The organism is Pseudomonas sp. AB6 (assembly GCF_034314105.1).
Lineage (GTDB): Bacteria > Pseudomonadota > Gammaproteobacteria > Pseudomonadales > Pseudomonadaceae > Aquipseudomonas.
Map to the genome: position 1 here is coordinate 3890001 of NZ_JAVIWJ010000001.1, position 115343 is coordinate 4005343.

At 54.7% G+C, this 115343-nt stretch carries 113 protein-coding genes and 1 pseudogene (2 of these 114 cut by a window edge); 63 read left to right on the plus strand and 51 right to left on the minus strand.

What is annotated here, in order from left to right; all coding sequences use genetic code 11:
- Positions 1 to 63: the start of a CaiB/BaiF CoA transferase family protein gene (locus RGW60_RS18325; protein ID WP_407074073.1), read on the minus strand. The gene continues 1158 nt to the left of window position 1, outside the view; only the first 63 of its 1221 coding nucleotides appear in the window; its start codon is at positions 61 to 63; its stop codon lies off the left edge, out of view.
- A 46-nt stretch (positions 64 to 109) separates the two neighbouring features.
- A complete protein-coding gene (locus RGW60_RS18330; protein WP_322205901.1) occupies positions 110 to 1291 on the minus strand; it encodes an acyl-CoA dehydrogenase in 1182 nt (393 codons plus the stop codon).
- Between the two features lie 157 nt (positions 1292 to 1448).
- Between RGW60_RS18330 and RGW60_RS18335 the strand changes: the two genes are divergently transcribed.
- The 18 genes from RGW60_RS18335 to RGW60_RS18420 all read left to right on the plus strand — a co-directional run bounded on the left by RGW60_RS18335 (position 1449) and on the right by RGW60_RS18420 (position 20151).
- The gene (locus RGW60_RS18335; RefSeq protein ID WP_322205902.1) at positions 1449 to 2369 is read left to right on the plus strand and encodes a LysR family transcriptional regulator; all 921 of its coding nucleotides are present in this window, start codon (positions 1449 to 1451) and stop codon (positions 2367 to 2369) included.
- Between the two features lie 419 nt (positions 2370 to 2788).
- Positions 2789 to 3910 carry a Re/Si-specific NAD(P)(+) transhydrogenase subunit alpha gene (locus RGW60_RS18340; RefSeq protein WP_322205903.1) on the plus strand — a complete coding sequence of 374 codons (1122 nt, stop codon included), beginning with the start codon at positions 2789 to 2791 and terminating at the stop codon, positions 3908 to 3910.
- An 11-nt stretch (positions 3911 to 3921) separates the two neighbouring features.
- Complete coding sequence (locus tag RGW60_RS18345) at positions 3922 to 4257, plus strand: NAD(P) transhydrogenase subunit alpha (RefSeq protein WP_322205904.1); 336 nt, start codon at positions 3922 to 3924, stop codon at positions 4255 to 4257.
- Complete coding sequence (locus RGW60_RS18350) at positions 4257 to 5708, plus strand: NAD(P)(+) transhydrogenase (Re/Si-specific) subunit beta (RefSeq protein WP_322205905.1); 1452 nt, start codon at positions 4257 to 4259, stop codon at positions 5706 to 5708. Before RGW60_RS18345 ends, RGW60_RS18350 begins: the two co-directional genes overlap by 1 nt.
- A 191-nt stretch (positions 5709 to 5899) precedes the next feature.
- Complete coding sequence (locus RGW60_RS18355) at positions 5900 to 7393, plus strand: acetyl-CoA hydrolase/transferase family protein (RefSeq protein WP_322205906.1); 1494 nt, start codon at positions 5900 to 5902, stop codon at positions 7391 to 7393.
- Positions 7394 to 7709: 316 nt separating this feature from the next.
- Complete coding sequence (locus RGW60_RS18360) at positions 7710 to 7925, plus strand: DUF1127 domain-containing protein (RefSeq protein WP_322205907.1); 216 nt, start codon at positions 7710 to 7712, stop codon at positions 7923 to 7925.
- Between the two features lie 337 nt (positions 7926 to 8262).
- Positions 8263 to 8583: a DUF2388 domain-containing protein gene (locus RGW60_RS18365; RefSeq protein WP_322205908.1), complete on the plus strand. Its 321-nt coding sequence runs from the start codon at positions 8263 to 8265 to the stop codon at positions 8581 to 8583.
- Between the two features lie 90 nt (positions 8584 to 8673).
- Complete coding sequence (locus tag RGW60_RS18370; RefSeq protein WP_322205909.1) at positions 8674 to 8979, plus strand: DUF2388 domain-containing protein; 306 nt, start codon at positions 8674 to 8676, stop codon at positions 8977 to 8979.
- A 34-nt stretch (positions 8980 to 9013) separates the two neighbouring features.
- Positions 9014 to 9334, plus strand: a complete 321-nt coding sequence (locus RGW60_RS18375; protein ID WP_322205910.1) for a DUF2388 domain-containing protein — start codon at positions 9014 to 9016, stop codon at positions 9332 to 9334.
- Positions 9335 to 9351: 17 nt separating this feature from the next.
- Positions 9352 to 11292, plus strand: a complete 1941-nt coding sequence (locus tag RGW60_RS18380) for a DUF4105 domain-containing protein (RefSeq protein WP_322205911.1) — start codon at positions 9352 to 9354, stop codon at positions 11290 to 11292.
- A 299-nt stretch (positions 11293 to 11591) separates the two neighbouring features.
- Complete coding sequence (locus RGW60_RS18385) at positions 11592 to 12899, plus strand: CitMHS family transporter (protein ID WP_322205912.1); 1308 nt, start codon at positions 11592 to 11594, stop codon at positions 12897 to 12899.
- Between the two features lie 51 nt (positions 12900 to 12950).
- Positions 12951 to 13715, plus strand: a complete 765-nt coding sequence (locus RGW60_RS18390) for a TerC family protein (RefSeq protein ID WP_322205913.1) — start codon at positions 12951 to 12953, stop codon at positions 13713 to 13715.
- Between the two features lie 274 nt (positions 13716 to 13989).
- The gene (locus RGW60_RS18395) at positions 13990 to 15375 is read left to right on the plus strand and encodes a M16 family metallopeptidase (protein WP_322205915.1); all 1386 of its coding nucleotides are present in this window, start codon (positions 13990 to 13992) and stop codon (positions 15373 to 15375) included.
- 100 nt (positions 15376 to 15475) lie between these two features.
- On the plus strand, positions 15476 to 16600 hold the full coding sequence (locus tag RGW60_RS18400) for a DUF5924 family protein (RefSeq protein WP_322205916.1): 1125 nt from the start codon (positions 15476 to 15478) through the stop codon (positions 16598 to 16600).
- Between the two features lie 11 nt (positions 16601 to 16611).
- Positions 16612 to 17757, plus strand: a complete 1146-nt coding sequence (locus tag RGW60_RS18405; protein ID WP_322205917.1) for an ABC transporter permease — start codon at positions 16612 to 16614, stop codon at positions 17755 to 17757.
- A gap of 17 nt (positions 17758 to 17774) precedes the next feature.
- Entirely contained in the window at positions 17775 to 18569 is a 795-nt protein-coding gene (locus tag RGW60_RS18410; protein WP_322206967.1) for an ABC transporter ATP-binding protein, read from the plus strand.
- A gap of 2 nt (positions 18570 to 18571) precedes the next feature.
- On the plus strand, positions 18572 to 19510 hold the full coding sequence (locus RGW60_RS18415; protein WP_322205918.1) for an MlaD family protein: 939 nt from the start codon (positions 18572 to 18574) through the stop codon (positions 19508 to 19510).
- On the plus strand, positions 19507 to 20151 hold the full coding sequence (locus RGW60_RS18420) for an ABC-type transport auxiliary lipoprotein family protein (RefSeq protein ID WP_322205919.1): 645 nt from the start codon (positions 19507 to 19509) through the stop codon (positions 20149 to 20151). The genes RGW60_RS18415 and RGW60_RS18420 overlap by 4 nt, the downstream gene beginning before the upstream one ends.
- Here the strand turns inward: RGW60_RS18420 and RGW60_RS18425 are convergent.
- From RGW60_RS18425 to RGW60_RS18455, 7 genes are all read right to left on the minus strand, one after another.
- Positions 20124 to 21362 (minus strand): nucleoside recognition domain-containing protein, encoded by a 1239-nt coding sequence (locus tag RGW60_RS18425; RefSeq protein ID WP_322205920.1) that lies wholly within the window; start codon positions 21360 to 21362, stop codon positions 20124 to 20126. The genes RGW60_RS18420 and RGW60_RS18425 overlap by 28 nt on opposite strands.
- A 141-nt stretch (positions 21363 to 21503) precedes the next feature.
- Positions 21504 to 22835 (minus strand): glutamate/aspartate:proton symporter GltP, encoded by a 1332-nt coding sequence (gene gltP, locus RGW60_RS18430; RefSeq protein WP_322205921.1) that lies wholly within the window; start codon positions 22833 to 22835, stop codon positions 21504 to 21506.
- 579 nt (positions 22836 to 23414) lie between these two features.
- Entirely contained in the window at positions 23415 to 23897 is a 483-nt protein-coding gene (locus RGW60_RS18435; RefSeq protein ID WP_407074072.1) for an inhibitor of vertebrate lysozyme family protein, read from the minus strand.
- A 4-nt stretch (positions 23898 to 23901) separates the two neighbouring features.
- The gene (locus RGW60_RS18440; protein WP_322166912.1) at positions 23902 to 24066 is read right to left on the minus strand and encodes a DUF1328 domain-containing protein; all 165 of its coding nucleotides are present in this window, start codon (positions 24064 to 24066) and stop codon (positions 23902 to 23904) included.
- A gap of 66 nt (positions 24067 to 24132) precedes the next feature.
- A complete protein-coding gene (locus tag RGW60_RS18445) occupies positions 24133 to 24414 on the minus strand; it encodes a hypothetical protein (RefSeq protein ID WP_322205922.1) in 282 nt (93 codons plus the stop codon).
- Between the two features lie 227 nt (positions 24415 to 24641).
- Positions 24642 to 25076 carry a PA2169 family four-helix-bundle protein gene (locus RGW60_RS18450; RefSeq protein WP_322205923.1) on the minus strand — a complete coding sequence of 145 codons (435 nt, stop codon included), beginning with the start codon at positions 25074 to 25076 and terminating at the stop codon, positions 24642 to 24644.
- Between the two features lie 59 nt (positions 25077 to 25135).
- On the minus strand, positions 25136 to 25984 hold the full coding sequence (locus RGW60_RS18455) for a BON domain-containing protein (RefSeq protein ID WP_322205924.1): 849 nt from the start codon (positions 25982 to 25984) through the stop codon (positions 25136 to 25138).
- Between the two features lie 229 nt (positions 25985 to 26213).
- Here RGW60_RS18455 and algB point away from each other — a divergent pair, with 229 nt between their 5' ends.
- Positions 26214 to 27560, plus strand: a complete 1347-nt coding sequence (gene algB, locus RGW60_RS18460; protein ID WP_322205925.1) for a sigma-54-dependent response regulator transcription factor AlgB — start codon at positions 26214 to 26216, stop codon at positions 27558 to 27560.
- A gap of 10 nt (positions 27561 to 27570) precedes the next feature.
- On the plus strand, positions 27571 to 29358 hold the full coding sequence (locus RGW60_RS18465) for a KinB sensor domain-containing domain (protein ID WP_322205926.1): 1788 nt from the start codon (positions 27571 to 27573) through the stop codon (positions 29356 to 29358).
- 46 nt (positions 29359 to 29404) lie between these two features.
- Here RGW60_RS18465 and RGW60_RS18470 read toward each other — a convergent pair whose 3' ends face one another.
- From RGW60_RS18470 to RGW60_RS18500, 7 genes and pseudogenes are all read right to left on the minus strand, one after another.
- Positions 29405 to 31024 (minus strand): EAL domain-containing protein, encoded by a 1620-nt coding sequence (locus RGW60_RS18470; RefSeq protein ID WP_322205927.1) that lies wholly within the window; start codon positions 31022 to 31024, stop codon positions 29405 to 29407.
- Between the two features lie 77 nt (positions 31025 to 31101).
- On the minus strand, positions 31102 to 31884 hold the full coding sequence (locus RGW60_RS18475) for an N-acetylmuramoyl-L-alanine amidase (RefSeq protein ID WP_322205928.1): 783 nt from the start codon (positions 31882 to 31884) through the stop codon (positions 31102 to 31104).
- 107 nt (positions 31885 to 31991) lie between these two features.
- Positions 31992 to 34010 (minus strand): diguanylate cyclase, encoded by a 2019-nt coding sequence (locus tag RGW60_RS18480; protein ID WP_322205929.1) that lies wholly within the window; start codon positions 34008 to 34010, stop codon positions 31992 to 31994.
- Positions 34007 to 34885 carry an endonuclease/exonuclease/phosphatase family protein gene (locus tag RGW60_RS18485; RefSeq protein ID WP_322205930.1) on the minus strand — a complete coding sequence of 293 codons (879 nt, stop codon included), beginning with the start codon at positions 34883 to 34885 and terminating at the stop codon, positions 34007 to 34009. Before RGW60_RS18485 ends, RGW60_RS18480 begins: the two co-directional genes overlap by 4 nt.
- 11 nt (positions 34886 to 34896) lie before the next feature.
- Positions 34897 to 35538: a thiol:disulfide interchange protein DsbA/DsbL gene (locus tag RGW60_RS18490; RefSeq protein ID WP_322205931.1), complete on the minus strand. Its 642-nt coding sequence runs from the start codon at positions 35536 to 35538 to the stop codon at positions 34897 to 34899.
- A gap of 199 nt (positions 35539 to 35737) precedes the next feature.
- A complete protein-coding gene (locus tag RGW60_RS18495; RefSeq protein WP_322205932.1) occupies positions 35738 to 36352 on the minus strand; it encodes a c-type cytochrome in 615 nt (204 codons plus the stop codon).
- 46 nt (positions 36353 to 36398) lie between these two features.
- Positions 36399 to 36689: pseudogene (locus RGW60_RS18500) on the minus strand (c-type cytochrome).
- A gap of 190 nt (positions 36690 to 36879) precedes the next feature.
- On the opposite strand from RGW60_RS18500, the gene yihA reads away from it, so the two are divergent.
- Positions 36880 to 37521 carry a ribosome biogenesis GTP-binding protein YihA/YsxC gene (gene yihA / locus RGW60_RS18505; RefSeq protein ID WP_322205933.1) on the plus strand — a complete coding sequence of 214 codons (642 nt, stop codon included), beginning with the start codon at positions 36880 to 36882 and terminating at the stop codon, positions 37519 to 37521.
- Positions 37522 to 37801: 280 nt separating this feature from the next.
- Here the strand turns inward: yihA and polA are convergent, their stop codons facing one another.
- Positions 37802 to 40564, minus strand: coding sequence for a DNA polymerase I (gene polA, locus RGW60_RS18510; RefSeq protein ID WP_322205934.1), 2763 nt, complete (start codon positions 40562 to 40564; stop codon positions 37802 to 37804).
- Positions 40565 to 40638: 74 nt separating this feature from the next.
- Here polA and RGW60_RS18515 point away from each other — a divergent pair, with 74 nt between their 5' ends.
- Both RGW60_RS18515 and RGW60_RS18520 read left to right on the plus strand, forming a co-directional pair.
- Complete coding sequence (locus tag RGW60_RS18515; RefSeq protein WP_322205935.1) at positions 40639 to 40926, plus strand: DUF2782 domain-containing protein; 288 nt, start codon at positions 40639 to 40641, stop codon at positions 40924 to 40926.
- A 37-nt stretch (positions 40927 to 40963) separates the two neighbouring features.
- Positions 40964 to 41914, plus strand: a complete 951-nt coding sequence (locus RGW60_RS18520) for a homoserine kinase (RefSeq protein ID WP_322205936.1) — start codon at positions 40964 to 40966, stop codon at positions 41912 to 41914.
- A gap of 102 nt (positions 41915 to 42016) precedes the next feature.
- On the opposite strand, the gene RGW60_RS18525 is transcribed toward RGW60_RS18520, so the two are convergent.
- Positions 42017 to 42940 carry a zinc ABC transporter substrate-binding protein gene (locus tag RGW60_RS18525; protein WP_322205937.1) on the minus strand — a complete coding sequence of 308 codons (924 nt, stop codon included), beginning with the start codon at positions 42938 to 42940 and terminating at the stop codon, positions 42017 to 42019.
- A 66-nt stretch (positions 42941 to 43006) separates the two neighbouring features.
- On the opposite strand from RGW60_RS18525, the gene RGW60_RS18530 reads away from it, so the two are divergent.
- The 4 genes from RGW60_RS18530 to RGW60_RS18545 all read left to right on the plus strand — a co-directional run bounded on the left by RGW60_RS18530 (position 43007) and on the right by RGW60_RS18545 (position 45872).
- On the plus strand, positions 43007 to 43489 hold the full coding sequence (locus RGW60_RS18530; protein WP_322205938.1) for a Fur family transcriptional regulator: 483 nt from the start codon (positions 43007 to 43009) through the stop codon (positions 43487 to 43489).
- Positions 43489 to 44280 (plus strand): zinc ABC transporter ATP-binding protein ZnuC, encoded by a 792-nt coding sequence (gene znuC, locus RGW60_RS18535; protein WP_322205939.1) that lies wholly within the window; start codon positions 43489 to 43491, stop codon positions 44278 to 44280. Before RGW60_RS18530 ends, znuC begins: the two co-directional genes overlap by 1 nt.
- A complete protein-coding gene (gene znuB, locus RGW60_RS18540) occupies positions 44273 to 45055 on the plus strand; it encodes a zinc ABC transporter permease subunit ZnuB (RefSeq protein WP_322205940.1) in 783 nt (260 codons plus the stop codon). The genes znuC and znuB overlap by 8 nt, the downstream gene beginning before the upstream one ends.
- 100 nt (positions 45056 to 45155) lie before the next feature.
- Entirely contained in the window at positions 45156 to 45872 is a 717-nt protein-coding gene (locus RGW60_RS18545) for a PA5502 family lipoprotein (RefSeq protein ID WP_322205941.1), read from the plus strand.
- 103 nt (positions 45873 to 45975) lie between these two features.
- On the opposite strand, the gene katE is transcribed toward RGW60_RS18545, so the two are convergent.
- Positions 45976 to 48144 carry a catalase HPII gene (katE, locus tag RGW60_RS18550; RefSeq protein WP_322205942.1) on the minus strand — a complete coding sequence of 723 codons (2169 nt, stop codon included), beginning with the start codon at positions 48142 to 48144 and terminating at the stop codon, positions 45976 to 45978.
- A 356-nt stretch (positions 48145 to 48500) separates the two neighbouring features.
- On the opposite strand from katE, the gene RGW60_RS18555 reads away from it, so the two are divergent.
- From RGW60_RS18555 to RGW60_RS18570, 4 genes are read left to right on the plus strand one after another with little or no spacing between them, the layout of a single operon-like run.
- Positions 48501 to 49508: a methionine ABC transporter ATP-binding protein gene (locus tag RGW60_RS18555; protein WP_322205943.1), complete on the plus strand. Its 1008-nt coding sequence runs from the start codon at positions 48501 to 48503 to the stop codon at positions 49506 to 49508.
- Entirely contained in the window at positions 49508 to 50182 is a 675-nt protein-coding gene (locus RGW60_RS18560; protein WP_322206969.1) for a methionine ABC transporter permease, read from the plus strand. The genes RGW60_RS18555 and RGW60_RS18560 overlap by 1 nt, the downstream gene beginning before the upstream one ends.
- Positions 50183 to 50235: 53 nt before the next feature.
- On the plus strand, positions 50236 to 51009 hold the full coding sequence (locus RGW60_RS18565; RefSeq protein ID WP_322205944.1) for a MetQ/NlpA family ABC transporter substrate-binding protein: 774 nt from the start codon (positions 50236 to 50238) through the stop codon (positions 51007 to 51009).
- 59 nt (positions 51010 to 51068) lie between these two features.
- The gene (locus tag RGW60_RS18570) at positions 51069 to 51494 is read left to right on the plus strand and encodes a VOC family protein (RefSeq protein ID WP_322205945.1); all 426 of its coding nucleotides are present in this window, start codon (positions 51069 to 51071) and stop codon (positions 51492 to 51494) included.
- A gap of 25 nt (positions 51495 to 51519) precedes the next feature.
- On the opposite strand, the gene RGW60_RS18575 is transcribed toward RGW60_RS18570, so the two are convergent.
- Genes RGW60_RS18575 through RGW60_RS18595 form a run of 5 tightly spaced genes read right to left on the minus strand, consistent with a single transcriptional unit; the run spans position 51520 to position 55453 of the window.
- On the minus strand, positions 51520 to 52152 hold the full coding sequence (locus RGW60_RS18575) for an SCO family protein (protein WP_322205946.1): 633 nt from the start codon (positions 52150 to 52152) through the stop codon (positions 51520 to 51522).
- A complete protein-coding gene (gene cyoE, locus RGW60_RS18580; RefSeq protein ID WP_322205947.1) occupies positions 52149 to 53048 on the minus strand; it encodes a heme o synthase in 900 nt (299 codons plus the stop codon). Before cyoE ends, RGW60_RS18575 begins: the two co-directional genes overlap by 4 nt.
- A gap of 34 nt (positions 53049 to 53082) precedes the next feature.
- Complete coding sequence (locus RGW60_RS18585; protein WP_407074071.1) at positions 53083 to 54144, minus strand: COX15/CtaA family protein; 1062 nt, start codon at positions 54142 to 54144, stop codon at positions 53083 to 53085.
- Between the two features lie 9 nt (positions 54145 to 54153).
- Positions 54154 to 54747 (minus strand): hypothetical protein, encoded by a 594-nt coding sequence (locus RGW60_RS18590; RefSeq protein ID WP_322205948.1) that lies wholly within the window; start codon positions 54745 to 54747, stop codon positions 54154 to 54156.
- Complete coding sequence (locus tag RGW60_RS18595) at positions 54713 to 55453, minus strand: SURF1 family protein (RefSeq protein ID WP_322205949.1); 741 nt, start codon at positions 55451 to 55453, stop codon at positions 54713 to 54715. Before RGW60_RS18595 ends, RGW60_RS18590 begins: the two co-directional genes overlap by 35 nt.
- Before the next feature lie 80 nt (positions 55454 to 55533).
- Here RGW60_RS18595 and RGW60_RS18600 point away from each other — a divergent pair, with 80 nt between their 5' ends.
- Complete coding sequence (locus RGW60_RS18600; RefSeq protein ID WP_322205950.1) at positions 55534 to 55737, plus strand: twin transmembrane helix small protein; 204 nt, start codon at positions 55534 to 55536, stop codon at positions 55735 to 55737.
- A gap of 50 nt (positions 55738 to 55787) precedes the next feature.
- Here RGW60_RS18600 and RGW60_RS18605 read toward each other — a convergent pair whose 3' ends face one another.
- Genes RGW60_RS18605 through coxB form a run of 4 tightly spaced genes read right to left on the minus strand, consistent with a single transcriptional unit; the run spans position 55788 to position 60056 of the window.
- Complete coding sequence (locus RGW60_RS18605; RefSeq protein WP_322205951.1) at positions 55788 to 56675, minus strand: cytochrome c oxidase subunit 3; 888 nt, start codon at positions 56673 to 56675, stop codon at positions 55788 to 55790.
- Positions 56676 to 56688: 13 nt separating this feature from the next.
- Positions 56689 to 57273, minus strand: coding sequence for a cytochrome c oxidase assembly protein (locus RGW60_RS18610; RefSeq protein ID WP_322205952.1), 585 nt, complete (start codon positions 57271 to 57273; stop codon positions 56689 to 56691).
- A gap of 1 nt (position 57274) precedes the next feature.
- Positions 57275 to 58873, minus strand: coding sequence for a cytochrome c oxidase subunit I (ctaD, locus tag RGW60_RS18615; protein WP_322205953.1), 1599 nt, complete (start codon positions 58871 to 58873; stop codon positions 57275 to 57277).
- Positions 58874 to 58928: 55 nt separating this feature from the next.
- Positions 58929 to 60056: a cytochrome c oxidase subunit II gene (gene coxB / locus RGW60_RS18620; protein WP_322205954.1), complete on the minus strand. Its 1128-nt coding sequence runs from the start codon at positions 60054 to 60056 to the stop codon at positions 58929 to 58931.
- 387 nt (positions 60057 to 60443) lie between these two features.
- On the opposite strand from coxB, the gene RGW60_RS18625 reads away from it, so the two are divergent.
- Positions 60444 to 61097: a hypothetical protein gene (locus RGW60_RS18625; RefSeq protein WP_322205955.1), complete on the plus strand. Its 654-nt coding sequence runs from the start codon at positions 60444 to 60446 to the stop codon at positions 61095 to 61097.
- 72 nt (positions 61098 to 61169) lie between these two features.
- Here RGW60_RS18625 and RGW60_RS18630 read toward each other — a convergent pair whose 3' ends face one another.
- The 4 genes from RGW60_RS18630 to prlC form a co-directional block, all read right to left on the minus strand.
- Positions 61170 to 61877, minus strand: a complete 708-nt coding sequence (locus tag RGW60_RS18630) for a carbonic anhydrase (RefSeq protein ID WP_322205956.1) — start codon at positions 61875 to 61877, stop codon at positions 61170 to 61172.
- 157 nt (positions 61878 to 62034) lie between these two features.
- Entirely contained in the window at positions 62035 to 63093 is a 1059-nt protein-coding gene (locus tag RGW60_RS18635) for a PA0069 family radical SAM protein (protein ID WP_322205957.1), read from the minus strand.
- A gap of 313 nt (positions 63094 to 63406) precedes the next feature.
- Positions 63407 to 63694, minus strand: a complete 288-nt coding sequence (locus RGW60_RS18640; protein WP_322205958.1) for a YheV family putative zinc ribbon protein — start codon at positions 63692 to 63694, stop codon at positions 63407 to 63409.
- Positions 63691 to 65742 (minus strand): oligopeptidase A, encoded by a 2052-nt coding sequence (prlC, locus tag RGW60_RS18645; protein WP_322205959.1) that lies wholly within the window; start codon positions 65740 to 65742, stop codon positions 63691 to 63693. Before prlC ends, RGW60_RS18640 begins: the two co-directional genes overlap by 4 nt.
- A 103-nt stretch (positions 65743 to 65845) precedes the next feature.
- Here prlC and RGW60_RS18650 point away from each other — a divergent pair, with 103 nt between their 5' ends.
- The gene (locus RGW60_RS18650) at positions 65846 to 66394 is read left to right on the plus strand and encodes a gamma carbonic anhydrase family protein (RefSeq protein WP_322205960.1); all 549 of its coding nucleotides are present in this window, start codon (positions 65846 to 65848) and stop codon (positions 66392 to 66394) included.
- Between the two features lie 31 nt (positions 66395 to 66425).
- Entirely contained in the window at positions 66426 to 67076 is a 651-nt protein-coding gene (locus RGW60_RS18655; RefSeq protein ID WP_322205961.1) for an HAD family hydrolase, read from the plus strand.
- A 52-nt stretch (positions 67077 to 67128) separates the two neighbouring features.
- On the opposite strand, the gene RGW60_RS18660 is transcribed toward RGW60_RS18655, so the two are convergent.
- Positions 67129 to 68187: an aminopeptidase gene (locus RGW60_RS18660; protein WP_322205962.1), complete on the minus strand. Its 1059-nt coding sequence runs from the start codon at positions 68185 to 68187 to the stop codon at positions 67129 to 67131.
- Positions 68188 to 68283: 96 nt separating this feature from the next.
- On the opposite strand from RGW60_RS18660, the gene RGW60_RS18665 reads away from it, so the two are divergent.
- Positions 68284 to 68694 (plus strand): hypothetical protein, encoded by a 411-nt coding sequence (locus RGW60_RS18665; RefSeq protein WP_322205963.1) that lies wholly within the window; start codon positions 68284 to 68286, stop codon positions 68692 to 68694.
- Here RGW60_RS18665 and RGW60_RS18670 read toward each other — a convergent pair whose 3' ends face one another.
- Positions 68695 to 68928 (minus strand): DUF1161 domain-containing protein, encoded by a 234-nt coding sequence (locus RGW60_RS18670; RefSeq protein WP_322205964.1) that lies wholly within the window; start codon positions 68926 to 68928, stop codon positions 68695 to 68697. It lies immediately after the preceding gene.
- Positions 68929 to 69044: 116 nt separating this feature from the next.
- Positions 69045 to 69476, minus strand: a complete 432-nt coding sequence (locus RGW60_RS18675) for an OsmC family protein (RefSeq protein ID WP_322205965.1) — start codon at positions 69474 to 69476, stop codon at positions 69045 to 69047.
- Positions 69477 to 69724: 248 nt separating this feature from the next.
- Here RGW60_RS18675 and RGW60_RS18680 point away from each other — a divergent pair, with 248 nt between their 5' ends.
- Complete coding sequence (locus tag RGW60_RS18680; RefSeq protein WP_322205966.1) at positions 69725 to 70726, plus strand: LLM class flavin-dependent oxidoreductase; 1002 nt, start codon at positions 69725 to 69727, stop codon at positions 70724 to 70726.
- 93 nt (positions 70727 to 70819) lie between these two features.
- On the opposite strand, the gene RGW60_RS18685 is transcribed toward RGW60_RS18680, so the two are convergent.
- Both RGW60_RS18685 and RGW60_RS18690 read right to left on the minus strand, forming a co-directional pair.
- A complete protein-coding gene (locus RGW60_RS18685) occupies positions 70820 to 71044 on the minus strand; it encodes a DUF1161 domain-containing protein (RefSeq protein WP_322205967.1) in 225 nt (74 codons plus the stop codon).
- Between the two features lie 135 nt (positions 71045 to 71179).
- Positions 71180 to 71395, minus strand: a complete 216-nt coding sequence (locus RGW60_RS18690; protein ID WP_322205968.1) for a dodecin — start codon at positions 71393 to 71395, stop codon at positions 71180 to 71182.
- Between the two features lie 154 nt (positions 71396 to 71549).
- Here RGW60_RS18690 and RGW60_RS18695 point away from each other — a divergent pair, with 154 nt between their 5' ends.
- Positions 71550 to 71873, plus strand: coding sequence for a DUF883 family protein (locus tag RGW60_RS18695; RefSeq protein WP_322205969.1), 324 nt, complete (start codon positions 71550 to 71552; stop codon positions 71871 to 71873).
- A gap of 1 nt (position 71874) precedes the next feature.
- Here the strand turns inward: RGW60_RS18695 and RGW60_RS18700 are convergent, their stop codons facing one another.
- A complete protein-coding gene (locus RGW60_RS18700; RefSeq protein ID WP_322205970.1) occupies positions 71875 to 72774 on the minus strand; it encodes a LysR family transcriptional regulator in 900 nt (299 codons plus the stop codon).
- Positions 72775 to 72898: 124 nt separating this feature from the next.
- On the opposite strand from RGW60_RS18700, the gene trpB reads away from it, so the two are divergent.
- From trpB to RGW60_RS18715, 3 genes are all read left to right on the plus strand, one after another.
- A complete protein-coding gene (gene trpB / locus RGW60_RS18705) occupies positions 72899 to 74128 on the plus strand; it encodes a tryptophan synthase subunit beta (protein ID WP_322205971.1) in 1230 nt (409 codons plus the stop codon).
- Positions 74125 to 74943, plus strand: a complete 819-nt coding sequence (gene trpA, locus RGW60_RS18710; protein ID WP_322205972.1) for a tryptophan synthase subunit alpha — start codon at positions 74125 to 74127, stop codon at positions 74941 to 74943. The genes trpB and trpA overlap by 4 nt, the downstream gene beginning before the upstream one ends.
- Positions 74944 to 75057: 114 nt before the next feature.
- Positions 75058 to 75528 carry an anti-virulence regulator CigR family protein gene (locus tag RGW60_RS18715; RefSeq protein ID WP_322205973.1) on the plus strand — a complete coding sequence of 157 codons (471 nt, stop codon included), beginning with the start codon at positions 75058 to 75060 and terminating at the stop codon, positions 75526 to 75528.
- Between the two features lie 146 nt (positions 75529 to 75674).
- On the opposite strand, the gene RGW60_RS18720 is transcribed toward RGW60_RS18715, so the two are convergent.
- A complete protein-coding gene (locus RGW60_RS18720; RefSeq protein ID WP_322205974.1) occupies positions 75675 to 76625 on the minus strand; it encodes a choline sulfate utilization transcriptional regulator in 951 nt (316 codons plus the stop codon).
- Between the two features lie 114 nt (positions 76626 to 76739).
- On the opposite strand from RGW60_RS18720, the gene betC reads away from it, so the two are divergent.
- The 3 genes from betC to RGW60_RS18735 all read left to right on the plus strand — a co-directional run bounded on the left by betC (position 76740) and on the right by RGW60_RS18735 (position 80947).
- Positions 76740 to 78245, plus strand: a complete 1506-nt coding sequence (gene betC / locus RGW60_RS18725) for a choline-sulfatase (protein WP_322205975.1) — start codon at positions 76740 to 76742, stop codon at positions 78243 to 78245.
- A gap of 39 nt (positions 78246 to 78284) precedes the next feature.
- Positions 78285 to 79205, plus strand: coding sequence for a choline ABC transporter substrate-binding protein (choX, locus tag RGW60_RS18730; protein WP_322205976.1), 921 nt, complete (start codon positions 78285 to 78287; stop codon positions 79203 to 79205).
- 173 nt (positions 79206 to 79378) lie between these two features.
- A complete protein-coding gene (locus RGW60_RS18735) occupies positions 79379 to 80947 on the plus strand; it encodes a SulP family inorganic anion transporter (protein WP_322205977.1) in 1569 nt (522 codons plus the stop codon).
- 12 nt (positions 80948 to 80959) lie between these two features.
- Here RGW60_RS18735 and aroE read toward each other — a convergent pair whose 3' ends face one another.
- Positions 80960 to 81784 carry a shikimate dehydrogenase gene (gene aroE / locus RGW60_RS18740; protein WP_322205978.1) on the minus strand — a complete coding sequence of 275 codons (825 nt, stop codon included), beginning with the start codon at positions 81782 to 81784 and terminating at the stop codon, positions 80960 to 80962.
- A 119-nt stretch (positions 81785 to 81903) separates the two neighbouring features.
- Complete coding sequence (gene hemF / locus RGW60_RS18745) at positions 81904 to 82818, minus strand: oxygen-dependent coproporphyrinogen oxidase (protein WP_322205979.1); 915 nt, start codon at positions 82816 to 82818, stop codon at positions 81904 to 81906.
- A gap of 163 nt (positions 82819 to 82981) precedes the next feature.
- On the opposite strand from hemF, the gene RGW60_RS18750 reads away from it, so the two are divergent.
- The gene (locus RGW60_RS18750; protein ID WP_322205980.1) at positions 82982 to 83959 is read left to right on the plus strand and encodes an NADPH:quinone reductase; all 978 of its coding nucleotides are present in this window, start codon (positions 82982 to 82984) and stop codon (positions 83957 to 83959) included.
- Positions 83960 to 83968: 9 nt separating this feature from the next.
- On the opposite strand, the gene RGW60_RS18755 is transcribed toward RGW60_RS18750, so the two are convergent.
- The 3 genes from RGW60_RS18755 to RGW60_RS18765 form a co-directional block, all read right to left on the minus strand.
- Complete coding sequence (locus RGW60_RS18755) at positions 83969 to 84526, minus strand: L-threonylcarbamoyladenylate synthase (protein ID WP_322205981.1); 558 nt, start codon at positions 84524 to 84526, stop codon at positions 83969 to 83971.
- 39 nt (positions 84527 to 84565) lie between these two features.
- Positions 84566 to 85684, minus strand: a complete 1119-nt coding sequence (gene dprA / locus RGW60_RS18760; RefSeq protein WP_322205982.1) for a DNA-processing protein DprA — start codon at positions 85682 to 85684, stop codon at positions 84566 to 84568.
- Between the two features lie 124 nt (positions 85685 to 85808).
- Positions 85809 to 86834: a LysM peptidoglycan-binding domain-containing protein gene (locus tag RGW60_RS18765; RefSeq protein WP_322205983.1), complete on the minus strand. Its 1026-nt coding sequence runs from the start codon at positions 86832 to 86834 to the stop codon at positions 85809 to 85811.
- A gap of 146 nt (positions 86835 to 86980) precedes the next feature.
- Between RGW60_RS18765 and def the strand changes: the two genes are divergently transcribed.
- Genes def through rsmB form a run of 3 tightly spaced genes read left to right on the plus strand, consistent with a single transcriptional unit; the run spans position 86981 to position 89804 of the window.
- Positions 86981 to 87484 carry a peptide deformylase gene (gene def, locus RGW60_RS18770; protein ID WP_322205984.1) on the plus strand — a complete coding sequence of 168 codons (504 nt, stop codon included), beginning with the start codon at positions 86981 to 86983 and terminating at the stop codon, positions 87482 to 87484.
- 44 nt (positions 87485 to 87528) lie between these two features.
- Complete coding sequence (gene fmt, locus RGW60_RS18775; protein WP_322205985.1) at positions 87529 to 88488, plus strand: methionyl-tRNA formyltransferase; 960 nt, start codon at positions 87529 to 87531, stop codon at positions 88486 to 88488.
- The gene (rsmB, locus tag RGW60_RS18780) at positions 88485 to 89804 is read left to right on the plus strand and encodes a 16S rRNA (cytosine(967)-C(5))-methyltransferase RsmB (RefSeq protein WP_322205986.1); all 1320 of its coding nucleotides are present in this window, start codon (positions 88485 to 88487) and stop codon (positions 89802 to 89804) included. The genes fmt and rsmB overlap by 4 nt, the downstream gene beginning before the upstream one ends.
- A 43-nt stretch (positions 89805 to 89847) precedes the next feature.
- On the opposite strand, the gene RGW60_RS18785 is transcribed toward rsmB, so the two are convergent.
- Complete coding sequence (locus RGW60_RS18785; RefSeq protein WP_322205987.1) at positions 89848 to 90735, minus strand: lysophospholipid acyltransferase; 888 nt, start codon at positions 90733 to 90735, stop codon at positions 89848 to 89850.
- Positions 90736 to 90773: 38 nt separating this feature from the next.
- Positions 90774 to 91325 carry a DNA-3-methyladenine glycosylase I gene (locus tag RGW60_RS18790; protein ID WP_322205988.1) on the minus strand — a complete coding sequence of 184 codons (552 nt, stop codon included), beginning with the start codon at positions 91323 to 91325 and terminating at the stop codon, positions 90774 to 90776.
- A 79-nt stretch (positions 91326 to 91404) separates the two neighbouring features.
- Here RGW60_RS18790 and glyQ point away from each other — a divergent pair, with 79 nt between their 5' ends.
- From glyQ to RGW60_RS18810, 4 genes are read left to right on the plus strand one after another with little or no spacing between them, the layout of a single operon-like run.
- Complete coding sequence (gene glyQ, locus RGW60_RS18795) at positions 91405 to 92352, plus strand: glycine--tRNA ligase subunit alpha (protein ID WP_299828526.1); 948 nt, start codon at positions 91405 to 91407, stop codon at positions 92350 to 92352.
- On the plus strand, positions 92349 to 94403 hold the full coding sequence (glyS, locus tag RGW60_RS18800; protein ID WP_322205989.1) for a glycine--tRNA ligase subunit beta: 2055 nt from the start codon (positions 92349 to 92351) through the stop codon (positions 94401 to 94403). The genes glyQ and glyS overlap by 4 nt, the downstream gene beginning before the upstream one ends.
- Positions 94404 to 94421: 18 nt before the next feature.
- Complete coding sequence (gene gmhB, locus RGW60_RS18805; RefSeq protein WP_322205990.1) at positions 94422 to 94961, plus strand: D-glycero-beta-D-manno-heptose 1,7-bisphosphate 7-phosphatase; 540 nt, start codon at positions 94422 to 94424, stop codon at positions 94959 to 94961.
- Positions 94962 to 94992: 31 nt separating this feature from the next.
- Positions 94993 to 95763, plus strand: coding sequence for a lysophospholipid acyltransferase family protein (locus RGW60_RS18810; protein ID WP_322206970.1), 771 nt, complete (start codon positions 94993 to 94995; stop codon positions 95761 to 95763).
- A gap of 150 nt (positions 95764 to 95913) precedes the next feature.
- On the opposite strand, the gene RGW60_RS18815 is transcribed toward RGW60_RS18810, so the two are convergent.
- From RGW60_RS18815 to dnaA, 5 genes are all read right to left on the minus strand, one after another.
- The gene (locus RGW60_RS18815) at positions 95914 to 98547 is read right to left on the minus strand and encodes an MGH1-like glycoside hydrolase domain-containing protein (protein ID WP_322205991.1); all 2634 of its coding nucleotides are present in this window, start codon (positions 98545 to 98547) and stop codon (positions 95914 to 95916) included.
- 180 nt (positions 98548 to 98727) lie between these two features.
- Positions 98728 to 101145, minus strand: a complete 2418-nt coding sequence (gyrB, locus tag RGW60_RS18820; RefSeq protein WP_322184485.1) for a DNA topoisomerase (ATP-hydrolyzing) subunit B — start codon at positions 101143 to 101145, stop codon at positions 98728 to 98730.
- 4 nt (positions 101146 to 101149) lie between these two features.
- The gene (gene recF, locus RGW60_RS18825; RefSeq protein WP_322205992.1) at positions 101150 to 102253 is read right to left on the minus strand and encodes a DNA replication/repair protein RecF; all 1104 of its coding nucleotides are present in this window, start codon (positions 102251 to 102253) and stop codon (positions 101150 to 101152) included.
- Between the two features lie 25 nt (positions 102254 to 102278).
- Entirely contained in the window at positions 102279 to 103382 is a 1104-nt protein-coding gene (gene dnaN / locus RGW60_RS18830) for a DNA polymerase III subunit beta (protein ID WP_322205993.1), read from the minus strand.
- A gap of 38 nt (positions 103383 to 103420) precedes the next feature.
- On the minus strand, positions 103421 to 104929 hold the full coding sequence (gene dnaA, locus RGW60_RS18835) for a chromosomal replication initiator protein DnaA (RefSeq protein WP_322205994.1): 1509 nt from the start codon (positions 104927 to 104929) through the stop codon (positions 103421 to 103423).
- Positions 104930 to 105532: 603 nt separating this feature from the next.
- Here dnaA and rpmH point away from each other — a divergent pair.
- The 11 genes from rpmH to atpB all read left to right on the plus strand — a co-directional run.
- Positions 105533 to 105667: a 50S ribosomal protein L34 gene (gene rpmH, locus RGW60_RS18840; RefSeq protein WP_002551315.1), complete on the plus strand. Its 135-nt coding sequence runs from the start codon at positions 105533 to 105535 to the stop codon at positions 105665 to 105667.
- Positions 105668 to 105680: 13 nt separating this feature from the next.
- A complete protein-coding gene (rnpA, locus tag RGW60_RS18845) occupies positions 105681 to 106085 on the plus strand; it encodes a ribonuclease P protein component (protein WP_322205995.1) in 405 nt (134 codons plus the stop codon).
- Positions 106078 to 106323 (plus strand): membrane protein insertion efficiency factor YidD, encoded by a 246-nt coding sequence (yidD, locus tag RGW60_RS18850; RefSeq protein WP_299830942.1) that lies wholly within the window; start codon positions 106078 to 106080, stop codon positions 106321 to 106323. Before rnpA ends, yidD begins: the two co-directional genes overlap by 8 nt.
- A gap of 2 nt (positions 106324 to 106325) precedes the next feature.
- Positions 106326 to 108008, plus strand: a complete 1683-nt coding sequence (gene yidC, locus RGW60_RS18855; RefSeq protein WP_322205996.1) for a membrane protein insertase YidC — start codon at positions 106326 to 106328, stop codon at positions 108006 to 108008.
- Positions 108009 to 108088: 80 nt separating this feature from the next.
- Positions 108089 to 109459: a tRNA uridine-5-carboxymethylaminomethyl(34) synthesis GTPase MnmE gene (gene mnmE / locus RGW60_RS18860; RefSeq protein WP_322205997.1), complete on the plus strand. Its 1371-nt coding sequence runs from the start codon at positions 108089 to 108091 to the stop codon at positions 109457 to 109459.
- Positions 109460 to 109949: 490 nt separating this feature from the next.
- Positions 109950 to 111842 carry a tRNA uridine-5-carboxymethylaminomethyl(34) synthesis enzyme MnmG gene (gene mnmG, locus RGW60_RS18865; protein ID WP_322205998.1) on the plus strand — a complete coding sequence of 631 codons (1893 nt, stop codon included), beginning with the start codon at positions 109950 to 109952 and terminating at the stop codon, positions 111840 to 111842.
- 5 nt (positions 111843 to 111847) lie between these two features.
- On the plus strand, positions 111848 to 112483 hold the full coding sequence (gene rsmG / locus RGW60_RS18870) for a 16S rRNA (guanine(527)-N(7))-methyltransferase RsmG (protein ID WP_322206971.1): 636 nt from the start codon (positions 111848 to 111850) through the stop codon (positions 112481 to 112483).
- An 18-nt stretch (positions 112484 to 112501) separates the two neighbouring features.
- A complete protein-coding gene (locus RGW60_RS18875) occupies positions 112502 to 113293 on the plus strand; it encodes a ParA family protein (RefSeq protein WP_322205999.1) in 792 nt (263 codons plus the stop codon).
- Between the two features lie 10 nt (positions 113294 to 113303).
- On the plus strand, positions 113304 to 114176 hold the full coding sequence (locus tag RGW60_RS18880) for a ParB/RepB/Spo0J family partition protein (protein WP_322206000.1): 873 nt from the start codon (positions 113304 to 113306) through the stop codon (positions 114174 to 114176).
- A 145-nt stretch (positions 114177 to 114321) separates the two neighbouring features.
- Entirely contained in the window at positions 114322 to 114729 is a 408-nt protein-coding gene (locus RGW60_RS18885) for a F0F1 ATP synthase subunit I (RefSeq protein WP_322206001.1), read from the plus strand.
- Positions 114730 to 114745: 16 nt separating this feature from the next.
- On the plus strand, positions 114746 to 115343 hold the 5' portion of the coding sequence (gene atpB / locus RGW60_RS18890; RefSeq protein ID WP_322206003.1) for a F0F1 ATP synthase subunit A. The gene runs 275 nt beyond the window's last position; the window shows 598 of its 873 coding nt (coding positions 1-598); its start codon is at positions 114746 to 114748; the stop codon falls past the right edge of the window.

Here is a 115343-nt window from a genome sequence, read left to right on the forward strand (position 1 = left end):
AGCCCAAGGCCCCGCAAGCACCCGCGATAAGTCGAGAACCCGTAGATGTGAAAGCGCGCCCATCGGCAAACTCCTTTTCCTCATGAATAGACAGCTAAACGGCAGCTACTTAATAGAAGGCTTGAATGCCTGTCTGCGCACGACCCAAAATCAGCGCATGTACGTCGTGTGTACCTTCATAAGTATTCACAACTTCAAGGTTGACCAGATGCCTCGCGACACCGAACTCGTCGGATATGCCGTTACCGCCCAACATGTCCCGGGCCATACGGGCGATGTCCAAGGATTTGCCGCATGAGTTGCGCTTCATCATCGAGGTAATTTCAACTGCTGCAGTGCCTTCGTCCTTCATTCGCCCTAACCGCAGGCAGCCTTGCAAGGCCATGGTGATCTCGGTCTGCATGTCAGCCAGCTTCTTTTGGATCAACTGGGTGGCAGCGAGCGGACGACCGAATTGCTGACGGTCCAGCGTATATTGACGCGCGGTGTGCCAGCAAAATTCAGCAGCACCCAACGCCCCCCAGGAAATCCCGTAACGAGCGGAGTTCAGGCAGGTGAACGGCCCTTTCAGACCACGAACGTCCGGGAAGATGTTTTCCTCAGGCACAAACACGTTGTCCATCACGATCTCGCCGGTAACGGATGCGCGCAGGCCGATCTTGCCGTGAATAGCCGGCGCGCTCAGGCCGGCCCAACCTTTCTCCAGGACGAAACCACGAATATCGCCCGCATCGTCCTTGCCCCAGACCACAAATACATCGGCGATCGGACTATTGGTGATCCACATTTTGCTGCCCGACAAACGATAACCGCCGTCGACCTTTTTGGCCCGAGTGATCATCGCACCCGGATCGGAGCCATGATTGGGCTCTGTAAGACCGAAACAACCAATCCACTCCCCGGAAGCCAGCTTGGGCAGGTATTTCTGTTTTTGCGCTTCAGTGCCGAACTCGTTAATCGGCACCATCACCAGAGAGGACTGCACGCTCATCATCGACCGATAGCCAGAATCAACGCGCTCGACTTCACGTGCGATCAGCCCGTAGCACACATAGTTCATACCGCTGCCACCGTACTCCTCGGGGATGGTGGCGCCTAACAAACCCACTTCACCCATTTCCCGAAAAATAGCGGTGTCGGTGCGCTCATGACGAAAGGCTTCAAGGACGCGCGGAGCCAACTTGTCACGGGAAAACTGCTCGGCACTGTCGCGCACCATGCGCTCTTCTTCGGTGAGCTGCTGATCCAGCAACAGTGGGTCGATCCAGTTGAAGCTTGCCTTGCCAGCCATGAGCGAGTCCTCGCGATCAGGTAATAACGTTGTGGGCTGATGCTAGGCCCCGTTAGCGAATAGGGCAAACGAGGTTTTTGCATACTATTGTGCTAATTTCTCACTCCGAAATCGTTGTAAACCACTAACATCCAATAAATTGGTGAGATAAACGTACATGCGCAGAAAGATACCCAGCACGACGGCCCTCATCAGTTTCGAAGCCGCCGCGCGGCATGAAAGCTTTACCGAGGCGGCGCGAGAGCTTTCAATCACCCAAAGCGCCATTTGCAGGCAAATCGCCAGCCTTGAAGAGTTTCTGAACGTTGAATTATTCCGACGCTCCCGGCGAGGGGTGAAGCTGACCGAAGTGGGTCTTTCTTATAGCCGCCGCGTGACGACTCAACTGGATGCAGTGGAACGCGACACTTTGTCAGCGATGGGTCAGCAGGGCGCCAATACTATTGAGCTGGCGGTGGTCCCCACATTCGGCACCCAATGGCTTCTGCCCCGCCTAAAAGATTTCCAACAGAAACACCCCGACGTGACGGTCAATCTTACCAACCGTACCCGCCCGTTCCTGTTTGCGGACACCGACTTCGACGCGGCGATCTACTTTGGCGATGCAGACTGGTCCGGCACTGAATCACATCGGCTGATGGGCGAGAATCCGATGCCTGTGTGCAGCCCAGCGCTACTGGGCAATCGCCAGAGCTTGAGCGCCAATGAGATTGCCGAACTTCCGCTGCTGCAACAAACCACAAGGCCCTATGCCTGGCGACAATGGTTCAGCGCTCTGAGCGAGAGCATTCCATGGGACATGACAGGCCCGCGTTACGAGCTATTCTCCATGCTTGCACAGGCGGCAATGCATGAGATGGGGATTGCACTGATTCCACCATTCCTTATTCAGCGCGAATTGGCGGACAAGCGCCTGATCATTGCAAACAGCTCCGCTCTATCGAGTGTTAAGGCTTATTACCTGATGATTCCGGAGCGAAAAGTAGAGTCGGCTTCATTAAGGGCCTTTCGTGATTGGTTGGTGGAGCAGGCTCATGGCTACACCCTGCTGGCCACAATGCCCGCAGCCAATACCTGACTGCGTAGTCAAGCAATTAAATTACCTACAGATATAACAATTTGTCGCTTTAAGCCCAACTGTACCGATAACCAAAAAATACTTCTAAACCGCTTAAACCGGGGCCTGCAGCCTCAACACGAAAAGGTCGCACGCATTCATCAACCTGATTACGCAAAAGGTCGTATTTACAAATAGATCGCTACAGGCCTTACAAACATAGGGTTACGTCCATTTGGTGCGACTTACGGTCACAGGGTGACTTGTAGTTAATTTTTCGTCACCCTTCATAAGTGGTTGAAGGGATCTAACTTCGCCTGCAAAATGCCGCGCCCCGCCCTGTTTTGGTGGGATCGTGCTGATCAGCCGAACCAGCCGCACCATCCGTAGTGCACTGGCCTATTCGAATATAAGAACAAGATCATGCAGGAGATTTGAACGTGCACATTGGTGTTCCTCTCGAAACCCATACGGGCGAAACGCGGGTTGCCGCAACCCCCGAAACCATCAGGAAGCTGATTGCCCAAGGCCATCAGGTCACGGTACAAAGTGGCGCCGGCATTCATGCCTGCGTTATTGACAGTGCCTATCAGTCCTGCGGCGCCATCCTTGGCACTGCCAAGGATGCGTTTGGTGCTGAGTTGGTCCTCAAGGTCGCCGCCCCTAACGACCACGAGCTGACGCTGATCAACCCCGGCACGATCGTGATCGGGATGCTCAACCCGTTTAATAACGAGACGATTTCAAAGATGGCCGAATGCGGTGTTACTGCATTCGCCCTTGAAGCTGCGCCGCGCACCTCCCGCGCTCAAAGCCTCGATGTCCTGTCTTCCCAGGCCAACATCGCGGGCTATAAAGCCGTTCTGCTGGCAGCCCATCACTATCCGCGGTTTATGCCGATGCTGATGACGGCCGCCGGGACCGTGAAAGCTGCACGCGTGCTGATCCTGGGTGCTGGCGTTGCCGGTTTGCAGGCCATCGCGACGGCTAGACGCATGGGCGCAGTGATTGAAGCGTCGGACGTGCGTCCCGCAGTTAAAGAACAAATCGAATCCCTCGGCGCCAAGTTCGTCGACGTGCCGTATGAAACGGACGAAGAACGTGAAGCCGCCGTCGGCGTCGGCGGTTATGCCCGTCCGATGCCTGCGAGCTGGATGCAGCGCCAGGCAGTTGCGGTACATGAGCGTGCCAAGCAGGCAGATATCGTGATCACCACCGCATTGATCCCTGGCCGTAAAGCGCCAGTGTTGCTCAGTGCCGAGACCGTTGCGCAAATGAAGCCCGGCTCGGTGGTCATCGACCTGGCGGCAGCGCAAGGCGGAAATTGCCCGCTGACCGTTGCTGACCAAGTAGTGATCGAGCACGGCGTGACCATCATTGGTTACACCAACTTGCCCGCAATGGTTGCTGCCGATGCCTCCGCTCTGTACGCGCGCAATCTGCTGGACTTCATGAAGCTGCTATTCACTGTAGAAGGGCAGTTGCAGATCAACCTCGAAGACGACATCGTCGCCGCGTGCCTGATGTGCCGCGACGGCCAAGTCATCCGCAAGAACGCCTAAAGGACAAGACGATGGAAGAGTTTATCTCCCCCGGTATCTACAACCTGATCATCTTCGTGCTGGCTATTTATGTCGGCTTCCATGTGGTCTGGAACGTTACACCCGCGCTGCATACACCGCTGATGGCGGTGACCAATGCGATTTCGGCGATTGTTATCGTCGGCGCCATGCTTGCGGCGGCACTGACCGTTACCCCGTTGGGCAAAACCATGGGCACGTTGGCGGTCGCACTGGCGGCGGTCAACGTGTTCGGCGGCTTCCTTGTCACTCGGCGAATGCTGGAGATGTTCAAGAAAAAAGCACCCAAAGCTAAAGGCCTGCCCTTAGAAACAGGGGCGCAGAAGTAATGAGCATGAATCTGGTAACACTCCTGTACCTGATCGCCTCGATCTGCTTCATTCAGGCGCTCAAAGGCTTGTCGCACCCGACCACCTCGCGACGCGGTAATCTGTACGGCATGCTGGGCATGACGCTGGCGGTGATCACCACCATCGGCCTCGTGTACAAACTTGGCGAGATGTCTCTGGCACAGGGTGGCGCTTCGGCAGGTATTGGTTACATTGTGATTGGCTTGCTGGTCGGCGGTACCGCCGGTTCAATCATGGCCAAACGCGTTGAAATGACCAAAATGCCAGAGCTGGTTGCGTTCATGCACAGCATGATCGGCCTGGCTGCCGTGTTCATCGCCATCGCCGCCGTTGTTGAGCCGCAGTCGCTGGGAATCGTTCATCACCTTGGTGACAGCATCCCAGCGGGCAACCGTCTGGAACTGTTTCTCGGTGCAGCGATTGGTGCAATCACCTTCTCCGGCTCTGTTATTGCCTTCGGCAAGCTATCTGGCAAGTACAAATTCCGCCTGTTCCAAGGCGCGCCCGTGCAGTTTGCCGGTCAGCACAAACTCAACCTTTTGCTGGGCTTGGCGACGATAGCCTTTGGCGTGATCTTTATCGCCACCGGCAACCTTGGTGCATTCGCCCTGATGCTCGCTTTAGCGTTCGTCATCGGCGTGCTGCTGATCATCCCAATCGGCGGTGCAGATATGCCAGTCGTGGTATCGATGCTTAACAGCTACTCCGGCTGGGCAGCGGCGGGGATTGGTTTCTCGCTAAACAACTCGATGCTGATCATTGCCGGCTCACTGGTAGGTTCAAGCGGCGCCATCCTCTCGTACATAATGTGCAAGGCGATGAATCGTTCGTTTTTCAACGTCATCGGCGGCGGTTTTGGCGGCGCAACGAATGTCACCGGCCCGACTGGAGATAAAGAAGCACGCCCGGTTAAATCGGGCTCAGCTGACGACGCCACCTTCCTGCTGATGAACGCCGACACCGTGATTATCGTTCCGGGCTACGGCCTGGCTGTCGCTCGCGCACAACATGCGCTCAAAGAGCTGACAGAGAAGTTGACCCATCGCGGCGTCACCGTGAAGTACGCGATTCACCCGGTCGCCGGACGGATGCCGGGGCACATGAACGTACTACTGGCCGAGGCCGAAGTGCCTTACGACCAAGTGTTCGAGATGGATGATATCAACTCCGAGTTTGGCCAAGTTGATGTGGTGTTGGTATTGGGTGCCAATGATGTGGTCAACCCAGCAGCCAAGAACGATCCGAAATCACCGATTGCCGGCATGCCGATTCTCGAAGCGTTCAAGGCCAAGACCATCATCGTCAACAAGCGCTCAATGGCGAGCGGCTACGCTGGCCTGGACAATGAATTGTTCTATCTGGACAAAACCATGATGGTGTTTGGTGACGCTAAAAAGGTCATCGAAGACATGGTCAAAGCCGTCGACTAATAACACCGCACGCCTCTTTGCTTCACTCTGACCCCAGCGCGAACATCGGCTGGGGTTTTTTACAGATTATGTAACAGTGTTTTACACCGAAACCTCAGCTTAGAGCCCTTGGATGCGACCTTGGTAGCGGGACGGGAAAAATTCAACTCACTAGACTGGGGCCTTGCTTCCGATATCAGAGATGACTATCCATGTACCGTGATCGTATTCGCATGCCTTCTTTATTTAGCAAGGTCATGAGCGCGTCAGACGCCGCAGCCTTGATTCAAGACGGCATGACCGTCGGCATGAGCGGCTTCACGCGCGCAGGCGAAGCCAAGGCCGTTCCACATGCTTTGGCCGAGCGCGCTAAGACGTCACCTCTGAAGATTAGCTTGATGACCGGCGCCAGCCTTGGCAACGACCTCGACAAGCAGCTCACCGAAGCAGGCGTATTGTCCCGTCGCATGCCTTTTCAAGTCGACAGTACGTTGCGCAAAGCGATTAACGACGGCACTGTGATGTTCATCGACCAGCACCTCTCGGACACCGTCGAGCAGTTGCGTAATCGTCAGATAAAAGCTGTAGACCTGGCCGTGATCGAGTGCGTTGCCATTACCGAAGAGGGCCATTTGATACTCAGCACTTCCGTCGGGAACTCGGCTAGCTTCGCGATTCTAGCCAAACAGGTGATTGTCGAAATCAATCTGGCGCAGCCGCTGGAGCTGGAGGGCCTGCATGACATTTATATACCTAGCTACCGACCTACCCGCTTGCCGATCCCAATATTGCGAGCAGATAGCCGCATTGGCAGTACAGCCGTGCAGATCGACCCGACTAAAATTGTCGGCATCGTCATCAGCAATCAACCAGATTCACACTCGACGATTCTGCCTCCCGATACCGACACCCAGGCCATCGCCAGCCATCTGGTTGAGTTTTTCAAACACGAAGTGAAAGAAAATCGCCTGACCAATAGCTTGATGCCGCTCCAGGCGGGCATTGGCACCATTGCCAACGCGGTGATGCACGGTTTATTGGATTCCCCGTTTCATGACATGACCATGTACTCCGAAGTACTTCAGGACTCCACCTTCGACCTGTTCGACGCCGGAATACTGAGCTTTGCTTCTGGCAGCTCCATGACGTTGTCAGCGGCGAAACACACCGAGGTTTTTAGCGACTTGAACCGTTACAAGCCGCAATTGGTGCTGCGACCGCAGGAGATCTCCAATCACCCCGAGGTGATTCGTCGCCTGGGTATCATTGGCGTCAATACTGCGCTGGAGTTTGATTTGTACGGTAACGTCAATTCGACTCATGTATGCGGCACCCGAATGATGAACGGGATCGGTGGCTCCGGGGACTTTGCACGCAACGCGCACTTGGCGATCTTCGTCACCAAGTCCATCGCCAAGGGCGGCGCAATCTCCAGCGTCGTGCCAATGGTCAGCCACGTCGACCACACCGAGCATGACGTAGATATTTTGGTCACCGAAATTGGCTTGGCAGACCTAAGAGGTTTGGCGCCTCGCGAGCGTGCGAGGGTGATTATCGACAACTGCGTGCATCCCGCTTATCGCGGAGCGCTAAACGACTACTTTACGGCAGCGTGCAAACTCGGTGGCCACACCCCGCACGTATTGCGCGAAGCGCTCAGTTGGCACATGAACCTGGAAGAAACCGGGAAGATGCTCGCCGACTGATCCAATAGTGGCTGACTGCACGTTATTTCCACGCGGTCAGCCCACTGAAAAAGCTTCTGGATTTAAAAACTGTACTGCTGTACTGGTCTTTAAACCGCTCTAATCCTTCAAACTCTGCTGTGCAAATGGATAAATGCACCGTTAAAGGGCACACCGGTACAGTTGCTCTGTTTTCGAACAAAACAGTGCCTACAAACAGTTAACTGAACCAGTACAATTAAAGCGAACTGTGTCTATTGGGACTGGCCAAGAGAGAGGAAAATCAGTACCAGTTAAACCACTACCTAATCCCGCCACAAGCGGAAGGATGTTCATCATGGAACGTACAATCAGTTCCGACCTGTTCTTCGAAACCACTGCTTCATCCGAAAAGGCCGTATGGCCTCTTCGCGCTTTCGCCAACCTGATGCTTTGGCAACGTCGTATTTCCAGCCGTCACCAACTGGCTCGTCTGGATTCACGTTTGCTGGCTGACGCCGGGATTAGCGAATCGCAACGCTACGAAGAGTTGAGCAAGCCGTTCTGGCGCTAACTTAGCGCTCGCTGGTCCCAGACCCAACAGGTCTCCTGCCAGCCACCCGAATTGCTCCATACAAAACCCGTCGCAGGTAACTGCCGACGGGTTTTGTCATTTAAGAGTTTCCCATTCTTGCACGCAAGTCAGAAAATCCCGTCACAGGTACAGTTCATATAATTCACTTCGTAACCTATACAGTTAGTTTTGGCTTTATTTTTTAACTGCATGCCTACGTGAAACCTTCCTCCTGTCGACAAAACAACCCTCTTAACGTCACATGATGGTGCGGATCGCAGCGCTGTTATAGGCTTGCCGCTGCCAAAATCTTATCCCTATGTCTTTGGAGTTCATCATGTCCCGCCTACGCCTGCTTAGCGCCGTAGCTTTTTTAGCAGTTATCGCCGCCAGCGCAAACGCCTCTAGTTTTGTTGTCACCACTGATGAACTAGTTCGCGCGTTCGATGCTTCCAGCAACGCTACCTCGAAACTGTCTTCTTCGTTAAAGGATGACAAAATAGTGCTCGCGGCCCGCGATGACGCGGCCAGCTTTGTAGCCAGCCAAGGTGAAATCCGTGGCGTGCAGCTCGAAGGCGCGCTGGACCACATTCGTCATCAAGCCCCTGAGTTGAGGGCAACAGATGTCCAACTGGCGCAGGCGATCCTGGCGATTTAGTCAACGGAGCAGCCCGCCTCAATGTCGGGCTAGCTCTGCTACGGGCATTGCGCTAGCCTTGCCAGCTCGAATCATTGGTTATATCGACCTATGCGCTTTCTGCCTATCCTCTTTATTACTCTGGCCTGGACTGCTCAGTCCCAGGCGTTTGATACGACCACTCAATCACTGGTCGCCAGCGGATTTGTTTCCAGCAAGGTGACCTCTGCACCGTTTGATCGAAAAATTGTACTTGCCGCCCAGGATGATGCTGCAGCCTTTATAGCCAGTGATGGCCAAATACGAGGAGCACAACTGGAGGAGGCCCTGCTTGGGCTACGTGAGCAGCTACGTCTAACCCAGCCAAAACTTTGTGCTAGCGACGCTGAACTGGCGCAAGCAATCCTCGTCCAATAATCATGTTTTATCTTCTGCATTTTGGAGACGCTCCATGCGCACCCCGCTGATTGCCGCCACCCTAGGTCTGTTGTTGCTGACCGGCGTGGCCCAGGCACAAACCGTCAAGGCCACCAGTAATATCGTCGTCCGCGCCTTCGGCCGTAGCATTGACTTCACTTCCGACAGCACCACCTCCACACGCGACTCCAAAGTCGTGATTCAAGCCAAAGATGACGCCGCCAGCTACGTGGCCAGCAAAGGCGATATTCGTGGCGCTCAGCTCGAAGCAGCCTTCGATACCCTTCGCGCGCATCTGCCCGAAGCCCGAAACGCTAATGACGAAACGCTGGCTGAAGCCATTCTCGCCTTGTGAGATGCCTTGCCGTCTGGATGTTGACCTGCGCGTTACTGTTGGTCGGTAACAGCGCAGTCGCCGGGTTAAGCCTCAAACTGGACACCGACGACCTAAGCCAGGCGCAGCAACACGCCAGCCAAATACTGCTTGATGAGGCGATGCAAGACCTTCCGCCCAGGTTTATCGCGCACTTGGACCGACGCGTAGACGTTAGCTGGTCCAATGACCTACCCAGCAACGCCTATGGCGAAGCGACCGGCCCACATCATCTCGACCTGAACCGCAATCTGTTGGCGAGCCTGACTGACGGCTCGGCAGCCACGCAAAAAACCAATCGCCCTCACGGCACTGTCCGCCGCGAAATGCTCGCCACGGTCCTGCACGAACTCACTCATATTTATGATCGCGCGGCACTGTGGCCTGAAGCCGAGCGCAAATTGATCCTCAATTGCCGGCGTCAAGCCAGCAGCACCGGCAATATCGGGCTGCCAGACCAATGCCGGGGCGAAACGAAACGGCGCTTCACTCTCAGCGACGACCCACGGTTGCTCGACCTTGCCGGTTGGCCAGAACACGTAGGTCGCCGTGGTGAGCGCGAAGAGAACAACCGCCAAGTAGCACGTAGCCCGGACATCTACGAAATCAGCAATCCGCGTGAGTTCGTTGCTGTGAACATGGAGTATTTCCTCCTCGATCCCGATTACGCATGCCGTCGTCCTGGGCTCTACGCGTATTACGAAGACCAGTTCGGCTGGGCTCCGTCGGCCAGAAACGATTGCCCAACGTCCTATCCATTCATCAACGCCGGCAGTGATTTTGCTGTGCAGCCCTTGGGCAAGATTGATCCAGAACGTGTTTATGCGGTCGACTACCTATTAGCTGAAGCCAACCAGAACTGGGTCAGCCGCTGGGGCCATAGCATGCTTCGGCTGGTGATCTGCAAACCTGGGCGGCCACGCGGGCCGGATTGTCGCCTGGACCTTGATCAGCACCTGGTGTTGTCGTATCGCGCATTTGTCGGCGACGTACAGCTGTCGAGTTGGGACGGCCTGACGGGCGTTTATCCGTCGAGGCTATTCGTTTTGCCGCTGTCGCAAGTCATCGATGAATACACCAAAACCGAGCTGCGCAGCCTCGCCTCAGTGCCTATGAACCTGTCGCGTTCAGAGATCAACGATTTGGTGCAGCACGCGGCCGAAATGCACTGGAGTTACGACGGCAATTACTATTTCATCTCGAACAATTGCGCCGTCGAGACCTTGAAACTATTACGTAGCGGCACTGATGACCCCCGCCTCAAAGGCTTGGACAGCATCATTCCTAACGGCCTGCTGGAAGTCCTTGACGCCCGTGGTCTGGCCGACACCAGCGTGTTGAAAGACCCCCGTGAGGCGCTGCGTCTGGGCTACCGTTTTGACTCGTATCGAGATCGGTACCAGGCGATGTTCGATATTTTGAAGAAAAAGCTCCCGATCCAGCAGAAAACGGTCGAAGAATGGCTGACGCTGCCCGCCAAGGAGCGTAACGCTTGGTTCGCCAATGCGGATCTACGCTCTAGCGCCGCCATGCTGTTGTTGGAACAGGCCAGCTTGCGCAAGCAGTTGTTGTTGGCTCAGGAAGAGGTCAAAAACCGCTACCTTAGTGCTCAGGAACAGAAAGATGGCAGCGTATCCAAAGCCACCGGCACGCTACGTGAGATTCTTGCCAGCAGTGGCTTCCTCAGTCGCCCGGCAGAATTACTCGGTAGCGCAGGTTATGGCTTGCCCCAGGCGAACGAATGGCACCGGCTTGAAGACGAAAGCAGCCAGCGCCAAAAACAATTGCTGCGCTTAACCGGTGACCTGGATAAAGAAGTTCGTGCACTGCTCGAACCCGACCGCGCCGCAGAAATCGCTGCCAACGAAGCAAACCTGAAGCAGATCGGCCAACACTTGCGCGCTCTGCACAAAGCGGCCGGCGGGCTGGAGTTGCCGTAAAAAGATATCTAACTCCCTGTACCTGTATGAGCGCTCGGCCTGTTCTACAGCTCATGCCTACTCAACATCTTTACCCATCGAAAGCTGGCTGAAAGCTTGCCCCTTTAGGATCGCCTCCGCTGCCGGTGTTAGACCGGTTGCGACATAACAACAATAAACTCAACAACAATGGTGATCCTGATGCCCTCGCATTCCTGCTCCAGCCTATTCCCGCTCGAAATCCAAGTGCTGACCTCATTGCGTTGATCTGACCTGCTCAATCCGCATTTCTCACGTCGCGCTGCACCTGGAGTATTTCTATGCTGACCTTCCTCGGCTTTGCCATGGTCGTTACGTTCATGTATCTGATCATGAGCAAACGCCTGTCCGCCCTGATCGCCCTGATTCTGGTTCCAATCACCTTTGCTTTAATCGGAGGTTTCGCCGCTGGTATCGGCCCGATGATGCTCGAAGGCATCACCAAGCTCGCACCGACGGGCGTGATGTTGATGTTCGCTATTTTGTACTTCGCGATGATGATTGACTCTGGCCTTTTCGATCCGGCTGTGCGCCTGATCCTCAAAATGGTCAAAGGCGATCCGGTCAAAGTTTCCGTCGGTACAGCCGTTCTAGCGTTGGTCGTGTCGCTCGACGGTGACGGTGCAACCACATACATGATCTGCGTGGCCGCCATGCTTCCACTTTACAGTCGCTTGGGCATGAGCCCCCGAATAATGGCAGGGGTAATCATTCTGGCCGGCGGTGTAATGAACATGACGCCTTGGGGTGGTCCGACCGCACGCGCAGCCAGCGCCCTGCATGTCGATCCATCGGCTATCTTCGTGCCGATGATCCCGGCGATGTTAGCTGGCGTAGTTGCGATCCTATTGATCGCTTATGCCTACGGCAGACGCGAGCGTGCTCGCTTGGGTGAGCTGCACCTGCCGGGAGATGAAGCCGATCACAGTGAAATCAGCGTTTCACAGTTTCCCGACGCGCGTCGGCCGAAACTGATCTGGTTCAACGGCGGGCTTACATTGGTGCTGATGGCTGCCTTGATCGCTGGCCTGCTACCGTTGCCGGTGCTGTTCATGGTGGCGTTCAGTATTGCGATGATCGTCAATTATCCTTGCTTGCAAGCGCAAAAAGACCGGATCGCCGCCCACGCCGGCAGCGTTCTGGCTGTCGTAGGACTGATTTTTGCTGCAGGTATCTTCACGGGCATTCTGTCGGGCACCGGGATGGTCAAGGCTATGTCCGAAAGCCTTTTAGCGGTCATTCCCGATGCGCTCGGGCCGTACCTCGCGGTTATCACCGCGCTGGTTAGCATGCCGTTTACCTTCTTCATGTCCAACGATGCGTTCTACTACGGCGTACTGCCTATTCTCGCCGAAGCTGCCAGCCATTACGGCATCACCCCTCTAGAAATGGCCCGCGCATCGATTGTCGGTCAACCCGTGCATTTACTAAGCCCGCTGGTACCGTCGACCTATCTATTAGTGGCATTGGCGGGGATTGAATTCGGCGATCATCAGCGGTTCACCCTGAAATGGGCAGTGCTGGTTTGCCTATGCATGTTGTTAGCCGCGTTGCTGATGGGAATATTTCCGCTCTACCGCAGTCTATGAAATGACGATTCACTCCCGGTAAACCGGGGATTAACCGCTTAAGGAATACCTATGGAATGGCTGACCAACCCCGAGCTTTGGGTTGCCTTTTTCACCCTCACTGCCTTGGAGATCGTTCTCGGCATCGACAACATCATCATGATCGCGATCCTTGTCGGCCGTATGCCCAAGCCCATGCAACCACGGACGAGAATCTTCGGACTCGCGCTGGCCATGGTTACCCGAATCTTGCTGTTGCTGTCGATTACCTGGGTCATGCGCCTGACCTCAGACTTGTTTGTGATTGTCGGCCAGGGTATTTCCGGACGTGATCTGATTCTGTTTTTCGGCGGTTTATTCCTGCTGTGGAAAAGCTCTCAGGAGATTTATCACGGCATGGAGGGGGAAGAAGAATCCATTGATGAGCCAAAGGGTAAAGGCGGCAAGTTCCTATACACCATCATCCAGATCGCGATCATCGACATTGTGTTTTCACTCGACTCAGTGATTACCGCCGTTGGGATGGTGTCGCATGTGCCGGTCATGATTGCAGCCATCGTCGCGGCAGTACTTGTGATGATGGCCTGCGCGGGGGTGATCAGCGACTTCATCGACAAGCACCCGTCGTTGAAGATGCTGGCGCTGTCGTTCTTGATGGTGGTCGGCGTTGTCTTAATCTCAGAAGCGTTCGATGTGCATGTACCCAAAGGTTATGTGTATTTCGCCATGGCGTTCTCGTTAGCCGTTGAAACCATCAACATAAAAATGCGTAGCTCGATGGAAAAAAAGAAAACACCGAACGAGCCGGTCAGAGCGCGCAGAGATACTCTCGGCTGATAAACACTCTCTGGCGTCATGACCGGCGAATGGCGAGCAGCTCCGTTTCTTCAGCGCCGATCCACAAAGTGGTACAGAGCCTGAAAACCAGTTCAGTGCATTTTGAATTGATTGCAGACACGAAGGAGTTCAGTCCCTGGTATTGCAACAGTGCCCATGCGGTACTTCGGACACAGCCGTCTTATTCAGCGACGCCGACACCGAACAGCTAATGTGAACGACTTAAGAGCAGAAAAGTCTGTTACACATATCGGCCCGCAAGGAATTTCGTTTTATGCGCTGCCTGCTGTTTGTCTGTTTTTTGTTAAGTTCGACTACCTTAATGGCCCTGGACCGCTTTCAAGTCGAAGGCTACGAGTTGCACAACGGCCTTCAAATACTACTCAAACCGGGTGATGGCAAAGGTCATGTCGCCATTCGCCTGGTGGTCGGCGTCGGCTTCGATGACTTTGCCTGCGACGAAAAAGAGCTACCACATTTACTTGAACATCTTCTGTTCAGCGGCACGGATGACCGCGGAGAAGGGGGCCTTGAGGAACGCATACAATCGCTGGGCGGTGAATGGAATGCGTTTACCAGCAACGCCGACACCACGTTCGTTATGGAAGCACCCGCCCGAAATCAGCGACAAGCGCTTGATCTGCTGCTGGACATTCTGACCCAAAGCCGCATCAATCAAAACACGCTGGCTGCCGCCAAAGGGATCGTCGAACATGAAGGCGGCGGCCACTATTCACGCCTGCAACGCTGGCTCGACCATAAGGACATTGGTCATAGTGCCAGCAAGCAGTTAGCGGTTGAGCTCGGCCTCAAATGCGCCGAGCGGACTGACATTGAATCGCTCTCCCTGGAGCAGGTCGAAAAGGTCCGCATCAACTGGTACGCCGCGAACAACATGACACTGATCGTCGTCGGCGATCTTGACCGTTTTTTGCCTGGGTACCTTGAGCGTACTTACGGCCAGCTCAGCGCGATTGAACCTGGCGACCATCCGCCTCTTGCTGCGATCAGCCACATGGCAAAGGCCGAACGCACGCTGACCAAAGGCTGGCTGGGTGAGGGCGCCCAAGTGCATTGGTATTTCCCTGAGCCCGTACTTGCGCAACAGCATGATGAAACCTATGAATTGCTTCAGAAGTACCTAGACTGGTCGCTATACCGCACATTGCGGTTGAAGGACGGCTTATCTTACGGACCTTGGAGCGAGCGCGAAGTCTTTGGCGACACTGGCTTCACTAGCTTGAACGCTGACTTGAGTCGCAATGATATTCAACAGGCGACGCAAGTCATGCGCGACTTGACCGCGAGCCTGCAAAAAGACGGACTCGACCCCGGAACCTTCGCCCGCATGCAACAGGCGGCTGTGGACAAACAGTCGTGGGCGGTTCAGGGCAACAGCGCATTGGCCGATTACTACTGGGGATCACTCAGCGACTACGACGACGGTCACTTTGCCGACCCGGCTCGAGAGATAAAGGCCGTCAGCCTCGACACCGCCAACCAGGCCTTAAGAGGATTGCTGGCACAGAAGGGCTATCTGCGAGTTGAAAAGCCGCTGCTCAACTACGATGAGTTGTATGAATTGACTGCCGGGGGCCTTGCGCTGTTAATGCTGGCACTGGCAGTGGTTTACCGCAAACGTAAGCGGAGAATCGGCTAGTCCATTTACAAAGTGCCATCATTTCGTATCTGCCTGACCATTAACCGAGCAGCATTGCTATTCTGTTGGGGTTTTTTCCTACAACACAGTGAAGTGTCGAATGCTCGACTGGAATCGCTACGTAAATCACGTGCTCGAACTGATGAAGCGCTATCCAGGGGTGATTGCGTTTTTCGGTTTTGTATCAGGTATTAGCAGCTTTATTTTGGTTGATCGCCAGGAAAGTCTGGCGACGTGGATCGCCACGATCATGTTGATTAGCTGGGCGTGGCTGATGCTCGAGAACAGCGTGATGAAGCTATTCACGCAAATTTTCAAACGCGAGATTCCAGAGTCATTGCTGCGCTATGGCACGCAGATGATTCATCAAGAAAGTCTATTTTTTGTTTTGCCGTTTTTCTTTATCACCACTACGTGGAACAGTGGACAGTTAGTGTTTACTAGCCTGCTGGGGGCAGCAGCGTTAATCTCGATCATCGATCCGTTGTACTACCACTGGCTGGCTTCCAAACGCTGGTTGTACTTGGCTTTTCACACTCTTACGTTATTCGCGGCACTGCTCACAGCGCTGCCGGTGATTTTGCACCTGACTACCGCCGAGAGTTACAAGCTGTCGCTGGGTATTGCCATGCTGTTGTCGTTTCCTAGCCTGGCCTCAAGCTTTCCGATTAATCATTGGCGACGTATCCCTTTGCTGCTGGCAGTTACACTGATCATTGGCGGCGGGGGCTGGTGGCTGCGTTCGTGGGTACCGCCAGCGACGCTTTGGCTGACCGAAGTAGCGGTCAGCACTGACTTCGACAATCAGAACCGCACCCCTGGCGACAGCGTGGAGGAGGTCAGCGCCAGCCAAGTGCGCAAAGGCGGTCTGTACGCGTACACCGCGATCAATGCACCACGCGGGCTGGACGAACGCATTTACCACGTCTGGCAGCACGACGGTCAAGAAGTGGATCGCATAGCACTAGACATTCACGGCGGGCGCAAAGAAGGTTATCGCGCCTGGACGCACAAGGAGCACTTTCCCGAGGACTCAGCCGGTCTCTGGCAGGTGCGGGTGGAAACTGAAGACGGCCAATTGATCGGCGTCTTACGATTTTTAATCACTGCCACCGATCAGGCCACAGTGACTGAGCCGGTCGACGATCCCATGGGCGTAAAACCGCCAGCAGATGATGATCCAGGCCCGGACTCAGAGTCTTCCACCCCAAGGCAACCCAACTAAGCTCGGAGATTATGAACTTACCTTCTGTGGCCGGTAGCGCCTCAATGAACATCGCCAGCAACCCAGCGAGCTTGCGGATTGCTGGCGATTGGACGCTTGCGCACTATCGCGACCTAAAGCGTCAGATGGGTAATGTGACAGGCCGGTACGACGCCAATACTCCAGTGGACCTCTCTAACATCGGCGACCTTGATACCGCAGGCGCTTCGTTGTTGGTGGAAATGATCGGCTGCGACCGATTAGGGCAACTGGCGGTCAGTGCACCAGGCCTCTCCACCGCCAGCCGCGCCTTATTGCAAACTATTCAAACCGCATTGCACGACTACTGTGAACCGATCAAGGAACCAGAAGCAGCCGTCGGCATGCAGTTGCTGCTGCGAATCGGTAGGGCGGTGGACACGATCTGGATCGACACCCTGCAGTTGCTTGGTTTCATTGGACTGATTCTTCAAACCCTGCTGTTTAACGCTATTCGCCCTAGGCGCTGGCGGTTTACTTCGGTCATTTCCCATGTCGAACAAACCGGCCTGGATGCGGCGCCTATCGTTGCCCTTCTGACGTTTTTGGTCGGCGCCGTGGTGGCATTTCTCGGCGCAACGGTACTGAAAAGCTTCGGCGCGAGTATTTTCACCGTGGACTTGGTCGCGTTCTCCTTCCTACGCGAGTTTGGCGTGTTGCTGACAGCCATCCTGATGGCAGGGCGTACGGCCAGCGCCTTCACTGCACAAATTGGTTCGATGAAAGCCAACGAAGAAATCGACGCCATCCGTACCCTTGGCCTGAGCCCCGTGGAATTGTTAGTCGTACCGCGAATCCTTGCCCTGCTGATCTCGCTGCCGATTCTGACTTTTGTCGCAATGATTTCTGGAATCATCGGCGGCGGCGTGGTCTGCGCGGTGGCCCTGGATATTTCACCGGCATTGTTTCTCTCGCTGCTGCAAAGCGACATCGGCGTTCAGCACTTTCTGGTGGGTATGATTAAAGCGCCGATTTTCGCTTTTTTGATCGCCGCTATTGGCTGCCTCGAAGGTTTCAAGGTCAGTGGTAGCGCCGAGTCTGTCGGCGCTCACACCACGTCCGCCGTGGTGCAATCGATCTTTGTGGTCATCGTGCTGGATGCACTGGCCGCGCTGTTTTATATGGAGATGGGTTGGTGACCGCCATTACATCGTCGATAGCGACCGCACAGCAGCAAGCGGTGATTGAGGTACATGACCTGTGCAATCGGTTCGGCAGCCAAAGCGTGCATGAGAACCTTGATCTGGAGTTGTTCCGCGGGGAAATCCTGGCGGTGGTGGGCGGTTCTGGCAGCGGGAAGTCCGTATTGATGCGCAGCATCGTCGGGCTTCGTCGGCCAGACGCGGGAACAATCCGCGTCTTGGGTCAAGACCTCCAGCACTTGTCGGAGAAAGACCGTTCGTTGGTTGAACGGCGATTCGGCGTGTTATTCCAGAAGGGCGCGCTGTTTTCCTCGCTGACGGTAACCGAGAACGTCGCGCTGCCGTTAATTGAGCACGCCAAACTGACCCGAGAAGAGGCCGAGCACTTGGCCGGGATGAAACTTGCCCTCGCCGGCTTGCCGTTGTCAGCGGCTCATAAATACCCGGCGTCTTTGTCCGGCGGCATGATCAAACGTGCCGCACTGGCTAGGGCATTGGCGTTGGACCCGGATATTCTGTTTCTCGACGAACCCACCGCCGGCCTTGATCCCATCGGTGCGGCCGCTTTTGATCAACTGATTCTGACCCTGCGCGACGCGCTGGGTCTGAGCGTGTTTCTGGTCACCCACGACTTGGACACGCTTTACACAATTACCGACCGAGTCGCGGTGTTGGCGCACAAGCGCGTATTGGTCGTCGATCAGATCGATAAGGTCGCGGCGACTCCGGATGCCTGGATTCACGAATATTTCCACGGCCCACGCGGCCGGGCGGCGTTCTCGGCCGCCACGCACCCCAAGGAGGTCTGAGGATGGAAACCCGTGCCCATCACGTATTGATAGGCCTGTTCACCGTAATCGTGGTCGCTGCGGCCCTGCTATTCGGTCTGTGGCTGGCCAAATCCAGTGTCGACACCGCATTTAAGGACTACGAGATTATTTTCAATGAGGCCGTCAGCGGATTGTCGCGAGGCAGCGCCGTGCAATACAGCGGGATCAAGGTTGGCGATGTCGTGCAATTGCGCCTCGACCCGGAAGACCCGCGGCGGGTGCTCGCGCAAATCCGGATTGCAGGTGAAACACCTATCAAAGAAGACACGATGGCCAAACTGGCTCTGACCGGGATCACCGGCACCTCGATCATTCAACTTAGCGGAGGCACCCCGCAAAGTCCGTCGTTGATAGGCGTCTTCGGCAAACTGCCTGTGATCATTGCGTCGCCTTCACCTATTTCCCGCTTGCTGAACGACACCGGCGACTTGATGACCGGAATCAATCAGTTGCTGCACAACGCCAATCAAATGTTCTCCAACGATAACGTCCAAAGCCTGACATTGACCCTGCAACACATGGAGCAGGCCACCCGCGTGGTCGCCGACGAGCGTGAAGATATTCGCCAGTCGCTCAAGCAACTCACGCTGATCAGCAAACAGGCAAGTGCCACCTTGGAGCAAACGACGCTACTGATGCGCGGCGCCAACGAAATGCTCAACAGTGACGGCAAGCAACTCTTCGCCAGTGCCGAGCAGGCCATGAAGTCCATCGAGCAAAGCAGCGCCACCATCAACAGCCTGCTCAAAAACAACCACGACGCGCTGAACGGCGGCATGCAGGGGCTTGGCGAACTGGGCCCGGCGGTGCGAGAGCTGCGCGACACGTTGACTTCATTCCGCTCGATTTCCCGCCGCTTGGAAGCCAACCCCAGCGGCTACCTTCTGGGCACCGAAAAAAACAAGGAGTTTGAGCCATGAGGCTTGCCCGTCATTCGCTGAGCCTGATGGCCATTGTCGGCGCTTTGCTGCTGTCGGCTGGCTGCTCGATCTTGCCGCAAGCTGAACCCACTGATGTCTATCGCCTGAGCACGGCGCAACCCGCTGCACACAGGGCTCTAGGTGCTCCGGTCCCATGGTCGCTGCGGATAGTTCGGCCCAGGGCCAGCGAAATGCTCGACAGCCCACGGATCGCCGTCGTGCCGCAGGGTAATTTGATCAGCAACTACAAGGGCGCTCGCTGGAGCGATCCAGCACCGGTGGCGTTGCGTAATCGACTGCTCGATGCCTTCTACCGCGGCGGCCGCGTGCAATCGTTGAGCACTGACGACAGCAACCTCCAAGCAGACTTTGAACTGAGCGGGGAGTTACAGGCTTTCCAAAGTGAGTACCACGGCGACGCCATCGAAGTCGTTATTCGTCTCGACGCACGCCTGGCCGGGGACAATCAGCGCATCGTCGCCAGCCACCGGTTTGAAGTTCACCAAGCGGTTAGCGACAAGCAAGTACCTTCAATCGTGAGCGGATTCGGCAAGGCCAGCGACACCTTGGCGGCGCAACTGCTGCAATGGACCATCGAGCAGGGACAGACGCATTACGCCATGCTGCCGAAAAACCAGTAGCAGACCAAAATGGCCGCGACTACACCCGCCAGTTCTGCCAACAGCGCGCACCCGACGGCGTGTCGGGCGCGCTGAATGCCAACCGATCCGAAGTACACCGCCAGCACGTAAAACGTAGTTTCGGTACTGCCCTGAATAGTCGCCGCCACCAACGCCGGAAAGCTGTCGACGCCTTGGTTCTTCATGGTTTCGATCAACAGGGCGCGGGCGGCGCTGCCGGAGAACGGTTTGACCATGGCGGTAGGCAGGGCATCCACAAAGCGTGTGTCCAGTCCTGCCCATTGCACCAGATGACGAATGCCATCCAAGCCAAAATCCAGCGCGCCGGAAGCCCTTAACACGCCGACCGCACAAAGCATCGCAACCAGATACGGCAGCAGATTCTTGGCAACATCGAAGCCTTCTTTCGCACCTTCGACAAACGCTTCGTAGACCTTCACTTTCCTGAACGCGGCGACCAGCAAAAAGGTCATGATCAAACCGAACAGCGTCAGGTTGCCAAGGATCGACGACAAACTGGCCAACGCGGCGGCGGAAAGTCCAGCGAGGAGCATCATGAAGGCCCCCAGCGCTAACGCCCCGGGAATCAAGTACGCCAGTACTACCGGATCCCACAGACGCAAACGCTGCATGAACGCTACTGATAGCAATCCGACCAGGCTGGAGGCGCTGGTCGCCAGCAAGATCGGCAGAAAAACCAGCGTTGGGTCGACAGCACCTTGTTGCGCGCGGTACATGAAGATCGTCACCGGCATCAGGGTCAGCGATGACGCATTGAGTACTAAAAACAGAATCTGAGCATTACTGGCGGTGGTGGGGCTAGGGTTCAACGCTTGTAGCGAGCGCATGGCCTTGAGGCCGATAGGCGTTGCCGCGTTATCCAGTCCTAGGGCATTTGCGGCAAAGTTAAGAGTGATCAGACCTAGCGCAGGGTGACCCGCTGGCACACCAGGCATCAGGCGCAGGAACAAAGGGCCAAGGGCCTTAGCAAGCCAATCGACGATCCCAGCCTTTTCGGCAATCCGCAAAAACCCGAGCCACAAGGTAAGAGTGCCGAACAGCAAAAGCATTACATCCACCGACAGCTTGGCCATAGCGAAAATACTTTCAACCATCGCGGCAAAAATTCCCGCGTTCCCGCCGATCAACCATTGCGCCAGCGCCGACACCGCCGCCGCCACAAAAAAGCCAAGCCATAGGCCGTTAAGCATCAGGAAGTCCCTCAGAAGATGCGCCGATGATAACGGTGGGGAGGTTCGACGACAAACAGGCAGGAGGCAATGCCAAGCACAATAAACACGGAATTACCAAACCCCGGAAATCCGGGGTTTTGTTTTGCAGCCAGTCAGCCTTCAATCAGCGACTGGCTGAGACTCTGGCAGTGGCGCTTTGCTGCGCCAGTGTGGGAGGGAGTTCCAGTAGGCTTGGCCCTTGGCATCGTCGTACATGCCTTCCCAGCGGGCGATAACCAACACAGCCAACGCATTGCCGATCACGTTCAGCGCGGTACGGGCCATGTCCATGATGCGGTCGACACCGGCGATAAACGCCAGGCCTTCCAACGGAATGCCGACACTGCCCAAGGTTGCCAAGAGCACCACGAACGACACGCCCGGTACACCCGCGATCCCTTTGGAGGTGACCATCAATGTCAGCACCAACATGATCTGCTGCCCGATTGACAAATCAATGCCGTACAGCTGAGCAATAAAGATCGCTGCAATGCTTTGGTACAGCGTCGAACCATCGAGATTGAACGAGTAGCCGGTGGGCACTACAAAGCTACAAATGGCCTTCGGTGCCCCGTAGGCTTCCATCTTCTCGATGACCCGTGGCAGAACAGTTTCGGAACTGGCGGTTGAGTAGGCCAACACCAGTTCGTCTTTGAAGATCCGCATCAACCTAATGACCGAGAAGCCGAACAGGCGCGCGATAGCGCCCAGCACGACAAAGGCAAAAAACGCGATGGCGAAGTAAACCAGAATCACCAGTTTGGCCAACGGCAACAGTGAGGCGAATCCGAAGTTAGCAACCGTCACCGCAATCAAAGCGAAGACGCCGATGGGCGCGTAACCCATGATCATGTGCGTGACTTTGAACATGCTTTCCGACACGCCCTGGAACATCGTCACCAGCGGCTCGCGCAGCTCCGGCTTCAGGCTGGAAAGCCCAAGGCCAAACAACACCGAGAAGAAGATGATCGGCAGCATGTCACCCCGAGCAATGGCGGCAAAGATGTTTGACGGAATCAGGTTAAGGATCGTCTGGATGAACGCATGCTCATGTTGAACCTCCGCGGCTGTCTCTTGGTACTTGGAGATGTCGACGGTCCCCAAGGTACTCAAATCGATCCCTGTGCCCGGATGGAACACGTTCGCCAACACCAGCCCGACCAAGATAGCGATGGTCGTGACCGCCTCGAAATACAAGATGGTTTTAAGACCAATACGTCCCAGCTTCTTCGCATCGCCCACGCCGGCAATCCCGACGATCAACGAAGACACCACTATCGGTATCACGATCATCTTGATCAACCGGATAAAGATGTCGCCTGCGGGTTGCAGCACATTGCCAATCCACCAGGCTTTTTCCGCACTGAAGTGATTAAGTACGGCGCCGATTGCAATCCCCAACACCAAACCAATGAGAATCTGCCAGGCGAGGCTTAGCTTTGCCTTCTTCATGTTAATACCCTTATATCCCGTAGAAGGTCGCTGCGAGCGAGCATCCCGGCTCTGTTGCACGCGAAAAAAGGCGCAACTATTCCCACGCAGAGACAAGACGTCTAATGCCGTAAACGCCTACCTCATGCCGAATCGGCATGATCTACTGAATTTCTCTGACAGAAGCCGCCTACGGAGGTACATGAAAAAAACCGAATTTGCCTAGCGAGCGGGCGAACAGGTGGGTATAGCGCAGGGGGGAAGGGGAGAAAAGCTAAACGCTTAGAAAATCAAAGGATCATTCGTAATGCAGGCATCGACGAATGAAAAGGCGGAGTTATCGATAAATGGTCACGCGGATAATGATTCGCAAGCCCAGCGAATCCATTTTTGAATCAATATCGCGGGCTTGCGCTACGTCTTAACCCTGACCCGACCCTAAACGGAAATACTCCCTGTATCCCTAGGTCGCTCCGATCCAACTGCAATCAAAACAACCCGGCCCCATGGTCATGCGCTCATCTTCATCAGGCGGCGCAGCCACCAAGAAGTCGTGCGAATTCAAGCGCCGACTTCACATCAGTGCGAGCATGCCAATGCTCAATACCACTTAGGATCTTTCTTCAGCTGTTCCATTAACAGTGCCTGCATACCCTTGTCAGGTTTCCCAAGGAAGCGATAATCGGCGTGACGCGTGGGCGACTTGTCAGCGGGCAAACCCGCCGGAACTTGCACCCACATCGCATACGCGTTTTTTTTATCGAAACTCACCGCAATGATAAGACGACTACTCAAACAACTGTCCGCCGACTCACACAGTGGGCCGACCAAATACTTATCACCTTTCTCAGTAACAGCGGACATGGGATCGGACGTACCGGAAAGGTTAAGCACCCAATCGGGGAGTCGTTCCTCCTTTTTAACAATACCCATCCATGTCTGCCGATACTCAGGGGACGAACTCAATAGATCGCTGACTCGAGTTTGACCATCATTAGACGCCGTTGCTAAAGCGCTGCCGCTTAGACAAGCGGCAGTCAGCAGCATCTGCAAGTAACACGTCTGCAAAAGCCTATTCAGCATCTTTTCAACCTCGACCGCGGCGGCCGAAGATGAACGAAGCTACAAACAACACCAGGAATACAACGAATAGGATCTTCGCGATACCCGTCGCAGTGCCAGCGATGCCACCAAAGCCCAAAACAGCGGCGACGATCGCAATAATCAGGAATGTAACAGCCCAACTCAACATAATGACTCTCCTTTTCTTTAGTATCTTTAGTTTTTTCGGGTAATTCGTTATCTCAATCGAACTTATTTAAAACACCCACGTTTGCGCATGAACCTTTTCATCAGGAAGTGCGGCCGCTTGTTCGGCGCGCAGTCGAATTGAGTTTTCTCCGGAAAAAAGCGTGCGCACAGAGGGGTAAGACTTAGAAATGGATATCCGCTGAGTTACATGTAGTGCGTCATGATGAGTGTCCCAACGCTGAACCTGCTGACCAACAACTAAAGTGAGGAAAATGACGAAGCTAGTAAACAACCCCTGCTGGGTATGCGCAGGCGAAATACGCAGTTGAGCGATACGCTGACGAATCATCCTGAATCTCCTCCACTGGAGTAGCTGCTCTTATTTTGTAATACAAAACGTATGGCTCATTCTATATTGAGACTATTGCACTCTGTGTGCCAGTGTCGATTTTAAATTTTCAATATATAAATCAATGACTTACTGTAATAACTCAAACGGGTCGGCAAGCATCTTGCACGATGTCATAACTGGCATCGTGCGTTATGCACGACCGTCGACCACTACTAACGTTGGCGTTAATGCGAATCGCGTTTCAAGTTACGCATCCGATCATGCGCAGCCCGTACTTGCGGCAGTTTTTCAGCAGCGACCGCCTTAACTTTAGGGTCTTCGCTTTGAAGTGCGTCTTCAAACGCGTGCAGAATGCGGTCCTCTGCTTCCTCCAACTGCTCTATGTACGTGTAGCTCTCATCGCTAGATAAAGTGGCTTTAGTGTCAGCGTATATCTGGCGTATCTTGCCGAGCATGGTTCCCCCATCAGCGGGCTTTTCGTTCTCAGTCACAACGTCTACAGAAAGCGCTCTGATCACTTCATTTTTTGCGTGGGCCATGTCTAGGAATAGCGCCTTGAAACGCGGATCTTTGACTTCATCGGCGGCATGCTCATAAAAACGCTGGCCGTCACGGATGATTTCAATTAACTCGTTAAGTTTTGTATGTGTCTCGCTCATGGTGATTCTCCGCTAGTAAGTACAAAGGACCGCTTGGATTCAGATTTAAGTGCACCGATTTATCCCGCCGTAGCGGTTACGACCTTCAAGGCATCTGCGTCTACGCCCCGGACGCCTCGGATGTTCCGGGCGATCTCTATTGCCAGTTGTTTTGCAGCGTAATTGGCGACGACGCCGTCGAGGCTCACCATCCCACTTCTGGTGTCGACCTTGATATTGATGCCATCAAGGTTACGACTGTATATAAGGCTGGATTTCACCTTGCTGGTGATCCACAAATCACTGATTGCCTCTCCCGCATTGTTCATACCAAGCGGAACCTTAGGTGCCGACGGATCAGTGGCGGTAAGGCTGATAAGGTTATTCACTTCTGTTACCCCATCTGTATTGCTGGCCAAGCTACCGGCAAGCAATTTGGCTTCAGCACTTTGTGCCTGCCCCTTAAGCGTGACTACACCGGCTTTGCTGTCGACTTGAATATTCAGAGCCTCAGTCACGCTGTTCCAAAGCAACTTTGATTTCACCGTGGCAGACAACGTGGCGTCTTCGAAATGCTGAGCAATCGTGGCTTTAGCTCCCGGTTCAACCACGACCATAGGATCAACTTCCAATCGGTTGTTGACCTTCTCGATCCCGGCAACGTCCAGAGCTATCTGCTCAGCTAATTCCCGGTCGACCTTATTTTCGACTTTGCCTTCAAGCACAGCCGTGCCGCTATCAACGCTTACTTTTATTTTGAACGGACTTAAGTGCCGGTTAAGTGCAAATGCAGTCCATATCGAGCCTTCTTGACGTGCCTCAGTGACTTGACTGGCTAAATCTTTCTCTGCCGCCTGCGCGACCATTGGCGTTAACCCAACCATCGCGCTTGTCGCAGTGACCAGCGCAATTTTTTTAAGCAAGTGCATAAGGCCATTCTCCATCCGACAGCCACCAGGACTTTTTACGAAAGCGATGCACGATTCGCAAGCGTCATGCCAGTACCGGTCGCAGCTAAAAATTCATAAATATCAAATTGATAACGATGAGGGTATTACAGGGCTACCATGCAAGGCGCGGAATGAATCAGAATTGACCATGCAACTTGCCCGAAATTTCCGGGACTAACTCAGATCATTCATAACGGAGCGTAGGAATATGGACACAGCCACTGATCATCAGGGCCGTATTCTTTTAGTGGATGACGAATCCGCGATCCTTCGCACCTTCCGCTATTGCCTGGAAGATGAGGGCTATACCGTTGCAACCGCTAACAGTGCCGCCCAGGCAGAAACGCTGCTTCAGCGTCAGGTATTCGACCTTTGCTTTCTTGATTTACGCTTGGGCGAAGACAACGGCCTCGATGTTCTAGCGCAAATGCGGGTTCAGGCACCCTGGATGCGGGTTGTAATAGTCACAGCTCACTCGGCCGTTGATACCGCTGTGGATGCGATTCAGGCGGGGGCCGCTGACTATTTGGTCAAGCCGTGCAGTCCGGATCAATTGCGCCTGGCAACCGCCAAGCAGCTGGAAGTTCGTCAATTGTCGGCGCGCCTAGAGGCGTTGGAAGGGGAGGTCCGCAAACCTAAAGATGGTTTGGACTCCCACAGCCCCTCGATGATGGCCGTTTTGGAAACAGCCCGTCAGGTTGCCAATACGGACGCAAACATTCTGATTCTCGGCGAATCAGGTACCGGTAAAGGCGAGCTGGCTCGGGCAATCCATGGTTGGAGCAAGCGCGCCAAAAAATCTTGTGTGACGATTAACTGCCCGTCGTTGACAGCTGAGCTGATGGAAAGCGAGTTATTTGGCCACAGTCGTGGGGCATTCACAGGGGCCAGCGAAAGCACCCTTGGTCGCGTAAATCAGGCCGACGCAGGTACCCTTTTTCTGGATGAAATAGGTGATTTTCCGCTGACATTGCAGCCCAAGCTTTTGCGTTTTATTCAGGATAAGGAGTATGAACGAGTTGGCGACCCTGTGACCCGCCGCGCCGACGTTCGTATTCTCGCTGCCACTAACTTGAACCTCGAAGACATGGTACGTGATGGCCGTTTTCGCGAAGACCTTTTGTATCGCTTGAACGTTATCACCTTGCACTTGCCACCGCTGCGTGAGCGCAGCGAAGACATCCTCACGTTGGCAGATCGTTTTCTTGCCCGTTTCGTCAAGGAATATGCACGTCCCACCCGTGGATTTAGCGAAGATGCTCGATCAGCGCTGCTCAACTATCGATGGCCCGGAAACATCCGTGAACTGCGCAACGTGATAGAGCGTGCCAGCATTATTTGCCCTCAAGAGCGGGTCGAAATAAGCCATCTGGGAATGGCTGAACAGCCGACCAACAACGCGCCCCGAGTAGGCGCGGCGATGAGTTTGGACGAACTGGAAAAGGCACACATCGGAGCTGTCTTAGCCACCAGTGATACCCTTGACCAGGCGGCGAAGACGCTGGGTATCGACGCCTCAACGCTTTACCGCAAACGCAAGCAATACAACTTATGAACGGCGACTTATGAAGCTGGCCATGAAGTTGCGTACTCGCCTGTTCCTGAGCATTTCAGCGCTAATGACCGTCGCCTTGCTGGGACTGTTACTTGGACTGGTCAGCGTCATGCAGATGGCCAAATCCCAAGAGTCCTTGATTCAACACAACTTCATATCCTTAGACTTAAGCATGAAGTTACGTCAGAACTTGGGCGATCAGCTGATATTGATGCTCGAGACGCCCCCAGACCGGAAGGCTATCGGCCATACGCAGCAAGAGTTCCAGGATCTGCTGGCCCAAGGCATTGAATACGACGCACAAGACCATGTGCAAGACGGCTTTGTCCACGCGCGTGCCGATTATCAACAGTTTTTGTACGACTTCGATCAGCTCCAAGCACAACCCGCGACGCTGCATGACAACCTCATGCTAACGAACAGCTTCAAGGCGTTGCGCGGCACCTTGATCAGCGCGCATAAACAGGCGCTGGACAATATCAGCCGCACACAAAATACGGCTCGGGAACGAGCATTGTGGGTCGCGGGCTTGTTGGGTTTGGTGGGCATCGCGGTTCTGTGCATTGGGTTTATCACTGCCCATGGCATTGCCCGGCGCTTCGGCGCTCCCATCGAAGCGTTGGCCAAAGCCGCCGACAAGATTGGCCAAGGAAATTTCGAGGTCACGCTTCCGATTTCTTCGGCTGCGGAAATGAACTTGCTAACCCGCCGATTCGGAATCATGGCGCAAGCACTGCGCCAACATCAGGCAACCAATATCGACGAGCTACTTGCAGGCCAGCAGAAGCTGCAAGCGGTACTGGACAGCATTGACGACGGCCTGCTGATGATCGACCGGCAAGGTCGTTTGGAGCACCTTAACCCGGTAGCACAGCGCCAACTGGGGTGGGATGAAAATCGCCTCGGGCAGGGGCTGGGCGAAGCGTTGCAGCGCCCGGAACTGGATGAACAGCTGTATCTGACCCTTCGTGGTGCCAACCTTGAACGGGCGCCTGAAGACCTCGCCATTGAGGTGGATGGTGAGTCAAGGCTGCTGACCTACAGCCTGACACCCGTCAGTCATACCAGGGGCAATATCCTGGGTGCGGTGATGGTATTACATGACGTGACAGAGCAGCGTGCGTTCGAGCGGGTCAGAAGCGAGTTTGTGCTGCGTGCCTCACACGAACTCCGAACGCCTGTGACCGGCATGCACATGGCGTTCGGCCTGCTGCAGGAACGTTTGCATTTTCCGTCTGACTCCCGCGAAGCGGACCTGCTCAACACCGTCAATGAAGAAATGCAGCGCTTGATGCAGTTGATCAACGACTTGCTGAATTTTTCCCGCTACCAGAATGGTTTGCAAAAACTTAGCTTGGCGCCCTGTGCCATCGAAAATTTACTCGCGCAGGCCCGCGAACGTTTCAACCAACAAGCCGATGATCAAAATACCGTGTTGCTTGTAGAAATACAGGAACCCTTGCCACTCTTGCACGCTGATCAGGCGCAGCTGGAGCGGGTGCTAGATAACTTGTTGGATAACGCTTTGCGTCATACGCCGGAGAACGGACTCATCCGCTTGCAGGCCCGTCGCCATGGCGAGCGGGTAATCGTCAGCGTGGAAGACAACGGGGAAGGAATCGCTTACGGGCAACAGGGCCGAATTTTCGAGCCATTCGTTCAAGTCGGGCGCAAAAAGGGCGGCGCAGGGTTAGGTCTGGCACTGTGTAAGGAAATCGTGCAACTTCACGGTGGTCGGATGGGTGTTTATTCGCGACCGGGGCAGGGCACGCAGTTTTATATGGCGTTGCCGCTTTAAGCAGATTTTCCGGAAGGGTAGGCTTGCTCGCGAATAAGCTGACGCATCAGGCTTCATCATCATTGCGGCGACTTATCGTACGTCTACCTCCTGTAACCAATTCCGTCAGCTTCGTCGCAGTCAAGGGTCGGGCAAACAACCAGCCTTGACCGTAGTTCACCCCCTCACTGCTGAGCAGTACGGCTTGCGCTTCATATTCGATCCCTTCGGCAATAACCCTTAATTCCAGCGCATGGGCCATGCGAATGATGTGTGGTGCCACACCGCTGCTTGCCGCATCGTGCCCCAGCGCATCGATAAATGCCTTGTCGATCTTCAAGCAGTCAACCGGCAAGGTTTGCAGATAAGCAAGACTGCAATATCCAGTACCAAAATCGTCGATCAACACCTGATGACCCACATCGCGCAGTGCTTGCAGATGATTGCGCGCGACTACCACGTCGATAAGGCCACGTTCGGTCACCTCAAAGGCTATTTGGCTAGGAGACACACGATGCTGAGCTAGCAATCTCGCAGTCACCCGACCGATGCGAGGTGCCATGACGTCACAAGCCGCCAGGTTTACGGAAATATAAAGGTGTGGGTTAGCGCGCAGCAGGTGGCCTAATTGTTCCAACAACTGCTGAAGCACGAAGTCTGTGATTTGGCGTATTTGTCCGGTGTTTTCCGCCAGCGGGATGAACAAATCGGGACTGGTCAGGCTGCCATCTTGGCGTCGCCATCGCACCAGTGCTTCGGCACCAACACAACGGCGACTTTTTAGGTCGAAGATCGGTTGGTACAACACCTGTAACTCACCACGGCGCAATGCCCCCTGAAGCTCACCCCCCAGCGATTGGCGTTCACGCATCAATTTATGCACCAATATGCCAACGCAAAACGCAATAAGTAAACTGGCGGGGGCGAGAAACCACCAAGCGCCGCCCCACTGCTGTCCGAGCGAAGCCCGCGGGGTAATAAGCACTAACTGATACTCAGGGCTCTGTGTGGGCATGCGATAAATCAGCTGTGTAGGCGTCGTGACCAGGGTTTCCGCGGTGATTGATGACCAGTCCGGTGTGGGAGGCCACAGTTGGGAGGGGCCTAAAACAGGGATGGCCCTGGCCCCGTTGTCTAGTACCACCAACAAGCTGCCACCCTCAGGCAAATCAACCACATCGGTCAGGTGTCCACGAGACGTCGACACCCGAAAGTCACCTCGCCCCAGCATTAACGCCGCCAGATTGTCGTCCGGCTGTGCCGAAGTATTGAGCCAATAGTCGTAAGTCGGCCCGCGAATATCAGGGGGACGCGGGCGGTTGAGTTCAGTCCGGTGCGGCCAATTGGAGCACGGTTGATCATTACCACCCACGAAGGCCGCTTCATATATGAATCGATAGCTGACGCTAACCTGTCGCAATATTTCCAGCATCTGCGGTTCGCAGGAACGTAAGGGCTGTGCTTCCAGTTGATCAAGACCTTCACGCAACTGTCCAAACAACTGCTCCAGACGTACCAGAAAGCGGTCACCCCGGGCATTCATCTGCTCCCTTTCGTCTTGCCGAGCCTCATTCAGAGTCAAACTGAAGCTACCCCCCAGCAAAAGGGCAGCACTAAGCATTGCCGCAAGCAAAGCAAGCAGCCAAGGACGAGAGCTCGCTATGCGTGCTGCAGCCGTGGACATCATTGGTTATCCGGAGAATACCAATGAGGTATAGCAACAAGTTAGAAAAATGCCCGTCAAATCAGAAAGTCGAAGCGTATTTAGTTGTGATGGTTTAACACTTGGAGAATAGCTGCGCTTTGCACATCCGGCTGTCCATCGAAGCGCTCGGGTCGATAATGCATCTGAAATGCAGCAACGACGCGACGGGTGGCCGTGTCGAGCTCTCCGGTTTGAGGGGTCGCGTAGCCTAACTGAGCCAATTGCTGTTGGAACCAACTGACGCTCGGCAAATTATTCATCATGAATGCTTGGCGTTGCGCGACATCCTGAGCATTCGGCCAAATCCCTAACCCTTCATCTGCCAGGCGTTTCCATGGAAATAAAGGACCGGGATCAAGTTTGCGCTGCGGTGCGATATCGCTGTGACCAATGACGTGTCTGGGGTCAATGTGATTGCGCTTGACAATATCCTTGAGCAATAAGGTTAAAGCCTGGATCTGCCCTTCACTGTAGGGGTACCAGACGCGCCCAGCGGGCAAGTCACGATAGCCAGGGTTGACGATTTCGATACCGATGGAGCTGGAGTTGAGCCACGTACGGCCTTCCCATTCACTTTCACCGGCATGCCAGGCACGGAGGTTTTCATCAACCAGCTTGTAGACCACTGGATACTGCTGGTCGCCAATCAAGTAATGGCTGCTGACCTCTCCATGAGTCAATAACGCCAGGGAGCGCTCCAACGGCGCGGTCGTGTAGTGCACGATGACGTACTGGGCCCGGCTGTCGAAATTAGCTGATGGATGATTGGTGTCGAGCCTTAACCCATTACTGCTACATGCGGTCAGGAGAAGGAGCATTACCAACGAGGAAAGCAATTTCATGGCAGGTCAAAACACCTAGGAACGTGACGCCATAGCATAACGGAATGCAGAGGAAGCGCTGCGCTAAAGCCAGAATTGAAATATCCGCTCATCCAATCGATTCGATCTCAGCCTTGTTCGATCCGATTCCGACCTTCATTTTTGGCTCGATACAAAGCCTGGTCCGCCCGATGGATGACCGACTCACTGCGTTCACCGACTCGAAAAGCAGTGATCCCCATCGACAACGTGATAGTGACCGGCTCGCCCTTGAAGTGGAATGGACATGCCTCAACCGCCATACGCAGCTTATTCAGAAGCGCCATTCCCTCAATCATGGACGTTTCAGGGATAAGCAGGACGAACTCCTCTCCGCCAAATCGAGCGATAAAATCGCCCGGGCGTAGGCGTTTGCGCAATTCAGTGCCAATGATTTTGAGTACCTTGTCGCCTGCAAGGTGCCCGTAGTTGTCGTTGATTCTCTTGAAATGATCAAGGTCAAGCATGCTCAACAACAGGTTATTTCCGTTTTTTTGCCACAGATCGACTTCATGTTCCAGTCGCTCACTCCATGCCGCACGATTAGGTAACGTCGTCAGCGGGTCGACCAACGCTTTTTGACGCTGTTCTTCGAGGTGGACCCGAAATCCTTGAGCTTCTTGCTCCATAGTCGCCACCCGTGTTGCCAAGCCTTGTAAGCGTAACGCAACCTCTTGTTCGCGCTCATCGTGGTGCCGTTGATGCTGATCCATAGTGCCGAGCAACCCTTCAAGGCGGGTTTCCAACACCTGCTTAAGGCTGGTCAAGTCAGTGGCTTCTTGCAGGCTGCTTTGCAAGCCATCGACTTGTTCGCGCAATTCACTCTGCATACCCCGCGCCGCGCAGCGGCCATCAGCGTGGTTATCACTGACGGCTTGCAGGTTATTCTGGAAGGACTCCAACCGCTCATTGAGCTGTTTGAGATACACCTCGAAATCGCGCTGGCCACTGTCGTTGATTGCCAGCATTAACACGGCGAGATCATCGAGAATCGGCAGCAGTTCGTACCAGTTCAGCCCCTTTTCCAAGCGAGCCCGCATTGCTATCGCCTGAGGACGATGGTGCTCGGGCAGTGTTAACTCATCAAGCAGGCCCAACAGCGTTTCTTCGATGTGAATCGCGACCGAGCTGTAACTGGGCTCAGGGGAGGAGGGTAAATCGTAGGTCGTATCTGGTTCTATAACGGTGTGATCCAGGTCGGATGATGTCTCCAGCGTGACCTCTCGCAGCTGTTCTTCGGACGGTGGACTCGGCGCCGCTTTTTCTGATCGGGCTTCTGACAATACAGCTAGCGGTTTGATCGGCTCCGACACTGTGGAGGACACTTCAGTGACCTGAATATCAACGGAGGCAGGTGTTTCAGTAAACACTAGCGGATCTTCGACGGCGGCGGAATGCGCAGCCGTTAAAATTAGATCCGGTGCTGGTGCAGGGGTTGGGAGTAGCGCAACGACAATCTTGGGCTCGACTGGAGTTCGGATAGATTGAGGCGCTTCGACGACGCCCGATTCCAAAACAGGCGTTGAAGCAGCCTCCACGAACGCGTCTGACATCACCTCCGCGCCTGTATTTGCAGCTTCGCGCCCGCCGAACAGTCGCTGCAAAAGCCCTGGCCGAGTTGACTCGTCAGCATCAGCATGCTCTAGAACGGTCAGGGCCTTGCCTTGCAAACCGCTTAACTCATCGAGCAGTAGCGGCAGTTCCCGCGCTTGAGAAACCCGATCATCCAACTGCTTGGCAAATGCCTTGAGCGGACGGCTGACTTCACGTGGTAACGGCAGGCGTTGCAGCTGACTAACTAATGCGTTCAATGCCGTGCCCATCTGCCCGACCCGGGTCTCCCGACGCTGCTCCGAGTCGAGTACGGCTTTTTCCAAACGCGGGATCAGGGCTGCAAGGCCTGCGTCCATGTCATCACGGCGGACGATTTCACGCATTTCCTTCATGCACTGGTCGACCGCTCGATCAGTGCCCTCAGCCGCTAGACTGCTGCGCACCAGACCTCGACGCAACAGGTCAAGCCGAGCGTTCCAGCGAATCTGAAGCTTGTCTTGTTGCTCAATGTTTTTTAGGTACTTTTCTTTCCAGCGCGCAGCTTCGTCGCTCATGCGAGGGTTCCGCGAGGAGGCGTGCCGAGAACAGGCAGCGCATCTGAATTCAAAAAGTCCGGCAACCGAATCTCTACCGCTACGGGTAAATGATCAGAGATGGGCTGAGCTAAAACCTGCACCCGCTCAAGAGTCAGGGTAGGACTAAGTAAAATATGATCAAGACAACGTTGTGGGCGCCAGCTTGGGAAGGTTGCCTCAATCTGCGGCGCTAGGAGCCCAAGGTCTCGCAGCGGAGAGCTCTCAAGCAAGTCAATAGCATGAGTGTTCATGTCACCCATCAGCACTTGGTGGTGATAATCACCAATCAGGTCACGAATATAAGACAACTGGAGGTTACGCACGCGCGCACCTAAAGCAAGGTGCATCATCACCACCACCAACGCCTCAGGCCCTTCCCCGAAACGGACAAGTATCGCGCCGCGCCCAGCAGGCCCCGGCAACGGATGATCCTCAATTGCCCACGGCCGCAAGCGGCTGAGTACGCCATTGCTGTGCTGGCCAAACCGACCGAGATTGCGGTTGAGTTGTTGATACCAATACGGGAACGCACCTAGTTGGGCAAGGTGCTCGACTTGATTGACGTAACCGGAGCGCAGGCTGCCGCCATCGGCTTCTTGTAACGCAACGAGATCGAAGTCGCCCAACAGACCACCGATTTTTTGCAGGTTGCCCGCCCGCCCGGTGTGAGGCAGCAGATGCTGCCACCCACGGGTCAAATAATGCCGGTATCGCTCGGTGCTGATGCCAACCTGTATGTTGAAGCTGAGTAAGCGCAACCGACCATCGGCCGGTAAACCGCTTGCTTGAAGGTGGTGCTCGTTGATATTCGCATCAGGTCGCCCAACGACGCGCTCCGTTCTCCAGCGTCGCATGGCCGGCGCGCTTACTTGGCAGCGACAGAGGCGCGTTCTTTAGCGATCAGCTGATCGGCGACTTGAAGCGCCTGCTCAGGACCGCCAGCAGTGCCCAGGTCAAAGCGATACTTACCATTTACGATCATGGTTGGCACACCAGAAATCTCGTATTTCTTCGCCAGTTCTTTGTACTGGGCAATTTTGCCTTTCACTGCGAAGGAGTTGTAGGTCTCCAGGAACTTGGTTCTGTCGACGCCTTGGGTAGCCACGAAATCAGCCATGTCCTCTGGCTTGTCGAGGCGCTTGTGTTCTTTCTGAATGGCTTCGAATACTGCCGCGTGGACTTTGCTTTCTACACCCATGGTGTCGAGGGTAATAAACAACTGACCGTGAGCGTCCCACGGGCCGCCGAACATGGCTGGAATTCGGATGAAGTGAACATCAGCCGGCAGTTTTGCAACCCAAGGATTAATGACGGGCTCAAAGGCATAGCAGTGTGGGCAGCCATACCAGAACATTTCGACTACTTCGATTTTGCCCGGCACCGAGACAGGGACGGCGCTGCTCAGCTCGACATATTGTTTGCCCGCTTCAATTGGATCGGCAGCTTGGACAGACATTCCGAACAAGCTGGCGGCAACGAGAGCGGCGCCGAGAATCAGATTACGCATGCTTTACTCCTGGGCATTTTAAGTCGCCTTAACGCGACCTGTCTTTGACTCGGTCGGTCGGCTTGAGTTCGCTAGTGTAACGCTGGCAGGTGTGAAAAAGGGCAGCCGAAGCCACCCTTTTTGAACCCGCGTCCTTGCTTGAAAGCCTGAAAATCAATGCGACGCGTGAAAACCGATCGCAAAAACGATCAACTCACTGTTAATGCAGGCCTTCGATATAAGCGGATAATGCTGCAATGTCTTTGTTGCTGAGCTTCGAGGCTACGCTGCGCATCACCATCGTGTCGCCATCGTTAGTACGATCGCCTTCACGGAAGTTGGTCAACTGTTTTGTTACGTAGGCCGCATGCTGACCACCCAAGTGCGGGAAGCCGGCAGCAGGGTTACCCACGCCATTGGGCGAGTGGCAACCGGTACAGGCAGGCATGCCCTGATCCAGCTTTCCGCCACGGAACAAGGCTTCGCCTGCGGCAACCAGTTTCGGATCAGCTGCGCCGACGCTGCCTTTCTGACTGGAAAAATAAGCCGCGATATCCGCTAAGTCTTGGTCCTGCAAGTTGGTCAACAGACCGGTCATCTCCAAGACCGTTCGCTTACCCTCCTTGATGTCATGCAACTGTTTGATCAGGTAACGATTTCCCTGACCCGCCAATTTGGGAAAATTGGGCGCCATGCTATTGCCATCTGGACCATGACAAGCGCCACACACAGCAGCTTTTGCCTGACCAGCAGCAGCATCGCCCACTACAGCGGCAGCGTGGGCAATACCGGAGATGCCCAGGGTCAAGACCAGACTCGCGAGTAATTTGTTCATCAGCTATCCAACTACGGCTAAGGGTGAGAAAGTTATGTATCGAGAATTACTGGCTCATCCAATAGATGACAACGCGGTAATCCTCGCTACTGCAGTCCATGCACAATCCACGCGGCGGCATCGCCTTGAAACCCTGGGTCACATGCTGCACCAGCGCCTCCACGCCTTGCGACAGTCTAGGCGCCCAAGCTGTCCTGATCGCCGGGTTAAGGCGCCATTGGCAACTGGCCGACTGACAGGCCGCACAAGCACGGTTGTACACAGCTTCTGGTCCTGTGTAGCCTGAGTACTGAAGAACGGCATGAAGGAAACCGGTAACTAAGGGCCATTTCTTCAGAAAACGACTTGTTCAGGGTTGGGAACGTGCTGCGTTCTAATGCGCAATTCACTCAATCGTCCCCGTGAACTTCATCCTACGGTGGGACAAAGCGCACACAAAATCTACGGCATTATATACTGGCGCTACTGAAACGGAAACGACACTGCTTGCCGCGCCTCTGCCGGCACCCGCCCTCATCGGAAATATCATGCAATTCAAGAACCCCATCCTAGGCCTGTGCCAACAGGCTACCTTCATGCTCAGCGCCGCTAAAGTCGACCAATGCCCCGACGACGAAGGCTTCGAGGTGGCCTTTGCCGGGCGTTCCAACGCTGGCAAGTCGAGTGCGTTGAACACTCTTACCCATGCGAGCCTGGCCCGCACCTCGAAAACGCCCGGCCGTACCCAACTGCTAAACTTTTTCAATTTGGATGAAGAACGTCGCCTGGTCGACTTGCCCGGCTATGGTTACGCGAAGGTGCCTATCCCGCTGAAACTGCACTGGCAGCGCCATTTAGAAGCGTACTTGGGCAGCAGGGAAAGCCTTAAAGGTTTGATTTTGATGATGGATATCCGTCATCCCATGACAGATTTCGACCTGCTGATGCTTGATTGGTCCATCGCCAGCCACATGCCTATGCATATTTTGCTGACCAAAGCCGACAAACTGACCTATGGCGCAGCAAAAAATACTTTACTGAAGATTCAGGCAGAAATTCGCAAAGGCTGGGGCGAAGCAGTAAGCATCTCGCTGTTTTCAGCACCAAAACGCTTGGGTCTAGAGGAAGCCTATACGGTCTTGGCGGGCTGGATGGAGCTGGCGGACAAGGTCTCCGAGCCAGCGTCATAGGAATTACAGGCAAAAAAAACCCCGGGCTTCTATGGGGAGGAGGAAGTTCCGGGGTCCAAGGTCCAGACCTTTAGGGCGAGGTCTAGATATCTGCCAACACTTAACACAACATAGGAGCATCGAAGGGCTTCACCAGCCATTCCTAGTCTCTGAGTGCCAATTCACCGGTTTAGTTCCTTGGTGGTTAAAGCTGTTCGCGATAGAAATCGAAAATTCGAAGCATAAGCCGCCGATAGATAGCGTTGTTACTGCGACCTTAAGTCGCAGTAACAACGTTCGTTTAGTGAGCCTCATCCCAGTTGTTACCCACGCCAACCTCCACGAGCAGCGGTACGTCTAACGTTGCTGCGCCGCTCATGTAAGGACGAATCAGTTCGTTTACCTCTTCGACAAGATCTTCGCGCACTTCCAGAACCAACTCGTCATGCACCTGCAAGATAACCCGAGCATCGATTCCCGAGTCAGTCAGCCAACCATCCACAGCAATCATCGCCTTCTTGATGATATCGGCGGCAGTGCCTTGCATGGGCGCATTAATTGCAGTCCGTTCGGCACCCTTGCGAAGCGATTGATTCTTGGCATTGATATCGGGCAAATACAGTCGACGGCCGAACAAGGTTTCAACAAAACCCTGTTCTGCGGCCTGCGCCCGAGTGCGCTCCATATAGTCGAGCACGCCTGGGTAACGGGCGAAATAACGATCGATATAAGCTTGGGACTCTTTACGATCCACGCCAATCTGCTTAGCCAGACCAAAGGCACTCATGCCGTAGATCAAACCAAAGTTGATGGCCTTAGCCTTGCGACGCATGTCAATGCTAACGCTGTCCAGTTCGACACCAAATACCTCGGCGGCTGTCGCGCGGTGCACATCCAGGTCGTTGCGGAACGCGTGGAGCAAGCCTTCATCCTTGGCCAAATGGGCCATGATCCGCAGTTCAATCTGCGAATAGTCCGCCGCCAACAGCTTGTAGCCTTTGGGCGCAATAAAGGCCTGACGAATCCGGCGCCCTTCGGCGCTACGAATCGGAATGTTCTGCAGGTTAGGATCACTGGAGGACAAACGACCCGTCGCTGCCACGGCCTGATGGTACGACGTGTGAATCCGCCCGGTGCGCGGGTTTATCTGCTCGGGCAAACGGTCGGTGTAGGTGCTTTTCAGTTTGCTCATCGAGCGGTATTGCATCAGCACTTTAGGCAGCGGGAAATCCAGCTCGGCCAGTTCGGCCAAGACCGCCTCGGCCGTAGACGCCTGGCCCTTGGCAGTTTTGCTCAGAACAGGCAGCCCGAGCTTTTCATAGAGAATCACTCCCAACTGCTTGGGCGAACCCAGATTGAACTCCTCACCGGCAATCGCGAAAGCCTCACGCTCCAGCCCGGTCATCTTGTCGCCCAGCTCGACGCTCTGAATACCCAGTAACTTGGCATCGACCAAAGCACCCTGGCGTTCAATTCTCGCCAACACCGGCACCAGCGGCATTTCGATATCAGTCAGCACCGGCGCCAAACTTGGCGTCACCGCGAGTCGCTCCATCAAAGCGTGGTGCAAGCGCAGGGTCAGATCGGCGTCTTCGGCCGCAAACTGGGCGGCCTGCTCCAACGCAATCTGGTCAAAGCTCAGTTGCTTAACGCCTTTGCCGGCGATGTCTTGCAGGCTGATATTAGTGTGATTCAAATACTTGAGCGCTAAATTGTCTTTGTCATGGCGAGTGGCCGTTGAATCCAATACGTAGGATTCGAGCATGGTGTCAAACGCCAAGCCTCGAACCGTGATGCCTTGACTCTGATCACCATCCATCGCGCAGTTAGCGAGAATATTGATATCAAATTTGGCGTGCTGACCGACTTTGATTTTGCTCGCGTCCTCAAGTAATGGCTGGAGTGTGCGCAGCACCATGTCGCGATCCAGTTGCTGCGGCACGCCCATGTAAGAGTGGGTCAGCGGGACGTAGGCCGCCTCGTTGACCTTGACCGCAAACGAAATGCCGACCAGTTGTGCCCGCTGAGCGTCGAGCCCGTTGCTTTGAGTGACGAACGCGAAAAGCTTGGCGCCGTTTAGCTTTTTCATCCAGGTATCTAATTGATCCTGTTCGAGGATGGTCTCATAGCGTGTCGGAACGACCATTGGATCGTCGGATATAACAATCTCTTCGCCAGCGCGTTTCGCATCGCGCTGTAACTCTTCGATCCAGCTTTTGAATTCCAGCTCGGTGTATAACTCGACCAATTTTTCACGGTCAGGCTCACTGCAATGCAACGCATCTAGCTCAATATCCAACGGCACGTCGATTTTGATCGTCGCCAGCTCGTAGGACAGGAACGCCATGGTCTTGTGCTCTTCGAGCTTGATTGCCAGTGTTTTCGCACCGCGAATCGGCAGAGCCGCGACTTTTTCCAGATTCGCATAAACGTCGATTAATCCGCCGCCAATGCCCGCCAGCAGACCCACCGCAGTTTTCTCACCTACACCAGGTACGCCTGGGATGTTGTCGACTTTATCGCCCATCAGCGCAAGGTAATCGATGATGTGCTCAGGACCGACGCCGAACTTCTCCTTCACGCCAGCGATATCCAGCACGCTTCCAGTCATCGTGTTGACCAAGGTAATGTGCCCATCGACCAGCTGCGCCATGTCCTTATCGCCGGTCGAGATGATGACCGGACGATCAGCGGCCGCGCTGCTGCGGGCCAATGTACCGATGACGTCATCAGCCTCGACATTTTCAACACACAGTAACGGATAGCCCAAGCCCTTTACGCAAGCGTGAAGCAGATCAACCTGCACCCGAAGATCATCCGGCATGCTCGGGCGATTAGCTTTGTATTCGGCGTAGAGAGCGTCGCGAAACGTGCCGCCTTTGGCATCGAAAACCACAGCAAACGGGCTGTCGGGGTATTGCCGACGCAAACTTTTAAGCATATTAAGCACGCCTTTCACCGCCCCGGTAGGCAACCCCTTAGAGGTGGCGAGCGGAGGCAGCGCGTGAAAGGCGCGGTAGAGATAAGAAGAACCGTCCACCAGGACGAGGGGGGCTTGGCTCATGAGCAGGATCAACCTTTTCGACGGGGTCGGCGCTAGAATGCGAGGACCGTTGACGACAAAGGGACAAGGTTATCATGCGAACAACAAATCGCCTGTTGCTGGCCAGTCTGTTGCTACTCTGTCCGTTCGCGGTTAATGCGCAAGACGAAGCCCCTTCAGCGGAACCGGACATCACTATTCACACTGAAGGTGACAAAGTCATTCAAGAGTACCGACAAAATGGCTTCCTTTATGCGATCAAGATCACGCCGGCGCATGGCAAACCGTATTTTTTAGTCCGCGCCGATGGCACAGACGCCAACTTCATTCGTTCGGACCAACCGGACATGCTAATTCCCTCATGGGTGCTTTTCAGTTGGTAACGCCCCACATTCACTTAATTTGCTGGCAGTCTTGATCATGTCCGTGTTTACCCCCCTGGCTCGGCCCGAGCTGGAAACCTTTCTTGCCCCTTACGGCCTAGGCCGTTTGCGTGATTTTCAGGGCATTGCCGCTGGCAGCGAAAACAGCAATTTTTTCGTCAGCCTGGAACAGGGCGAGTTCGTTCTGACATTGGTGGAACGTGGTCCGATTCAGGATTTGCCGTTTTTCATCGAACTGCTCGATGTCCTGCACGACGCGAACTTGCCAGTGCCTTATGCCCTGCGCACCACTCAGGGCAGCGCATTGCGCGAGCTGGCGGGCAAACCGGCTCTGTTGCAGCCGCGCCTGGCGGGCAAACACATCAAAGAGCCGAACACTCAGCACTGCGTGCAGATTGGCGAATTGCTCGGGCATCTACACGTGGCCACCCGTGACCGAGTGCTAGAGCGCAAAACGGATCGGGGGCTAGACTGGATGCTGACTGAGGGCACAACCTTTTTGTCGCACCTGAACGAAATCCAGCGTGGACTGCTGCAATCGGCGCTGGAAGAAATCGAGCGTCTTAAGTCTCGTATTCTGGCTTTGCCGCGAGCCAACCTGCACGCAGACCTGTTTCGCGACAACGTACTGTTTGAAGGTACCCATCTGACAGGACTGATTGATTTCTACAACGCCTGCTCAGGCCCGATGCTTTATGACGTTGCGATTGCGCTGAACGACTGGTGCTCATTCCAAAACGGCCAGATCGACGGACCCCGGGCCCGCGCCATGCTCGGTGCCTACGTTGGCTTACGCCCCTTTACCGCTGGCGAAGCCGAACTGTGGCCGACGATGCTGCGCGTGGCCTGTGTTCGTTTCTGGCTGTCACGCTTGATCGCCGCAGAATCATTTGCCGGGCAAAATGTATTGATCCACGACCCAATGGAGTTCCAGCAACGATTGGCACAACGTCAGCATATTCATACACCGCTGCCGTTTGCGCTATAAAAGTTGACGCTCTTTGCTATCGAGCTTTTTAGTAACCCTGAACGGCACCCATAAACTGGACGACCATCTGCTTTTGGAGTGCCGTTACCGATCACGACTGCCTCACAGAGACTCCAGGCAACTGACCAAATCATTGCCGATTTTTTTCATCATCTGCTCGTAGCCCTGCGCGGTCGCAGGAGCGTAGCCTCCAAGACCATCGAGCTCAGCCAATTTTACGGGTAAGCCTGCCGACAGGGTTTCCGCGAGGCGCGGGCGTAGCGGAGGCTCGCTGAACACACACGTTTTGCCGACTTCAGTCAGTCTTGCACGCATTGCAGCGACGTGCTGAGCCCCTGGCTGCACTTCTTCGGCCACGCTCAATACACCCGCGTGCTTGATCCCGTAAGCGTCTTCGAAGTAATCGAATGCCTCGTGAAAAACAAAGAATGGCATGTTCACAACGCCAGCGACCCGGGACTTCAATTGCACATCCAATGCGTCGAGACGCGTGTCGAACGCCTTCAAGTTACTTTCATAACGTGCCGAGTGCGTGGGGTCCGCCACAGACAAATCGCTGGCCATCCGAGCCGCGATCACTCGCGCATTCACCGAGGACAACCACAGGTGAGCATCAAGGCTGCCCGGCCGGTGATCGTGATCGTGTTCTGCCGTGTCAGCAGCTTCATGAGATTGGCTATCAGCCGCGAAATGGCGCAGGTGCAGGCCTGGTAACGACTGAACGCTGATGGTCGGCAATGTGCGATTTTTCAGCACGCGAGGCAGGAAGCTCTCCATGTCTGGACCGATCCAATAAAGCAGATCAACGTCGCCCACCCGCCGTACATCGGACGGGCGGAGCGCGTAATTATGGGGTGATGCGCCCGGCGGCAGAAGCACTTCTGGCTTGCCTACACCGTCCTGAACGGCAGCAGCAATGAGCTGTAACGGCTTGATACTGGTCAATACCCGAACATCAGCGTTGGCAGAAGAAATCATCAGTACGCTGGCAGATAGAGCAACAACGATGACAAAAAGACGGGACACGAAAACCACCGAAAGAGACAGGAACAGGTAACATAATAACGTCTCTCACAAAAATCGTCCTCGCCCATGCCCAAAACCCCGCTTGCCAGTCGTCCCCACGATCACTCCCATTGCGTACACACTGCGCTTTCCGAGGCTGACACGCTGTGCGCGCGTAAAGGCTTACGCCTGACCGCCCTGCGTCGTCGTGTACTGGAGCTGGTCTGGCAAAGCCATAAACCGTTGGGTGCCTACGACATCCTGGCGGTGTTGAGTGAAGAAGATGGTCGTCGCGCCGCGCCCCCTACTGTGTACCGAGCTTTGGATTTTCTACTGGAAAACGGTCTCGTTCACCGGATTGCCTCGCTCAACTCATTCACCGGCTGCAACCATCCGACGCATGCGCATCAGGGCCAATTTCTGATTTGCCGCGAATGCAATGCGGCTATCGAACTCCAACATCCACTCATTACTCAAGCCGTAATCAGTGCAGCGACGGAAGTGGGTTTCACCGTTGAAGGGCAAACCATCGAAATTCTTGGAATTTGTGCAGGTTGCAAGGCCGCCTGATGAGCACTGCATTGATCCATATCGACCAGGTGAACGTCGCCTTCGCCGGGCAAAGTGTGCTGGAGAACATCCAGCTTAGTGTGGAGCCCGGACAAATTGTCACTTTGATCGGTCCCAACGGTGCTGGCAAAACCACGCTTGTGCGGGCCGTTTTGGGTTTGCTAAAGCCAGACTCCGGGACTGTTTGGCGAAAACCGAAATTGCGTGTCGGCTACATGCCACAAAAGCTTCATGTCGACCCCACACTGCCGTTATCGGTGCTGCGTTTTCTAAGGTTGGTGCCTGGTGTGGGCCGCCTTCGGGCACTGTCGGCACTCAATGAAGTTGGCGCTGAACGGGTGATCGACAGCCCGCTGCAGGGTATTTCCGGAGGTGAAATGCAACGGGTTCTGCTAGCCCGGGCCTTACTGCGCGAACCTGAATTGTTGGTTCTCGATGAACCGGTGCAAGGCGTCGACGTTGCAGGCCAAGCCGATCTGTACAGCCTGATTACCCGCCTGCGTGATCGTCATGGCTGCGGCGTGCTGATGGTGTCTCACGACCTGCATCTGGTGATGAGTACGACCGATCAAGTGGTTTGTCTGAACCGGCACGTGTGCTGTTCGGGCCACCCTGAACAGGTCAGTAACGATCCGGCCTTCGTTGAGCTATTTGGCACCAACGCGCAAAGTTTGGCTATTTATCACCACCATCACGATCACGCCCATGATTTGCACGGCGCGGTGGTCGATGACAGTGCAGCAGCGGCACAACCGACTCATCTCCACGGAGACAACTGCAAGCATGGCTGATTTTCTACTCTATGCCCTGTTGGCAGGTTTGGCTCTGGCGGTGGTCGCGGGCCCGTTGGGCTCGTTCGTGGTCTGGCGACGCATGGCGTATTTTGGCGACACCTTGTCCCACGCAGCCTTGCTCGGTGTGGCATTGGGTTTTTTGCTAAACATCAGCCCTGCTTTAGCGGTCACCGTCGGCTGCCTGCTATTGGCAATCTTGTTGGTGACGTTGCAACAACGCCAGCCGCTGGCATCCGACACGCTGTTAGGCATTCTCGCACCCAGTACGCTGTCCCTCGGACTGGTAGTACTAAGTTTCATGCACAACGTCCGCATCGATTTGATGGGTTACTTGTTCGGTGACTTGTTGGCGATCAGTCCAACTGACCTGGCGTGGATCCTGAGCGGCAGCGCTATGGTCCTGGGACTGATCATCGTGCTCTGGCGACCGTTATTGGCCATCACGGTGCATGAAGAGTTGGCAACCGTCGAAGGATTGCCCGTGGCAACACTGCGCCTGACCTTAATGCTGCTGATCGCGATCGTTATTGCGGTGGCGATGAAGATCGTCGGCGTTCTATTAATAACCTCTTTATTGATCATTCCAGCGGCTGCGGCACAACGTCACGCACGATCTCCCGAACAAATGGCCTTGGGCGCTAGTCTATTAGGTGTGGTTGCGGTGTGCTGCGGGCTGGCCCTGTCCTGGTTCAAGGACACTCCGGCCGGACCATCGATTGTGATCTGTGCCGCGGGGCTATTTTTACTCAGCTTCGTTTTGCCTAAGCGGTAGTGCCAGACCCACAAATGCGCTCACAATCGAACAGTTATTTTCGAGGCAAGGCACTTATGTGTAAACTTGCTCGTTTTTTGCGCAATTAGAGAGTCGCAGGATGAAGCCGTTCACCTCCCGTTATCTGCTCCTTGTCGCATTTTCCATCCTGTTAGGCGCTTGCCAGACAGTGCCGATGGTCGAGTCCCCTGCGCCCGCTCCAGAGCCAAATGGCTTCGAGCAGCTTGGGCAAAACATTGCCAGCAGCGAATTAGCCACGGCTGAGGATCAGTTGGCAGCGCTGCAAAAACAGATGCCCAATGATCCCCGCATAGAGCAATACCAGCGACAACTGGCCGAGGCGTATTTGAAGCGTAGCCAAGTGGTGCTACAGAAAGGCGATATCAACGCCGCAGCCACAGCCTTAAGTCGTGCCCGCGTACTGATGCCTAAGGCGCCGGCACTCACTAGCGGCGTCAATGGCGCAATAGCTCAAGCACGTAAAGCCGAATTGGAAAAAGCAGAAGCAGAGCTAAAAGCGGCGGAAGCTAAACGCATTGCGAAGGTCATTGACCCTGCGGCAGAAAGCACATCAATTGCACTAAAAATCGGCGAAATGCGCGAACTACGTAGGCAGCTCGATGGGATTGCCGCCGACGTAACTGCCTTCAATTGCACCGTGACGCTACAGGTGCCGCGCACCGACGACTACCCTTGGCTCGCGACGTTGCTGACCAAGCGTGTGACAAAGATTAATCCCGACTTTGAATTGCAATTGGAAAGGCAGATTGATCGAAGCCAACCTGCCCATCTGATCCTCAAGCCCGCGAAGCTGTAAATCCCGAATTCGAAATTTTCTGTAGAAGCCCACTTGTTGGCGAAAGGCTTAATGCGGTGAGTCAGACCACCGCCTCGCTAACAAGTGGGTTACTACAGAACGATCATGCCGGAATCGCTTTAGCCTTAGGCTCTCGCGCCCACACGCGGTGTTGTGCAATCGCGGCAAAAAATGCTTTGAACAGCTTGCCATTCTTGCTCACTAACAATCCGTCGTCCGCATCCAAGTGAAGAACGTCCAGCAACTGGCTGGCCTCACCACTCAAGGCGATGGCTTTCAAGTGCTTATATGCCTCCAACAAGAAGTGCAATGCCACACCGTTGGTGCTTAACGCGGTCACTGAGTCGGCGCCGCCGGGTACGAATACCGCATCAAACGCCACAGAAGGCATGCCTTCCATAGACGCATCCACAGGCAGGAACTGACCATCGGCGGTCTTGATCGGTGCAGACGTAGGGCCAAGCAGTTTGGCGTGCGCACCCTCCGCCTCCAGTGCCTTCTTCAAGGCGTCGATAGCCGCACCGTCAACACCGTTCGCAGCCAGAATCGCCACTTTGCGCGAAACAATATCGCCAGACAGCAAGTTCACCTGACTCAAGGCAGGCGACTCTGTGACCGATACCGTATGGGGTGTGACCGTACCCGAGGTAGGCGCAGAAAGTCCGAGGTTGGCAGCTACCCGTGCCGCCAGTTCTAAATCAATGTTTGCCAGAATTTCATTGATCTGCCGCGCGCGAATCGATTCACGTTCGACCTTACCTAACTCGAAACTGTAGGCGGCGATAATGTGCTCTTTTTCGTGATGGCTCATGCTGTTGAAAAACAGCGTCGCCTGAGAGAAGTGATCAGAAAACGATTCGCTCCGACGCCTTACCTTGTGCGCCTCTAGACGCTCGGGATAAGTCTCGAAACCACCGTCCTGCGGGGCCGATGGCGTTTCTTTAGGCCAGCCACCGTCGATGGAATTAGGCTCATAGGAAGCCCGGCCTTTGTCGATGGTCATCCTATGCAGCGCGTCGCGTTGGTCGCTGTGATTCGGCGCAAGCGGACGGTTTATCGGGATTTCGTGGAAATTCGGTCCACCAAGTCGGCTGATCTGGGTATCAGTGTAGGAAAACAGCCGACCTTGCAGCAGTGGATCGTTGGAGAAATCGATGCCTGGCACCATATGTCCTGGGCAGAACGCGACCTGCTCAGTCTCGGCAAAAAAGTTATCCGGATTGCGGTTTAGCACCATCTTGCCCAGCGGCGTTACCGGCACCAGCTCTTCGGGAATAATTTTGGTCGGATCGAGGATGTCGAAATCAAACTTATGCTCGTCCTCTTCGGCGACGATCTGCACACCGAATTCCCACTCAGGGTAATCGCCGGTTTCGATCGACTCCCACAGGTCGCGACGGTGGAAGTCGGTGTCTTTACCGGCCAATTTTTGTGCTTCATCCCACAGCAGGGAGCAGACGCCGAATTTCGGCTTCCAGTGAAACTTGACGAAGCTCGACTTACCTTCGGCGTTGATTAAGCGAAAGGTGTGTATCCCGAACCCCTGCATCGTCCGCAGGCTCTTCGGAATGGCGCGATCAGACATGGTCCACAACACCATGTGTGCAGATTCCGGAACCAACGAGACGAAGTCCCAAAACGTATCGTGGGCAGAACCGCCGGTTGGGATTTCATTGTGCGGTTCAGGTTTTACCGCGTGGACGAAGTCAGGGAATTTGATCGCGTCTTGAATAAAGAACACCGGCATGTTGTTGCCAACCAAATCGAAGTTGCCTTCCTCGGTGTAGAACTTGACGGCAAAACCCCTGACATCACGCACCGTATCGCCAGAGCCCCGTGGCCCCTGGACCGTAGAGAAACGCGCGAACACCGGGGTCTTTTTCCCAGGATCCTGCAGGAATCCTGCCTTGCTTAGCAGCGCATGATTTTCGTAGGTTTGAAAATAACCATGCGCGGCTGTGCCGCGTGCATGCACGATGCGCTCTGGAATTCGTTCATGGTCAAAATGCGTGATTTTTTCACGCATGATGAAATCTTCAAGCAAAGACGGGCCGCGATCACCGACTTTGAGCGTGTTTTGGTTGTCAGAAACCTTTACGCCCTGATTGGTACGCAAGGCTTGCCCAGTGGCGTCAGATCGAAACTGATCAAGGCTTTCAACTTTCTCATTGGTGTTGCCCCGATCCAATGTGTCGGTGCCCGCCATCTGGCTGCTCACAGGGTTAGAATTCGCATGGGTTGTCGTGTTGGTTATGGTCTTCTTAGTGGCCATCAGACTAAATCTCCTGGGACTCAGGTCACCCGTCAACTGGGTCGTTACGGATGTAATCGGGATTGACTCTCCTGGCACGTAACTCAGGAAACGCCGGTGTCTATTAATGACTAAGAACGAAATAAGCCGTTCCGAGTATTTTGCGACCTTTGGTCTGCTCGCCAATGGATGTCCGACTCAGATTCCCGATATTGCCGTTTCGTCAGTCCAGTATGAAATTAATGCTAAGAACCTCCCGCCGGACAGGCTAAAATGCGCGCCCGGCTCACCCAGTCGGTGTTTGTTGGTCGTAAGAACGCCTGGGCATTCGGCACTTTCACCAGCCTTTTTTACCGCGCCCCCACAAGGTTCGCTACGTGATCGAGTTTCATAACGTCCACAAAACCTATCGGGTTGCGGATCGGGACATCCCCGCTTTGCACCCCACCAGTCTGCGGGTCGAAGACGGCCAGGTATTCGGCCTGATCGGCCATTCCGGCGCCGGCAAAAGCACGCTTCTGCGGCTGATCAATCGCCTGGAAACACCGAGCGGCGGACAAATCGTTGTCGATGGCGAAGACGTCACCGCTTTCGACGCCACTGCCTTAAGGGGTTTTCGCCGCCAAGTCGGCATGATCTTTCAGCATTTCAATTTGCTGGCGTCCCGGACTGTCGCTGATAACGTCGGTATGCCGTTGACCCTTGCAGGCGACATGACGCGCAGTCAGATTAGTGCGCGTGTGGCCGAGTTGCTGGAACGCGTCGGCCTGGCCGACCAGGCGAAAAAATACCCAACTCAGTTGTCGGGCGGGCAAAAGCAACGCGTTGGTATTGCGCGCGCACTGGCGACTAAACCAAAAATACTGCTGTGCGACGAAGCCACTAGCGCCCTGGATCCGCAAACCACGGCGTCGGTGCTGCAACTGTTGGCTGAAATCAACCGAGAGCTGAAACTGACCATCGTCCTGATCACTCACGAGATGGACGTTATCCGTCGCGTCTGTGATTACGTGGCGGTAATGGATGCGGGAAAAATCGTCGAACAGGGTCCGGTGGCGGATGTGTTTCTGCACCCACAGCACCCGACAACCAAGCGTTTTGTGCAAGAAGACGAGCAGATCGACGACGGCGAGCTTCGTGACGACTTCGCCCATGTGCAGGGCCGCATCGTGCGTCTGACCTTTCAGGGAGAATCCACTTACGCGCCGCTGCTGGGCACCGTGGCTCGAGAGACGGGCGTCGATTACAGCATCCTTGCTGGCCGCATCGACCGCATCAAAGATACTCCGTATGGGCAACTGACCTTGGCCATCACCGGTGGCGACATGGAGGCGGCGTTTGCCCGCTTCACCGCCGCGGATGTCCACATGGAGGTGCTGCGATGATGGACACTCTGGTGAATCTATTCTCCAACGTCGATTGGTACGAAATCTGGATCGCTACCGGCGATACGTTGGTGATGCTCGTTATTTCGCTGGCCTTCACCGTGCTGCTGGGCCTGCCGCTGGGGGTGTTGATGTTCCTGACCTCGCCACGCCAGCTGTTGGAAAACCATCGTCTGTATGCCACCGTGGCGCTGTTGGTCAACATGCTGCGCGCGCTGCCCTTTATCATCTTGCTGATCGTGATGATGCCCCTTACAGAGCTGATCACTGGCACCTCGCTGGGTGTTCTCGGCACCTTGCCACCACTGGTGGCCGGGGCTACGCCATTCTTCGCACGACTGGTCGAAACCGCGTTGCGCGAAGTTGACAAGGGCATCATCGAAGCGACCCAAGCCATGGGCGCAACGACTCGGCAGATCATTATCAAAGCGCTGTTGCCCGAAGCGCGGCCTGGCATTCTGGCCGCGATTACCGTGACCGCCATCGCCTTGGTGTCATTCACCGCCATGGCCGGTGCCGTGGGTGCAGGCGGCCTTGGTGATTTGGCGATTCGTTATGGTTACCAACGCTTTCAGAACGATGTGATGTTCGTCACGGTCGTATTGCTATTAGTCCTGGTGCAGATCCTGCAAACCGTCGGCGACAAGCTGGTGGCGCACTTTACCCACCGCTAAACCTAGACAGCCAAGGCCTTCTCGAACGAGGGGGCTTTTCACGGAGTTGATGCATGAAAAAGCTTATCGCAGTGTTCGCCGCTTTAGTTGCTCTGAGCGCCCACGCTGATGAAACCTTGGTTGTGGGCGCCTCGGCCGTACCCCACGCGGAAATTCTCGAAGTGGTCAAACCGATGCTGGCCAAAGACGGGATCGATCTGCAAATCAAAGTCTTCAACGATTACATCCAGCCCAACGTGCAACTCGCAGAAAAACGCCTCGACGCTAACTTCTTCCAGCATCAACCGTACCTGGATGAATTCAACAAAGGCAAAGGCACCGATTTGGTGGCCGTCGCCAAGGTCCACGTCGAGCCACTGGGCGCTTACTCCAGTACCTATAAAAAGCTCGATGAATTACCGGACGGCGCGACCGTAGCCCTGCCCAACGACCCCACCAATGAAGGTCGGGCGCTGTTGCTGTTGGCGAAGGGCGGCTTGATCACACTGAAAGACCCGACCAACATTCTGTCGACACCCAAAGACATTGCGGATAACCCAAAGGCGCTGAAATTTCGCGAGCTGGAAGCGGCCACCTTGCCTCGCGTGTTGACCAGCATTGATCTGGCGCTGATCAACACCAACTACGCATTGGCGGTGCAGTTGGACCCAACCAAAGATGCGTTACTCATCGAAGGCAGCGACTCGCCTTACGTGAACATCTTGGTCGCTCGTCCGGACAATCGGGATTCGATTCCGATGCAGAAGCTAGTCGCCGCGTTGCACAGCCCGGAAGTTAAGCAATTCATTCTTGAAAAATATCAAGGTGCGGTCGTTCCGGCGTTTTGATCTAAGCGCCATTGGCCTAAACTCAGGGCACTCCGTATCCCTGATTGAGGTTGTTTGTCATGGCGCTGTCCCCTTTCCATTTGGCAATCCCTGTTCACGACCTCGCCGCCGCTCGGCATTTCTACGGCGAGGTGTTTGGCTGCGCCGAAGGCCGCAGCAGCGAGCAGTGGGTCGACTTCAATTTCTTCGGCCATCAACTGGTTATCCACCAACAAGCCAAAAGCCCGGCCCAGGAAAAAGCCCTAAGCAATGCAGTGGACGGCCACGACGTGCCGGTGCCGCATTTTGGCGTTGTGCTGGATTGGGAAGAATGGGAAGCGTTGGCTGACCGGCTCAAAACACGGCAAACCACATTTGTGATCGAACCCTATATCCGCTTTCAGGGCCAGGTCGGTGAACAAGCCACCATGTTCCTCTTCGACCCCTGCGGCAACGCGTTGGAGTTCAAAGCCTTCAAGGACATTGGGCAGATGTTTGCCAAATAAGAAAACACCCACCCTTATTAATTATTTACTCCCGAACCAACAACCGCGGCAGTTGCTCGACCATTTTCTTGTTATTCAACGGCGAGCGAATGAAGCCGCGTTGGGTGCCGTCCGGGCCGAGGAGGGCAAGGTTGCCGCTGTGGTCGACGGTGTAATTAGGCTTGCTGGTGTCGGCTGGAATAAACGGGATACTTACCGCGTTGGCGAGTTTCTGGATGTCTTCAACCGGTGCTGTCAGGCCTTGGAACTCGGGGTCGAAGTAGCCGAGGTATTGTTTAAGCTGTTGTGGCGTATCCCGATTAGGGTCAACGCTGACCAGTACAACTTGTAATTTGCCGAGCACCTCGTTGGGCAGTTCTTTTTTAATCTGACGCAGTTGGGCAAGGGTGGTCGGGCAAATGTCCGGACAGAAGGTGTAGCCGAAAAACAGCATCGTCCATTTGCCTTTCAATTGAGCGATGGATACTGCTTTGCCGTCCTGATTTGTCATCTTAAGGTCAGGCAGGCTACGGCTGGTGGGCAGCAAAATGATCCCCGCATCAATCATAGCCGTCGGATCGCCCTGACCTCTGTTGGACAACACCTGATTAACCGTAAGGCCCAGAACCAAGGCCACAATCGCGACCAGAATAAAAACCGTTTTTTGAACTCGAGTCATAGATTCAACAATAAGTAGTGATCGACGAGCAGCGCAATGAACAACAGGAACAAGTAATAAATAGAGTACTTGAAGGTGTTGATAGCCGCGTGCGGTTTGATGCCACGGTACAGCACCCATGACATCCACAGAAAGCGCGCACCCAAACCTAATGCGCATAGCAGATAAAGCATGCCGCTCATATGAATGACATACGGCAGCATACTGACCGCTAACAGCACCATTGTGTACAGCAGAATATGGACCTTGGTGTAATGCTCGCCATGAGTAACCGGCAGCATCGGAATGTCCGCTTTGGCGTATTCCTCCTTGCGATGAATTGCCAGCGCCCAGAAATGCGGCGGGGTCCAGGCGAAGATGATTAGCACCAACAATAGCGACTCGGCACTCACATGGCCGGTGGTAGCCACCCAACCGAGCAACGGCGGCGCTGCGCCAGCGAGGCCTCCAATCACGATGTTCTGCGGCGTCGCACGCTTCAGGAATCCGGTGTAGATCACTGCGTAACCCAATAACGAAGCCAGCGTCAGCCAAGCCGTCAGTGGGTTGGTAAACGCAAGCAACAAGGCTTGGCCCGCCGCCGCCAGCAACAGAGCAAAGGTCAAAGCAGCAGCGGGGGTTACACGGCCCTCGGCCAACGGCCTTTTTTTGGTACGCGCCATCACTGCGTCGATACGTCGATCCACTACATGATTAACCACAGCCGCGCCGCCCGCGCAAAACGCGATCCCCATATTGCCAAACACCAACACGGTCCACGGCACGCCCGCGCGAGTGGCGAGAAACATCCCGACCAGAGACGTGATGAGCATCAGCACCACCACCTTCGGCTTGGTCAGTTCAAGGTAATCCCGCCAGATAGCCTGATGGTGTTGCTCGCGGACTAGAGTAGTCACGGCATCTCTCCTTATCGTTATTATTGTGTGCAGGCTATTTACCCGGATGCAGATACCCGTGCCCATGGTCCATTGCTTCAATGCCAAGCCGAGGTGTAGTTCTGGTTGCCCAGCTCCGCGCCGACCTGGCGCGGTAGTTCACCAGCGTGACCGCTAACATCAACACGGCGCCCCCAACGTTATGTGCCACTGCAATCGGCAGCGGCAGATGAAAGACCACATTACTAATACCCAACGCAACTTGCAGCCCCAATGCCATCACCACCAATGACGCCATGCCTTTTAGCCCGGCCCGTTTGAGCTGCCACGCCAGCACCAGCAACACCAAGGTGACTAGCAGCGCGCCCAATCGATGGGTGATGTGAATCGCTGTGCGCGCATCACTGTCCAATTGCCCGCCCAAGTAATTCGGGCCAATGTGTTGGGTCAGACGAAAACCGTTGACGAAGTCCGCTTTGGGCCACCATTGGCCATGACACGTTGGTAAATCAATGCACGCCACGGCCGCGTAGTTGGAACTGACCCAACCGCCCAAGGCGATTTGCGCCACCACCAACACCAATCCCAGTGCGGCCAAATGACGCAACCGCGGGGGCAACTCTGGCAGCGGAGCTAAAGCGCCAGATAACCGCAGTGTTAGCAAAAACAAAAGGCTTAACGTGGCGACCCCTCCCAGCAAGTGAGCCGTGACCACCTGCGGCCAAAGCTTGAGGGTCACCGTCCACATACCAAACGCCGCTTGGGCAACCACCACCCCAAGCATCACCATCGGCAACTTGAACGGTTGCCCCTCATGATGCCTACGACGTAACGCTTGTGCCGCTAGCACAATGATCATCAACGCCAAGCTGCCCGCAAAATACCGGTGAATCATCTCATTGCGGCCCTTATGTGGCTCTACCGGCGTATCGGGGAAGTGCAGTTCGGCATGTGCCAGCTGTGCCTCGGTGTTAGGCACACTGATAAAACCGTAGCAACCCGGCCAGTCAGGACAGCCTAGACCGGCATGCGTCAGCCGGGTAAAGGCACCGAGTACGATCACAGCCAGCGCAAGCAGCGTGGCAAGTAAAGCGAGGCGAAATCCAGGTCTGGCCATTACGATGCCCTATCCGATGTTCGACAGTTTCAACAGTTGGCGTAGATCGTTGAGCAAGTCCTTGCCGTTAACCTTGGCGTCGTAACGCAGTACCAGGTTGCCGTGGGGATCGACGATCCAAAGGTGTGGCGCTTCCGCGCCGGGTACAGCCTTGTTGTAAAGCGACAAGTCCAACGGATAGCGTTGTAATTTTGGATAATCGCGAGCCAGTTTGGCGCTGTAATCGGCACTTAATGGCTGGCCAACGGCCAAACCGTGACTGGCCCGCGCAGCATCCTGGCCCAGCCCGATATTCAGTTGGCGCGCCAAATAAACAAGGTGTTGGCAATCCGCCTCGCAGTTCTGCGGCGCACTGACCAACAACTGCCAACGCTGTTCATCCGCCTGTACTCCAAGCTCTGCACGGCTTTGACCGTTGCCGATCATCTCACCGTGAAAACTGCGGGTGTCCGGGACCCAAAACTGGAGCTTGTACATGCCGGTGGCGAGAACCATTGGGCCGATTGCGATCAATGCAACTAAAATAAGCTGCAAGCGGCCTTTACGACGCGATGTTGGCGGACGTGTTTCAGACATGCTGATTGGATTCATGGCTCGTCCCATGCTTTTTCTCCTTGGCGTTGCGATACCCCAGATACAGAAACAAACCGAACAACGCTGCGGCCATGGCAAACCACTGAACGGCATAACCGAGGTGTTTCTCCGGCCCCATAGCCACCACAGGCCAATCAAGCTGATACGCTGCTGGCCCAGGTTCGAGCCGTAATTCGTCGGCAAATCCTTCTCGACCGAGTTCATCCCAGAGTTTTGCGGGATTAACCGCCGTGACCAATCGGGGCCAAGGCGCGCCCACAGGGTCCGCGCCTAACTGAAAGGTTGCGCCAGAGGGCATGTAAACCCAGGCGTTTAAATTCAGCACTTGCTCTGGCGTGTTAAAAACCGGCGGCGTGCGCCGGGTAGGCCAAGGTAGCCAGCCGCGATTAACCCATAACCAAAGTCCGCTAGCCTGATCATGAAAAGGTTGAATTAACTCAATGCCGCCGCGACCGCCACGAGTGCTGTTGTCCAGCATGAGGCTATGCGCAGCATCGAATTGACCCCGCAGTTGCACCCGTCGATAAGCCGGATCGACGGTTTGTTCCAGCTGGGTACTGGTGATGGGTTCAGCTATTCGACGTTCGGCAAATTGGTTGAGCAACACGCGCTTCTCCTCTCCCCGGTCTAGCTGCCAGAAACCCAGAAATATCAGCAGCGGCAGCAACAGGAAAACCACCACCGTGGGCGCCATGCCGGGTTGAAAATGTTTCATGGCGCCTCCGATTCTGTCGATTGGCGACTGTCTATACTGCATGGCATGTCTTCCCACCCGACTCGTCCCGGAGTTGCATCATGCTCAAAGCGGCGATTGTTCTAATGCTCGTTGCCACGATGATCAGCCTGTTCAGCGGCCTGTTTTTTCTAGTCAAAGACGACAGCAGTTCCAACCGAGTAGTTAAAGCGCTAACCGTACGTGTTTGCCTCGCCGCGATCACCGTTATCTTGATCGCCTGGGGCTTTTACAGCGGTCAACTGGTGTCACATGTGAGCTGGTAAGTCGTTCGTCAATACGTAGGGCCTAAAGCTACCGGCAGATGATCCGGCGCTTAAAGCACATAGACGAAAACAAACAAGCCAATCCACACAACGTCGACAAAGTGCCAATACCAACTGGCCGCCTCGAAGCCGAATTGATGTTCGGCGTCAAAATGCCCGCGCATCACTCGCATCAACATGACAAACAGAATGATCGTGCCGATGGTGACGTGGGCGCCGTGAAAACCGGTGAGCATGAAAAACGTAGCGCCGTAGATGCCCGAACCCAAGGTCAGGCCCAGTTCGTGATACGCCTCCATGTATTCGGTTGCCTGCAACATCAAAAAGCTCAAGCCCAGTAACACGGTGATCGCCAACCAAATTTTTAGGGCGCCACGGTGGCCTTTTTTCAATGCGTGGTGAGCAACTGTGACCGTGGCGCTGGAGCTGACCAGCAGGACGGTATTGATCAGCGGCAAGTGCCACGGGTTAATCACCTCTTTCGGACCAGGAAAGAGCTTTGGGTCAGGTGGATTCATTAGCGGCCAGGCGTAGTGAAAGTTCGGCCAAAGCATGTGCGCCACACCCTTAGAACCTTCACCGCCCAGCCATGGACCGGCCCAAGTGCGCACGTAGAACAGCGCGCCAAAGAATGCGATAAAAAACATGATTTCGGAGAAGATAAACCAGCTCATTCCCCAGCGAAACGAACGGTCCATTTGCGCACTGAACAACCCCGAACGGCTTTCCTTGATAACGGTTCCAAACCAGCCAAACAGCATGTAGGCCAACAACAATCCGCCCACAAAAAAGATCAATGGTCCGTGGGATTCGGGACGTGCCGCCTTCAGGTCGTTGAACCAGGTGCCAAGGCCAAACATCGTAGTGAACATGCCGACCGTAGCGATAATCGGCCACTTGCTTTGCGCGGGAACGTAGTAATGCTCGTGAATTGCCATCTTATTGTTCTCCTTATCGGGCACCCTTGGTTGCAAGGTCTTGGCCGTCATTGCTGGCGACTTTGGCAACTGGCGGCGAGCGAGCGGTGATGTCAAACAGCGTATAAGCCAAGGTCAGTTGTTTCACGTCTTTGGGTAATTCGCGATCGAGGATGAAGCGCACCGGCATTTCGATTCGCTCGCCCGGCTGCAAGGTTTGTTGTGTGAAGCAAAAGCATTCAGTCTTGTGGAAATACACCGCGACTTCGCCCGGCGAGATGCTCGGGATTGCCTGCGCTTTCATCACATGGTTGGTCGGGTTATGCGCCACGAACAGCATCTCGTTGACCGCGCCGGGGTGTACGTCCAACACATCGCCCTTTGGGTAGAAGTCCCAAACCATGTCGCTGTTGTTGCTCGATAGAAATTGCACCTGCACCTGACGACTCTGATCAATCACTTGGGAGCCTTCGTATTTATCGCCGGTCTTGCCATTGATGCCGAGCGCCTTGCACATCACGTCATACAGCGGCACCAACGCGAAACCGAACGCAAACATCAGCACCACCAACATCAAGAGGCGGATGACCAAGCGCCGGATTGAACGCTGTTCGTCCATGTCACTTCACTTCTGGCGGCGTGGTGAAGGTGTGATACGGCGCGGGGGATGGAATACTCCATTCCAATCCATCGGCACCATCCCAAGGCTTGGCTGGCGCTGGAGGGCCGCCGCGAATAGTTTTGATCACGATGAACAGGAAGAAGATCTGCGTAGCACCAAAGGTAAATGCTCCGATGGACGACACCATGTTGAAATTTGCAAACTGTAAGTTGTAATCGGGAATACGCCGTGGCATGCCAGCTAGCCCGAGAAAGTGCATCGGAAAAAACGCGACGTTCATGCCGATAAAGGACAGCCAGAAATGCAGCTTGCCCAGCGTTTCGTCGTACATGTGCCCGGTCCATTTCGGCAACCAGTAGTAAGCCGAGGCGAAGATTCCGAAAATTGCACCCGGTACCAGCACGTAGTGGAAGTGCGCCACCACGAAATAGGTGTCCTGATACTGGAAGTCCGCAGGAGCGATGGCCAGCATTAGCCCAGAAAATCCGCCGATGCTGAACAAAATCACGAAGGCAACAGCGAACAACATCGGCGTCTCAAAGCTCAGCGAGCCTTGCCACATGGTGCTAACCCAGTTGAACACCTTCACCCCGGTGGGCACCGCAATGAGCATTGTGGCGTACATAAAGAACAACTCACCCACTAACGGAATGCCCACTACGAACATATGGTGCGCCCATACGATAAACGACAGAAACGCGATGCTTGCCACCGCATAAACCATCGAGGTATAGCCAAACAGCGGTTTACGCGAAAACGTCGGGATGATCGAACTGACCGCGCCAAACGCCGGCAGGATCATGATGTACACCTCAGGGTGCCCAAAAAACCAGAACACATGCTGGAACAACACCGGATCACCACCGCCCGCCGCGCTGAAAAAACTGGTGCCGAAGTGGATGTCCATTAACATCATGGTCACGCATCCAGCCAGCACTGGCATCACCGCGATCAATAGAAATGCCGTGATCAGCCATGTCCAAACGAACAACGGCATCTTCATTAACGTCATGCCGGGCGCGCGCAGGTTGAGGATGGTCGCAATCACGTTGATCGCGCCCATTATCGAACTGATGCCCATCATGTGAATGGCAAAAATGAAGAAGGTCACACTTTCCGGCGCGTAGGTTGTCGACAACGGCGCATAGAAGGTCCAGCCGAAGTTCGGGCCACCACCGGGCATAAATAACGTCGAGATCAAGAGCAAAAAAGCCGCCGGAAGTAGCCAGAAGCTGAAGTTGTTCATCCTCGGCAGCGCCATGTCGGGCGCGCCGATCATCAACGGGATCATCCAGTTGGCAAGACCGACAAACGCGGGCATCACCGCGCCAAACACCATCACCAGACCGTGCATGGTGGTCATCTGGTTGAAGAACGCCGGCTCGACGATTTGCAGTCCGGGCTGAAACAGCTCTGCGCGTATCACCATGGCGAACGACCCGCCGAGCAAAAACATACAGAAGCTGAACCAGAGGTACAGCGTGCCAATGTCCTTGTGGTTAGTGGTCAGTACCCAGCGCATCAGGCCCTTCGCGGGGCCATGCGCATGGTCATCAACATGGCCCACGTGGCCATGGTCATCGATCACTGCACTCATGATCTGTCTCCTGCAAAACAGTCTGCGAAACGACGTGATTCAGCCATGGACGAGGTCATTTCGCGTCCGCCTGTTTCAGAGCCAACACATCTTTGGGGGTGACCATGTCGCCTTTGTTATTACCCCAAGCATTGCGCTCGTAAGTAACCACCGCCGCAATATCCACTTCTGAAAGCTGTTTACCGAACGCCGCCATCGCCGTACCGGGACGACCATGGAACACGGTGTTCAGGTGGCCTTCTTTGGGCCCGGTGACAGTTTTCGAACCCTTAAGCGCCGGGAACATCGGCGGCAGGCCCTGACCTTCCGCCTGATGACAAGCCACGCAGGTGGTGTGATAAACCTTATCGCCACGGGCCACCAACTCATCCATCGTCCAGTCTTTACTGGTCAACTCCTTGAGTTTGGCGCTTTCAAGTTTGCGCCCCGCCAGCCAAGTGTCGTAGTCAGCCTGAGTCTTGGCTTCCACCACAATCGGCATGAAGCCGTGGTCTTTGCCACACAATTCTGAACACTGACCTCGGTAGATCCCGGGTTTATCGACACGGGTCCAAGCTTCGTTGATGAACCCCGGAATGGCGTCGCGCTTGACTGCAAACGCTGGCACCCACCACGAGTGGATGACGTCAGCAGCGGTCACCAGAAACCGGATTTTCTTTCCCACTGGAATAACCAATGGCTCGTCAACTTCGAGTAAGTAGTTTTCGCCCTTGGCTTCTTTGTTGTGTATCTGCGCAGCAGGGGTAGCCAAGTTGCTGAAAAATTCGACGTCTTGTCCTAGATATTTGTAATGCCACTTCCATTGATAACCGGTTATCTGGATATCGATATCCGACGCACCGGTATCGTACATTTTGATCATGGTTCGGGTGGCAGGAATAACCATTACGATCAAAATCACCAGCGGCACAATTGTCCAGGCAATTTCAACTCGCGTACTCTCGTGAAACTTGGCGGCCACTTGCCCAGTAGAGCGCCGATGAAGAATCATCGACCAAAACATGGCCCCAAAAACGACGATACCGATCACTACGCATATCCAGAAAATGGTCATGTGTAAATCGAATATCTCATGACTGACTTCGGTCGCTCCTGGCGCCATATTCGTCGTCCAAGCGGCCTGCGCCTGATTGAATATTGACGACAACAGCAAGCCCATCCAGACATATGGATGTCGCATCATTGCGGGTTCCCCTTATCGTTCTTGTTATCCCGCCGGCTTTCACTTTCATCTGCGGCCAAGGGAGCGGCTGTCAAGAATGGTGGCTTGACGGTCGGGCCAAAGCTGCGAATTCATTCGGGCGTCGCCGGTTAATCTTCCTTCAACCCCGAGTATAGACAGCGCTTGAGACCTCGCAATGTGCTGACGCAAAATCTCGTTAGCTGGCTAAATTGTCGATTCGCAGCTATGAGGGGCGCACAATGCGTCGACAAAATGAAACTGCTTATATAGGTCACCCACAAACGTGTGAAGTTGTTATGACAAATGCGTCTGAGAGAATTTTATAAGCAGGCTACCGTATGACTTCGTTTTGCTTTTTGCCTTATTTCATTACGTTCAGGAGTTTTCATGAACACCGCCGCTTTGCGCGAGCAGATTCAACAAGCGCTCCAACACGAGGCCGATACCGGTCAATTGTCGCGTCAGCTTGAAACTCAGTTGCCACACCTGCACCCCGCCATTCACGTCCCTGAATTAGATGCGAAAGGCGTTTTGACACGCTTTGTAGCAGCTTATATTGAACTGGTTCCCGACTTGCTAGAGGCTGCCAATGCGGTGGCTATCGAGGCGGGCATTGAAGCGCAGATCAAACCTGTCTTGAAGATCGCCGAACAGTTTTTTCTTCAACCGCCCGCGATTATGGCCGGTCATGAAGGGTTGGACAGCTTGCTAGACGAAGCCTATCTAGCCCATCGTCTGGTTGAGGAGGTAAACGACCTCTACATCAAGCACTTTGGTCAGCCGCTGATTCCCTCGAACACCACCGTGGCGAGCGTTATTGCCCATCAGTTGATCGGCGAAGCTTTTGCTAACCAGCTAGACGAAGCTGTACACCATGCGGTGGATGAAATGCTCGACGAAGATAGCTTCGCGCTAGAGTCAGTAGAGGCGTATCGCGAACGCCTTAAGAGCCCTGACACCGAAGCGGCGTGGAAGCGCTGGCCGAGCCTGTCGCGCCAACTGGGCGTCGGACTCGATTTGGACACGTCACAAACGCATTAAGGGCAAGACTGCGCCCGCGCACGACTCAGCCGACTCACACGCCGGGGGTCGTGCGCAACCTATTTGCAAATGCTAGAAACGCGACTTGGGCGTTGCCACCGGAATAGGGTGCGAGCCATCAAGCGGCAGGAAACAATCCTGTTCGGCGTCATAAGCCAGAATGTCACTGGTTTCAATGCTGTAAACCCAACCGTGAATAAACAACTGACCGCTGGCCATCTTCGATGCCACTGACGGATGCGTACGCAGATGCTGCAACTGCGCGATCACGTTTTCCTGAGTCAGTACGTGCATGCTCTCCTGCTCATCTGCACAGTGGCAATTGTCTTCGACAACCGTCTTCGCCACTTCGGCATGCCGCAGCCACGCTTTGACCGTGGGCATTTTTTCAAGGGTTTGTGGGTTAAGGACAGCGCGCATCGCGCCGCAATCGGAATGTCCGCAAATAATGATGTGCTGCACGCCCAAGGCGATCACCGCGTACTCGATGGCAGTTGAAACGCCACCATTCATCTGACCATAAGGCGGCACAACGTTACCGACGTTGCGGGTAACAAACAAATCGCCCGGAGAACTTTGGGTAATAAGCTCCGGCACGATCCGTGAGTCGGCGCAGGCAATAAACATCGCGCGCGGCCGTTGGACAGTGGCCAGGCTTTTGAAGAGCTCCTCCTGTTTCGGGAAAACTTCATGGCGAAAATGCAGAAATCCATCAACGATATGCTTAAGCGCTACATCGGCGCTTTCCGCAGCCAAGGGCTGTTTGTCAGTGCCACTCATGGTAATCGTCTCCAAGGGAACGTGACCAACTGGCCACTTTGACTGAACCGTACTGGCATAAGCTTAATTGAAACTGAAGCGACAGAGTTTCCAACACTGCGATAAGGGCCCAAAGACCTTCCGACAATGGCGAGTCTGACATTAAAGGGCACGTACATTACAACAACGACATCTGCCCTCCAGGCGGGCAAAACGCTTCGCAATCCAAGCTGAGACTCTCCCGATGATTCAACCCAAGACGCTTCACTGCAACGTTGTAGCGCTGGGCCAACAGATCGGCGAAGGGGCCTTGACCTCGCATACGCACGCCAAAGCGACTGTCATACAACTCGCCACCGCGAACCTGCCGGATAAGGCTCATCACATGCGCCGCCCGTTGCGGGTAGTGAGCGTGCAGCCACTCTTCGAACAGCGGAGCAACTTCCAGCGGCAATCGCAGCATGACGTAGCTAGCACTCAATGCGCCCGCCGCTTTGGCCTCGGCCAACAGGCTCTCCAGTTCACTGTCATTGATCATCGGGATCATCGGCGCGCACAACACGCCGACAGGAATACCCGCCTGGCGCATAACCCGAATTGCCCTCAACCGGGCCTTGGGCGCCGCAGCGCGGGGTTCAAGAATGCGCTTTAGCTCGTCATCAAGGGTCGTCAGACTAATAAACACAGACACCAGGCGCTGTTTGGCCAACTCCGCCAGCAGGTCAAGATCGCGCAAAATCAACGAACCTTTGGTGATGATCGTCACCGGATGCCGATAGCGCAGCAGAACCTCAAGCAGCGCCCGGGTGATTTTGTACTCGCGCTCAATCGGCTGATAAGGATCGGTGTTAGAGCCCAGGGTTATGGGCGCACAACGATATCCCGGCTTGGACAACTGTTGCTCAAGCACCGCAGCAGCATTGGTTTTGGCGATCAGTTTGGTTTCAAAATCCAGCCCCGGCGACATATCCCAGTAAGCATGGCTGGGCCGGGCGTAACAATAAATGCACCCGTGCTCACATCCTCGATAGGGATTGATTGACCGATCAAATGGAATATCCGGTGAAGTATTGCGGGTAATGATCGTCTTCGCCGTTTCGCTACGCACTTCAGTGCCCTGGGTCATTGGCACTTCTTGGTACCAACCATCGTCCTCGGCTACGGATCGGTTGGGCGCAAAGCGATTGTAGGGATTGCTCGCAGTGCCACGACCGCGAGGGGGCAGGGAGATAGACATACGATTTTCCACTTACTGTTTATACATACAGTATCGTCGAATAAGGATTTTCTCCACAAAAACCTGAGCACGACTGCACCGAGCTTTAATGCCAGGCGAGCTTTAGACGCGCGCTCGCTCGCGATGGATCGCAAAACGCTTCCGATAGCTGCTTGTTTCAGCTGAAAGATTGTGTTGCTGCTTTTACGACTGCTGCGTAGCCGATTGCGGGCAAGCCCTCAGGTTTCGCGTTTTATCTGACAGAGCAAGCTCCCCCAAAGATTCTGGAATCTTCTAAGGGGGATTCATTCGCGAGTCGTGATGCGGGACGTTATTAGTTCGGCTCAACCGGCTTTTTCAGCTTCGGATTAGGGAAGAACTGCACGCCCTGCACCTTAGGGTCAGCCACTTTGGCCGGCGCCGTATTGACCCGAGTGCCCAATTCCTTGGGCACCGATAAGCCTTGCTCGTTGAGTGTGTCTGAGTAACCACAGCTCACGCATTCGCGGTGAGGCACGTCGTTCTCGCTCCACATCATCAACTTGTCCGGCTCGCTGCACGCCGGGCAAACAGCCCCGGCAATGAAGCGTCGTTTGGTGATGGTGACGGGTGTATCGGTCATGCTGCCGCTTCCTCACTCAAGCCTGAATGGCGCAACAGGGCGTCAATCGACGGTTCACGTCCGCGGAAGTCCACGAACAGCACCATCGGCGCCTGTGAACCGCCACGCGCCAGGATCGCGTTACGGAACGCGCGGCCGGTTTCGGCGTTGAATACCCCGTCTTCTTCGAACTTCGAGAAGGCATCGGCTGACAACACTTCCGCCCACTTGTAACTGTAGTAACCCGCCGCGTAGCCTCCAGCAAAGATGTGCGCAAAGCTGTTGGGGAAGCGGTTATAGGCAGGCGGACGCATTACCGACACTTCGTCGCGGATATTTTCCAGCACCTGCGCCACGCTTCGACCATCGCCGTGGGTCGCATGCAGTTCGAAGTCAAACAGCGAAAACTCCAGCTGACGAACCATCATCAGCCCAGACTGGAAGTTTTTCGCGGCGAGCATTTTTTCCAGCAAATCCTGGGGCAGCGCTTCGCCGGACTGGTAATGCGCGGAAATCAGCGCCAAGCCTTCAGGCTCCCAGCACCAGTTCTCCATGAACTGGCTAGGCAACTCCACGGCATCCCACGCCACACCGTTAATACCGGACACACCGGCATGTTCAACGCGGGTCAGCAAGTGGTGCAGGCCATGGCCAAATTCGTGGAACAGGGTGGTTACTTCATCGTGGGTCAACAACGCAGGTTTACCGCCGACGGCTGGGGTGAAGTTGCACACCAGATTCGCCACCGGGCTTTGCAGCCGGCCTTCAGCGGTGCGACGACGGTCACGGGCACCGTCCATCCAGGCGCCGCCACGCTTGTTGGCGCGAGCGTAGAGGTCGAAGAAGAAGCGCCCGACGTGCTGGCCATTCTCTTTGATTTCGAACAGGCGAACATCCGGGTGCCAGGTGTCGAATCCTTTCTGTTCAGTGATTTCGATCCCGTACAGACGCTGCACAATCGCAAACAGGCCGCTCAGCACGTTGTCGATGGGGAAGTAGGCGCGCAGGGTCTCCTGAGAAACGCTGTAGCGCTGTTCACGGAGTTTTTCCCCGTAGAAACCGCTGTCCCAGCTTTGCAGGTCGTCACAACCTTGTTCGGCCGCGTAGGCCTTGAGCTGCTGGAGATCCTGAACAGCAAACGGCTTGCTGCGCTTGGCCAGATCACGCAGGAAACTCAGCACCTGATCGCTGGATTCAGCCATCTTGGTCGCCAGGCTCAGTTCAGAGAAACTGGCAAAACCCAACAGCTGAGCCAATTCCCGACGCAGGTCGAGGATCTGCTCCATGACCGGGCCGTTGTCATTCTGCCCAGCGTTCGGGCCTTGGTCCGACGCACGGGTGCAGTACGCCGCGTAAAGTTCTTCACGCAGGGCACGGTCTTCGGCGTAGGTCATCACCGCGAAGTAGCTCGGGAATTCCAAGGTGATCAAATAGCCGTCGAGGTCTTTGGCTTTCGCCGCTGCGGCCATCTGCGCTTTGGCCGAGTCGGTCAACCCGGCGAGGGCTGCTTCGTCGGTGACGTGCTTGGTCCAGGCTTGAGTCGCGTCGAGCAGTTGATTTGAGAAATGGCTGCCCAATTCGGACAACTTGGCCTGCACCTCGGCATACCGCAGCTGCTGTTCTGGCGGCAAATCGATACCCGACAAACGGAAATCGCGCAACGAATGCTCAAGAATGGTTTTCTGCGCGACATCAAAACCCGCGGCTTCAGGACCATTGGCCAACGCCTCGAAGGCCTGAAACAATTCCCGGTTCTGGCCCATTTCGGTGGAGTAAGCGCTCAATGCGGGTAGACAAGACTCGTAAGCCTCGCGCAACTCGGGGCTATTGCACACGGCATTGAGATGGCTGACCGGACTCCAGGCGGCACCCAGACGGTCGTTGAGCTCGTCCATCGCCAGAATCAGCCCGGCCCAAGTCGGCTGTTTACCCTCGGTCACGAGCAGCTCGGTAATCGCCTTGCGGTTGTCGGCAAGAATCTGTTCAATCGCCGGTTTGACGTGCTCGGCACGAATGGCGGAGAACGGTGGCAGGTCATACGGTTGTAAAAGAGGGTTGTTCGCGCTCACGGTTAAACACCTTGGCTTGAGGAAACGTGGGTCCATCTTAATTACAATCGACGCCGACCGCAGCACTCAGACCCATCTATCACTCCTAAAGAAGGAAGCTATCGTGACTATTCGACCGTTTCAGGGACACATGCCGGTGCTTGCCGAACGTGCATTTGTCGATCGATCTGCCGTCGTGATAGGGGATGTCGAGATTGGCGCTGACAGTTCGGTCTGGCCATTGACGGTGATTCGCGGCGACATGCACCGTATCCGCATCGGCGCCCGCACCAGCGTTCAAGACGGCTGCGTGCTGCATATCACCCATGCAGGTCCGTTCAACCCGGACGGCTTTGCGTTGCTGATTGGCGACGAAGTGACTATTGCGCACAAGGTCATGCTGCATGGCTGCACTGTCGGTAATCGCATTTTGATTGGTATGGGCAGCATCGTGATGGATGGCGCGGTGGTTGAGGACGAGGTGATCATCGGCGCAGGCAGCCTGGTGCCGCCAGGCAAGCGATTGGCCAGTGGGTTTTTGTACGTCGGCAGTCCGGTCAAACAGGTTCGCGCACTGAACGACAAAGAACGAGCGTTTTTTAGTTACAGTGCTGGCAACTACGTGAAGCTCAAGGATCAGCACCTGGTCGAAGGGTATGACCAGCCGATTTAACATGCCGTACAAGCCTGCTTTTAGGATTTCCATGCACTACCAAACTATTTTGTTCGACCTCGATGGCACCTTGACCGACCCGCGCTTGGGTATTACTCGTTCGATCCAGTTTGCCTTGAGCCGTCTGGGTATTGATGAGCCGGATCTGACCAAGCTTGAACACTTCATCGGCCCGCCGTTGTTGCAGGCGTTCATGCAGTTCTACGAATTCGATGAGGCAAAGGCCTGGGAGGCGGTAGGGTTTTATCGCAAGCGGTTCAGGGTCACCGGGCTGTATGAGAATCGGGTGTTTGATGGCGTGATTGAGCTGCTGGAAACCCTCGCCAAGCAGGATCGGCAGCTGTACATAGCGACCTCAAAACCCTGGGAGTTTGCCCGGGAAATCGCCCGGCACTTTAATTTCGCCAAGCACTTTAAAGTGATTTACGGCAGCGAACTTGATGGCACGCGAACTGACAAGGTCGAGTTGATCGGTTATTTGATGAGCGAAGAACAGCTTGATCCCAAACAAACCTTGATGATCGGCGACCGCAAACATGACTTGATCGGCGGCAAACGTAATGGTTTGGATGTGGCGGCGGTGGGATATGGGTTTGGCAGTCAAGAAGAACTGACTGCAGAATCACCGACTTACCACTTTGCGACATTGGCCGAAATGCATCGAGCGTTTTTGAAGAGTTGATGCCATGTCGTGACACACATCGCTTCCGCGAAGGGTCGAACCGTTCCCGAAATCAGCTACCCATCAACTTGCGCATCTGCGCTCTACGCTGCTCAATCGGCAACCCACCCAGCTTTTCCACCGCACTGTAAAACGCCGACCAATCGCCGTGTTCCTGTTTATACAGCGCCGCAAACGCTGGCACCCATTGGTCATACAATCCAAATGGCAGCAGCTTGGCGTTGTTCAACGGTGCATTGATCCAAGGATCGTAGCGGCGATTGCCTGCCCACTGACTGTCGCGGATCTGCCGGTAGTCGCTGCGCAACCGCTCGAACTCCGCCGCTTTACGTTCGCGCATCACCTGCGTCGGCAGCGGCTGCGCGTAGAGTTTTTTCAAGCGTTCCCGCGCCCCTAAAACCAGTTGGGTAAATTGTTCCCGTTGTTTGGAGTCCGACTCTTTTTCCGGAGCCAAACCACGCGCCACGCGCCATTGGCGACCGCCTTCTTGCTCGACAAAATTGGCATAAGACTCGTTGAACTCAGAATCGTCCTTCACGTAAAAACGCTGATGCGCCAACTCATGAAAGATCAATGCTGCCAGACGCTCATCGCCCCAATGCAGCATCGAGCTGATGATCGGATCGTCGAACCAACCTAACGTCGAATAGGTTTCAACGCCGCTCAAATAAACGTCTTGACCGGCCAGACGCTGCAATGCCGCTTTGCCCCGAGCGTCGCTTGGGTTGTAATAACCTCGATAAGCTACGCATCCCGCAACAGGGAAACACTGGCTCTGTGCGTTGAGGGAAAACTCATCGGTAGCGAATACATTCCAAACTACATAAGGCCGCCCGATATCGACATACAGCCGATAACTTTGGTTGTCTGGCAGGTGCAGTTGGCGACTGGCGAACGCTCGCGCCTGTTGCGATTGAACCAGTTGGTTTCGCAGCTTCGGGTCGCGTTTAGGGTCAGCAATAATAGTAGTTACCGGCTCACGAGCATGGAGTAAACGCAATTGCCCAGTGGCAAGCTGACCGTAGTAGTCGACACTGGTACAGCCGCTGAGCAGCAATATTGCCAATAGCGCGAATCCACGGCAAAGAAACAGAAAGTCGTGTCGAATCATGCCTTGGCCCTAATGTCTTAATTCAACCTGCGTTATGCCGGACACCACACCCCGAACGCAACTACCATCGACACCTGTTCGATCACGGAGCCCCCCATGCGCCAGCCTTTGTTGATAACTGCACTAATTCTCAGCGGGTGCGCAATTCCGGCTCTGCCTCCGGTTGACGCGCAACAGGCGTGGATCGAGATGTTTACCTACACCGGCAATTTGGTGATGGCAGACAAGCTCGATGGACAGCGTTGGGGAGATGGTCGTTATTTTCAGGTGCAACCTGGCAGTCATGAACTGCAGGTGCGATTTGACTATCAACCCAACGGGATTGGCTTGAGCGGATTTGACAACGTAGGAGATCGTACGTGTTATATCGTTTTGCGCTACGACCACTTCGCGCCAGGGCAACGTTATCGCCTTGAAGCCCGGAATGCAGGGATTACAGTCAGTGCCCGACTATATGACGCGAAGCGCCAAATGGTGGCCGAAGACCGTGAAGTGACATGCCTTTGATTATTTGTCGTTGCGTTGGTAGATGATTTTTCGCGTACCGTTTTCACAGGTACCAACAACCATGTTTTCGTCGTGGACTTCCTCGTTGGAAACAATTTCCAACGTATAGGAGGTTACGTTTTTAGCTTGAATCTGGGCCTCAATTTCATCCTTGAGCTCACCGCAAGGTTTTGGCGCTGCCAATGCTGTAGCGGCAAATGCGGTACAGATACCAGCTAAAAAAATGCGCTTCATGTTCGACTCCCTCGATTTAGCGAACACAATACCGGGTTATCCATTCATAGACACTGCGTAGGAACAGGGTTCTCCATAAACCCACGCAGGCAACGCTGCGTGGGTTGGCATATCCATCAACTTACCAACGTGGCATCCAGCGTAATAGCCGCGTTTAGTACTTTGGAGACCGGGCAGCCGTCTTTGGCTTTCTTGGTCAGCTCGTCGAATTGCGCTTGAGTGGCGTTAGGAATTTTCGCCTTCAAGGTCAGGTGTATGGCGGTGATATCAAAGCCACCAGCGGATTGCTCCAAGGTCACGGCCGCGTCGGTGTCGATGCTGTCGGCTTCGAGGCCCGCGCCCTCAAGAATCATCGACAGTGCCATTGAAAAGCAGCCAGCATGTGCCGCGCCAATCAGTTCTTCAGGGTTGGTGCCCTTACCGCCTTCAAATCGGGCCTTGAAGCCGTAAGGTGCTTTGTTAAGTACGTTGGTTTCGGTAGAGATGCTGCCAATACCGTTTTTCAGATCGCCTTTCCAGTGGGCTGATGCTTTTTTAACGATGCTCATGGTTTCTCCTCATGCATGTATTGAACGCGTGCAGACGGTTTGCACAATGACTAGAGTTCTGAGGAGTGTAGGCTTTACAAAGTTCAACCAAAGGGCATTTCCTACTGTTTCAGTAGGATATTTCGGCACCAGCCATTGAAACGCGAAAATACGCCCCTATTTTCATTACACGTTATCGTGGGTTCTGTTCGCCGTTAAACGTCTTGGCGCAAACCTGCACGGCATACTCCAGAGGCTATTAGTGGCTTATGAAACGTTTAGCGGATGTCAAAATCTCTACCCTCGATCTGGTGCCAGTGCGCCAAGATGCTGGCTCAGCGCAATCGCTTCGCAACTCGTTGGATTTAGCCAGACACGTTGAAAAGCTTGGCTATAACCGTTTTTGGGTGGCCGAACACCACAACATGGACGGCATCGCCAGCTCGGCGACCTCAGTCCTGATTGGCTATGTAGCCGGTGGCACCTCGACCATTCGCGTCGGCGCCGGTGGCGTCATGCTGCCCAATCACGCACCGCTGGTGATAGCAGAACAATTCGGAACTCTCGCCAGCTTATATCCAGGCCGCATCGATTTGGGCCTGGGCCGCGCGCCAGGATCGGATCAAATGACCGCCCGCGCCTTGCGCCGCGAACGCTCCGGCAGCGCGGACGATTTTCCTGAAGACGTGTCCGAATTGCTGCGCTATCTAGGTCCTCGCACGCCGAATCAGCGGGTAATTGCCGTACCGGGTACGGGCACCAACGTGCCGGTCTGGTTACTGGGCTCTAGCTTGTTCAGCGCACAACTGGCCGGCGAGCGCGGTTTGCCTTACGCCTTCGCATCCCATTTCGCGCCGCGTTACATGCACGAAGCGATTCGGGTTTATCGTAACCATTTCAAGCCGTCGATCTACCTGGACGATCCTTACGTCATGCTCGGCGTGCCATTGGCGGCCGCCGATACCGATGAGCACGCCGATTATCTGGCGACCTCGCTTTACCAGCGGATTCTTTCGTTGATGCGGGGCCAAAGCTTGGTCCAGAAACCTCCGGTAAAAACCATGGAAGGCTTATGGTTGCCCCACGAACGTGAAGCCGTGGCTGATTTCCTAGGGTTGGCAATGGTCGGCAGCGCGCTGAAAATTCGCGCCAAGCTTGAAGTGTTAGTGGAGCAGACCCAAGCCGACGAACTAATCTTTACTTGCGACATGTACGACCACGCCGATCGATTGCGCTCTTACGAGATTCTGGCGGAAACTGTACTGGGCTGAATCTTTGCAGGCTGCGCAGATCAACGAAAGGCGGGAAACTTACGTAAAAAACCGACGCCCTTGAGGGCGTCGGTTTTTGTTAAGCCTTACGCATTAGCCGCGCTTGTACACAATTTCCTTGGTGCCGGCCTCACAGGTGCCCACAACCTTAGCATCCGTCGAGCTGCCTTTCGCAACGACCTCAAGGCTGTAAGACGAGGCACCTTTAGCTTTGATTTTCGCATCGATTTCCGATTTTAAATCATCGCAGGACTTGCCAGCGGCCATCGCGGTACCTGCAATGCTTAACAGCGCTATCGCCAATACAAACTTCTTCATCGGTCACACTCCCTCGTTAGGTTAACCAGGTTGGGACGCAACCTAATCATTAACCACGCCAACGATTTCGCGACAGCGGGTTCACTGTTTGTAGCGGATTTTATGGCAATCGGCCAGTGCAAAAGTTCAGCGTGATCAGCTATTCGCGATTCGAAAGCCTACATTCAACGTCACCTGGTAGTGCGCAACCCTCCCATCTTCAATATGGCCGCGAGTCTCCAGTACTTCGAACCACTCCAGGTGCTTGATGCTTTTGGCCGCTTCAGCGATGGCGTTGTCGATCGCGTCTTCGATGGTGGTGGACGATGAGCCAACCAGCTCGACTTTTTTGTAAGTGTGGTGATCACTCATGGCAGTTCTCCCAAAGATGTCGTTAAGAGCGTAGCAGCGAATTGCTACTTACTCTGTGGGCAAAAACTTTTGAAAAGTTCAGGTACCGCCGCACTTTCCTGAAACCTCGGAGTCGGAAACAACACACGCCACTCATCACTGCAGGAGAGCCACTATGGCTAACACCTCTCTACGTAAAGCCTCGTTGCAAAGCATGGAAGCCGAGATCGAAAGTCTTCTTAAATCCCTTGAGAGCCTTAAATCCGATGCGTCGGACGAGTCGCGCAAAACCCTGAAAAGCCTCAAAGCCAACGCTGAAAATGCGCTAAGCCATTCACGCAGCTTGCTTAGCGATGTGTACGCCGAAGTTAAAGACAAAACTCGCGAAACGGGTCTTGCTACTCGCGATTACGCGCAAGAACACCCGTGGACCACCGCTGGCGTTGCGGTCGGTGCAATCGGTCTGCTGGCTGCCTACCTGTTGTTCAGGCGCGATTGATTCAGCCTCTGGCTCCCCGCTCAAGCTCGGCTTTTAGCCACTGCGCCAATTGCTGAGCGCGCCCATCTGCGGCGCGTTTCGGAATCCACAACGCCAGCCGCGCCGGTGTCTCACTAAAGCCCCAAGGTGCCGCTAGGCGTCCGGCACGTAGGTCATCCGCCACCAGCGGCTCCGGCGCGATCGCAATGCCTAATCCTGCAACAGCTGCTTCTAGCAAATAATACAAATGCTCAAAACCCTGACCATAATGCAGCGCGTCTGGCTCGATCCCGTTTTTCTGAGCCCAAATCGGCCAAGCTTGCAACCTAGACGTGGTTTGTAACAGCGTTTCGCTCGTCAATGACCGCACCGGCGCATGACGAAGTTTTTCAAAACCGGAAAACCGGGGACTCATCACTGGGCCAATCCGCTCACTGGCGAGCTCATATACCTGCATGTCTGAGGGCCAAGGCGGTTCGGCAAAAACCAGTAAGGCATCCAACCCGGGACGACGGGGATCAAAATCACCTTCCCCGGCCGACAAATGCAGGCGCAAATCTGGTAACTCCGCGTTCAGACGCCCCAGACGCGGAATAAACCAGCGTGCCAGCAGGCTTCCTGAGCAGCCCAGAACAAAGGGGGCGTCGGCGCTGGTTTGAGTTAATTCAGCGCAGACCGAGCGCAAGCGTTCAAATACGTCAGCGCTGGCATCGCGCAACCGAATACCTGCATCTGTGAGTTTAAGGCCACGCCCGTCTTTGACGAACAACGCGAGGCCCAAGTGCTCTTCCAGCACTTTGAGCTGCCGACTGACCGCGCCGTGGGTAACGTGGAGCTGCTCGGCAGCCTTGCTGACGCTGCTTAAACGGGCAGCCGCTTCAAAAGCGCGTAAGGCATTAAGAGGGGGGAGATCTCGGCTCATGGTATCCGTGAGTTTTTCTGACAAGTCGCGTCGATCTTATCGGTTTTCATCGGCGATGGCGCTGGTTAAAGTGGTTGTACTGCCTCAACGGCTAATCATTTTCGATACATCACTTGGAGGTCCCATGACCCAGACCCATTTTCGCAAAGGCGCTGATGCAAACGGCCTGTTTGGCTCATTTGGCGGCCGTTACGTGGCTGAAACCCTAATGCCCCTGGTGCTCGACCTTGACCGAGAATACGAAGCCGCCAAGGTCGATCCCGAATTTCTTAAGCAACTCGCCTACTTTCAGCGCGACTATGTGGGCCGTCCAAATCCACTATATTTCGCCGAACGTCTGACCGAGTATTGCGGCGGCGCAAAAATCTACTTTAAGCGCGAAGAACTGAACCACACCGGCGCGCACAAAATTAATAACTGCATCGGCCAGGTGTTGCTTGCCAAACGTATGGGTAAAACACGCCTGATCGCTGAAACAGGTGCTGGCATGCATGGCGTGGCCACAGCGACCGTAGCAGCGCGTTTCGGTCTTCCGTGCGTTATCTATATGGGCGCAACCGACATAGAACGGCAACAGGCCAACGTGTTTCGCATGAGGCTGCTGGGCGCTGAGATCGTGCCAGTCATTTCCGGCACCGGCACTCTGAAAGACGCGATGAACGAAGCTCTACGCGATTGGGTTACCAACGTCGAGGACACCTTCTACATGATTGGAACCGTGGCTGGCCCACATCCTTATCCGTCGATGGTTCGCGACTTTCAATCAATCATAGGCAAAGAAACCAAAGAACAGCTGCAAGAAAAAGAAGGCCGTCTGCCAGACAGTCTGATTGCTTGCGTCGGTGGCGGCTCCAACGCCATGGGCCTGTTTCACCCCTTTCTGGATGACGCCAGTGTCGAAATCATTGGCGTTGAAGCTGGCGGTCATGGCGTCGATACCGACAAACACGCCGCCAGCCTGAACGGCGGCGTACCGGGGGTTCTGCACGGCAACCGCACTTATCTACTACAAGATACCGACGGCCAGATCACAGACGCGCACTCGATTTCTGCTGGCCTCGACTACCCTGGCATTGGCCCGGAACACGCTTACCTGCACGAAATGAAACGCGTCGAGTACGTCAGTATCACCGACGACGAAGCACTCGAGGCGTTCCACCATTGCTGCCTGCTGGAAGGCATTATCCCGGCGCTCGAAACAGCTCACGCATTGGCCGAAGCCATGAAACGCGCCACCAACCTGCGCGATGATCACTTGATGGTGGTTTGCCTCTCGGGCCGTGGTGACAAAGACATGCAAACCGTGATGAGCCACATGACCGCTGCCAACAAGTCCCAGGAGCAATTGGTATGAGCCGTCTCGAACAACGTTTCGCAGAATTGAAAGCCGAAGGCCGGGCCGCGCTGGTAACCTTTATCACCGCTGGCGACCCGGGTTATGAAACCTCCCTGGCAATCCTCAAGGGCCTACCGGAGGCCGGAGCCGATGTTATCGAGTTGGGCATGCCGTTCACCGATCCCATGGCCGACGGGCTGGCGATTCAGTTGGCGACCTTGCGCGCTTTGGACGCAGGTCAAACCCTGGCAAAAACCCTAAACATGGTTCGCGAATTCCGCGTCGACAACCACTCCACACCGATTGTGCTGATGGGCTACTACAACCCGATTCACCGCTTCGGTGTTGAGGCCTTCGTGGCAGAAGCCAAAGCCGTCGGCGTCGATGGCTTGATCATCGTAGACCTGCCGCCCGAACATGACGCTGAGCTGGCCACGCCGGCGCAGGCTGCCGGTATCGATTTTATCCGCTTGACCACCCCAACCACCGATGACGCACGCCTGCCAACGGTCTTGGAGCGCAGCTCTGGCTTCGTCTACTACGTGTCTGTTGCCGGAGTTACTGGCGCTGGGTCGGCGACTTCGGACCAAGTCAAATACGCGATTGAGCGTTTACGTCGCCACACCGATCTGCCGATCAGCGTCGGCTTTGGCATCCGTACCCCGGAACAAGCCGCTGATATCGCGAGGTTGGCAGAAGGTGTAGTGGTCGGTTCGGCCCTGGTCGACAAAATCGCCAAGGCCACCTCTCCAAACCAAGCCATCGACGACGTACTGAGCCTGTGTTCCGCGTTGGCAAGCGGCGTTCGTAGCGCCCGTGTCAGCAAAGGGTAAAGATTGCTCTGAAGAGGAATTTAAACCTCAATAAACACACTAAGTTACAAGCGAAAAGGGTTCCTGGCGGCGGCTTAGAACCCTTTTTGCTGACCGAATTTCGAGGATCGAGAAATGAAACTGCCAACCCGTTTAGTTGCAGGCCTGGGGATCATGATGATCATGAGCGCCAGTCCGTTGTTGCACGCCGATGACCGTGATCAGCACGATCACGGACGTGGAGGCGACAATCATCAGGACGAAAATTACCGAGACGACAATCACGGCCATGACGGCCATGACGACCGCCATTATGACCATGATGAACACGGTCCACGCCGGCCGCCGGAGAACTTCGACGAGGCACGTCGCAGCTTCCATGATCACCATGAGTACTTCTCCCGGGGTCGGCCATTACCGCCAGACATCCGATTGGAGCGTGGCCGCCCACTGCCTTATGGTTACGGCGAACCGATTGACCCGCGCGCACTTGAACAGTTACCTCGTTACGAAGGTTATGAATGGCGCCGGGTAGGGCCGGATGTGGTGCTGGTCGCAATTACCACAGGCGTCATTTACACCATTTTGGATAACGTGCTGAATTGATCCTGCGCCCGACGCAGACTCACTGAGCCAACACGCGGGCGAGACGGCAGATTTTGATCATCGCAACTGGCCTCTCGCCTTGCTTTTGTTTCGCGTAAGCGCCGCGTCGAAGGCGCAGGCAGCCTCTCCTACAGAGAAAAATACGCCTATACAGCAATCGACGGCAACGTCCGTCCCGCCAGCGAATCGCCGCTTTGCGCCTGCTCCGTCGCCAGCCAATCGACAAACTGTTGCACCAGTTGCACCCGGCGTTTGCGTTGCGGCAAAACTACGTAATAGCCGCACGCTGAGATGGCGGTAGCAGCGATGGGCCTGCAAAGTAGATTTTGTTCTAGCAAAGCATCCACTAGATGCCGCCAGCCGATGGCAACTCCTTGGCCGGCAATAGCGGCTTGGATCAACAGCGTGTAATTGTCGAAGCGCAACTGGCCTGGGGCCGGAGCCTGGCGCAAATTGAGTTCACGGAAAACTCCGCTCCAATCAAACCAATTACTGCTGCCCTCACCGCGTAAATGCAGCAAGGGAAGGTCAAGCAACGCTTCAGTCGGCAACGGTAATGTCCTGCCTGCTACCAATTGCGGGCTGCACACAGGAAACACTTCTTCACTGAACAACCAACGGCTTTCGCCCTGCTTAAAACGCCCGTCACCGAACAATACCGCCACATCGACATCAGCCCGCAGCATGTTATGGCTACGCTCACTGGTAACCAAACTGACGTCCACGTCCGGGTTAGCTTTGTGGAAGCGATGCAAGCGCGGCATGAGCCAATAAGCCGCAAACGCAAAGTCGGTGGCTACCTGTAACACTTCGTGCTGACGCTGTGCAGTAATCGCATGTAATCCACCATCGATGGACTGCAAGCCCGACTGCACGTAGCTAAACAAAACTTCGCCCGCTTCGGTTAGCTCAATGCCCCGGTAGATGCGGTCAAACAATCGGGTCGTCAGTTGTTCTTCGAGACGCTTGATCTGCTGGCTGACCGCAGGCTGAGTGGTGCCCAGCTCAACCGACGCAGCGGTAAAACTACGATGTCTGGCAGCGGCTTCAAACGCCCGCATCAAATCCAAAGACAAACCACCAAGGGCTTCATACATAAGCTGAACTTATCCTAGGCATTGTTTGGCATGGGCTTTACCGCTAAGTCCATGGGTCGCATTCTCAGGTCCAGCACTCTCGCATAAATTTTCACTATGGAATGCCGCGAATACATGAAGCGCAAGAATATTCTTTTTATCATGGCCGATCAGATGGCCGCGCCGATGTTGCCGTTTTACGCCTCATCTCCAGTCAAAATGCCGAATTTGAGCCGCCTCGCCGCTGAAGGCGTGGTGTTCGATGCCGCCTACTGCAACAGCCCGCTGTGTGCCCCCTCTCGATTTACCTTGGTCAGCGGTCAATTGCCAAGCAAGATCGGCGCCTACGACAACGCTGCCGATTTTCCAGCTGACATACCGACCTACGCCCACTATTTGCGAGGTTTAGGCTACAAAACCGCACTGTCCGGCAAGATGCACTTCTGCGGCCCGGATCAGTTGCACGGCTACGAAGAACGCCTCACCAGTGACATTTACCCCGCCGATTACGGTTGGGCTGTGAACTGGGACGAGCCGAATGTCCGACCTAGCTGGTACCACAATATGGCGTCGGTGCTGCAAGCCGGGCCATGCGTGCGTACCAATCAGTTGGATTTCGATGAAGAGGTGGTATTCAAGGCACAGCAGTATTTGTTCGATTACATCCGTGAAGATGGTGATGCGCCGTTCTGCCTGACCGTTTCCATGACTCACCCGCACGACCCGTACACCATCCCGAAACCGTTCTGGGATCTGTACGCCGACGAAGACATACCAATGCCGCCCGCCCACGCCGATCAGGCGGCGCTGGACCCACATTCGCAACGTCTGCTCAAGGTCTATGATCTGTGGGACAAACCGATGCCTGTGGATAAGATTCGCGATGCCCGTCGCGCCTACTTCGGTGCGTGCAGCTACATCGACAGCAACATCGGCAAGCTGCTACAAACTCTCGAAGACGCTGGCCTAGCCAACGACACTATCATCGTGTTTTCGGGCGACCACGGGGACATGTTGGGCGAACGTGGTCTTTGGTACAAAATGCACTGGTTTGAGATGGCCGCACGCGTGCCATTGCTGGTCTACGCTCCAGGCCAATTCACCGCGCGTCGCGTAGGCTCAGCCGTCTCCACCGCCGATTTGCTTCCAACCTTCGTGGCGTTGGCCGGGGGCGAGTTAGATGCCGGTCTACCGCTTGATGGTCGTTCGCTAGTACCGCATTTGAATGGTGAAGCCGGACACGACGAAGTGTTTGGTGAATATATGGCTGAAGGAACGATTAGCCCGCTGATGATGATTCGTCGCGGCGCCTATAAATTCATTTATTCAGAGCAGGATCCGTGCATGTTGTTTAATGTGCACAACGATCCCAAGGAGCTGGAAGAGCTAAGCCAGTCAACGTCTCATCAACAGTTGTTCACTGCGTTTCTGGCCGAAGCACGGGCCAAATGGGATATTCCGGCGATACACCATCAGGTGCTCGCCAGCCAGCGTCGTCGACGTTTTGTCGCCCAATCGCTGGCAATCGGCAAGCTGAAGAGTTGGGATCACCAGCCGCTGGTAGACGCCAGTCAGCAATACATGCGCAACCATATCGACCTCGACGATTTGGAGCGTAAGGCACGTTATCCACAACCTTAACCCTGCCAAAATCAAAAAAAACCAAAGGGGCACAACCAAATGAAGTTATCCACAACACTGGCGGTCGGGTTTATTGCTTTGACCAGCGTTTCGGCCTTCGCCGCTGATCAGAGCTGCAGCACGGTAAAAATGGCTGATCCCGGCTGGAGCGATATTGCGGCTACCAATGCGATTACCGGCTTCTTGCTCGATGGTATGGGTTACAAAGCCAAGGTGGACACACTGGCTGTACCGATCGCCTACGGTGGCCTCAAGGACGGCCAAGTGGATATATTCTTGGGTAACTGGATGCCGGCCCAGCAAGGTTTCTATGACAAGTTCATTGCCAATGGCGAAGTCACTCAACTGACCAAAAACCTGGATGGCACCGAGTTCACCCTCGCCGTGCCGGATTACGTCTGGGACGCAGGCGTACACAACTTTTCCGATCTGAATAAGTACGCTGATAAATTCGGCAAAAAAATCTACGGCATTGGCTCCGGCGCACCGGCCAATATTTCGCTGGCGACCATCATCAAGAAAAACGAGTTTGATCTGGGCCAGTGGAAACTGGTTGAGTCCAGCGAACAGGCAATGCTGGCCGAAGTCGCTCGCAACGTGAAGAAAAACACCTTTGTAGTGTTCCTTGGCTGGACGCCGCACCCAATGAACGTGCAGATGAAAATGCACTATCTCAAAGGCGGAGAGGCGTATTTCGGCGACACCGGCAGCGTGTTCACCCTGACTCGCAAAGGTTATGCCGATGCGTGCCCGAACGTCGGCAAGCTTCTGACCAACCTGAGCTTCACGCAAGAGATGGAAAACAGCATCATGTCTGAAGTGGTGAGCAAGAAAATCACCAACGCAGAAGCGGCCAAAGCCTGGATCAAAGCCAACCCTGCTGTTCTGGAAAAATGGCTCGACGGCGTAAAAACCATCGACCAGAAAGACGCGTTGACTGCTGTAAAAGCAAAGTTGTAACGGTAAAAGCTTCGCTGGCAAGCCTGCTCCTACAGGTATGGGCTGTGTGCCCCATATCACATAAGAGCGAGCTTGCTTGCGATTGACTGCCAAGCAGTCACCACACACCGTGACCCTGCATCGAAATGGCTAAAATCCCACTTTCACGCTTTTGTAAAACCACTGAGAGATTCATGGGTTGGTTCAACCGCCACACACTCTTTCCGTTCCTGGATTGGCTTCCCCGACAAACCCGCGCCAGTGTTGGTAACGACGCGCTCGTAGGCTTGAGTGGGGCAATTCTGGCACTGCCGCAATCCATCGCTTATGCCTTGATCGCAGGATTACCGCCGGAGTACGGTCTTTATGCGGCCATTGTTCCGGTATTGATCGCCTGTTTGTGGGGCTCGTCGTTTCACTTGATATGCGGGCCCACTGCGGCAATTTCTATCGTGCTCTACGCGAGCATCAGTCCGTTGGCGGTACCCGGCAGTAACGATTACATCACACTGATTTTGCTGCTGACGTTCATCGGCGGGCTGTTTCAATGGCTGTTGGGGTTGCTACGTTTCGGGGCGCTGGTGAACTTCGTTTCACATTCAGTGATATTGGGTTTTACCTTGGGCGCCGCCGTAGTGATCGCGCTGGGCCAGCTGCCGAGCTTTTTGGGGTTGGAGGTGAGCAGCCAATCCACCGCGCTGAAAAGCATATCTGCCCTGCTTGAACATCGGCGGGAGATTGACTCTTCATCGCTGATCCTCGGCGCCCTGACCCTGGTCGTCGGTGGGACCCTGAAATACTTTCTCCCACGCTGGCCAACCTTGTTGATTACGTTGTCAGGTGCCGGTTCTCTGGTGTGGCTATGGCCGGAAAAGTTTGGGCAGGTGCAACTGGTCCATGCGTTTGTCGGGCATTTACCACCTTTCAGCGCGCTGCCGCTGGACGTGGAGCTGATTCTAAAATTACTGCCCAGCGCCGTCGCGGTGGGCATGCTCGGGCTGGTGACCAGCCTGTCTATTGCTCGCTCGCTATCGACGCGCTCACAACAATTACTCGATGCCAATCAGGAAGTCCGCGCCCAAGGTCTGTCGAACATGGTCGGCTCGTTATTTTCTGGGTACCTCTCGGCGGGTTCGTTCACGCGCGCGGCATTAAGTTATGACGCCGGCGCGCGTTCACCATTGGCCGGAGTGTTTTCGGCCTTATGGGTAGCGCTATTTGCGCTGTGCGGCGCATCGTTGATTGCGCACATTCCGATTCCAAGCATGGCTGCATCAATTCTATTGATCTGCTGGGGCTTGGTTGACCGTCGCGGTATTCGCGCACTGTTTCGTGTGAGTCGGGCGGAGTTTGTGGTGATGGCGTTGACCTGCCTGGCCACGTTGCTATTGGAGTTGCAAACGGCGATTTACGCGGGCGTGCTGGTCTCACTGTTCTTCTATCTCAAGCGCACCTCGCAGCCGCGAGTCCAGCAGTGGCGCGACGGCGATGATGATATTTTGCGGGTGGGCGGATCGATTTTCTTTGGCGCCAGCCACTACCTGCAGGTCCGTTTGCAAAGCAGCAAAGGCCTGCGCGTGGTGATCGAAGCGCAGCAAATCAACTTCATCGATTACTCCGGCGTTGAAATGCTTCATCAAGAAGCCCGCCGTTTACGTGGCCTAAACCGCAGCCTGACGCTGAAAAGCGCCCGGCCGCAGGTAGTCGATGAACTGCGCAAGCTGGAAGGTGCCGATAAATGCCCGATTCTGTTTGTCGACTAACGCCTTAGCTCATCAGGTGCTGGCCAACTGGCGCCGTAATTCAGCCAATACTGGCGCTGTGTGCGGACGCATCCCGCGCCACAGGTAGAACGCTTCGGCCGCTTGTTCGGCAAGCATGCCCAAGCCGTCCAAAACGTTGGCCGCGCCATGGTCCGTGGCCCAACGGCAGAATGGCGTAGGTTCTTTGCCATACATCATGTCGTAGCAAACGGTATGCCCCTGCTGGATCAAACTGGAGGTAATCGGCGGAACCTCACCGGCAAGACTGGCGGAGGTGGCGTTGATAATTACGTCAAATGACTCCTCCAGCCAATCAAAGCCACTGGCAAAAACTGGCCCTAAATCGGTGAATTCCTGGGCAAGTTGCTCGGCTTTTTCAACCGTACGGTTAGCGATCACCAACACCGCTGGCTTCTCGGCCAACAATGGCTCCAGCGCGCCCCGTACCGCGCCGCCCGCACCGAGCAACAGGATACGCTTTCCCTTCAAAGCCACGCCGGCATTCACGGTCAGATCCCGCACCAGCCCGGCACCATCAGTGTTATCGCCCAACAGGCGACCATCTAAACCTTTGCGCAAGGTGTTCACAGCACCCGCGCGTTGCGCACGTTCAGTCAAGCTGTCTGCGAAACGAAAAGCCTGCTCTTTGAACGGCACGGTGACGTTGGCACCGCATCCGTTTTCAAAGAAATTCTTTGCACAACCGATGAAGTCATCCAGCGGCGCTAGCAAGGTGCTGTATTCGAGCTGCTCTCCCGTTTGCTTCGCGAACAAACGATGAATCAGTGGCGATTTGCTGTGGCCTATGGGGTTACCAAAAACGACATAATGGTCCATGGAAAACTTCCTGATTCGGTCTTTGTGGCGTTTGGACTGAGGCAGTCACTATTGAATCAGCTCCCACAGGTGAATCACCTGAATGACCGAACTCACTTGGAAAATCAAGCCGCGGCCTATCAGGCCAGCGCCAACCAATCCCGGTCCTGCAAGAAGTACTCAGTCAGGCGCGCTTCTTCGGTGCCCGGTTCAGCCTTCCAATCGTAGCTCCAGCGAACTTGTGGCGGCAGCGACATTAGAATCGACTCGGTACGGCCACCCGATTGCAGACCGAATAGAGTGCCCCGGTCGTAGACCAAGTTGAACTCGACATAACGTCCACGGCGAAATTCCTGAAACTCACGCTGCTTCTTTGTGTAGGCCATGTTTTTACGACGTTGAATGATGGGCAAATATGCGTCGATGTAAGCGTCGCCGATGGCACGAACGAAAGCAAAGCTGATATCAAAATCCCACTCATTCAAGTCATCGAAAAACAGGCCGCCAATCCCGCGCGGCTCGTTGCGATGCTTAATATGGAAATAGGTGTCGCACCAGGCTTTATAACGGGGATAAACATCGGCCCCGAACGGCGCGCAAGCCTGTTCGGCAATACGGTGCCAGTGAACGCAGTCCTCTTCAACGGCGTAGTACGGGGTCAGATCGAAGCCGCCACCAAACCACCAGACCGGTTCTTCGCCTTCTTTTTCGGCGATAAAAAACCGCACGTTCGCGTGGGATGTTGGCACATGAGGGTTGTGCGGATGAATCACCAGCGACACGCCCAACGCCTCGAAACCACGCCCGGCCAACTCAGGCCGATGTGCGCTGGCGGACGGCGGTAAGCCGCTGCCGAAAACGTGAGAAAAATTGACCCCACCTTTTTCGATCACATCACCGTTTCCGATGACGCGGGTGCGCCCGCCTCCACCTGCTGGCCGCGTCCAGGCATCTTCAGCAAAGCGTGCGCCGCCATCTTCGCTTTCCAGCACATTGCAAATTCGGTCTTGCAGGTCGAGCAAGTAAGCTTTTACAGCGTCGGTGCGGGTTGTCATCGGGTCACCTTGTAACGTCGTTGAACCGTGAGGATCAGCGGGGCTGGCAAATTGGCGCTTAGCATACCATTGGCCATATGGCTGACGCTGTTGACGGGGATCAAGGGATCGGGTCCGATGGCTACCTGCATTTCTTGTTTCAATTCATCACCGGAGAGAACAGATGGCAAAGCGTATCCAGTTCAGCATCATTGGCGGCCCCGAGGTTCTTGAATATGTGGAGTTCGAACCCGCCGAACCGGGTCTTCAGCAAGTCCGCGTGCGCACCAAAGCGATTGGCCTGAACTTCATCGACACTTATTTCCGTAGCGGTCTTTACCCGGCACCGTCAATGCCGTCCGGCCTGGGCACAGAAGGAGCGGGCATCGTCGAAGCGGTTGGTAGCGACGTTCGCCAGTTCAAGGTCGGCGACCGCGTGGCTTACGCAAGTGGCCCCTTGGGCGCTTACAGCGAGGTGCATGTTCTTCCAGCCGCGAACCTGGTGAAACTGCCGGACTCGATCAGCTTTGAACAAGCTGCTGCAGTAATGCTCAAGGGCCTGACCGTGCAGTATCTGTTTCACCAGACATATGCGCTTAAGAGCGGCGAAACCGTGCTGTTTCATGCAGCAGCTGGCGGCGTAGGTTCTCTGGCGTGCCAGTGGGCGAAGGCCTTGGGCGTTAAACTGATCGGCACGGTCAGTTCCGCTGAGAAAGCGGCGCATGCCAAAGCGCTGGGTGCCTGGGAAACCATCGATTACAGCAAAGAAGACGTGGTCAAGCGGGTTCTCGAGTTGACCGACGGCAAGAAATGCCCGGTGGTGTACGACGGCGTTGGCCAGGATACTTGGCTGACCTCGTTGGACAGCCTCGCGCCGCGCGGTCTGTTGATCAGCTTCGGCAATGCGTCAGGGCCAGTGGCAGGGGTCAATCTTGGCATTCTTGCGCAAAAAGGCTCGCTGTACGTCACGCGCCCAACGCTGACGACCTACGCCAATAATGCGGAAAACCTGCAAACCATGGCCACCGACGTATTCGCCCTGATCGCCGAGGGCAAGCTCAAGGTAGATGACATCCAGCGCTATGCACTCAAAGATGCCGCCAAGGCGCACATCGAACTCAGCGCACGTCGCACTACGGGATCGACCATTTTGATTCCTTGATCTTACGACCTAACCCGGGCGAACGGTTTCGCCCGTCACCAGGTCTCGAATCAGACTCGGGTGCTTACGGCCGCCCAACAGACCGCCGAGCACCAAATCAATCTCTCCTCGAAAATACTGCTCCACTCGAATGCGCGTCCGGGCCGCCGGACGCCCAGCCGGATTGGCGGATGTCGAAATCAACGGCCCGACCAACGCACACAACTCACGTACCTGTGGATGATCACTCACGCGCAACGCGACTGTGTCATGAAGACCCGTGATCCATTCGGGTAACAGGTCTTGATGCGGCACCAGCCATGTAGTGGGTCCAGGCCAAGTCGCAGACATGCGGTCGAGCCAGGTTTCCGGAAAATCTTCGAGCAGAAAATCGAATTGGCGAATGTTATCGGCTACCAAAATCAGGCCCTTATCCACGGGACGCGACTTGATTGCTAACAACCGATATACCGCGTCTTCATTCCACGGATCGCAGCCCAAGCCCCATACCGCCTCGGTTGGATAGGCAATCACCGCGCCCGCTCGAATTTCTCGTGCGGCTTGCTGCACACGCCAACTGCTAACCATTTGCGCCATCTCCGAGTAACAACTGCGCGCAGTTTAACCTCAGCACGCACGAGCAAACCATCTCCCGGCCTCACCACTTATATGCCCTTCAAGCTCTAGCTCGGTCAATGCAGCCAATACCTCGGGCAATGACCAGCCGATTGAGAGCGCCAGCGCCTCGCTGGTATGCGGCGCGGCATGTAATAAGTCGAGCAAGGGATGACGTACTCGTTCGGCTGTAGCGACCGTGGACGTCGGAATAGCACTGGCTACGGTTTGCCAGCCGCGTAAGGCCTCAATGATGTGCTCGACGGTTTCTACTAGCACCGCACCGTCACGAATCAGTTGATGACAACCGCGTGCGCCTGGGTGGTGAATTGACCCCGGAATGGCATACACCTCACGTCCTTGCTCGGCGGCCAAGCGTGCAGTTATCAGCGATCCGCTGCGCACACTGGCTTCGACCACCAACACCCCAACCGACAAGCCGCTGATGATTCGATTGCGTCGGGGAAAGTTGCTAGGTTGTGGCCCGGCGTCTAGGGGAAACTCGGAAATCACAGCGCCACCTTGCGCGCACATGGTGGCGGCAAGCTGCCGGTGACGCTGTGGATAAAAATTTTCAATGCCTGTGCCAAGCACGCCAATCGTCTGCCCGCCAACGTCCAGCGCACCTTGGTGGGCGGCGCCGTCAATACCCAGCGCGAGGCCGCTGGTGATGACAAAACCCGCGCCAGCCAGACTTCGGGCAAACGCAGTGGCGGTGTCCAGTCCCGGCTTGGAAGCACGCCGACTGCCAACCATACCTATTTGGGGCCGTTCGAGAATTCCGGCGTCACCGGCCACGAACAACAGCGGCGGAGCGTCGGGAATTTCAGCGAGTAACGCAGGGTAGTGAGGGTCGTCCCACATCAACAAATGCTGGCCGGGACGCTCAAGCCAGGCCATTGCAACACCGGCGCCATCGCGTACGTTCGGACAGCGACGAGCATCGGCACAGGCGCTAGGAATTCTCAAAGCCCGCCACGCGCTGGCCGGCGCACTGAGCGCCGCCGAAGCCGAGCCAAATGCGCTTATCAGCCGATGAAAGCGTTTCGGCCCGACCTCCGGTAGACGATGTATACGCAGACGCGCTTCGAGTTCAGCGGGTGGAACAAGAGCGGTTTCGAACAATGGCATAGATCTTCCTTGATCCTATTGCGCTTCATCTTTGGCACAGACACCCTGTGGATAACTCTGTTAGTAACTATTTGATAAGTTCATGCCCTGTGGAAAAAACACGCTCTTATTCTGAAACATAGCTCTACGGGTTTCGCACCTTGTCCATGACCGCCAAGGAACGCGTGGCATGAAGTATCAAACCATAGCTGAGCTTTTCATAAGTGCGAAAAATCATAAGTAACCCCGAGCGTTCGTCCGGGATTTTTATTCGTTCGCCGGACACGTCGTCGCGCACCTGTTCACCCGTTTTATAGATCGCCAGCACGTTGCCTTCGACCAAACCATCACGTCTGCCTTTGTTTAAAGTTACTACGTCAAACACACCAATCTGCGTTACACCCCGCGGTACATCGACGATCAAGCCATCAATCTTAGTGCCTGGCGAACTGGGAAAAAAAGTCGAATTGATCGGCCGCTCCTCACTCGTAAACAAGCGATCCGCCAGCCGTACTTCTTGAGTGGAGCGCCGCAGTATCAGGGTTGCGACGTCCCCTTCATGGGCGACGACTTCGGCGCTACCAATGTCATCGGCATTAATTCCTAGGACAGCTCCGGTCACAGGATCGATGTAGGTCTTACCTTGACGGAAAATCCCATATACCAAATGGTTCGAGTCGAAATTACCCCGGGCATAAACCCGGTCGCCCACACCGCTGAGGACACTTTCTGCGTTACCGGCGACGATGTAAGGGGCGTTTATGAACGCTGACGTATCATCGACAATACGGTTGCTCAGTAAGTAACTGTTAATAACGCCCAGCGGTATGCTCGGGATCGCTTCAGCCATCGGCGTAGTGCGGACGCGTGGCGACAGCTTGATGGTCCCACGTGACTCACCGCGGTTAACCACCAGACGCGGCTGCCCATCCACGTAGATCAACGTCAGCTTGTCGCCGGGATAAATCAAATCGGGGTTGGCAATCTGCGGGTTTTGCTTCCAGATTTCCTTCCATTTCCAAGGTTCACTCAGAAATTTTCCCGAAATATCCCAAAGCGTGTCGCCTTTAACGACCGTGTAATTCTCTGGATGACCGTCCCGCAACTGCACTTGCGCCTGACTAAGGCCAGCGCAGGCCAAGAGCAGCAGGGCGAGTAGTGATTTCCTCATACGGTGAATCCCTTTATCATATGGCTTCCTGTGAAACAGTCAGAGTCCCAGAGGCTTGGGTTTCGCTAGATTGCCAGCTTCGACCTTTGGTCAGAAGCCTGGCCGCCGACTTTCGACTTTACCCTACAAGTGCAGCTCTAACGTATATGGCTATTTTAAACATCCTTGAATTTCCCGATTCGCGCCTGCGCACCATCGCCAAGCCGGTGGCCGTGGTCGACGACGGCATTCGCCAGTTGGTCGATGACATGTTTGAAACCATGTACGAAGCGCCAGGCATTGGGCTGGCGGCCACCCAAGTTAACGTTCATAAACGCATCGTGGTCATGGACCTCAGCGAAGACCGCAGCGAACCGCGGGTTTTCATTAACCCGCAGTTCCAGATCCTCACTGAGGAGATGGAGCAATATCAAGAAGGCTGCTTGTCGGTGCCAGGTTTTTATGAAAACGTTGACCGCCCCAATAAGGTAAAGGTTACGGCTTTAGACCGAGACGGCAAGTCTTTCGAGCTGATTGCCGAAGGGTTGCTGGCTGTGTGCGTTCAGCATGAGTGCGATCACTTGAACGGCAAATTATTTGTCGATTACCTGTCAAATCTCAAGCGCGATCGAATCAAAAAGAAGTTGGAAAAACTGCACAAGCAGGCTTGATCCAACTTAACCCTATAGGGTCCGCATTTATTTAAGAGAAAACCATGACCGAGCCACTGCGCATCGTCTTCGCCGGCACCCCGGAATTTGCCGCCGAGCACCTCCAGGCTTTGCTCGACAGCCCCCATCAGGTAATCGCGGTTTATACCCAGCCTGATCGCCCGGCTGGCCGTGGTCAGAAACTGATGCCGAGCCCGGTCAAACAGCTCGCGGAGCAACACGGCATCGTCGTTCTACAACCGCCGACGCTGCGCAACGCCGAGGCTCAGGCCGAAATGGCCTCACTCAAACCTGATTTGCTGGTAGTGGTCGCTTACGGCCTGATCCTGCCGCAAGTGGTGCTGGATATCCCACGCTTGGGTTGCATCAATAGCCATGCGTCGCTGCTGCCACGTTGGCGTGGCGCGGCGCCGATTCAGCGCGCAGTCGAAGCCGGTGACGCCGAAAGCGGCGTGACGGTGATGCGTATGGAAGCAGGCTTGGACACCGGACCGATGCTGCTAAAAGTCATCACGCCGATCACGGCTGAAGACACTGGCGGCACTCTACATGACCGTCTTGCCAAACTCGGTCCTCTAGCAGTGCTTCAGGCCATTAGCGGTCTGACAGATGGGACGTTGCTCGGCGAGGTTCAAGACGATGCACTGGCAACCTACGCCCACAAACTAAATAAAGACGAAGCGCGCATCGACTGGAGCCGACCGGCCATCGAGCTTGAACGACTGATTCGTGCCTTTAATCCATGGCCGATCAGCCACAGCACGCTTAACGGTGAGTCGCTGAAAGTGCTGTCCGCCAGCCTCCACGAAGGGCAGGGCACACCAGGTGAAATTCTATCGGCCAGTAAAGACGGGCTGATTGTGGCCTGTGGACAAAACGCTTTGCGCCTGACGCGTTTGCAGCTACCTGGGGGCAAAGCGTTAAATTTCGCCGACCTGTTCAACAGCCGTCGTGAGAAATTCGCCGAAGGCACCGTCCTCGGTGCTGTGGTGACTAAACAATGAACCCGCGTCTCGCCGCCGCAAAAGCACTCGCCGTAGTCCTCAGCGGCAAAGCTTCACTGAATAGCTCGCTGCCAAAACAACTGGATAACGTTGAAGCCCGTGATCGTGGGTTAACCCAGGATCTGGCCTTCGGCACGGCGCGTTGGCAACCAAGGCTGTCTGTGCTGGCAGCGAAACTGCTTCAAAAGCCGTTCAAAAGCGTTGATGCCGATGTTGAAGCGCTGTTGCTGGTGGGGCTCTATCAATTGCTCTACACGCGTATTCCGGCGCACGCCGCCATTGGTGAAACCGTGGGTTGCGCCGACAAACTGAAAAAACCATGGGCCAAAGCGCTGATCAACGCCGTGCTGCGCCGCGCGCAACGGGAAAGTGAAGCGCTGTTTGTCGAACTGGAACATGACCCAGTGGTTCGCACCGCACACCCCCGCTGGTTGCAAAAAGCCTTGAAGGCGTATTGGCCGGAACAGTGGGAAGCTATCTGCGTGGCCAACAACGCTCATCCACCGATGATCTTGCGGGTCAATCGCCGTCACCACAGCCGTGACGCGTACATGCAACTATTACAGAGCGCAGGCATAGACGCTCACGCCTGCACGTTCAGCCAGGACGGCATTGTGCTGAGCGAGCCATGCGATGTGCGTAACTTGCCGGGCTTTGCTGAGGGCTGGATCAGTGTTCAGGACGAAGCAGCGCAGCTGGCGGCGGACCTACTTGAGTTAGCCCCAGGCCAGCGGGTACTTGATGCCTGTTGCGCGCCAGGCGGCAAGACCTGTCACCTGCTTGAAGTCCAGCCGCAATTGGCCGGCGTGGTCGCAGTGGACCTGGAAGCCAAGCGTCTGGTACGGGTGAAGGAAAACCTGGAGCGTCTAGGCCTAAGCGCCGAACTGATCGCCGCAGATGCCCGCGAGACTCAGCAGTGGTGGGACGGCAAACTGTTCCAACGTATCCTGCTCGATGCGCCGTGTTCCGCTACGGGGGTGATTCGCCGCCACCCAGATATCAAGCTCGCCCGTCAGGCCGACGACATCCCGGCTCTAGCCAAGCTGCAGGGTGAACTGCTCGACGCGTTGTGGCCAACCCTAGACGTCGGCGGCATCCTGCTCTACGCCACCTGTTCAACGTTGCCAATGGAAAACACCGAGGTGGTCGACGCGTTTCTAGCTCGTACATCGGGTGCACGGGAATTGGATATCGCTGGGCAGCTCGGCCAACAACCACCCGGTTTGAAGCAGCCGCATGGTCGTCAGCTGCTGCCTCAAGAGGGCGGTCACGATGGGTTTTACTACGCCAAGTTGATCAAGATCGCAGCGAATTAAATAATCCTTCTGTAGATCCACGGCCCGGCGGTTATCTTGTCTTTCAATACCAGCGCTCTTCCCCAGCCGGGCGCCTTCTGAAGCGCTTCATCGTCCACATGTACTGGCTCGGATAAGCCCGCACGTACTTCTCGACGACTTTGCTCATGGCCGCCACTGACGTGGCGGTGTCGGTGCTGTACATCGCTTCCGGTGCAGCTTCCAGAACCACTTTGTAGCCGGAACCATCGGGCAGGCGCATGGCGTGGAGGAACACGCCGACTGCTTTACCGCCAGCCAACATATTCGGCACAAACTTGCTGGTTAACGCCTGAACAGCAAAGAACGGTACAAAGATCCCCGCAGACTCAGCCGGCTCGGGGTCAGCCGGAATACCCACCGAACCGCCTTTACGCACCTCTTTGATGACGCTGAGAATCCCTTCCTTGGTCGACGCGGCCACGCGGTTGCCCAACTGCACGCGCTGTTTGCGCAGCAAGTCATCCACAGCTTTGAGCTTGGGCGGACGATAAAAAATGATGGGTTTGCACTGGTTGCAGTAGAAGTGGTTCAACACCTCCCAGTTGCCCAAGTGGCTAGTGATGCCGACCACGCCCTTACCCGACGCCAACGCCGCTTCCAACACTTCAAGCCCTTCGACTTCGCGCACCAGATCAATCGACTTCTGAGCGGGCCAAATCCAGGCACAGGCGCTTTCAGTCAACGTCTTGCCGATGTCCATCAGGCTGCGGCCAACCAATTGCTCGCGCTCGACCGAGTCCATTTCCGGAAAGCATTTGGAAAGATTGATGCGCACGATTTCACGTGAGCGATTGGGGGTTTTCCACATCAGCCAACCAATAGCCGCGCCAACCCACTGCACCACTCGCCATGGCAGCAACGCAAATAACCGTAAAAGCCCAACTAGAAGGGCACCTTTAAACTTATCCACAAATCACTCCTGAATTCGCAAGGCCACCATTGTAACCATCAGCGGCCGAGGACGGCGTATCGATCACAGTCCAGGGTGTGATCCATGACCATGCCCGAGGACTGCATGAAAGCGTAACAAATGGTCGGCCCGACGAAGGTAAAACCCGCTTTCTTCATTGCTTTGCTCATCACCTCCGCTTGCGGTGTGATTGCCGGGACTTCGCTGCGGTCTTTAAAGTGGTTGGTCTTTGGCTCGCCGCCAACAAAAGACCATAACCAAGTCACTGGGTCGTCTTGCGCCAACCAGGCTTGAGCGTTGCGCCGCGCGGCGTTGAGCTTCAGACGATTGCGAATGATGCCCGGCTCAAGCATCAGTGTTTCCAGGTACTCGTCGCTCATCTGCGCAATTTTGTGCACGTCAAAGCCGAACATGACTTCACGATAACGAGCGCGTTTCTTCAAAATCGTGATCCATGAGAGCCCTGCTTGGAACCCTTCGAGCAATAACAACTCGAAGAGCTTCTGCGCATCGCGCAAAGGCACTCCCCACTCTTGATCGTGATAATCGATATACAGCGGGTCTTCGTTGCACCAAAAGCAGCGTGGCATAAGCCTCCAAGGGTCGAGCCGCAGCCGAATCGGGTATACTCCCGCTCTTTAAATCGCAGCCCCAGTACAGGTGAATTTCGTGAGCCAGCCTACGCCAGCCGTGCGTACCTTCCAAGACTTGATCCTCGCCCTCCAACAATACTGGGCCGAGCAAGGTTGCGTGGTACTTCAGCCCTACGATATGGAAGTCGGCGCCGGCACATTCCATACAGCGACGTTTCTGCGCGCCATCGGCCCGGAAACCTGGAACGCTGCATATGTTCAGCCCAGCCGTCGTCCTACCGACGGTCGTTATGGCGAAAACCCGAACCGCTTGCAGCACTACTATCAATTCCAGGTGGTATTGAAGCCGAACCCGGACAACTTTCAGGAGCTGTACCTCGGCTCCCTGAAGCACGTCGGCCTCGATCCCTTGGTGCATGACATTCGTTTCGTCGAAGACAACTGGGAGTCGCCCACACTGGGTGCCTGGGGTCTGGGCTGGGAAGTCTGGCTCAACGGTATGGAAGTCACGCAGTTCACTTATTTCCAGCAAGCAGGTGGCATTGAGTGCTACCCGGTCACCGGTGAAATCACTTACGGCCTTGAGCGCCTGGCGATGTACCTGCAGGGCGTCGACTCAGTCTACGACCTGGTGTGGACCGACGGCCCGTTCGGCAAAGTGACCTATGGCGATGTGTTCCATCAGAACGAAGTTGAACAGTCGACCTATAACTTCGAACACGCCAACGTCGAAAAACTGTTTGAGCTGTTCGACTTCTATGAAAGCGAAGCCGCGCGCCTGATCGAGCTTGAGCTGCCATTGCCAAGCTATGAAATGGTGCTCAAGGCATCGCACACGTTCAACTTGCTGGATGCGCGCCGGGCAATCTCGGTCACCGCACGTCAGCAATACATTTTGCGCGTCCGCACGCTGGCTCGTTCCGTTGCCCAGGCTTATTTGCTGGCCCGCGCCAAACTGGGCTTCCCGATGGCGCCGCCTGGTATCCGTGACGAAGTGCTGGCTAAGCTGGAGGCTGCACAATGAGTGCTCAAGATTTCCTGGTTGAATTGGGCACCGAAGAACTGCCTCCAAAAGCCCTGAGCATTCTGGGTGACGCGTTCCTGGCCGGTATCGAAAAAGGCTTGCAAGCCGCCGGCCTGAGTTTCACCGCCAAACATGTTTACGCTGCACCGCGTCGTCTGGCCGTGTTGATCACGCAACTGGCGACACAGCAGGAAGACCGCAGCGTTAATCTGGACGGGCCGCCACGTCAGGCCGCGTTCGACGCCGACGGCAATCCAACCCAAGCCGCACTGGGCTTCGCCAAGAAGTGTGGTGTTGAGCTAAGCGAAATCGATCAGAGCGGGCCAAAACTGCGTTTCAGCCAGAACATCGTTGGCAAACCCACGATCAGTTTGCTGCCTACCATCGTTGAAGACTCGCTCAATGACCTGCCAATTCCGAAACGCATGCGTTGGGGTGCACGCAAGGAAGAATTCGTTCGCCCAACCCAATGGCTGGTGATGCTGTTCGGTGATCACGTGATCGACTGCACGATCCTCGCTCAAAAGGCCGGTCGCGATTCCCGTGGTCACCGTTTCCATCACCCGGAAAACGTGCGTATCACCTCGCCTGCCAATTACTTGCAAGACCTGCGTGCTGCTTATGTATTGGCTGACTTTACTGAGCGCCGTGAGCTGATCAGCAAGCGTGTTGCTGAACTGGCCACCCAGCACGAAGGCACTGCCATCGTGCCGCCAAGCCTACTCGACGAAGTCACCGGGCTTGTCGAATGGCCGGTGCCACTGGTGTGTTCGTTCGAAGAGCGCTTCCTTGAAGTGCCGCAAGAAGCCTTGATCATCACCATGCAGGACAACCAGAAATATTTCTGCCTGTTGGATGCCGAGGGTAAGTTGCTGCCGCGTTTCATTACCGTGGCCAACATCGAAAGCAAAGACCCGGCGCAAATCTTGTCGGGTAATGAGAAAGTGGTTCGCCCGCGCCTCACTGATGCTGAGTTCTTCTTCAAGCAAGACAAAAAACAGAAGCTGGAAACCTTCAACCAACGCCTGCAAAACGTCGTTTTTCAGGCGCAGTTGGGCAGCGTGTTCGACAAAGCCGAACGTGTTTCGAAGCTTTCAGCTTTCATTGCTTCGCGCATCGGCGGCGACGCACTGCGCGCCGGCCGTGCAGGTCTGCTGTCGAAGTGTGATTTGGCGACTGAGATGGTCGGCGAATTCCCGGAGATGCAAGGCGTTGCCGGTTATTACTACGCCACGGCAGACGGCGAGCCTGAAGACGTTGCGCTGGCCTTGAACGAGCAATACATGCCGCGCGGCGCCGGTGCTGAACTGCCAAGTACCCTGACCGGTGCAGCAGTGGCAATTGCCGACAAGCTCGACACCCTGGTCGGAATTTTCGGTATTGGCATGCTGCCCACCGGTAGCAAAGACCCGTATGCGCTGCGCCGCGCTGCATTGGGCGTGCTGCGGATTCTGATCGACAAGAAACTGGACCTGGATCTGGTGCAGACCGTGGCGTTTGCCGTTAGCCAGTTTGGCAGCAAGATCAAACCAGCTGGCTTAGCCGATCAAGTGCTGGAATTCATCTTCGACCGCCTGCGTGCGCGTTATGAAGATGAAGGCGTTGATGTTTCTGTGTACCTGTCAGTACGCGCACTGAAACCAGCGTCAGCCCTGGATTTCGATCAGCGGGTTCAAGCCGTTCAAGCGTTCCGCAAATTGCCTGAGGCCGCAGCCCTGGCCGCTGTGAACAAGCGTGTGTCGAACCTGTTGAGCAAAGCGCAGGGCGGGATTTCCAGCGCGGTCGAACCTAAATACTTCGATAACGCCAATGAGTTCTCGCTGTATTCGGCGATTCAACAAGCCGACCAAGCTGTTCAACCGATGGCCGCTTCGCGTCAGTACACAGAAGCTTTGGGCCGTCTGGCGGCACTGCGCGAACCGGTTGATGCGTTCTTCGAAGCGGTAATGGTCAATGCAGAAGACGCCAGCGTGCGCGCAAACCGTTATGCATTACTGGCTCGCTTGCGCGGCTTGTTCCTCGGCGTCGCCGATATATCGTTGCTGGGCTAACGCAAGGGGCTGACAGGCGTGAAGTTGCTGATTCTTGATCGGGACGGGGTGATCAACTATGACTCCGACGCTTACATCAAATCGGTGGAAGAATGGCTGCCCATTCCCGGCTCGATGGAGGCTATCGCGCAATTGAGCAAAGCCGGCTGGACGGTGGCAGTCGCCACCAACCAGTCGGGAATAGCCCGCGGGTTTTACGACATCGCCACCCTTGATGCGATGCACGTGCGATTGCGTGAATTAGTGGCAGAGCAGGGCGGCGAAATGGGTTTGATCGTGTATTGCCCACACGGCCCCGACGACGGCTGCGATTGCCGCAAGCCAAAACCGGGCATGCTCACCACTATCGCCAGGCATTATTCGGCTAATCTGGCGGGTGTGTGGTTTGTTGGCGACACCAGGGGTGACTTGGACGCGGCATTAGCCGTCGACTGTCAGCCCGTGTTAGTGAAGACCGGCAAAGGTTTGAGGACGATGAATACTCCTTTGCCTGCCAGCACATTGATTTTTGACGATCTGGCGGCAGTTGCCGCGGACCTTATTCAACAGCGTAAATAGACGGGCGATGCCCGCAACGGTAAAAGCACTTATGTCGATCATGCAGGCAATCAGAACCTTCTTCTTTTACCTGCTGCTGGGCACCAGTTCACTGCTGTGGTGCACGCTGAGTTTCTTCATTGCCCCGTTTTTACCCTTCCGCATGCGCTATAGGTTCATCAATGTGTACTGGTGCCGCTGCGCGTTGTGGCTCACCAGGGTGTTTCTCAATATCCATGTAGATGTAAAGGGTCAGGAAAACGTCCCGCAGCAGCCATGCGTAATTCTTTCCAATCACCAAAGCACATGGGAAACCTTTTTCCTCTCGGCGCATTTCGAACCGCTAAGCCAGGTACTCAAGCGTGAATTGTTGTACGTACCGTTTTTTGGATGGGCCATGGCCATGTTACGGCCCATCGCAATCAACCGCGACAACCCTAAAGCGGCGCTTAAGCACGTCGCCAAGCGCGGGGACGAGCTGCTAAAAGATGGCGTCTGGGTACTGATCTTTCCGGAAGGAACCCGCGTTCCGTTTGGCCAAGTAGGTAAGTTTTCACGCGGCGGAACAGCACTTGCGGTAAACGCAAATCTTCCCGTGCTGCCCATTGCGCACAACGCCGGTAAGTATTGGCCGAAGGAAGGATGGGCCAAGAGGGCCGGTACCATTGAAGTCGTCATTGGCGAACCGATGTATGCCGAGGGAACTGGTCCTAGAGCCATTGCAGCGCTCAACGAACGCGTTCAAGCTTGGAATGAATCAACTCAACGGGCAATGGGTTCGGTAAACGCACCCTTGGTGAGCGGAGAAAATGCAGTCGTCTGATTTTGTGGATAACCTGTGCACCAATTTTGTGAATCTGGTGAAACACTGAGCTAATTCTTTGATTTAATTACTTATTTTTTACGTTCACTAACGAACTAAAACCGTGCATAAGTTTTTATAGGCTCGATTTTTGTTTGTTTTTTTATCCGGTTATTTTTGCAGCAACAGCGCAACCAAAGCACTCCAACCGGTTTGATGAGACGCACCCAGCCCACGCCCCGTTTCACCATTAAAGTATTCGTGAAAAAGCACGAGATCTCGACTTGCAGGATCCGCCTGCAGCTGTGGATACGCTGCCATGCTCGGGCGTCTTCCATTCTCGTCGAGCAGAAACAGACGAGACAGGCGCTGGCTAAGTCCGTCAGTGACTTCGTCCAGTGATGAGAGAAATCCGGAGCCCGTCGGATATTCAACGAGAAAGTTGTCGTCGTAATAGCGATGAAATTCCCGCAGGGATTCGATCAGCATGTAATTCACTGGCATCCAGACCGGCCCCCTCCAATTCGAGTTCCCACCGTACAGCCGTGAGTTTGACTCCGCTGGCTGATAATTAGCGCACAGCATATTGCCGTTTATTTGCATGCCGAACGGCTTGTCCGCATAAGCCTTCGATAGCGAACGAATGCCGAATTCAGACAAGAACTCATTTTCGTCGAGCATCCGCGACAGCAGGTCTTTAGTCCGCTGACCACGTAACAGTGCCAGTAAAAGTCGATTGCCTTTACCGGGTTCAGTCCAGCGGGAGATTAATCGGGCAAGGTCTGGGCGATGCCGGAGGAAGCCGAGCATCCGCTCACGCAACCCCGGCAAGCCCTCATGTTCGCGTTGCTCCAGCACTTGAACTGCAAACAATGGCATCAATCCAACCAGCGAGCGAAGCCTTACCGGTTCAATACTGCCATCGGGGCGGTGCAGCACGTCGTAGAAAAATTTATCCTGCTCATCCCAAAGACCACCCGAACTGTCGTCACCTCGATTGATCGCGCCTGCGATGTACAAAAAATGCTCAAAAAACTTAACCGAGATATCGACATACACCGCGTTGCGTTTCGCCAACTCCAGGGCAATTCGCATCATGTCCAAAGCATAGGCCGCAACCCATGCGGTACCGTCAGCTTGATCCAACTCGTAACCCGGTGCCATGGCCGCAGATCGATCAAACAGCGCAATATTGTCCAGGCCCAGAAAGCCGCCTTGAAACACGTTGCGGCCTTCGCTGTCTTTGCGGTTGACCCACCAGGAAAAATTCAACAACAACTTGTGGAATATTCGCTCGAGAAAATCCAGATCACCGACACCCGTCAGCTGTTTTTCCTGCTGATAAACCCGCCATGACGCCCAGGCGTGAACGGGTGGATTAGCGTCATCGAAACGCCACTCGTAGGCCGGCAATTGCCCGTTAGGGTGCATGAAACGGTCTTTCACCAACAGCAACAGCTGGTCCTTGGCAAATACCGGATCAATCAACGCAAACGCTACCGCCTGGAATGCTAGGTCCCAAGAGGCGTACCACGGGTATTCCCATTTATCGGGCATGGAAACAATGTCGAAATTAGAAAGATGTCGCCAATGAGTGTTACGAACTCCAGCACGTTCAGGCGGTGGCGGCGGTTGTGTTGAGTCACCGTTCAGCCAACGGTTCACGTCGAAATAATACAATTGCTTCGACCAGAGCAATCCCGCCAATGCTTGGCGTTGAACGTTACGAGCGTCAGCGTCCTTCTGGTTATGCTGCAGCGCTACGTAATAATCGTCGGCTTGCTTACGGCACAGATCCACAAGCTTTCTACCATTTACTGCCTCCGCATCGTAGGGAGCAAAACGCAGATAAATAACCTCTGTTTCCCGGCCTTTTAGTTCGAGTACGAAATGCGCTGCGGCGCGCGTTCCTTTATCGCGATGAACAGCCTTGGCGTTTCCGTCTACTACACAGTCATTGATGCCATCCTTGAATGGTCCGCTCGCCCATTCACCGCTCAACCGAGGAGTGTTGGTTTCGTTTTCACAGAACAGCCATTCACAGGTTTGCGGACCCCAGGCGGTAGCGACTCTATTTGGCTGCTGGGGATAACTCGCAAGGACTTGCTGATCTTGCAGAACCAAGGCAGGGCGTTCGGCTGAATCACCCCAACTCCAGGTATTACGCGCCCAGACATGCGGCAGGACATGCAAGCGTGCGGATTTTTCAGAGCGATTTTCCACGGTGATCCGCATGAATATATCGTCGGGGGTGTTCTTGGCGTATTCGATGGTTACGTCGAAGTAATTGTTGTCATCGAATACGCCGGTATCCAGTACTTCGTACTCCGAATCGTTCAGGCCGCGCCGGCCGTTTTCTTGTACCAAATCATCGTAGGGAAATGCCGAGTGCGGGTATTTGTAAAGCATGCGCATGTAGGCGTGGCTGGGGACACCATCGACATGGAAATACAGCTCTTTGACGTCCTCACCGTGATTGCCTTCTGAGTTATTCAGACCGAACAGCCGCTCCTTTATAATCGGATCACGCTCGTTCCACAGCGCAAGCCCCAGGCACCAGCGTTGCGCTTTGTCAGAAAAGCCCGCGAGCCCATCCTCCCCCCACCGATACGCGCGGCTACGGGCGTGATCATGTGGGAAGTAACGCCAGGCATCCCCATCAGCGCTGTAATCCTCACGCACCGTACCCCACTGACGGTCACTGAGATACGGCCCCCACTCACGCCAACGGTCAGAATCATCGCCCGATAGGCGTTGGCTTTCGACAGTTTCAAGGAGCGGGTTTGGATTGGTCTCAACAGTCATCGATACGTCCAGGGAGGTTGGATGTTCCCCAGTGTAAGGTGCTAGGGACTGTTGAGGCAGTGTTTAGAGTTATTTGTTCAAGTGGGATTCAGCGATGTTCTATAGCAGCTCAAGCTTACATAAATCCACATAGCAAAACCCCAGCACCAAGGCTGGGGTTTGCTTAGCGAATCTAACCTCTTAAAAATCCAGGTTAGACACAGCCAACGCATTGCTTTCAATGAAGTCACGGCGAGGTTCCACCGCGTCACCCATCAAGGTGTTGAAGATCTGGTCAGCACCAACAGCATCTTCAATCGTTACCTTAAGCATGCGACGTACAGCCGGGTCCATGGTGGTTTCCCACAGCTGGTCCGGGTTCATTTCGCCAAGACCTTTGTAGCGCTGGATAGTGTGACGCTTGGTGCTTTCCGCCATCAACCAAGCAAGAGCTTCCTTGAACTCAGTCACCAGCTTCTTGCGTTCACCGCGTTGCACGTAAGCGCCTTCTTCCAGCAAAGTGCTGATTTTTTCACCGAGGGTCGTTACGGTTTTGTAGTCGTTGCTGCCAAAGAAGTCCCGGTTGAACGTAACGTAGTTGGACAAGCCATGTGAGATCAGTTCGACCTCTGGCAGCCAAACATTACGTTCGCGGTCTTCACGCAAGCTCGCTTTGTAGACCAGACCGGACTTCTCGCCAACGCGCAGGCGCGCATCAAACAAAGCCAGCCAAGCCTGCATGCCATCGTGATCCGACAGTTGTTCAAGTGAAATCGACGGCAGGTAAATGAAATGCTCGGTCAGTTCCTGAGGGTACAAGCGCGACAGGCGCTTGAGTGTCTTCATGACCATGCGGAACTCGTGAACCAGACGCTCCAGCGCCTCACCCGAAATACCCGGTGCCGACTCGTTAAGGTGCAAGCTGGCATCTTCAAGGGCCGACTGGGTCATGTATTCTTCCATGGCTTCGTCGTCTTTGATGTACTGCTCTTGCTTACCCTTTTTCACTTTGTACAACGGTGGCTGAGCGATGTAGATGTAGCCACGCTCAATCAACTCAGGCAGTTGCCGGAAAAAGAAGGTCAACAACAGTGTTCGGATGTGCGAACCGTCAACGTCAGCATCGGTCATGATGATGATGTTGTGATAGCGCAGTTTTGCGATGTTGTATTCGTCACGACCAATACCGCAGCCCAGCGCCGTGATCAACGTGCCCACTTCTTGGGACGAGATCATTTTGTCGAAGCGCGCTTTTTCGACGTTAAGGATTTTACCTTTAAGCGGCAAAATGGCCTGGGTTTTACGGTTACGCCCCTGCTTGGCGGACCCGCCAGCAGAGTCACCTTCCACTAAATACAGTTCGGAAAGGGCAGGGTCTTTTTCCTGGCAGTCCGCAAGTTTGCCGGGCAGACCGGCAATGTCCAACGCACCTTTACGACGTGTCATCTCGCGAGCTTTACGTGCGGCTTCACGGGCTCGAGCAGCGTCGATCATCTTGCCAACAACAGCTCTGGCTTCAGTCGGATTTTCCAGCAGGAAGTCAGAGAAGTGTTTACCCATCTCTTGTTCTACCGCGGTCTTAACTTCCGATGAGACCAGCTTGTCTTTTGTCTGCGAGCTGAATTTAGGATCTGGCACTTTGACCGAAATGATTGCCGTCAGGCCTTCACGTGCATCATCGCCGGTAGTGGCAACTTTATGCTTTTTAGCCAGACCTTCTTGCTCGATGTAAGTGTTCAGGTTTCGCGTCAATGCAGAGCGAAAACCGACCAGGTGGGTACCACCATCGCGCTGAGGAATGTTGTTGGTGAAACACAACAAGTTCTCGTTAAAGCTGTCATTCCATTGCAACGCGATTTCAACGCCAATACCGTCTTCGCGCTGAATGTTGAAGTGAAACACCTGGTTAACCGGCGTCTTGTTGGTATTCAGATATTCGACGAATGCGCGTAAACCGCCTTCGTATTTGAACAGCTCTTCTTTACCACTGCGCTCGTCCCTTAAAACAATCCCTACACCAGAGTTTAGGAACGACAGTTCACGAATACGCTTAGCTAGAATGTCCCAGCTGAAATGAATATTTTTGAACGTAAGGTCCGACGGTTTGAAATGGATTTCAGTACCGGTGGAATCGCTCTCGCCAACGATGCGCATGGGTTCCTGTGGAACACCGTGGACATAGGTCTGTTCCCAAACTTTGCCACTACGGCGCACAGTCAACAGCAACAATTCAGACAAAGCGTTTACAACTGAAACGCCGACTCCGTGCAAGCCGCCAGAAACCTTGTAAGAGTTGTCATCGAACTTACCACCGGCATGCAGCACGGTCATGATGACCTCTGCTGCAGAAATGCCTTCTTCTTTGTGTACGTCTACCGGAATTCCGCGACCGTTATCGCGCACGGTGATCGATTCATCCGTGTGGATAACAATACTTATTTCATCGCAATGACCAGCCAAAGCTTCGTCGATCGAATTATCGACCACCTCGAATACCATGTGGTGTAAACCGCTGCCATCGTCGGTGTCGCCGATATACATACCGGGACGCTTGCGTACGGCATCTAGCCCTTTCAGCACTTTAATGCTGGAGGAGTCGTACGTTTGATTTTCGCTCATGCATTCACTCCCGGTGGTCGTGGGTCTGGGTAATACGGCCATGTTCCACGTGGAACAAAGCGACTGGCGTTTCCGTCTGCCAGCCTTCCCTCAATAATTCGTGATCTACACAGGTGATAAACACCTGGCAGCGTAAGTCTTCCAATAAACGGCAAAGCGCGCGGCGGTGATGCTCATCCAGTTCGGACGGCAAATCATCCACCAGATAAATACATTGGCCTCGCCGTGCTTGGCTGACCAAATGTCCTTGAGCAATGCGCAATGCGCAGACCACTAACTTCTGCTGACCACGGGATAAAATATCCGAAGCATTATGAGCGCCCAGTCTCAAGCGCAAATCAGCTCGTTGCGGCCCGGCTTGTGTATGGCCCATCTGTTGATCGCGATGCAGGGACGAGGCAAGCACAGCACTCAGCTCTTTTTCCTTATCCCACCCGCGGTAATAACTTAAGGTCAAACCTTCGAGCTCAACCAATTCACTTAAGGTTTGCTCGAACACTGGTTTAAGGGCCTTGATATATGCCCGCCGATACTCGTCGATTTCATCACTGGCGAGGCACAGTTCTCTGTCCCAAGCGGCTTGTGAAGCGGCGTCGAGTGTACCATGCCGGAGCCATGAGTTCCGCTGCCTAAGGGCCTTCTGCAAGCGCTGCCAGGTCGACATAAAACGAGGTTCCACGTGGAACACTCCCCAGTCGAGGAACTGTCGACGTATTTTCGGAGCGCCTTCTAGAAGGCGAAAGCTATCAGGATTGATTAACTGCAGGGGAAGCGCCTCGGCCAATTGCGCAGCGCTTTTTGCATTCTGGCCATCGATGCGGATTTGAAAATCACCTTGACGATCACGGGAAATACCAAGACTGCTATGCCCACCTTCGGCCAATTCGACTTGGCCAAAAACTGTACACGCGGGCTGTTCGTATTGGATGACCGGCAGTAACCGTATGCTACGAAAGGAACGCGCAAGGCCGAGCAAATGGATGGCTTCCAGAACGCTGGTTTTACCACTGCCATTTGCGCCGTGAAGGATGTTGATACGAGGAGAGGGGGAGATTGTCACCGGGTGCAGATTGCGCACCCCAGTGACGGTAACGCGGCTAAGAGACATTCAAACTCTGCTAAGCATGGACACGTTACAGGCGCATCGGCATAACAACATAAGCAGAATCATCGTTGTCCGATTCCTGCACCAGTGCGCTGCTATTGGAATCGGACAGAATCAAACGCACCTGTTCGGTGGTCATCACGCCTAATACGTCGAGCAGATAACTAACGTTGAAACCAATCTCCAGATTGCCGCCAGTGTAATCAACACCGATTTCTTCTTCGGCCTCTTCTTGCTCCGGGTTGTTAGCCTGGATCTTTAGAAGCCCACTGGCCAATTGCAGGCGGATACCGCGATACTTTTCGTTGGACAAAATGGCGGTACGGCTGAACGCCTCACGCAATGCCTGCCGATCACCCAACACCAACTTGTCACCACCTTTTGGCAGAACACGTTCGTAATCCGGAAATTTGCCATCAACCAATTTAGAGGTAAAAGTAAACTCACCGGTGGTTGCGCGGATGTGATGCTGACCTAAAACAATGCTGACAATACCGTCCTGCTCAGTCAGTAAGCGTGCAAGTTCAAGGATACCTTTGCGGGGCACGATGACTTGGTGCCGATCCGCCTGCTCTATCTCGGCGGTCATTGAGCACATTGCCAAGCGGTGGCCATCGGTGGCAACAGCACGCAATATGCCCGCGCTGACTTCCAGCAACATCCCATTGAGGTAGTAACGGACGTCTTGCTGTGCCATGGCGAAGCTAGTGCGTTCGATCAATCGGCGCAATTTGCTTTGCACCAAATTAAAGGTCAGCGAGCCAGGACCTTCTTCCACCGTTGGAAAATCATTGGCTGGCAGCGTGGACAAGGTAAAACGGCTACGACCTGCTTTAACAACAAGCTTGTGCTCGTCCAGTTTGATGTCAATCAACGCATCGTTGGGCAGGCTCTTACAAATGTCCATCAGCTTGCGAGCAGGGACAGTGATTTCCCCAGGCTCGGCTGGCTCTTCCAGTTGAACACGACCAACCAGCTCGACTTCCAGGTCTGTTCCTGTCAGCGAAAGCTGTTGCCCTTGGACAACTAAAAGCACGTTGGAAAGCACCGGCAAGGTCTGGCGGCGCTCTACGACGCCGGCGACCAGTTGCAGAGGTTTCAACAAGGCTTCGCGTTGAATGGTGAAATGCATGGTCTAGTCCCTTGCCTTAATAAGCTGCGCTAATGTCATCAGGTTGTGAGTGTCCGCAGCAGGTTCTTGTAGTCCTCGCGAATATCCGCGTCGGATTCCTTAAGCTCGTTGATCTTTCGGCATGCGTGCAGCACGGTCGTGTGGTCACGTCCGCCGAACACATCACCAATCTCAGGCAAGCTGTGGTTGGTTAACTCTTTGGACAGCGCCATCGCAACCTGGCGCGGACGCGCTACAGACCGCGAACGGCGTTTGGACAGCAAATCAGAAATCTTGATCTTGTAGTACTCAGCCACGGTGCGCTGAATGTTATCCACACTGACCAACTTATCTTGGAGTGCCAAAAGATCCTTCAATGATTCGCGAATCAACTCAATCGTAATATCGCGGCCCATGAAGTGCGAGTGTGCAATGACCCGCTTTAACGCACCTTCAAGTTCGCGAACGTTAGAACGTATCCGCTGAGCAATGAAGAACGCCGCGTCGTGAGGCAGATCAACTTTCGCCTGATCTGCCTTTTTCATCAAGATAGCAACACGGGTTTCCAGCTCAGGCGGCTCAACGGCGACCGTTAACCCCCAACCGAAACGCGACTTCAAACGCTCTTCCAGACCTTCAATTTCTTTCGGATAGCGGTCACTGGTCAAGATGACCTGCTGACCACCTTCAAGCAACGCATTGAAAGTATGAAAGAATTCTTCCTGGGAGCGTTCTTTGCGAGCAAAAAACTGAATATCATCAATTAACAGCGCATCGACCGAACGGTAAAAACGTTTGAATTCGTTGATCGCGTTGAGCTGAAGCGCTTTTACCATGTCAGCAACGAAGCGCTCCGAGTGCAGGTAAACAACCTTGGCGTTTGGGTTCTTCTTTAAGAGGTGGTTTCCCACCGCGTGCATCAAATGCGTCTTACCCAAGCCCACCCCGCCGTAAAGAAATAGAGGGTTGTAGCCGTGCTTGGGGTTGTCCGCCACTTGCCAAGCCGCCGCCCGCGCCAGCTGGTTTGATTTACCTTCAACGAAATTCTCAAAGGTAAAGGTGCGATTCAAGTAGCTGGTGTGCTTGAGCGCACCTTCTACCTGAACCGTGCGCTGCTCCGCACGAGCGGGCGCCTGTTGCGAGCTGGCCCCCGCCATAGGATCGAAACTGGCGCGAGAAGGCTCGTCGTGAACCGCAACCGTGTGGCTCGGTGGTGGCGAACTAACCTGTTGAATGGGTAAAGCCGCTACCTGGTTTACTGAAATTGCGTGCGAGGCAGCCGCAGCCAACGGCGCATTGGGTGCAGCCCGTGGAGCAGAACTGCGCTTGCTGCCAATTAATAAGGACAGCGCGGGCGCAAGGCCTTGTCCGCGTTCGCCAAGAAGCTCAAGCAACCGACCGAGGTATTTTTCATTTACCCAATCAAGAACGAAACGGTTGGGTGCATACACACGCAACTCGTCGCCTTCGGCTTCGACCTGTAGCGGGCGGATCCAAGTGTTGAATTGCTGGGCCGGCAGCTCATCGCGCAATAGCTCCACGCACTGCTGCCAAAGTTCCGCTGACACAGATATCCCCTAAGTCGAATGCCGGTGAGGCAAAAACAGCCGCTATTGTAACGATCAGTGGCTGACTTATCCACATGTAGGTTGCTCCCAGGATGCGAAGAATCAACGCTTTATGGACAAACTACAGCACCCATCACCTGTGCATAAGCATTGTGGATAAGCGGGCCTCAACCCACTGCATAAGTCCAGCACAAACTCTGTGGATAACCTGCCTGTGGATAAAACGGCGTTCCATACACAGCTTATCCTACTGTACAGCACAGGTGGAGCACGGTTTTTCAACTGAGTTGTCATCCTCTGTACAGCTCTATTTTGAAGGCATACAGGTACTTATCCACAGAAAAAGCGGTCCTTAGCTTCTATAAGCTTTATAAAAGAGCTTTAAATACTCTCCTTCTTTATTTCTATATTTAAACACCTATCCATATTGGCCAGCCAAGCAAAAACGACCGACTGGAAAACCGAGGCTAAAAAACCGACTTGATAAGTAATTGAAGGAAACGCTGGTTGGAAATTGACCTAGAGGCTTGCTTTCTCTAGAATCCCCGGTCTCTTAAAACGGGGGCCATTCCGGCCCGTTGTGGACGAACCAGGTAACACGCCATGAAACGTACTTTCCAACCCAGCACTATCAAGCGCGCCCGCACCCACGGTTTCCGTGCACGCATGGCCACCAAAAACGGCCGTGCAGTCTTGTCGCGTCGCCGCGCCAAAGGCCGTAAGCGTCTGGCAGTTTGATAAATAGGTACAGGTGGTGAGTCAGGACTTCAGTCGGGAAAAGCGTTTGCTGACACCCCGACATTTCAAGGCAGTCTTTGACTCCCCTACCGGTAAGGTTCCGGGGAAGAATCTCCTGCTCCTTGCGCGCAACAACGACCTTGATCATCCCCGGTTGGGGCTGGTGATCGGTAAAAAGAGCGTCAAACTCTCCGTTGAGCGCAATCGCTTGAAACGCCTAATGCGCGAATCATTTCGCCAGCACCAGGATGATCTGGTTGGTTGGGATATCGTCATAGTGGCGCGCAAAGGTTTGGGTGAAATAGAAAACCCCGAATTGATTCAGCATTTCGGCAAGCTATGGAAACGCCTGGCACGCAGCCGGCCGGTTCCTGATGTTAAAACCGAAACCATAAGGGTAGACAGTTCAGATGCGTAAGCTGGCACTCGTTCCGATCCAGTTCTATCGCTATGCCATTAGCCCGCTGATGGCCAGCCACTGTCGTTTCTACCCCAGCTGTTCCTGCTACGCGTATGAAGCCATTGAAAGTCATGGCCTTCTACGCGGTGGCTGGCTGACCTTCCGTCGGTTAGGTCGCTGTCATCCGTGGAATGCCGGTGGTTATGACCCGGTTCCACCTGTACCTACCTCCCGTTCCTCTTCGATGGCCGAGTAATCATGGATATTAAACGCACGATCCTGATCGCCGCCTTGGCAATCGTGACCTATGTCGGGGTTCTGAAATGGAACCAAGATTACGGTCAGGCTGCCCTGCCGACTCAGAATGTTGCTGCCAGCACTACCGCACCGGTCATTCCGGAAACGGCGCTGGGTTCAAATACTACTGCAAGTGCCGATGTTCCAAGCGCCAACGGTGAAATTGCTGCACCTATTGAAGCGCCAATTGCGGCCAGTAAAGACCTCATTCAAATAAAAACGGATGTGCTCAATCTGGAAATAGACCCGGTCGGTGGTGATATTGCTCAGTTGCGATTGCCCCTGTATCCACGTCGCCAAGACCACCCGGAGATTGCTTTCCAGCTGTTCGATAATGGCGGCGAACGTACTTATCTTGCGCAAAGTGGCTTGACCGGCACAGATGGTCCTGACGCTCGAGCGGCAGGTCGCCCGGTTTACACCAGTACGCAGAAAACCTATCAACTGGCTGATGGCCAAAATGATTTGGTTGTTGATCTGAAGTTTGCTGACAACGGTGTCAATTACATCAAGCGCTTTTCGTTTAAGCGTGGCTTGTATGACTTGAAAGTCACCTACCTGATTGATAACCAGAGCGGCAAGCCTTGGGCCGGTAATCTGTTTGCTCAGTTGAAACGTGATGCCAGTGCGGATCCATCTTCAAGCACTGCAACCGGCACTGCGACTTATTTGGGCGCTGCGCTGGGTACTCCAGCCGAACCGTACAAAAAAGTATCGATGAAAGACATCGATAAGGCTTCACTGAAAGAAACTGTTCAAGGCGGATGGGTTGCCTGGTTGCAGCATTATTTCGTGACGGCCTGGATTCCAAACAAGTCCGACAGCAATGTCGTACAGACTCGTAAGGATGCTCAAGGCAATTACATCATTGGTTTCACTGGCCCAGCGATCTCTGTCGCTGCCGGTGCAACAGGTGAGACAACTGCCACGCTGTATGCAGGACCTAAAAGCCAAGCGGTATTGAAAGAGTTATCCCCAGGTCTCGAGCTGACTGTCGATTACGGCATTCTCTGGTTCATCGCCCAACCGATTTTCTGGTTGCTGCAACATATCCACAGCCTGGTCGGTAACTGGGGTTTCTCGATTATCTTCTTGACCATGTTGATCAAGGGGCTGTTCTTTCCTCTCTCGGCTGCCAGCTACAAATCCATGGCCCGCATGCGAGCCGTAGCACCGAAACTGGCTGCTCTGAAAGAACAACATGGCGATGACCGGCAGAAAATGTCGCAGTCGATGATGGAGCTGTACAAGAAAGAGAAGATAAACCCGCTAGGTGGTTGCTTGCCGATCGTTGTACAGATGCCGGTTTTCCTCTCGCTGTACTGGGTTCTCCTGGAAAGCGTGGAAATGCGTCAGGCTCCGTTCATTCTCTGGATCACTGACCTGTCGATCAAAGACCCGTTCTTCATCCTGCCGATCATCATGGGTGCAACCATGTTCATCCAGCAGCGGTTGAACCCAACTCCGCCAGACCCAATGCAAGCCAAGGTCATGAAGCTGATGCCAATCATCTTCACATTCTTCTTCCTTTGGTTCCCTGCTGGTCTGGTTCTGTACTGGGTCGTCAACAACTGCCTGTCGATTTCGCAGCAGTGGTACATCACTCGCAAAATTGAAGCGGCTACCAAGAGCGCGGCTGCTTGATCTAACCTGTGTATAAGTAATTGTAAAACGCCCCCTCGTGGGGCGTTTTGCTATCCGCCATTTGTCTAGAGAGCCTGGTTATGAACGTTCCTCATGAAACCATCGCTGCCATTGCTACTGCCCAGGGACGAGGTGGCGTAGGCATTGTGCGAATATCTGGTCCATTAGCGAGTACAGCTGCGTCAGCAATCATCGGTCGCACTCCTATCCCCCGCTATGCGCACTTCGGTCCTTTCAGCGATGAAAATGGAGAGGTTATCGACGAGGGCATCGCTCTTTACTTCCCCGGACCTAACTCATTTACCGGTGAAGATGTCCTGGAGCTGCAGGGGCATGGCGGCCCGGTAGTGATGGATATGCTGTTGCAGCGCTGTTTGCAGCTTGGCAGCAGATTAGCAAAGCCGGGTGAATTTAGTGAGCGCGCATTTCTCAATGACAAACTCGACTTGGCCCAAGCTGAGGCAATCGCCGACTTGATAGAAGCTAGCTCAGCGCAAGCGGCACGTAACGCTGTCCGATCCTTGCAAGGTGCTTTCTCAGTACGTGTGGATAACTTGACCGAAAAATTGATAGGTCTTCGAATCTATGTAGAAGCAGCCATCGATTTTCCAGAAGAAGAAATCGATTTTCTTGCCGATGGCCACGTACTTAATATGCTGGATGCTGTTCGCGATGAGTTATCCACAGTCTTGCGAGAAGCCGGACAGGGCGCGCTTCTACGGGACGGTATGACGGTAGTGATCGCCGGCCGACCTAACGCGGGAAAATCGAGTTTGCTTAATGCACTCGCAGGCAGAGAGGCAGCAATTGTCACTGACATCGCTGGCACGACACGAGACATTCTACGTGAGCATATCCATATCGACGGTATGCCATTGCACGTTGTGGATACGGCTGGACTGCGCGCTACGGATGATAAAGTTGAAAAAATTGGTGTTGAGCGAGCACTTAAGGCAATCAACGAGGCCGATCGGGTGCTATTGGTGGTGGATGCGACGGCCCCTGAGGCTGACGATCCCTTTGCCTTATGGCCTGAGTTTCTTGAGCAGAGACCCGATCCCTCCAAGGTAACGCTGATCAGGAATAAGGCCGACTTGAGTGGCGATGTCATTGGTCAAGAACGTAGCGCTGACGGCCACGTGACGATAAGCCTAAGTGCGATGGCTGCGGGAGAAGGCCTAGAGTTGTTAAGAGATCACTTAAAGGCGTGTATGGGCTACGAGCAAACCTCTGAAAGCAGCTTCAGCGCACGCAGGCGACATCTTGAGGCCTTAGGGCATGCCAGCGCATCGCTTGAGCATGGAAGAGCTCAGCTGACGCTCGCAGGCGCTGGCGAATTACTCGCCGAAGACTTACGGCAAGCTCAAAAATCATTGGGCGAAATTACCGGCGCTTTCAGTTCTGATGATCTGTTGGGACGTATCTTCTCCAGTTTTTGCATCGGCAAATAGACTCTCCCTTCCCCAATAACCTCCAACCGAGCGGATCAATGTCTGTCTCGGTGGCTTCCGTTCGCCCAACCTTTAGCAACAACCGCTATTTTGGGTGGAATAAGCCCTGTGTGTAACCATCCTTCAGCTCGGTTGATAACTAGGCTTAAAACCTGAGAATAATTCACCCTGTGGACAAGTCGCCCTTTAATCCACAGGCTTAGGCCACTTATCCCATCGGCCCAGGGCTACATGACCACAATGTTTTGATTCTCTGTACACAGCTAATATAAAGGGCTTCAGGATTCTATCCACAGAAACATGGCTCAGTAGTAGTAAACATAAAAACAAAGATTTATAAATTTCTTTTTTTTTAATTTATATAACCGTCAATCACCCACAGCTGGTTGAATTTTGTGCAAAAGGTTCCTTTCAAGGGGGGTAAGTCCCTATACTTGCCGACTGTCCAAAATTTAATTTCCTGTTCTCAAGAGTAGGAACGAGGTGCGTGGTGGATTTCCCTTCCCGTTTTGAGGTGATCGTCATCGGTGGCGGTCATGCCGGTACCGAAGCCGCACTGGCGTCAGCGCGCATGGGTGCAAAAACCTTGCTGCTGACGCATAACGTGGAAACACTCGGCCAAATGAGCTGCAACCCAGCCATCGGTGGCATCGGCAAAAGCCATTTGGTCAAGGAAATCGATGCCCTTGGCGGCGCGATGGCCATCGCGACCGACAAAGGCGGTATTCAATTTCGCGTGTTGAACAGCCGTAAAGGCCCAGCCGTTCGGGCTACCCGAGCTCAGGCTGACCGCGTGCTGTACAAGTCGGCTATTCGCGAAATTATCGAAAACCAGCCGAACCTGTGGATATTCCAACAAGCCTGCGATGACTTGATTGTTGAACAGGACCAAGTCCGCGGCGTGGTGACTCAGATGGGGCTCCGATTTCTCGCGGACGCGGTGGTATTGACCACGGGCACGTTCCTCGGTGGACTTATCCACATTGGAATGCAAAATTATTCGGGCGGACGCGCAGGTGATCCGCCGTCGATTGCGTTAGCTCAACGTCTACGCGAACTGCCTCTGAGAGTGGGTCGTCTTAAAACGGGCACGCCACCTCGTATCGATGGGCGTTCGGTGGACTTTTCGGTGATGACTGAGCAGCCAGGCGATACGCCGATTCCAGTCATGTCGTTCATGGGCTCGAAAGAACAGCATCCTGCCCAGGTCAGCTGCTGGATTACGCACACCAACGCCCGTACCCATGAAATCATCGCGGCCAACCTCGATCGTTCGCCGATGTATTCCGGCGTCATTGAAGGTGTTGGCCCACGTTACTGCCCTTCTATCGAAGATAAAATCCATCGCTTTGCCGACAAGGATAGCCATCAGGTTTTTATCGAACCGGAAGGGTTAACCACTCATGAGCTTTACCCGAACGGTATTTCGACTTCGTTGCCCTTTGACGTTCAACTGCAAATCGTCCGTTCGATTAGGGGCATGGAAAACGCGCACATTGTTCGCCCTGGCTATGCCATCGAATACGATTACTTCGACCCCAGGGATTTGAAATACAGCCTTGAAACCAAGGTGATAGGTGGTCTCTTTTTCGCTGGGCAAATCAACGGCACGACAGGCTACGAAGAAGCCGCCGCCCAAGGTTTGTTGGCCGGTGCTAATGCTGCGCTGCTTGCACAGGGTAAAGAAAGTTGGTGTCCACGCAGAGATGAGGCTTACATAGGCGTATTGGTCGATGACCTGATTACCTTGGGTACCCAAGAGCCGTACCGGATGTTCACTTCTCGTGCCGAGTACCGTTTGATTCTGCGTGAAGACAACGCCGACCTGCGGTTAACCGAGAAAGGTCGAGCGTTAGGGTTGGTCGACGATGCCCGTTGGGCGGCGTTCTGCACCAAGCGCGAAAGCATCGTTCTGGAAGAGCAGCGCCTGAAAAATACGTGGGTTCGCCCTGGTACTGCGCAGGGTGATGCCATTTCTGCGCATTTCGGTACGCCGCTGACCCATGAATACAATTTGCTCAATCTGCTGACGCGTCCTGAAGTCGATTACGCTAGTTTGATCGCCATCACGGGTGATGGCTGCAGTGATCCTCAAGTGGCCGAGCAGGTCGAAATCAAAACCAAATACGCCGGTTACATTGATCGTCAACAGGATGAAATCGCTCGTCTGCGGGCCAGTGAAGATACTAAGTTGCCCGCTGATATCGATTACGTAGGCATCTCTGGTCTATCGAAAGAGATTCAAGGCAAGCTGGGGATAACTCGTCCAGAAACGTTGGGTCAAGCCTCGCGCATACCTGGTGTGACCCCTGCAGCAATTTCGCTGTTGATGATTCATTTGAAAAAACGCGGCGCGGGCCGTCAGTTGGAGCAAAGCGCTTGAGTTCTATGGTTACCTCGCAACATGCCCAAGAGTTATCCCGTGGCGCCCTGCAACTTGGTGTCGATTTGAGCGAAAGCCAACACCACCAACTGCTGGCCTACTTGGCACTGCTGATCAAATGGAACAAGGCTTACAACCTCACTGCGGTTCGCGACCCAGATGAAATGGTTTCGCGGCATTTACTCGACAGCTTGAGCGTGGTGCCCTTCATAACCGGTGACCGTTGGCTTGACGTTGGCAGCGGCGGTGGAATGCCAGGCATTCCGTTGGCGATCTTGTTTCCCGATATGAAAGTCACGGTTTTAGACAGTAACGGCAAGAAAACCCGTTTTTTAACCCAAGTTAAACTTGAACTCAAACTTGATAATCTTGAAGTTATCCACAGCCGGGCGGAAACATTTCAACCTTTGCTGCCTTTCACCGGGATCGTTTCCCGAGCGTTTAGCAATCTCGCGGACTTTACCGGTTGGACGCGTCACCTTGGCGATATCCATACACGCTGGTTAGCGATGAAAGGCCTGCACCCCGCGGATGAGCTGGTAGCATTACCGACAGATTTTCGTCTCGATAGCGCACAAGCCTTGACCGTTCCTGGTTGCCAAGGCCAACGCCATCTGCTGATACTGCGCCGCACGGCATGATTGGGAACACGAGCAAGAATGGCTAAGGTATTCGCGATAGCGAACCAAAAAGGGGGCGTGGGTAAAACCACAACCTGTATCAACCTCGCAGCGTCATTGGTCGCGACCAAGCGCCGCGTTTTGTTGATCGATCTCGACCCGCAGGGCAACGCCACCATGGGCAGTGGCGTGGATAAACACGCCTTGGAACATTCGGTGTATGACGTATTGATCGGCGAGTGTGATTTGGCGCAGGCCATGCACTTTTCCGAGCATGGCGGTTACCAGTTGCTGCCCGCCAACCGCGATCTGACGGCTGCCGAGGTCGTCCTGCTGGAAATGCAGATGAGAGAAAGTCGCCTACGCAACGCGTTGGCACCCATTCGCGAGAATTACGACTACATTCTCATCGACTGCCCGCCGTCCTTGTCGATGCTTACCTTGAATGCGCTGGTTGCCGCGGATGGGGTCATTATCCCCATGCAGTGCGAGTATTTTGCGCTGGAAGGCTTGAGCGATCTTGTGGATAACATCAAACGTATTGCTGGATTGCTTAATCCCCAGCTGAAAATTGAAGGCCTGTTGCGGACCATGTATGACCCGCGCTTGAGTCTGATCAATGACGTGTCCGATCAGCTCAAGGAACACTTCGGTGATCAGCTCTACGACACTGTCATCCCGCGCAACATCCGTCTGGCGGAAGCGCCAAGCTTTGGGATGCCGGCGCTGGCCTATGACAAAACATCGCGCGGCGCCCTGGCTTACCTCGCCTTGGCGGGCGAGATGGTCCGTCGCCAACGTCGCAATCCTCGTCCCGCTCAGGCAACTTAAGGAAATCCGCATGGCCGTTAAGAAACGAGGTCTCGGACGTGGGCTGGATGCACTTCTGAGCAGTCCAACCGTCAGCGCGTTGGAAGAGCAGGCCGTTCAGGCCGATCAGCGAGAGCTGAATCATATCCCTCTGGATATTATCCAGCGTGGCAAATACCAGCCACGCCGCGACATGGACCCTCAAGCACTCGAAGAGCTGGCTCAGTCGATCAAGGCTCAGGGCGTCATGCAACCGATTGTGGTGCGTCCAATCGCAGGCGGTCGCTTCGAGATCATTGCCGGTGAACGGCGTTGGCGCGCGAGCCAGCAAGCGGGCTTGGAGACAATCCCGGCCATGGTTCGTGATGTGTCCGATGAAACCGCTATTGCCATGGCGTTGATCGAGAACATCCAGCGCGAAGACTTGAATCCGATAGAAGAAGCCGTCGCGCTGCAGCGTCTTCAACAAGAATTTCAGCTCACTCAGCAACAAGTGGCCGATGCTGTGGGCAAGTCCCGGGTAACCGTTGCGAACCTGCTACGCTTGATCGCATTGCCAGAAGTCATCAAAACCATGCTTTCCCATGGTGATCTAGAAATGGGTCATGCACGTGCATTGCTCGGATTGCCCGAAGAACGGCAAGTTGAAGGGGCGCGACATGTTGTCGCACGCGGTCTGACAGTACGCCAAACCGAGGCGCTGGTTCGACAATGGTTGAGTGGCAAGCCAGCTGCTGCCGAACCCGCAAAAAACGATCCGGACATCAGTCGCCTCGAACAGCGTCTGGCAGAGCGTTTAGGCTCTGCGGTGCAGATTCGCCATGGTCAGAAGGGTAAAGGGCAACTGGTTATTCGCTATAACTCGTTGGATGAGCTACAGGGCGTACTTGCGCACATTCGCTGAAACAGATGAGTTGTAGCGAGTAGTCGGAAATCACTACATGGCAGTTGAATAGGGGGTAATCCGCCCCTATACTCTGCGCGCATTTTGTCGGCACGAATTATGCCAGTTACTGATCTTGGCGGCCGACATTCCAGGGGTAGTTATGATGGAAAACCGCACGCAGAAACGCCTGCCGTTCCATCGCCTGGCGGTTTTTCCGGTACTACTGGCCCAGTGTGCAGTACTGCTGTTGGCAGCGTTGACGTTATGGCAGTGGCACGGTGTCGTTGCCGGGTACTCAGGTCTTTGCGGAGGTCTGATAGCTTGGCTGCCCAATTTGTACTTTGCTCACAAGGCTTTCCGGTTTACAGGTGCCAGAGAAGCGCAAGCCATTGTCCGGTCTTTTTACGCTGGCGAGGCAGGCAAACTTATTTTTACGGCAGTGCTTTTTGCGCTGACCTTTGCAGGGGTAAAACCACTGGCTCCGCTGGCGGTATTTGGGGTGTTCATGTTGATCCAATTGGTCAACTGGTTCTCGCCCCTGCTTATGAGAACAAGACTTTCGAGACCTTAGGGCGTTTGAGGCAACCATGGCATCAGAGCAAACAGCTTCGGCATATATCCAGCATCACCTGCAAAATTTGACCTTTGGTCATTTGCCAACCAGTGGTTGGGGTTTTGCTCATGACGCGGCGCAAGCCAAGGAAATGGGTTTCTGGGCTTTCCACGTCGATACTCTCGGCTGGTCGGTCGCACTGGGGTTGATCTTTATTCTGATCTTCCGCATGGCAGCCAGAAAGGCAACCTCCGGCCAGCCGGGCGCTTTACAGAACTTCGTCGAGATTTTGATCGAGTTCGTCGATGGCAGCGTAAAAGACAGTTTTCACGGACGGAGTCCGGTCATCGCACCGTTGGCGCTCACTATTTTTGTCTGGGTGTTCCTGATGAACGCAGTTGACCTGTTACCGGTCGACTGGATCCCGCACTTGGCGATGTTTGTCACTGGCGACTCTCATGTCCCATTCCGCGCCGTATCGACAACTGATCCTAACGCTACCTTGGGCATGGCCCTTTCGGTATTTGCGTTGATTATTTTCTACAGCATCAAGGTCAAGGGCATCGGCGGCTTCATCGGCGAAATGACCCTGCACCCTTTTGGTAGCAAAAACATCTTTCTACAAGCGTTAT

Coding starts and splice junctions, on each gene's coding strand:
- RGW60_RS18330 (WP_322205901.1), bottom strand. CDS start 1,291: ATGGCTGGCAAGGCAAGCTTCAACTGGATCGACCCACTGTTGCTGGAT.
- RGW60_RS18335 (WP_322205902.1), top strand. CDS start 1,449: ATGCGCAGAAAGATACCCAGCACGACGGCCCTCATCAGTTTCGAAGCC.
- RGW60_RS18345 (WP_322205904.1), top strand. CDS start 3,922: ATGGAAGAGTTTATCTCCCCCGGTATCTACAACCTGATCATCTTCGTG.
- RGW60_RS18350 (WP_322205905.1), top strand. CDS start 4,257: ATGAGCATGAATCTGGTAACACTCCTGTACCTGATCGCCTCGATCTGC.
- RGW60_RS18355 (WP_322205906.1), top strand. CDS start 5,900: ATGTACCGTGATCGTATTCGCATGCCTTCTTTATTTAGCAAGGTCATG.
- RGW60_RS18360 (WP_322205907.1), top strand. CDS start 7,710: ATGGAACGTACAATCAGTTCCGACCTGTTCTTCGAAACCACTGCTTCA.
- RGW60_RS18365 (WP_322205908.1), top strand. CDS start 8,263: ATGTCCCGCCTACGCCTGCTTAGCGCCGTAGCTTTTTTAGCAGTTATC.
- RGW60_RS18370 (WP_322205909.1), top strand. CDS start 8,674: ATGCGCTTTCTGCCTATCCTCTTTATTACTCTGGCCTGGACTGCTCAG.
- RGW60_RS18375 (WP_322205910.1), top strand. CDS start 9,014: ATGCGCACCCCGCTGATTGCCGCCACCCTAGGTCTGTTGTTGCTGACC.
- RGW60_RS18380 (WP_322205911.1), top strand. CDS start 9,352: ATGTTGACCTGCGCGTTACTGTTGGTCGGTAACAGCGCAGTCGCCGGG.
- RGW60_RS18385 (WP_322205912.1), top strand. CDS start 11,592: ATGCTGACCTTCCTCGGCTTTGCCATGGTCGTTACGTTCATGTATCTG.
- RGW60_RS18390 (WP_322205913.1), top strand. CDS start 12,951: ATGGAATGGCTGACCAACCCCGAGCTTTGGGTTGCCTTTTTCACCCTC.
- RGW60_RS18395 (WP_322205915.1), top strand. CDS start 13,990: ATGCGCTGCCTGCTGTTTGTCTGTTTTTTGTTAAGTTCGACTACCTTA.
- RGW60_RS18400 (WP_322205916.1), top strand. CDS start 15,476: ATGCTCGACTGGAATCGCTACGTAAATCACGTGCTCGAACTGATGAAG.
- RGW60_RS18405 (WP_322205917.1), top strand. CDS start 16,612: ATGAACTTACCTTCTGTGGCCGGTAGCGCCTCAATGAACATCGCCAGC.
- RGW60_RS18415 (WP_322205918.1), top strand. CDS start 18,572: ATGGAAACCCGTGCCCATCACGTATTGATAGGCCTGTTCACCGTAATC.
- RGW60_RS18420 (WP_322205919.1), top strand. CDS start 19,507: ATGAGGCTTGCCCGTCATTCGCTGAGCCTGATGGCCATTGTCGGCGCT.
- RGW60_RS18425 (WP_322205920.1), bottom strand. CDS start 21,362: ATGCTTAACGGCCTATGGCTTGGCTTTTTTGTGGCGGCGGCGGTGTCG.
- gltP (WP_322205921.1), bottom strand. CDS start 22,835: ATGAAGAAGGCAAAGCTAAGCCTCGCCTGGCAGATTCTCATTGGTTTG.
- RGW60_RS18435 (WP_407074072.1), bottom strand. CDS start 23,897: ATGCTGAATAGGCTTTTGCAGACGTGTTACTTGCAGATGCTGCTGACT.
- RGW60_RS18440 (WP_322166912.1), bottom strand. CDS start 24,066: ATGTTGAGTTGGGCTGTTACATTCCTGATTATTGCGATCGTCGCCGCT.
- RGW60_RS18445 (WP_322205922.1), bottom strand. CDS start 24,414: ATGATTCGTCAGCGTATCGCTCAACTGCGTATTTCGCCTGCGCATACC.
- RGW60_RS18450 (WP_322205923.1), bottom strand. CDS start 25,076: ATGAGCGAGACACATACAAAACTTAACGAGTTAATTGAAATCATCCGT.
- RGW60_RS18455 (WP_322205924.1), bottom strand. CDS start 25,984: ATGCACTTGCTTAAAAAAATTGCGCTGGTCACTGCGACAAGCGCGATG.
- algB (WP_322205925.1), top strand. CDS start 26,214: ATGGACACAGCCACTGATCATCAGGGCCGTATTCTTTTAGTGGATGAC.
- RGW60_RS18465 (WP_322205926.1), top strand. CDS start 27,571: ATGAAGCTGGCCATGAAGTTGCGTACTCGCCTGTTCCTGAGCATTTCA.
- RGW60_RS18470 (WP_322205927.1), bottom strand. CDS start 31,024: ATGATGTCCACGGCTGCAGCACGCATAGCGAGCTCTCGTCCTTGGCTG.
- RGW60_RS18475 (WP_322205928.1), bottom strand. CDS start 31,884: ATGAAATTGCTTTCCTCGTTGGTAATGCTCCTTCTCCTGACCGCATGT.
- RGW60_RS18480 (WP_322205929.1), bottom strand. CDS start 34,010: ATGAGCGACGAAGCTGCGCGCTGGAAAGAAAAGTACCTAAAAAACATT.
- RGW60_RS18485 (WP_322205930.1), bottom strand. CDS start 34,885: ATGCGACGCTGGAGAACGGAGCGCGTCGTTGGGCGACCTGATGCGAAT.
- RGW60_RS18490 (WP_322205931.1), bottom strand. CDS start 35,538: ATGCGTAATCTGATTCTCGGCGCCGCTCTCGTTGCCGCCAGCTTGTTC.
- RGW60_RS18495 (WP_322205932.1), bottom strand. CDS start 36,352: ATGAACAAATTACTCGCGAGTCTGGTCTTGACCCTGGGCATCTCCGGT.
- yihA (WP_322205933.1), top strand. CDS start 36,880: ATGCAATTCAAGAACCCCATCCTAGGCCTGTGCCAACAGGCTACCTTC.
- polA (WP_322205934.1), bottom strand. CDS start 40,564: ATGAGCCAAGCCCCCCTCGTCCTGGTGGACGGTTCTTCTTATCTCTAC.
- RGW60_RS18515 (WP_322205935.1), top strand. CDS start 40,639: ATGCGAACAACAAATCGCCTGTTGCTGGCCAGTCTGTTGCTACTCTGT.
- RGW60_RS18520 (WP_322205936.1), top strand. CDS start 40,964: ATGTCCGTGTTTACCCCCCTGGCTCGGCCCGAGCTGGAAACCTTTCTT.
- RGW60_RS18530 (WP_322205938.1), top strand. CDS start 43,007: ATGCCCAAAACCCCGCTTGCCAGTCGTCCCCACGATCACTCCCATTGC.
- znuC (WP_322205939.1), top strand. CDS start 43,489: ATGAGCACTGCATTGATCCATATCGACCAGGTGAACGTCGCCTTCGCC.
- znuB (WP_322205940.1), top strand. CDS start 44,273: ATGGCTGATTTTCTACTCTATGCCCTGTTGGCAGGTTTGGCTCTGGCG.
- RGW60_RS18545 (WP_322205941.1), top strand. CDS start 45,156: ATGAAGCCGTTCACCTCCCGTTATCTGCTCCTTGTCGCATTTTCCATC.
- katE (WP_322205942.1), bottom strand. CDS start 48,144: ATGGCCACTAAGAAGACCATAACCAACACGACAACCCATGCGAATTCT.
- RGW60_RS18560 (WP_322206969.1), top strand. CDS start 49,508: ATGGACACTCTGGTGAATCTATTCTCCAACGTCGATTGGTACGAAATC.
- RGW60_RS18565 (WP_322205944.1), top strand. CDS start 50,236: ATGAAAAAGCTTATCGCAGTGTTCGCCGCTTTAGTTGCTCTGAGCGCC.
- RGW60_RS18570 (WP_322205945.1), top strand. CDS start 51,069: ATGGCGCTGTCCCCTTTCCATTTGGCAATCCCTGTTCACGACCTCGCC.
- RGW60_RS18575 (WP_322205946.1), bottom strand. CDS start 52,152: ATGACTCGAGTTCAAAAAACGGTTTTTATTCTGGTCGCGATTGTGGCC.
- RGW60_RS18585 (WP_407074071.1), bottom strand. CDS start 54,144: ATGGCCAGACCTGGATTTCGCCTCGCTTTACTTGCCACGCTGCTTGCG.
- RGW60_RS18590 (WP_322205948.1), bottom strand. CDS start 54,747: ATGGGACGAGCCATGAATCCAATCAGCATGTCTGAAACACGTCCGCCA.
- RGW60_RS18595 (WP_322205949.1), bottom strand. CDS start 55,453: ATGAAACATTTTCAACCCGGCATGGCGCCCACGGTGGTGGTTTTCCTG.
- RGW60_RS18600 (WP_322205950.1), top strand. CDS start 55,534: ATGCTCAAAGCGGCGATTGTTCTAATGCTCGTTGCCACGATGATCAGC.
- RGW60_RS18605 (WP_322205951.1), bottom strand. CDS start 56,675: ATGGCAATTCACGAGCATTACTACGTTCCCGCGCAAAGCAAGTGGCCG.
- RGW60_RS18610 (WP_322205952.1), bottom strand. CDS start 57,273: ATGGACGAACAGCGTTCAATCCGGCGCTTGGTCATCCGCCTCTTGATG.
- ctaD (WP_322205953.1), bottom strand. CDS start 58,873: ATGAGTGCAGTGATCGATGACCATGGCCACGTGGGCCATGTTGATGAC.
- coxB (WP_322205954.1), bottom strand. CDS start 60,056: ATGATGCGACATCCATATGTCTGGATGGGCTTGCTGTTGTCGTCAATA.
- RGW60_RS18625 (WP_322205955.1), top strand. CDS start 60,444: ATGAACACCGCCGCTTTGCGCGAGCAGATTCAACAAGCGCTCCAACAC.
- RGW60_RS18630 (WP_322205956.1), bottom strand. CDS start 61,877: ATGAGTGGCACTGACAAACAGCCCTTGGCTGCGGAAAGCGCCGATGTA.
- RGW60_RS18635 (WP_322205957.1), bottom strand. CDS start 63,093: ATGTCTATCTCCCTGCCCCCTCGCGGTCGTGGCACTGCGAGCAATCCC.
- RGW60_RS18640 (WP_322205958.1), bottom strand. CDS start 63,694: ATGACCGATACACCCGTCACCATCACCAAACGACGCTTCATTGCCGGG.
- RGW60_RS18655 (WP_322205961.1), top strand. CDS start 66,426: ATGCACTACCAAACTATTTTGTTCGACCTCGATGGCACCTTGACCGAC.
- RGW60_RS18660 (WP_322205962.1), bottom strand. CDS start 68,187: ATGATTCGACACGACTTTCTGTTTCTTTGCCGTGGATTCGCGCTATTG.
- RGW60_RS18665 (WP_322205963.1), top strand. CDS start 68,284: ATGCGCCAGCCTTTGTTGATAACTGCACTAATTCTCAGCGGGTGCGCA.
- RGW60_RS18670 (WP_322205964.1), bottom strand. CDS start 68,928: ATGAAGCGCATTTTTTTAGCTGGTATCTGTACCGCATTTGCCGCTACA.
- RGW60_RS18675 (WP_322205965.1), bottom strand. CDS start 69,476: ATGAGCATCGTTAAAAAAGCATCAGCCCACTGGAAAGGCGATCTGAAA.
- RGW60_RS18680 (WP_322205966.1), top strand. CDS start 69,725: ATGAAACGTTTAGCGGATGTCAAAATCTCTACCCTCGATCTGGTGCCA.
- RGW60_RS18685 (WP_322205967.1), bottom strand. CDS start 71,044: ATGAAGAAGTTTGTATTGGCGATAGCGCTGTTAAGCATTGCAGGTACC.
- RGW60_RS18690 (WP_322205968.1), bottom strand. CDS start 71,395: ATGAGTGATCACCACACTTACAAAAAAGTCGAGCTGGTTGGCTCATCG.
- RGW60_RS18695 (WP_322205969.1), top strand. CDS start 71,550: ATGGCTAACACCTCTCTACGTAAAGCCTCGTTGCAAAGCATGGAAGCC.
- RGW60_RS18700 (WP_322205970.1), bottom strand. CDS start 72,774: ATGAGCCGAGATCTCCCCCCTCTTAATGCCTTACGCGCTTTTGAAGCG.
- trpB (WP_322205971.1), top strand. CDS start 72,899: ATGACCCAGACCCATTTTCGCAAAGGCGCTGATGCAAACGGCCTGTTT.
- trpA (WP_322205972.1), top strand. CDS start 74,125: ATGAGCCGTCTCGAACAACGTTTCGCAGAATTGAAAGCCGAAGGCCGG.
- RGW60_RS18715 (WP_322205973.1), top strand. CDS start 75,058: ATGAAACTGCCAACCCGTTTAGTTGCAGGCCTGGGGATCATGATGATC.
- RGW60_RS18720 (WP_322205974.1), bottom strand. CDS start 76,625: ATGTATGAAGCCCTTGGTGGTTTGTCTTTGGATTTGATGCGGGCGTTT.
- betC (WP_322205975.1), top strand. CDS start 76,740: ATGAAGCGCAAGAATATTCTTTTTATCATGGCCGATCAGATGGCCGCG.
- choX (WP_322205976.1), top strand. CDS start 78,285: ATGAAGTTATCCACAACACTGGCGGTCGGGTTTATTGCTTTGACCAGC.
- RGW60_RS18735 (WP_322205977.1), top strand. CDS start 79,379: ATGGGTTGGTTCAACCGCCACACACTCTTTCCGTTCCTGGATTGGCTT.
- aroE (WP_322205978.1), bottom strand. CDS start 81,784: ATGGACCATTATGTCGTTTTTGGTAACCCCATAGGCCACAGCAAATCG.
- hemF (WP_322205979.1), bottom strand. CDS start 82,818: ATGACAACCCGCACCGACGCTGTAAAAGCTTACTTGCTCGACCTGCAA.
- RGW60_RS18750 (WP_322205980.1), top strand. CDS start 82,982: ATGGCAAAGCGTATCCAGTTCAGCATCATTGGCGGCCCCGAGGTTCTT.
- RGW60_RS18755 (WP_322205981.1), bottom strand. CDS start 84,526: ATGGTTAGCAGTTGGCGTGTGCAGCAAGCCGCACGAGAAATTCGAGCG.
- dprA (WP_322205982.1), bottom strand. CDS start 85,684: ATGCCATTGTTCGAAACCGCTCTTGTTCCACCCGCTGAACTCGAAGCG.
- RGW60_RS18765 (WP_322205983.1), bottom strand. CDS start 86,834: ATGAGGAAATCACTACTCGCCCTGCTGCTCTTGGCCTGCGCTGGCCTT.
- def (WP_322205984.1), top strand. CDS start 86,981: ATGGCTATTTTAAACATCCTTGAATTTCCCGATTCGCGCCTGCGCACC.
- fmt (WP_322205985.1), top strand. CDS start 87,529: ATGACCGAGCCACTGCGCATCGTCTTCGCCGGCACCCCGGAATTTGCC.
- rsmB (WP_322205986.1), top strand. CDS start 88,485: ATGAACCCGCGTCTCGCCGCCGCAAAAGCACTCGCCGTAGTCCTCAGC.
- RGW60_RS18790 (WP_322205988.1), bottom strand. CDS start 91,325: ATGCCACGCTGCTTTTGGTGCAACGAAGACCCGCTGTATATCGATTAT.
- glyS (WP_322205989.1), top strand. CDS start 92,349: ATGAGTGCTCAAGATTTCCTGGTTGAATTGGGCACCGAAGAACTGCCT.
- RGW60_RS18810 (WP_322206970.1), top strand. CDS start 94,993: ATGTCGATCATGCAGGCAATCAGAACCTTCTTCTTTTACCTGCTGCTG.
- RGW60_RS18815 (WP_322205991.1), bottom strand. CDS start 98,547: ATGACTGTTGAGACCAATCCAAACCCGCTCCTTGAAACTGTCGAAAGC.
- gyrB (WP_322184485.1), bottom strand. CDS start 101,145: ATGAGCGAAAATCAAACGTACGACTCCTCCAGCATTAAAGTGCTGAAA.
- recF (WP_322205992.1), bottom strand. CDS start 102,253: ATGTCTCTTAGCCGCGTTACCGTCACTGGGGTGCGCAATCTGCACCCG.
- dnaN (WP_322205993.1), bottom strand. CDS start 103,382: ATGCATTTCACCATTCAACGCGAAGCCTTGTTGAAACCTCTGCAACTG.
- rpmH (WP_002551315.1), top strand. CDS start 105,533: ATGAAACGTACTTTCCAACCCAGCACTATCAAGCGCGCCCGCACCCAC.
- yidD (WP_299830942.1), top strand. CDS start 106,078: ATGCGTAAGCTGGCACTCGTTCCGATCCAGTTCTATCGCTATGCCATT.
- yidC (WP_322205996.1), top strand. CDS start 106,326: ATGGATATTAAACGCACGATCCTGATCGCCGCCTTGGCAATCGTGACC.
- mnmE (WP_322205997.1), top strand. CDS start 108,089: ATGAACGTTCCTCATGAAACCATCGCTGCCATTGCTACTGCCCAGGGA.
- rsmG (WP_322206971.1), top strand. CDS start 111,848: ATGGTTACCTCGCAACATGCCCAAGAGTTATCCCGTGGCGCCCTGCAA.
- RGW60_RS18875 (WP_322205999.1), top strand. CDS start 112,502: ATGGCTAAGGTATTCGCGATAGCGAACCAAAAAGGGGGCGTGGGTAAA.
- RGW60_RS18880 (WP_322206000.1), top strand. CDS start 113,304: ATGGCCGTTAAGAAACGAGGTCTCGGACGTGGGCTGGATGCACTTCTG.
- RGW60_RS18885 (WP_322206001.1), top strand. CDS start 114,322: ATGGAAAACCGCACGCAGAAACGCCTGCCGTTCCATCGCCTGGCGGTT.